Source organism: Alcanivorax nanhaiticus (assembly GCF_000756665.1).
Taxonomy (GTDB): domain Bacteria; phylum Pseudomonadota; class Gammaproteobacteria; order Pseudomonadales; family Alcanivoracaceae; genus Alcanivorax; species Alcanivorax nanhaiticus.
Window position 1 is genome coordinate 57,672 of the sequence record NZ_ARXV01000005.1, and the last position, 115,343, is coordinate 173,014.

94 protein-coding genes and 1 other RNA gene (2 of these 95 cut by a window edge) are annotated in these 115,343 nt (G+C 57.3%); 41 read left to right on the forward strand and 54 right to left on the reverse strand.

Going from position 1 to position 115,343, the window contains the following annotated elements; all coding sequences use genetic code 11:
- The 15 genes from carB to hrcA all read right to left on the reverse strand — a co-directional run.
- Positions 1-532 carry the start of a carbamoyl-phosphate synthase large subunit gene (gene carB, locus Y5S_RS07745; protein WP_035231969.1) on the reverse strand. Its footprint begins 2,687 nt before the window's first position, so the window shows 532 of its 3,219 coding nt (coding positions 1-532); it begins with the start codon at positions 530-532; its stop codon lies beyond the left edge, outside the window.
- Positions 533-614: 82 nt separating this feature from the next.
- Positions 615-1,739: a glutamine-hydrolyzing carbamoyl-phosphate synthase small subunit gene (carA, locus tag Y5S_RS07750; protein ID WP_035231971.1), complete on the reverse strand. Its 1,125-nt coding sequence runs from the start codon at positions 1,737-1,739 to the stop codon at positions 615-617.
- Between the two features lie 311 nt (positions 1,740-2,050).
- Positions 2,051-2,878: a 4-hydroxy-tetrahydrodipicolinate reductase gene (gene dapB / locus Y5S_RS07755; protein ID WP_035231973.1), complete on the reverse strand. Its 828-nt coding sequence runs from the start codon at positions 2,876-2,878 to the stop codon at positions 2,051-2,053.
- Between the two features lie 109 nt (positions 2,879-2,987).
- Positions 2,988-4,154, reverse strand: a complete 1,167-nt coding sequence (locus Y5S_RS07760) for a hypothetical protein (RefSeq protein ID WP_035231975.1) — start codon at positions 4,152-4,154, stop codon at positions 2,988-2,990.
- Between the two features lie 158 nt (positions 4,155-4,312).
- Positions 4,313-5,251 (reverse strand): TolB-like translocation protein, encoded by a 939-nt coding sequence (locus Y5S_RS07765; protein ID WP_156107645.1) that lies wholly within the window; start codon positions 5,249-5,251, stop codon positions 4,313-4,315.
- Between the two features lie 33 nt (positions 5,252-5,284).
- Complete coding sequence (locus tag Y5S_RS07770; RefSeq protein WP_035231979.1) at positions 5,285-8,182, reverse strand: hypothetical protein; 2,898 nt, start codon at positions 8,180-8,182, stop codon at positions 5,285-5,287.
- A gap of 3 nt (positions 8,183-8,185) precedes the next feature.
- Positions 8,186-8,716, reverse strand: a complete 531-nt coding sequence (locus tag Y5S_RS07775) for a DUF4150 domain-containing protein (protein ID WP_052041462.1) — start codon at positions 8,714-8,716, stop codon at positions 8,186-8,188.
- The gene (locus tag Y5S_RS07780) at positions 8,709-9,749 is read right to left on the reverse strand and encodes a hypothetical protein (protein ID WP_156107647.1); all 1,041 of its coding nucleotides are present in this window, start codon (positions 9,747-9,749) and stop codon (positions 8,709-8,711) included. Before Y5S_RS07780 ends, Y5S_RS07775 begins: the two co-directional genes overlap by 8 nt.
- Complete coding sequence (locus tag Y5S_RS07785) at positions 9,746-10,774, reverse strand: DUF2169 family type VI secretion system accessory protein (protein WP_035231982.1); 1,029 nt, start codon at positions 10,772-10,774, stop codon at positions 9,746-9,748. Before Y5S_RS07785 ends, Y5S_RS07780 begins: the two co-directional genes overlap by 4 nt.
- On the reverse strand, positions 10,767-11,840 hold the full coding sequence (locus Y5S_RS07790; protein ID WP_035231983.1) for a hypothetical protein: 1,074 nt from the start codon (positions 11,838-11,840) through the stop codon (positions 10,767-10,769). The genes Y5S_RS07785 and Y5S_RS07790 overlap by 8 nt, the downstream gene beginning before the upstream one ends.
- Positions 11,840-12,256, reverse strand: coding sequence for a hypothetical protein (locus tag Y5S_RS07795; RefSeq protein ID WP_035231985.1), 417 nt, complete (start codon positions 12,254-12,256; stop codon positions 11,840-11,842). The genes Y5S_RS07790 and Y5S_RS07795 overlap by 1 nt, the downstream gene beginning before the upstream one ends.
- 359 nt (positions 12,257-12,615) lie before the next feature.
- Complete coding sequence (gene dnaJ / locus Y5S_RS07800; protein ID WP_035231987.1) at positions 12,616-13,743, reverse strand: molecular chaperone DnaJ; 1,128 nt, start codon at positions 13,741-13,743, stop codon at positions 12,616-12,618.
- Between the two features lie 100 nt (positions 13,744-13,843).
- Entirely contained in the window at positions 13,844-15,766 is a 1,923-nt protein-coding gene (gene dnaK, locus Y5S_RS07805; protein WP_035231988.1) for a molecular chaperone DnaK, read from the reverse strand.
- Positions 15,767-15,910: 144 nt separating this feature from the next.
- Positions 15,911-16,483 carry a nucleotide exchange factor GrpE gene (gene grpE, locus Y5S_RS07810; RefSeq protein WP_035231989.1) on the reverse strand — a complete coding sequence of 191 codons (573 nt, stop codon included), beginning with the start codon at positions 16,481-16,483 and terminating at the stop codon, positions 15,911-15,913.
- A gap of 433 nt (positions 16,484-16,916) precedes the next feature.
- Positions 16,917-17,966 carry a heat-inducible transcriptional repressor HrcA gene (hrcA, locus tag Y5S_RS07815; protein ID WP_035231991.1) on the reverse strand — a complete coding sequence of 350 codons (1,050 nt, stop codon included), beginning with the start codon at positions 17,964-17,966 and terminating at the stop codon, positions 16,917-16,919.
- Between the two features lie 124 nt (positions 17,967-18,090).
- On the opposite strand from hrcA, the gene Y5S_RS07820 reads away from it, so the two are divergent.
- Together Y5S_RS07820 and recN are read left to right on the forward strand one after the other, a co-directional pair.
- Positions 18,091-18,606, forward strand: coding sequence for an RDD family protein (locus tag Y5S_RS07820; protein WP_035231993.1), 516 nt, complete (start codon positions 18,091-18,093; stop codon positions 18,604-18,606).
- A gap of 29 nt (positions 18,607-18,635) precedes the next feature.
- Positions 18,636-20,303, forward strand: a complete 1,668-nt coding sequence (gene recN, locus Y5S_RS07825; protein WP_035231995.1) for a DNA repair protein RecN — start codon at positions 18,636-18,638, stop codon at positions 20,301-20,303.
- Between the two features lie 644 nt (positions 20,304-20,947).
- Here recN and fur read toward each other — a convergent pair.
- On the reverse strand, positions 20,948-21,349 hold the full coding sequence (fur, locus tag Y5S_RS07830; protein WP_035231997.1) for a ferric iron uptake transcriptional regulator: 402 nt from the start codon (positions 21,347-21,349) through the stop codon (positions 20,948-20,950).
- A gap of 184 nt (positions 21,350-21,533) precedes the next feature.
- On the opposite strand from fur, the gene Y5S_RS07835 reads away from it, so the two are divergent.
- Positions 21,534-21,941 carry an outer membrane protein assembly factor BamE gene (locus Y5S_RS07835; RefSeq protein ID WP_035231998.1) on the forward strand — a complete coding sequence of 136 codons (408 nt, stop codon included), beginning with the start codon at positions 21,534-21,536 and terminating at the stop codon, positions 21,939-21,941.
- Positions 21,942-21,968: 27 nt separating this feature from the next.
- On the opposite strand, the gene Y5S_RS07840 is transcribed toward Y5S_RS07835, so the two are convergent.
- Together Y5S_RS07840 and Y5S_RS07845 are read right to left on the reverse strand one after the other, a co-directional pair.
- Positions 21,969-22,271 carry an RnfH family protein gene (locus tag Y5S_RS07840; protein ID WP_035231999.1) on the reverse strand — a complete coding sequence of 101 codons (303 nt, stop codon included), beginning with the start codon at positions 22,269-22,271 and terminating at the stop codon, positions 21,969-21,971.
- Positions 22,271-23,848, reverse strand: coding sequence for a sodium-dependent transporter (locus tag Y5S_RS07845; protein WP_035232000.1), 1,578 nt, complete (start codon positions 23,846-23,848; stop codon positions 22,271-22,273). The genes Y5S_RS07840 and Y5S_RS07845 overlap by 1 nt, the downstream gene beginning before the upstream one ends.
- A gap of 141 nt (positions 23,849-23,989) precedes the next feature.
- On the opposite strand from Y5S_RS07845, the gene smpB reads away from it, so the two are divergent.
- Positions 23,990-24,469 carry an SsrA-binding protein SmpB gene (gene smpB, locus Y5S_RS07850; RefSeq protein WP_035232002.1) on the forward strand — a complete coding sequence of 160 codons (480 nt, stop codon included), beginning with the start codon at positions 23,990-23,992 and terminating at the stop codon, positions 24,467-24,469.
- A gap of 49 nt (positions 24,470-24,518) precedes the next feature.
- Here smpB and Y5S_RS07855 read toward each other — a convergent pair whose 3' ends face one another.
- On the reverse strand, positions 24,519-24,797 hold the full coding sequence (locus tag Y5S_RS07855; RefSeq protein WP_035232004.1) for a hypothetical protein: 279 nt from the start codon (positions 24,795-24,797) through the stop codon (positions 24,519-24,521).
- 373 nt (positions 24,798-25,170) lie between these two features.
- Between Y5S_RS07855 and ssrA the strand changes: the two genes are divergently transcribed.
- Positions 25,171-25,527, forward strand: a transfer-messenger RNA (tmRNA) gene (gene ssrA, locus Y5S_RS19295).
- Between the two features lie 515 nt (positions 25,528-26,042).
- On the forward strand, positions 26,043-26,924 hold the full coding sequence (locus tag Y5S_RS07860) for a hypothetical protein (RefSeq protein WP_035232006.1): 882 nt from the start codon (positions 26,043-26,045) through the stop codon (positions 26,922-26,924).
- A gap of 75 nt (positions 26,925-26,999) precedes the next feature.
- On the opposite strand, the gene Y5S_RS07865 is transcribed toward Y5S_RS07860, so the two are convergent.
- From Y5S_RS07865 to dcm, 3 genes are read right to left on the reverse strand one after another with little or no spacing between them, the layout of a single operon-like run.
- Positions 27,000-27,422, reverse strand: coding sequence for a very short patch repair endonuclease (locus tag Y5S_RS07865; RefSeq protein ID WP_035232008.1), 423 nt, complete (start codon positions 27,420-27,422; stop codon positions 27,000-27,002).
- Positions 27,423-27,424: 2 nt separating this feature from the next.
- Positions 27,425-28,648: a type II restriction endonuclease gene (locus tag Y5S_RS07870; RefSeq protein WP_035232009.1), complete on the reverse strand. Its 1,224-nt coding sequence runs from the start codon at positions 28,646-28,648 to the stop codon at positions 27,425-27,427.
- Positions 28,636-29,994 carry a DNA (cytosine-5-)-methyltransferase gene (gene dcm, locus Y5S_RS07875; RefSeq protein WP_052041463.1) on the reverse strand — a complete coding sequence of 453 codons (1,359 nt, stop codon included), beginning with the start codon at positions 29,992-29,994 and terminating at the stop codon, positions 28,636-28,638. The genes Y5S_RS07870 and dcm overlap by 13 nt, the downstream gene beginning before the upstream one ends.
- A gap of 266 nt (positions 29,995-30,260) precedes the next feature.
- Between dcm and Y5S_RS07880 the strand changes: the two genes are divergently transcribed.
- On the forward strand, positions 30,261-30,617 hold the full coding sequence (locus tag Y5S_RS07880; RefSeq protein ID WP_035232011.1) for a roadblock/LC7 domain-containing protein: 357 nt from the start codon (positions 30,261-30,263) through the stop codon (positions 30,615-30,617).
- A 177-nt stretch (positions 30,618-30,794) separates the two neighbouring features.
- The gene (locus Y5S_RS07885) at positions 30,795-32,603 is read left to right on the forward strand and encodes a S8 family serine peptidase (RefSeq protein WP_035232012.1); all 1,809 of its coding nucleotides are present in this window, start codon (positions 30,795-30,797) and stop codon (positions 32,601-32,603) included.
- 369 nt (positions 32,604-32,972) lie between these two features.
- On the opposite strand, the gene Y5S_RS07890 is transcribed toward Y5S_RS07885, so the two are convergent.
- Genes Y5S_RS07890 through Y5S_RS07900 form a run of 4 tightly spaced genes read right to left on the reverse strand, consistent with a single transcriptional unit; the run spans position 32,973 to position 37,574 of the window.
- Positions 32,973-34,478 (reverse strand): FAD-binding domain-containing protein, encoded by a 1,506-nt coding sequence (locus tag Y5S_RS07890; protein ID WP_035232014.1) that lies wholly within the window; start codon positions 34,476-34,478, stop codon positions 32,973-32,975.
- Entirely contained in the window at positions 34,475-35,905 is a 1,431-nt protein-coding gene (locus Y5S_RS07895) for a DASH family cryptochrome (RefSeq protein WP_052041464.1), read from the reverse strand. The genes Y5S_RS07890 and Y5S_RS07895 overlap by 4 nt, the downstream gene beginning before the upstream one ends.
- Positions 35,902-36,057 carry a DUF2256 domain-containing protein gene (locus Y5S_RS19430; protein WP_081939706.1) on the reverse strand — a complete coding sequence of 52 codons (156 nt, stop codon included), beginning with the start codon at positions 36,055-36,057 and terminating at the stop codon, positions 35,902-35,904. Before Y5S_RS19430 ends, Y5S_RS07895 begins: the two co-directional genes overlap by 4 nt.
- Entirely contained in the window at positions 36,054-37,574 is a 1,521-nt protein-coding gene (locus tag Y5S_RS07900; protein WP_035232227.1) for a cryptochrome/photolyase family protein, read from the reverse strand. The genes Y5S_RS19430 and Y5S_RS07900 overlap by 4 nt, the downstream gene beginning before the upstream one ends.
- Before the next feature lie 119 nt (positions 37,575-37,693).
- Here Y5S_RS07900 and Y5S_RS07905 point away from each other — a divergent pair, with 119 nt between their 5' ends.
- The 4 genes from Y5S_RS07905 to Y5S_RS19125 all read left to right on the forward strand — a co-directional run bounded on the left by Y5S_RS07905 (position 37,694) and on the right by Y5S_RS19125 (position 41,775).
- Positions 37,694-38,488 (forward strand): LuxR C-terminal-related transcriptional regulator, encoded by a 795-nt coding sequence (locus Y5S_RS07905; protein ID WP_035232016.1) that lies wholly within the window; start codon positions 37,694-37,696, stop codon positions 38,486-38,488.
- An 88-nt stretch (positions 38,489-38,576) separates the two neighbouring features.
- Positions 38,577-39,017, forward strand: a complete 441-nt coding sequence (locus tag Y5S_RS07910) for a collagen-like triple helix repeat-containing protein (RefSeq protein WP_035232018.1) — start codon at positions 38,577-38,579, stop codon at positions 39,015-39,017.
- Positions 39,014-39,814, forward strand: a complete 801-nt coding sequence (locus Y5S_RS19120) for a collagen-like triple helix repeat-containing protein (protein ID WP_052041465.1) — start codon at positions 39,014-39,016, stop codon at positions 39,812-39,814. Before Y5S_RS07910 ends, Y5S_RS19120 begins: the two co-directional genes overlap by 4 nt.
- Positions 39,811-41,775: a collagen-like triple helix repeat-containing protein gene (locus Y5S_RS19125; protein ID WP_156107651.1), complete on the forward strand. Its 1,965-nt coding sequence runs from the start codon at positions 39,811-39,813 to the stop codon at positions 41,773-41,775. The genes Y5S_RS19120 and Y5S_RS19125 overlap by 4 nt, the downstream gene beginning before the upstream one ends.
- Positions 41,776-42,004: 229 nt before the next feature.
- On the opposite strand, the gene ahpF is transcribed toward Y5S_RS19125, so the two are convergent.
- The 3 genes from ahpF to Y5S_RS07935 form a co-directional block, all read right to left on the reverse strand.
- Positions 42,005-43,612 carry an alkyl hydroperoxide reductase subunit F gene (gene ahpF / locus Y5S_RS07925; RefSeq protein WP_035232023.1) on the reverse strand — a complete coding sequence of 536 codons (1,608 nt, stop codon included), beginning with the start codon at positions 43,610-43,612 and terminating at the stop codon, positions 42,005-42,007.
- A gap of 96 nt (positions 43,613-43,708) precedes the next feature.
- A complete protein-coding gene (gene ahpC / locus Y5S_RS07930; RefSeq protein ID WP_035232025.1) occupies positions 43,709-44,272 on the reverse strand; it encodes an alkyl hydroperoxide reductase subunit C in 564 nt (187 codons plus the stop codon).
- Between the two features lie 641 nt (positions 44,273-44,913).
- Complete coding sequence (locus Y5S_RS07935; protein WP_052041467.1) at positions 44,914-47,082, reverse strand: EAL domain-containing protein; 2,169 nt, start codon at positions 47,080-47,082, stop codon at positions 44,914-44,916.
- 158 nt (positions 47,083-47,240) lie between these two features.
- Between Y5S_RS07935 and mtgA the strand changes: the two genes are divergently transcribed.
- The 3 genes from mtgA to Y5S_RS07950 all read left to right on the forward strand — a co-directional run bounded on the left by mtgA (position 47,241) and on the right by Y5S_RS07950 (position 50,356).
- Complete coding sequence (gene mtgA, locus Y5S_RS07940; RefSeq protein ID WP_081939707.1) at positions 47,241-48,113, forward strand: monofunctional biosynthetic peptidoglycan transglycosylase; 873 nt, start codon at positions 47,241-47,243, stop codon at positions 48,111-48,113.
- The gene (locus Y5S_RS07945; protein ID WP_035232027.1) at positions 48,110-49,486 is read left to right on the forward strand and encodes an META domain-containing protein; all 1,377 of its coding nucleotides are present in this window, start codon (positions 48,110-48,112) and stop codon (positions 49,484-49,486) included. The genes mtgA and Y5S_RS07945 overlap by 4 nt, the downstream gene beginning before the upstream one ends.
- Positions 49,487-49,666: 180 nt before the next feature.
- Entirely contained in the window at positions 49,667-50,356 is a 690-nt protein-coding gene (locus Y5S_RS07950) for a type 1 glutamine amidotransferase (protein WP_035232029.1), read from the forward strand.
- A gap of 185 nt (positions 50,357-50,541) precedes the next feature.
- Here Y5S_RS07950 and Y5S_RS07955 read toward each other — a convergent pair whose 3' ends face one another.
- The gene (locus tag Y5S_RS07955; protein ID WP_035232030.1) at positions 50,542-52,221 is read right to left on the reverse strand and encodes a 2-isopropylmalate synthase; all 1,680 of its coding nucleotides are present in this window, start codon (positions 52,219-52,221) and stop codon (positions 50,542-50,544) included.
- A gap of 296 nt (positions 52,222-52,517) precedes the next feature.
- Here Y5S_RS07955 and Y5S_RS07960 point away from each other — a divergent pair, with 296 nt between their 5' ends.
- Both Y5S_RS07960 and Y5S_RS07965 read left to right on the forward strand, forming a co-directional pair.
- Positions 52,518-53,012: an Lrp/AsnC family transcriptional regulator gene (locus tag Y5S_RS07960; protein WP_035232031.1), complete on the forward strand. Its 495-nt coding sequence runs from the start codon at positions 52,518-52,520 to the stop codon at positions 53,010-53,012.
- A 172-nt stretch (positions 53,013-53,184) separates the two neighbouring features.
- Positions 53,185-53,646 carry a flavodoxin family protein gene (locus Y5S_RS07965; protein WP_035232231.1) on the forward strand — a complete coding sequence of 154 codons (462 nt, stop codon included), beginning with the start codon at positions 53,185-53,187 and terminating at the stop codon, positions 53,644-53,646.
- A gap of 329 nt (positions 53,647-53,975) precedes the next feature.
- On the opposite strand, the gene Y5S_RS07970 is transcribed toward Y5S_RS07965, so the two are convergent.
- Positions 53,976-54,737 carry an enoyl-CoA hydratase-related protein gene (locus Y5S_RS07970; protein WP_035232033.1) on the reverse strand — a complete coding sequence of 254 codons (762 nt, stop codon included), beginning with the start codon at positions 54,735-54,737 and terminating at the stop codon, positions 53,976-53,978.
- Positions 54,738-54,881: 144 nt separating this feature from the next.
- Between Y5S_RS07970 and Y5S_RS07975 the strand changes: the two genes are divergently transcribed.
- Complete coding sequence (locus tag Y5S_RS07975) at positions 54,882-55,676, forward strand: ATP-grasp domain-containing protein (RefSeq protein ID WP_035232035.1); 795 nt, start codon at positions 54,882-54,884, stop codon at positions 55,674-55,676.
- Here Y5S_RS07975 and Y5S_RS07980 read toward each other — a convergent pair.
- On the reverse strand, positions 55,622-56,827 hold the full coding sequence (locus Y5S_RS07980; protein ID WP_035232037.1) for a hypothetical protein: 1,206 nt from the start codon (positions 56,825-56,827) through the stop codon (positions 55,622-55,624). The genes Y5S_RS07975 and Y5S_RS07980 overlap by 55 nt on opposite strands.
- A gap of 307 nt (positions 56,828-57,134) precedes the next feature.
- On the opposite strand from Y5S_RS07980, the gene serB reads away from it, so the two are divergent.
- The gene (serB, locus tag Y5S_RS07985) at positions 57,135-58,370 is read left to right on the forward strand and encodes a phosphoserine phosphatase SerB (RefSeq protein ID WP_035232039.1); all 1,236 of its coding nucleotides are present in this window, start codon (positions 57,135-57,137) and stop codon (positions 58,368-58,370) included.
- 155 nt (positions 58,371-58,525) lie between these two features.
- Here serB and Y5S_RS07990 read toward each other — a convergent pair whose 3' ends face one another.
- The 3 genes from Y5S_RS07990 to epmB form a co-directional block, all read right to left on the reverse strand.
- Positions 58,526-60,598 carry an EAL domain-containing response regulator gene (locus Y5S_RS07990; RefSeq protein WP_035232040.1) on the reverse strand — a complete coding sequence of 691 codons (2,073 nt, stop codon included), beginning with the start codon at positions 60,596-60,598 and terminating at the stop codon, positions 58,526-58,528.
- A gap of 214 nt (positions 60,599-60,812) precedes the next feature.
- Positions 60,813-62,588 (reverse strand): hypothetical protein, encoded by a 1,776-nt coding sequence (locus Y5S_RS07995; RefSeq protein WP_035232042.1) that lies wholly within the window; start codon positions 62,586-62,588, stop codon positions 60,813-60,815.
- Between the two features lie 136 nt (positions 62,589-62,724).
- Complete coding sequence (gene epmB / locus Y5S_RS08000) at positions 62,725-63,753, reverse strand: EF-P beta-lysylation protein EpmB (RefSeq protein WP_231552653.1); 1,029 nt, start codon at positions 63,751-63,753, stop codon at positions 62,725-62,727.
- A gap of 26 nt (positions 63,754-63,779) precedes the next feature.
- On the opposite strand from epmB, the gene efp reads away from it, so the two are divergent.
- The 3 genes from efp to Y5S_RS08015 all read left to right on the forward strand — a co-directional run bounded on the left by efp (position 63,780) and on the right by Y5S_RS08015 (position 65,899).
- A complete protein-coding gene (gene efp / locus Y5S_RS08005; RefSeq protein ID WP_035232045.1) occupies positions 63,780-64,349 on the forward strand; it encodes an elongation factor P in 570 nt (189 codons plus the stop codon).
- A 3-nt stretch (positions 64,350-64,352) separates the two neighbouring features.
- A complete protein-coding gene (epmA, locus tag Y5S_RS08010; RefSeq protein ID WP_035232046.1) occupies positions 64,353-65,288 on the forward strand; it encodes an EF-P lysine aminoacylase EpmA in 936 nt (311 codons plus the stop codon).
- 239 nt (positions 65,289-65,527) lie between these two features.
- Complete coding sequence (locus tag Y5S_RS08015) at positions 65,528-65,899, forward strand: hypothetical protein (RefSeq protein WP_035232048.1); 372 nt, start codon at positions 65,528-65,530, stop codon at positions 65,897-65,899.
- Positions 65,900-66,019: 120 nt separating this feature from the next.
- On the opposite strand, the gene Y5S_RS08020 is transcribed toward Y5S_RS08015, so the two are convergent.
- The 4 genes from Y5S_RS08020 to Y5S_RS08035 form a co-directional block, all read right to left on the reverse strand.
- Positions 66,020-66,502 carry a hypothetical protein gene (locus tag Y5S_RS08020; RefSeq protein ID WP_156107653.1) on the reverse strand — a complete coding sequence of 161 codons (483 nt, stop codon included), beginning with the start codon at positions 66,500-66,502 and terminating at the stop codon, positions 66,020-66,022.
- A gap of 60 nt (positions 66,503-66,562) precedes the next feature.
- Positions 66,563-67,690 (reverse strand): DUF1176 domain-containing protein, encoded by a 1,128-nt coding sequence (locus Y5S_RS08025; RefSeq protein WP_052041470.1) that lies wholly within the window; start codon positions 67,688-67,690, stop codon positions 66,563-66,565.
- Between the two features lie 482 nt (positions 67,691-68,172).
- Complete coding sequence (locus Y5S_RS08030) at positions 68,173-69,090, reverse strand: alpha/beta fold hydrolase (RefSeq protein WP_035232050.1); 918 nt, start codon at positions 69,088-69,090, stop codon at positions 68,173-68,175.
- 91 nt (positions 69,091-69,181) lie between these two features.
- Positions 69,182-69,814, reverse strand: coding sequence for a TetR/AcrR family transcriptional regulator (locus tag Y5S_RS08035; protein ID WP_052041471.1), 633 nt, complete (start codon positions 69,812-69,814; stop codon positions 69,182-69,184).
- Between the two features lie 156 nt (positions 69,815-69,970).
- On the opposite strand from Y5S_RS08035, the gene fadI reads away from it, so the two are divergent.
- From fadI to Y5S_RS08055, 4 genes are all read left to right on the forward strand, one after another.
- A complete protein-coding gene (gene fadI, locus Y5S_RS08040; RefSeq protein WP_035232052.1) occupies positions 69,971-71,272 on the forward strand; it encodes an acetyl-CoA C-acyltransferase FadI in 1,302 nt (433 codons plus the stop codon).
- 41 nt (positions 71,273-71,313) lie between these two features.
- Positions 71,314-73,617: an acyl-CoA dehydrogenase gene (locus Y5S_RS08045; protein WP_035232054.1), complete on the forward strand. Its 2,304-nt coding sequence runs from the start codon at positions 71,314-71,316 to the stop codon at positions 73,615-73,617.
- 126 nt (positions 73,618-73,743) lie between these two features.
- Positions 73,744-74,637, forward strand: coding sequence for an alpha/beta hydrolase (locus Y5S_RS08050; protein ID WP_035232056.1), 894 nt, complete (start codon positions 73,744-73,746; stop codon positions 74,635-74,637).
- A gap of 128 nt (positions 74,638-74,765) precedes the next feature.
- Complete coding sequence (locus Y5S_RS08055; protein ID WP_035232057.1) at positions 74,766-75,995, forward strand: alpha/beta hydrolase; 1,230 nt, start codon at positions 74,766-74,768, stop codon at positions 75,993-75,995.
- 273 nt (positions 75,996-76,268) lie between these two features.
- On the opposite strand, the gene Y5S_RS08060 is transcribed toward Y5S_RS08055, so the two are convergent.
- The 3 genes from Y5S_RS08060 to Y5S_RS08070 are packed head-to-tail and all read right to left on the reverse strand — an operon-like array spanning position 76,269 to position 77,844.
- Positions 76,269-76,901 carry a DUF502 domain-containing protein gene (locus Y5S_RS08060; RefSeq protein ID WP_035232059.1) on the reverse strand — a complete coding sequence of 211 codons (633 nt, stop codon included), beginning with the start codon at positions 76,899-76,901 and terminating at the stop codon, positions 76,269-76,271.
- A complete protein-coding gene (gene greB / locus Y5S_RS08065) occupies positions 76,902-77,405 on the reverse strand; it encodes a transcription elongation factor GreB (protein WP_035232061.1) in 504 nt (167 codons plus the stop codon).
- A gap of 16 nt (positions 77,406-77,421) precedes the next feature.
- Complete coding sequence (locus Y5S_RS08070) at positions 77,422-77,844, reverse strand: VOC family protein (protein WP_035232063.1); 423 nt, start codon at positions 77,842-77,844, stop codon at positions 77,422-77,424.
- A 303-nt stretch (positions 77,845-78,147) separates the two neighbouring features.
- Here Y5S_RS08070 and hemB point away from each other — a divergent pair, with 303 nt between their 5' ends.
- Together hemB and Y5S_RS08080 are read left to right on the forward strand one after the other, a co-directional pair.
- Entirely contained in the window at positions 78,148-79,152 is a 1,005-nt protein-coding gene (gene hemB / locus Y5S_RS08075) for a porphobilinogen synthase (protein WP_035232065.1), read from the forward strand.
- Positions 79,153-79,214: 62 nt separating this feature from the next.
- Positions 79,215-79,679, forward strand: coding sequence for a MarR family winged helix-turn-helix transcriptional regulator (locus Y5S_RS08080; RefSeq protein WP_035232067.1), 465 nt, complete (start codon positions 79,215-79,217; stop codon positions 79,677-79,679).
- On the opposite strand, the gene Y5S_RS08085 is transcribed toward Y5S_RS08080, so the two are convergent.
- Positions 79,663-80,520, reverse strand: a complete 858-nt coding sequence (locus Y5S_RS08085) for an alpha/beta fold hydrolase (protein WP_035232069.1) — start codon at positions 80,518-80,520, stop codon at positions 79,663-79,665. The two genes, Y5S_RS08080 and Y5S_RS08085, sit on opposite strands and share 17 nt — an antisense overlap.
- A gap of 386 nt (positions 80,521-80,906) precedes the next feature.
- Positions 80,907-83,021: a TonB-dependent siderophore receptor gene (locus Y5S_RS08090; protein WP_035232071.1), complete on the reverse strand. Its 2,115-nt coding sequence runs from the start codon at positions 83,019-83,021 to the stop codon at positions 80,907-80,909.
- Positions 83,022-83,223: 202 nt separating this feature from the next.
- Here Y5S_RS08090 and ppk1 point away from each other — a divergent pair, with 202 nt between their 5' ends.
- Complete coding sequence (gene ppk1, locus Y5S_RS08095; RefSeq protein ID WP_035232073.1) at positions 83,224-85,305, forward strand: polyphosphate kinase 1; 2,082 nt, start codon at positions 83,224-83,226, stop codon at positions 85,303-85,305.
- 580 nt (positions 85,306-85,885) lie between these two features.
- Here the strand turns inward: ppk1 and ppx are convergent.
- A complete protein-coding gene (ppx, locus tag Y5S_RS08100) occupies positions 85,886-87,376 on the reverse strand; it encodes an exopolyphosphatase (protein WP_035232075.1) in 1,491 nt (496 codons plus the stop codon).
- Between the two features lie 229 nt (positions 87,377-87,605).
- Here ppx and trxA point away from each other — a divergent pair, with 229 nt between their 5' ends.
- From trxA to Y5S_RS08130, 6 genes are all read left to right on the forward strand, one after another.
- Positions 87,606-87,932 carry a thioredoxin TrxA gene (gene trxA / locus Y5S_RS08105; protein ID WP_035232078.1) on the forward strand — a complete coding sequence of 109 codons (327 nt, stop codon included), beginning with the start codon at positions 87,606-87,608 and terminating at the stop codon, positions 87,930-87,932.
- A 283-nt stretch (positions 87,933-88,215) separates the two neighbouring features.
- On the forward strand, positions 88,216-89,475 hold the full coding sequence (gene rho, locus Y5S_RS08110; protein ID WP_035232080.1) for a transcription termination factor Rho: 1,260 nt from the start codon (positions 88,216-88,218) through the stop codon (positions 89,473-89,475).
- 413 nt (positions 89,476-89,888) lie between these two features.
- Positions 89,889-91,364: a 4-hydroxy-3-polyprenylbenzoate decarboxylase gene (gene ubiD, locus Y5S_RS08115; RefSeq protein WP_035232082.1), complete on the forward strand. Its 1,476-nt coding sequence runs from the start codon at positions 89,889-89,891 to the stop codon at positions 91,362-91,364.
- A 241-nt stretch (positions 91,365-91,605) separates the two neighbouring features.
- Entirely contained in the window at positions 91,606-92,967 is a 1,362-nt protein-coding gene (locus Y5S_RS08120) for a D-arabinono-1,4-lactone oxidase (protein ID WP_052041472.1), read from the forward strand.
- A 164-nt stretch (positions 92,968-93,131) separates the two neighbouring features.
- Positions 93,132-94,412 (forward strand): alanine racemase, encoded by a 1,281-nt coding sequence (locus Y5S_RS08125; RefSeq protein ID WP_035232084.1) that lies wholly within the window; start codon positions 93,132-93,134, stop codon positions 94,410-94,412.
- 155 nt (positions 94,413-94,567) lie between these two features.
- The gene (locus tag Y5S_RS08130; RefSeq protein WP_035232085.1) at positions 94,568-94,933 is read left to right on the forward strand and encodes a YgiW/YdeI family stress tolerance OB fold protein; all 366 of its coding nucleotides are present in this window, start codon (positions 94,568-94,570) and stop codon (positions 94,931-94,933) included.
- A 111-nt stretch (positions 94,934-95,044) separates the two neighbouring features.
- Here the strand turns inward: Y5S_RS08130 and Y5S_RS08135 are convergent, their stop codons facing one another.
- Together Y5S_RS08135 and Y5S_RS08140 are read right to left on the reverse strand one after the other, a co-directional pair.
- Positions 95,045-95,338, reverse strand: coding sequence for a hypothetical protein (locus Y5S_RS08135; protein ID WP_035232087.1), 294 nt, complete (start codon positions 95,336-95,338; stop codon positions 95,045-95,047).
- Positions 95,339-95,582: 244 nt separating this feature from the next.
- Positions 95,583-97,802, reverse strand: coding sequence for a TonB-dependent receptor domain-containing protein (locus Y5S_RS08140; RefSeq protein WP_231552654.1), 2,220 nt, complete (start codon positions 97,800-97,802; stop codon positions 95,583-95,585).
- Positions 97,803-98,207: 405 nt separating this feature from the next.
- On the opposite strand from Y5S_RS08140, the gene Y5S_RS08145 reads away from it, so the two are divergent.
- From Y5S_RS08145 to Y5S_RS08155, 3 genes are read left to right on the forward strand one after another with little or no spacing between them, the layout of a single operon-like run.
- Positions 98,208-99,110 (forward strand): M24 family metallopeptidase, encoded by a 903-nt coding sequence (locus Y5S_RS08145; protein ID WP_081939708.1) that lies wholly within the window; start codon positions 98,208-98,210, stop codon positions 99,108-99,110.
- Positions 99,107-100,855, forward strand: coding sequence for an SDR family oxidoreductase (locus tag Y5S_RS08150; protein ID WP_035232091.1), 1,749 nt, complete (start codon positions 99,107-99,109; stop codon positions 100,853-100,855). Before Y5S_RS08145 ends, Y5S_RS08150 begins: the two co-directional genes overlap by 4 nt.
- A 24-nt stretch (positions 100,856-100,879) precedes the next feature.
- Positions 100,880-101,800: a metal-dependent hydrolase gene (locus tag Y5S_RS08155; RefSeq protein WP_035232093.1), complete on the forward strand. Its 921-nt coding sequence runs from the start codon at positions 100,880-100,882 to the stop codon at positions 101,798-101,800.
- Between the two features lie 131 nt (positions 101,801-101,931).
- Here Y5S_RS08155 and Y5S_RS08160 read toward each other — a convergent pair whose 3' ends face one another.
- A complete protein-coding gene (locus Y5S_RS08160) occupies positions 101,932-103,413 on the reverse strand; it encodes an amidase (RefSeq protein ID WP_035232094.1) in 1,482 nt (493 codons plus the stop codon).
- Positions 103,414-103,544: 131 nt separating this feature from the next.
- Between Y5S_RS08160 and Y5S_RS08165 the strand changes: the two genes are divergently transcribed.
- Positions 103,545-104,555 (forward strand): zinc-binding alcohol dehydrogenase family protein, encoded by a 1,011-nt coding sequence (locus Y5S_RS08165; RefSeq protein WP_035232096.1) that lies wholly within the window; start codon positions 103,545-103,547, stop codon positions 104,553-104,555.
- A gap of 82 nt (positions 104,556-104,637) precedes the next feature.
- On the opposite strand, the gene Y5S_RS08170 is transcribed toward Y5S_RS08165, so the two are convergent.
- Both Y5S_RS08170 and Y5S_RS08175 read right to left on the reverse strand, forming a co-directional pair.
- Positions 104,638-106,521, reverse strand: coding sequence for a phytase (locus Y5S_RS08170; protein ID WP_052041473.1), 1,884 nt, complete (start codon positions 106,519-106,521; stop codon positions 104,638-104,640).
- 55 nt (positions 106,522-106,576) lie between these two features.
- Entirely contained in the window at positions 106,577-109,072 is a 2,496-nt protein-coding gene (locus tag Y5S_RS08175) for a TonB-dependent receptor (protein WP_035232099.1), read from the reverse strand.
- Positions 109,073-109,445: 373 nt separating this feature from the next.
- On the opposite strand from Y5S_RS08175, the gene Y5S_RS08180 reads away from it, so the two are divergent.
- A complete protein-coding gene (locus Y5S_RS08180; RefSeq protein ID WP_156107655.1) occupies positions 109,446-110,351 on the forward strand; it encodes a diguanylate cyclase domain-containing protein in 906 nt (301 codons plus the stop codon).
- Positions 110,336-111,388 (forward strand): AraC family transcriptional regulator, encoded by a 1,053-nt coding sequence (locus Y5S_RS08185; protein ID WP_231552655.1) that lies wholly within the window; start codon positions 110,336-110,338, stop codon positions 111,386-111,388. The genes Y5S_RS08180 and Y5S_RS08185 overlap by 16 nt, the downstream gene beginning before the upstream one ends.
- A 181-nt stretch (positions 111,389-111,569) precedes the next feature.
- Here the strand turns inward: Y5S_RS08185 and Y5S_RS08190 are convergent, their stop codons facing one another.
- The 4 genes from Y5S_RS08190 to Y5S_RS08205 form a co-directional block, all read right to left on the reverse strand.
- Positions 111,570-113,093 (reverse strand): flavin-containing monooxygenase, encoded by a 1,524-nt coding sequence (locus tag Y5S_RS08190; RefSeq protein ID WP_035232102.1) that lies wholly within the window; start codon positions 113,091-113,093, stop codon positions 111,570-111,572.
- A 15-nt stretch (positions 113,094-113,108) separates the two neighbouring features.
- On the reverse strand, positions 113,109-113,948 hold the full coding sequence (locus tag Y5S_RS08195; protein WP_035232103.1) for an SDR family NAD(P)-dependent oxidoreductase: 840 nt from the start codon (positions 113,946-113,948) through the stop codon (positions 113,109-113,111).
- 20 nt (positions 113,949-113,968) lie between these two features.
- Positions 113,969-114,898 carry a metal-dependent hydrolase gene (locus Y5S_RS08200; RefSeq protein WP_035232104.1) on the reverse strand — a complete coding sequence of 310 codons (930 nt, stop codon included), beginning with the start codon at positions 114,896-114,898 and terminating at the stop codon, positions 113,969-113,971.
- A 234-nt stretch (positions 114,899-115,132) separates the two neighbouring features.
- Positions 115,133-115,343 carry the end of a DUF2780 domain-containing protein gene (locus Y5S_RS08205; RefSeq protein ID WP_035232105.1) on the reverse strand. 341 nt of this gene lie beyond the right edge of the window, so the window shows 211 of its 552 coding nt (coding positions 342-552); its start codon lies off the right edge, out of view; it ends in the stop codon at positions 115,133-115,135.

The window sequence follows — 115,343 nt, forward strand, 5'->3', positions numbered from 1 at the left end:
CGGAGCCACCCATGGTGAAGCTGGGACGGATGATGCAGGGGAAACCCAGCTCTTCCAGTGCCGCGTTGGCTTCTTCCATGTTGTGGGCAATGGCAGAACGGGGACATTCCAGACCGATGGCCTTCATGGCCTTGTCGAAACGGGAGCGGTCTTCCGCCTTGTCGATGGCATCTTCGGTGGCACCAATCATTTCCACACCGAATTCTTTCAGCACACCGTTGTGATCCAGATCCAGCGCACAGTTCAGCGCGGTCTGGCCACCCATGGTGGGCAGCAGTGCGTCCGGGCGCTCCTTCTCGATGATCTTGGCGACGGTCTGCCAGGTGATCGGCTCGATATAGGTGGCATCCGCCATGGCCGGGTCGGTCATGATGGTAGCCGGGTTGGAGTTCACCAGGATCACCCGGTAACCCTCTTCCCGCAGGGCTTTACAGGCCTGGGCACCGGAGTAGTCAAACTCACAGGCCTGGCCGATCACGATCGGGCCAGCACCAATGATGAGAATGCTTTTAATGTCAGTTCTTTTCGGCATAGTTCACTAACCGTCGGGCGTTAATGGCTGCTTGGGACCCGGCATGGGCCGGGTCGGGTTCTGGCACTGCTGCTTTTCAGCGTTACCGGGCTTCCATCAGTTCAATGAAATGATCGAACAGTGGCGCACAATCGTGCGGACCGGGGCTGGCTTCCGGGTGACCCTGGAAGCTGAACGCCGGCACATCGGTACGATGGATGCCCTGCAGGGTGCCGTCGAACAGGGACACGTGGGTCACCTTCAGGTTGTCCGGCAGTTTGTCCATGTCCACCGCGAAACCGTGGTTCTGGCTGGTGATCATCACCGTGCCGTCTTCCAGGGTCTTTACCGGGTGGTTGGCACCGTGGTGGCCAGTGCCCATTTTCATGGTCTGGGCGCCACTGGCCAGGGCCAGCAGCTGGTGCCCCAGGCAGATGCCGAAGACCGGCTTGCCTGTGGCGACGATTTCCTTGATTGCCTCGATGGCATAGTCACAGGGCTCCGGGTCACCGGGGCCATTGGACAGGAAGATGCCGTCAGGATTCATGGCCAGCACTTCGGAAGCCGGTGTCTGCGCCGGAACCACGGTGAGCTTGCAGCCGCGCTCGGCCAGCATACGCAAGATGTTGCGCTTCACACCGTAGTCGTAGGCCACCACATTGAAGCGGGCTTCTTTCTGCTCGGTGTGGCCTTCTTCCAGATCCCAGGTGGACTCGGTCCAGGTATAGGCTTCACTGACGGTCACTTCTTTCGCCAGATCCATGCCCTTCAGGCCCGGGAAGCCCTTGGCCGCTTCCAGCGCCGCCGCTTCGTCCAGGTTCTCACCGGCAATGATGCAACCGTTCTGGGCACCCTTGTCGCGCAGGATGCGGGTCAGGCGACGGGTATCGATCTCGGCGATGGCCACGATGTTGTTCTCGCGCAGGTAGTCCGGCAGGGACTTTTCGCTGCGCCAGTTGCTGACCGTCATGGCCAGATCGCGGATCACCAGGCCAGAGGCCCAGATCTGGGTGGACTCCTCGTCCTCCGCAGTGATACCGGTGTTACCGATATGCGGATAGGTCAGGGTCACAATCTGTTTGGCGTAGGAGGGATCCGTGAGGATCTCCTGGTAGCCGGTCATAGCCGTATTGAAAACGACTTCACCCACGGTCTGACCCGTGGCACCGATAGCAACACCTCGAAAGATGCTTCCGTCTTCGAGAGCGAGAATGGCGGGAACCGTCAACGCAACCTCCAGGCTGGCAAGAAATTAGGGAGATATGCGGTGGGGCACTGGCCGGCCGGGAAAAACCCGCCGGCTGTTCGCAAAAAAGCGAGATGGATTGCTCCACCTCGCTTTTTCGTAGAATTCTTCATTCGTGCGCCCCACACGCCCATCACGGGCTGCGCGCTATTCTAGGACTTCAGGAAACAAATGTCACCCTTAAAGCGGCCAGCACACGATGAGCTGCACGCAACACGCCTTGCAAACCCGCCGTAGGAGCTTGCCTGCAAGCGATTATCGCCTGCAGGCAGGTATCTACGGCTGATTTATCCTCAGCCCTTGCCCCAGCCCGCAGAGTCGCCGGCCAGACCGAGCACGTCCTGCATGTCGAACAGGCCCTTGTCCTGGCTACCCAGCCAGGCGGCCGCACGCACCGCGCCACGGCCGAAAGCCATACGGCTGGACGCCTTGTGGGTAATTTCCACCCGTTCGCCATCGGCGGCGAACAGCACGGTGTGATCGCCCACGATATCGCCGGCACGGATGGTCTCGAAACCAATGGTCTTGCGGTCACGCTCACCGGTGCGACCTTCACGGCCGTATACCGCCACTTCCTTGAGGTCACGCCCCAGGGTCTGGGCCACCACTTCACCCATGCGCAGGGCGGTACCGGAAGGCGCATCAATCTTGTGACGGTGATGGGCCTCGATCACCTCGATATCCACCTCGTCCTGCAGCACAGCCGCCGCGGTCTCGAGCAGTTTGAAGCACAGGTTCACACCAATGGAGTAATTGGGGGCGTAGCAGATGGCGATCTCTTCGCTGGCAGCACGCAGACCGGCGATCTGCTCATCATTCAGGCCGGTGGTACCGATCACCAGCCTGGTGCCCGCCGCACGACAGACCTCGATGTTCTTCACTGTGGCTTCCGGGACAGTGAAATCGATAAACACATCGGCATCCTTCACCACCGCAGCCAGATCATCCGCCAACGCCACACCGGCATGGCCCTGCCCCACCAGCTCACCGGCATCGGCACCGATCAGGCTGGAACCGGGCACATCCACCGCTGCAGCCAGAGTGGTATCCGGGTTGGCGATGGTCGCCTCGATAAGAATACGGCCCATACGGCCGGCAGCACCGATAATGCCTACTTTCATGATGAATTCCTTGAAGATCGCACCGTGGGAGCGGTCGTTCGACCGCGAAAACACCAAACCTGGCCCGGCAGATAAGGCGGCCCAGTCCCACCAAGTCTGTAAAGGCGGATTAGTCTACCAGAAAGGGCGGCTGATTCACTGCGTAGAGGTTACGATCGGCCTTGTTCATAAATTTACGACGCTTGCGATCAAAACGCGCGAAACTCATGCCACTGTCCACCCAGGCCTGCACTTCCTTCAGGCGCTTGCGGGCATAGGCCCGGTCCAGCCATTCCATGGAATACTCCGCTGGCAACTGCGCCGCCAACATCAGCTGGGCGATGGCCTGCTGGGCCTGATCTTCACGAAAGGTATAAAGCAAGCTGTTGGCATATTCGTAGCGGACAATCGCCAGATCCGGCACCTGCTTCACCGAGGTTTCAAACAGCTCGGTGGCATCGCGGCTGTCTGCCTCGAAGGTAAGACGTCCCGCCGCCTTGCCGACCCGACGCAACACATTGGCCTCGAAGGCGGCATACAGGGACATGGCCAGCGGATGCTGTGGCTCCACCCCCAACATCTCGGTGGCCGCATTAATCACCATCGGACCGTAATTGCGCTGCAACATGGCTGGCACCGACTCATCCTCCGCCAGCCGCGCCACCGCATAACCAAAGCCCAAGCGCACCATGCAGTAATCGTCTTCCAACAACTCCTCACCGGGTAACACCGGGGCATTCTCACCAAACCAGGCCATCTCGTTGATGCTCTGCTGAAGCAACTGCTGCTTCTGTGTCTGGGTAGGAGCGAGATAAGTGGCATAAATAATCTGAGACACCATGGCCGGCACCCGGGCATAGCCACCGTAGCGATTACCCAGATCACGAGCATGACGCAGATCGCCCCGGAAGAACGCCTGCCACACCTCCAGCACATTGCGGCTGTGCTGCTCCCAGTCGTCGTCCTGATAACGCAGGTCCCGGAACAACGCCGGGAAACGCTGATAGCGGGATTTCAGGTACTCAGGGGAAGGGAACGGCAACTGCAGCCCACGCATAAAACGCGGCCAGTTAGCCTCTATCTCGGCATAGGTATAAGTAAAAGGAGCCTGATCGAAGGGAGCCTGCACCCAAGGCGCATCCAGCACCGCATCATCCAGCGGCAGAGGGGAACGCTGTGCAAAGGTAGCCTTTGCGCGGTCATAAGCCTGATCGACAGGTGCCGCCTGCACAGGCGACAGCAAAACCACAGGCTGCGCAGCCAACACCAGCATCCATGCCAGATTGCGAATCGTCATGTCGAACTCTTGTTGTTGTTTTTTTAGGCAATACTAGCAGGGGGACCGAAGCTCGAAAACGACGGAATGCAAATTTAAGCTTATTGTATTAGTGGCATACAGAATCATTATTAACTCAACCGCTGAAAACCAGCCCTCTCCGAGACCTTTATGGCAAGTTACTCACTCCACGATGCAGGACCAGCAATCCAATCCGGGTCTGAGACAATCACACGCTTCCCGTCATCTAAATTGTAGAAGAACAAATTCTGGCTATTCATTCTATCGCCAATTAAAGCAATCACCCCGCCCTCAACATTAGTGCCGCTAATCCCCAACACCCTGCCATTCAGTTCCAAAACGACCTTATCGCCTACCCCGCGCAAATCGAGAGAAATAATCTTGCTCCGCATAGAATCAGAGAAATCACCCTCAATAAAGGAGAAAACCAAAACCTCGCCATTCTTTCCTTCAGAAAAATCGACCCCAGTCAAAACCCCTTCACCGTCAACAACATTAATAACATCATTTTTCCCGGTTAAAACATCGTAAACAGAGACCCTGGTGTCGCCGACTATGTAAGCAATCTTATCTCCATCATCACTCCAGGAAGGGTGGGAACAATTATGATCAGGGCAGTCTAGATAATCGACCTCACCAGTGCCGAGTCTTGCTTTTTTAATTGAAAGCCCGCCATTCTCCTTCGAATAGTAGACTACACTGTCTTCATGTAAATCCGGACCGAACAAAGAATATCCGCCATTCGAAAAACCGCTCTCACACCGCCCAATATCAATATCAAAAATGCACAATTCAGAAAGCCACCCTTTTTCATTTCTTTTTTTAATTGCAGTCAACAATCGCCCATCCTCCATCACTTGAACATCAGATGGAATCGATGGAAATTCAACTACCGTCTTATCCCCAGAAAAAAGATCCAATATTACAACCTCAAAATACCTTGCATCTTTTGTCCTCCAGTAACCCACCACCCCCTCAATACCAACCCCCTCATTTTCAAACGCTGTAGACTTCACCTCATCCGAAGAAACTCCATCACAGGCAACCAAAGAAAAACAAAGAACACCAACCAGAGCCGGGATCAATTCTCGACCCATAAATCGACATGAATTTATTAGCGAACAAAACATTCAGACCTCATCCCCGAAGTTGTTAATCCCTTTGGTTACTCCACCACTATGATTGGCAAAAACAGAAACACTAATCGCGCCATCTTGCGGAATATCAATCACGGACGCGCCTAACTGCCTCCTCAAAACTCGAACAACAGCATAATCACTATCATCATCAATAACTCCGCGCGGGACCTGAAAAATCATTCTCGTCACACCTCCCTCTCTTGAGGACGACATTTTCACAATCACATCCCTATCGTAGAACTTTAGACCTCCTCCCCCTTCTTCCCCACTCCCTACCCCAGATTTTCCTGCGCCAATCGACAAGTCAATCTCTGAAGTATCAGAATCAAAGTTGTACAATGAGAAATCAACCTTAATTGTTTTCCCCTGAAAAATTCTAGGCGCACTTCTACCCACGCCATCCCTTGAATATCTCGACTCGAGACTTACCTTAACCTCAAAACCAAAAAGAATTTCATACAGTTTCGCCAGCTCAATTTCCGGATTATTCTCCCACTCCCTGGATTCAGAAAGATACGCATGACTTGCAGAGTTAGCCTCCACTTCTCCAGCATACGACTCTATACCAAAGAAACCGAAACGCAGCCAAGCCTCAAAAGGCCCCAACCTCTCTTGATCAATCTTCACAATACCGGTCACAACAAGAATTGCCCCGATCGAAAAGGTAACAACCGCAATGGGGGTTGCACAAAGAAACAAGAACAACCCTGATGAAGCAATTAATGATGAACCCGCAGCACTTATATGATAAGCATCCGCAAGTCCGAACTCTCTATTTTCCTTAGCAAGCCTTGCCTCTTCTAAATCCTTAACCGCTCCGACCAAGTTCCCCACAACACCGATAGTTCCCATTCCAATACGCAGCGCTCTGCTTGCTCCCATAGCCTGAGAAAGCTTACTCTTCGATTGGCTGGACAGATCATAAACAAGCGAAATAGTGCTCAGACTATTCTCCAGAAGAGCAAGCTTGTTGACTTGTGTGTCGAGGCCGTTCTTCGCCAGCTCCTCCCAATTTATTGCCAAGTTTACGACCTGCGCAATATTCAGAATCTGGGCGGGCAATCCTTTAAGCGACTCCAAGGCTCGGTGGGCAGCAACAGGCTGATCATCAAACTTGAGAATTTTGACTCTATGGCTTGCCGTTTTGGCATCCGGGGCAGCAACGCTGATGACGGTGGAATTTGATTTCGCAGAGGATCGATTCAAATCACGCCATTCACTATAACTAAGCTCTTTGGTCGTAATTCGAACCCCATAAAGCTTCTCCAGCCTGGGACTAAGGCGCTCCCAATGCTCTTTTGCTTCACTGACAGGCCTTGCCAAGGTTCCCAGAAGGCGCTCAAGGGCTTTATAGCCCAAATCCGTCAGTTTTACAGTGTTCTTAACCTGATTCCGCCAGTCCGATCTTCTTTGTACCGCTTGATAGTGGTACTCCTCATTAGCCTGCTGATCTGGTCTTGAAATATTTTCCAGCTGCGGATTATCAAATACACGCAGGCACTGGTTTGTAATGCTCTCCTCATCCTCCAGTTGCTGCCGCAGGAACTGGAACCCATTGTGGCTATCGGAAAGCATTTCTGTGAGGAAAGCCCAACATTCAGCGCCTTTTTCCCCAACATGTCGATAACGGGGACTTTCATGTGCATCATTCAGTTGATAATCGGAAAATACGTTTAAGACACTATTTGGTGCTTCGACTCTTTGCAGGCATTCAAGCAATGCATCCGTATATCTCGCTTGCTGCTCCTGGAATTCGCTCTTTTCTCGCTCATAGCGCTCCATAAACTCTTCAATGGCACCATATCTGACCTGTTCAGCGTAATCGGGGTTTTCATCAATCAACTGGGTGGCATATTGCGCGACGGTATGAGGGTGTGCATTTTGGCTCGCCCAGCCAGCGAACTTCTCCACGGTGTCGTGCAGCTGTACAGCCCAATCCTTTGCTTCTCCAAGCGGGTCATGAATGACAACGGCGGGTATACCACTATCCAGAAGGTTCTTCTGATTCTGGCTGACATAGTTTCTTTGCCCCAGGTGATGCAGCAAGCCAACGCCTTCATCACTCTCGAACGCCTTATCAATGGGAACAACGAGATCTTCAGCTGGATTTGCCACTGCAGCCGGGAAATCAGCAAGTTCCAAAAGCTGAAGACGCTCTTGCTGCATAACTGCGTCAACCTCAATGCCCTCGTAGCGCTGATACACCTCGGGGATCACTCTGGGATCGTCAGCGCTCATTCCACCCAGTCGACACAGATACTCCCAAGTCCATTGCACCTCTGAAAATGCCAAGTGAACCTGTGGTGCGGAATCATCGGGTAGAGAGGTAGGAACAACGAGTGCCGCTTTATCCAGCAATGCAGAAGGGGCACGCACATCCGCTCCTTGCTTGGTCGCGAGATTGACCTCCTCAAAGCGCTCAAACTGATAATAATCACGCTCATTAAATCGTCGATTCTTCCCCCTGCAGTAAATCTCTCTCCACAAACGCCCGTTCACAAAAACATATAGCCAGCCGTTTCGAAGTGGAGCTAAAGCACCATTTGCGTTGCGACGCAGAGGGGCAATAGCGGTGAGCTCTGCGCACTGTTCGGGAGAAGGAGAGTCCAGGTTCGCACGGCTGGTCGTGACAGGAATCCAGTAGCGGCCTTGCCTTGCCACATACCCCCTGGGAGTCAATGCATCATAGAGGCTTCTCTGCAGCTCAGGCACACGCTGTCGATAGTCAGCATGAGGATCAACATTATCCAGCCCCACACGATAATCAGTTTCTTCCAGCTCACGAAAACAAACGAGTCCATTTGACCGTCCGTTACTGTCCTGCCCTTGCCGCTCATCAAAGGCCAGTTGCTGAATCAGATAACCCGCAGTGGAATTTGGAGAAGTCATGCCTTACTCCCCGTGCTCAGGCGTAATGGTGACCGCTCCGGGGAAGTAGGCGGGATCCCCTTTCACCCTGATCCCTACAGCGTAGTCTCCGGGTGCTATTTCCTCTTCCTCCGTCTCCCCCACAGAAAGATCCGACGGCAACCCAGCCCCTGGTTGCTGCAGTGGTGCGGGTGGCGTGTTGGCGTTGTTGGAGACCATCTGGTCGGCCTGGCGGACGGCGGGCTGGCCTTCGATGAAGACATTGGGGGAAGAGGTGATGAACTGGGCTTGCCCCTTGATGGTGCCGGAGATGATGCCGCCGCAGGAGCCGCCTTCGTCGCCGTTGCTGACCATAAAAGTAGAAGACAAGTGGCAGGCGGGTTGGCCGTTGATGATGACCGAGCTGGCGGTGCCAGTGGCATCCTTGGAAAGCGCCGTATTGGTAAAAGACGCCGGGATACACAGGGGCGGCACCTGACAGACATCCGGGGCCATGAAGACGCCGCCGGAACCGGCATGGACGGCCGTGCGGCCGTTGATTACCACGTTACTCATTGGAATCGCATCCTTGTGATTCAGTATTTTTCAGCCATACGGCGCAACGCGCCTGCTGTGCCCCGGCATCCACAACCAGAGCCTGAGGCGCCGGTGCCAGCGACCAACACAACCTTTCGCAGGCCAGGGCAATCGCCATGGGAAAGGCCGCGGCACCCAGCTCTCCTGTCACCTTCGCGGGCTTGAGATGCTGCTGCCAGGGAGGAGGCGCTGGCTGGGGAGCCTGCTGCTCGCCTTTGCGCATGGCCAGGTTCTCGCGCGGCGCGAGCCGCGCCGGCCACAACCGCTGGCTGGCATGATGCCATTCAAGATCATCCCGTGGCGCTTGCGCGCGGGCATGAATGATCAAGCGCGGCCGGGACAGCTCGCCGCCTTCCTTCAATGCTGAGATGGTATCGGCCAGCCCCAATAGAGAAGCCGGCATCATCTCGCCTGCATTGGGCTCAACACCAGCAGCATCCGCCTGCCATTCCACCGGAGCAGGCTGGCAACTCAAGGTGAACCAGGCGAAGCCCTCGCCCACTGCACGGCCATCCGGTAGCTTGTCGGTTTGTAGTTGGGCTGCTGCCGCCAGCTGCATCACATTGACGGGATGTACCAGGCTGTCGAGACCAAACACCGACAGCGCACTGATTTCTCCGGCCCGAAGTCGAATTACCTGCCGCGATAACACGCTTGCCAGAGCATCCACGGTGACCCACTCAAGCCGACCCTCAGGGTCTGCCAAGCTCAACACATCCCGCATCCAGCTGAATTGCGGCGCACCCTGGTCGGGCGTGATCAACAACACCGGGTGAGACTGATCCAGTAAATGTCGCAGCGCCAACTCGACCCTGTCTTCCCACTCAAGAGCACCGGGCAAACACGCCAACCGCGGGAAGTGGGCACGGTAATCACTTCCTACTGCCACTGCGAGGTCCTTGATCACATTGACGGCAGAAACACCAGAAAGGGTGGCACTCAACAAGGCCAAAGACGAATCACCGCCGGGCGACAGCACGCCGTATTCGGAGACAAAAACCGGACGGCTCATGCCGCCCCCCGCCATGACGTACTCGCCTGCAACACCAGCCAGGCCGGCAAGCCCTTGGCCTGCGTTGGGCAGACGGACGCTCGTGCAATCAGCGAGAGGGTTTGCCTGTCCGTATCGATCTTTAATGTATCGCAGCACAGCTCAATACGTTCGGCACGATGACCTCGTCGTACCAGCAACACCTGAGGGCACCATGTTGGTAATACCAACTCAACAGGCTTCTCCGAGCCGGAAAAGAATCCCTGCAATACCAGCTTCTCTCCCCCGGTCAGCGGCGCTGCCAGCCACTGATCTTCCGGGGCACAGTGATGCAGTGCCGGATGCGCATCCTGACTCCAGGGGCAACCCTGATTGTCCAGCGGCTGCCGGGACAGTTCACCATAACGGCCCTGACGCGGAGCCCAGAACGAAGGCAGCGGCGCAAAACCGGCCACCGGGGCGTCCCGTGATGGCGACAGCTGTGCCTGGCCGAGATACTCAATCTGTGGAGCACGGGTATCCTTCAGACTCCAGCCGGATGGATTAAAACCTCGTCCTACCGGGTTACGCTTCTCCCGCTGCCCCTTCTCGGGGTGAGCGCCGCCAAAGGCCAACTCATAACGCAACGGCAATCGGGAAAACGGTAATGGCTCCGTTCGGCGATGCCCCAGCAATCCTTTTTGCCAGTGATGCTCACCCAACACCGCCAGCTGTTTGGTACGGGCAAGCCCATTCTGCTCCAGGCTGATCGACACCTGATGACTGACCTGCTCACCATCAGGGGCACAGGCGTGGCCGTGCAAATAATATTCAGCCCCCTGCTTGAAAGGGACCGCCTCACTGGCCAGACGCAGGCTGGAGTCTTTGGGATCACCGTAGTGCTCATCAGCCAACACCACCTCTTCCTGCTCCGCCATGGAGAGATTGCCTTGCAGATCGAACTGCAACGTCAGTTTGGCAATCGCCACGCTCTGAACACGGCCATCCAGGTTCCAGCCCTGCACCAGGACCACTTTCGCATCCGTGCCATTGACCAGCTCAAACATGATTGCTGTCTCCATGAAGGGCATGGTGCTGCCATCCATCTGCGGGTACTGCACTCTTGCCGAGATCAAAAGCCCGGTGCGCAGCGATTAATGCCGACACCTGACCGCACCACTGATCTGTCATGTCGGCAATGGAAGATTCCGTTCGTGTCTGACCAAAGAAAACCGGGAGCCCCGTCGGCTCTCGATGTTCCAGCAACACTTGCCACTGCTGCCGTGCCGCTGCCGCATCTGGCAGGGTCTGGCTGGAAGTCGCGCTGTCTCCCACCGCTTGCAGACGCGGCTTGCGCGGCGCGCCGGTGCCACACAACCAGACCCAGGCAGTCGCCGCTTGCTGCGCCATTTCCACCTGTTCCATCATCGCCAGCAGTGCATTGGCTGCCTGCTCCGTGCCCATCAATGCCTGCGCCATTGGCCCACCCCCGGCCTCACCATTGCGAACCAGCAACAACGTCAGCACAGGATCATCGGGGTAATCTCTGGCCACAGGAAAAGCGGCGGCATCACGGCGAATCAGACCGCTGATCAGCGCCTGCCTTCTTGTCCGTGAGCGCTCCTGCTCTTGATAGAAAGGGCGAAAGACATCGGAGCCGGCACCATCGGCATCCTGCAGTTGCAACGCCACCGCAGCCACTTCATCCGCGCAGCAAAACAGATCCAGCGATGCCACACCCTGAGGATGCCGCGAACACAATGTCGCTTGCAGCGCTGGCTGATTGATTTCCACATACCCCAGACCCATCGCAAGCTGGATCGAGGCAATCAGCGCCTGTTGCTGTTCAGCATCGAGGGCTGGAAAAAGCGCGTCCAGTTGCATCAAACCCTCTTCAGCTTGCTCCCCATGAAGCAGCCACCAGCTTTCCACAAAGAGCTCAGCCGGCTTCAGGTTGTCATTCAGCCCCCCCGCACATTGATCTTGTGCTCCCTGCAGATTGGCCAGCAATCGCCAATCCAGTTGGCGCAGTGCTTCTCGCGGCGAGGCTCGGGAATCCAGCAGCTGCTGTCGTCGGCGATAGAGGTTTTGTGCTTCCCGGTAATGGGTTGCAGCCAACGGGGAAAACGCCATCAGTTGATTTGCACCGTGGCGCCGAGGATGCGCTGCAGGCCACTGGCCAGGGTGTGCACCTCCTTGCCATCGACAGTGATACAACCATCAGGGGCTATATCGATACGCGCATCGGCGACCTGAAGACGAATGCCCTTGTCGCATTGCAATGAAAGCCGGCCATCATCATCCATCGCTACCAGGGGCATACGCTCCCCTGCCAGTAGCGCGGTAATCACCCAGCCCTGCAATGTAGATTGGGCCAGCACTCGATCACCGGGCTGCAAGGGAGCGGGCAGCACGGCGGCGTCCACCGCTGTCAGCTGTTCGCCGCTATCTTCGCAGCACAGGCACAGCTGTGGAGAGACCGTTATTACCCGCATGATTCTGGACGCTTGAGTCGCGACCGACGGAGGTATGGCTGCAAGCTTTTCCATTCGCTCAGCTTCCTGTCCCTGTGGCATTCAAAAGGCGGGATAGTGGCGCTTGGGGAGAAAGCTGTCTGTGAGGGGAAGCGGAAATGGCTGTGCGAGAAGGCTTACATTGTAGTTTTTGTGAAAAGGGAATACCTCACACCTCCTACAACAGGCGTTGAGCGATTCCGCCACCGAATGAGAACACCGCCCCTGTGGGAGCGGCGGTTCCGCCGCGAAAAGCCTGCCCGACTAACCGGGTAATCGTGGTCGAACGTCCTCTCCCACCAACCGGCCTGGCAAATATCCCAGCCACTGCACGGCATAAAAAAACGGAGCCGGTTTCCCTTGCTCCGTTTTTTATTGCCGGTCAGCGATACCGCTTACTTTGCATCAAAGAAACGTTTAACGCCTTCAAACCAGCTGGTTTTCTTCGGGTTGTGGCGATCACCACCGCTCTCCAGGGAATCCTGGAACTGACGCAGCAGGTCTTTTTGCTCGCCGGACAGTTTCACCGGCGTCTCCACTACGACCTTGCAAAGCAAATCACCAGTGGCACCACCACGCACGGATTTCACACCCTTGCCGCGCAGACGGAACATCTTGCCCGTCTGGGTTTCTGCCGGCACTTTCAGTTTCACCTTGCCACCAAGGGTGGGCACATCCAGCTCGCCGCCAAGAGTGGCATCTACAAAGCTGATCGGTACTTCGCAGTACAGGTTGGTACCGTCGCGCTGGAAGATGTCGTGCTCACGCACCGCCACCTGCACATACAGATCACCGGATGGCGCGCCGTGCATGCCGGCTTCACCTTCACCCGCCAGACGAATGCGGTCACCGGTATCCACGCCCGCCGGAATCTTCACCGACAGGGTCTTGGTGTTCTGCACCCGACCCTGGCCGCCACAGCTGCCGCAGGGATCTTCGATGATCTGGCCTTCACCCTTACAGGTAGGACAGGCCTGCTGCACGGTGAAGAAACCTTGCTGCATGCGTACCTGGCCAGCGCCACCACAGGTGGTACAGGTCACCGGCTTGGAACCTTCTTTGGCACCACTACCATGACAGGTGCCGCAACTTTCCCAGGTGGGCACGCGAATCTTTTCTTCGCAACCACGCACCGCCTGTTCCAGTGTCAGCTCAAGGGTGTAACGCAAATCCGCGCCACGGGCCGGGCCACGACGGCCACCGCCACCACCACCGAAGATGTCACCGAAAATATCGCCGAAGATGTCACCAAAACCGCCAGCACCAGCACCGCCGCCGAAACCGCCTTGCCCCTGACCATTCACGCCGGCATGGCCGAACTGGTCGTAGGCCGCGCGCTTCTGCTCATCGGACAGGACTTCGTAGGCTTCCTTGGCTTCCTTGAATTTGGCCAAGGCCTCTTCGTCATCCGGATTACGGTCCGGATGGTATTTCATCGCCAGACGGCGATAGGCCTTTTTCAGATCTTGCTGACTGGCGTCTTTCGCCGCCCCCAGCACTTCATAATAATCGCGTTTGGACATAATCAAGCCTTTGGCTTAGCCAGACGCCAAACGCCGGAGGCCAGACGCAAAAGCTTGAAAGCGATTACGTCCAGCATCCGGCGTCAGGCGTCAGGCTTAATTACTTCTTCTTGTCGTCGTCGACTTCTTCGAACTCGGCGTCAACAACGTCGTCACCTGCGGCCTGCTCGCCTTCGGCACCGGCGGCACCTTCAGCCTGCTGAGCCTGTTCGGCGTAGAGCTTCTGGGCCAGCGGCGCAGACACTTCAGACAGGGCCTTGATCTTGGCTTCAATGTCGTCCTTGTCGCTACCCTTGGCCGCTTCTTCCAGCTCGTTCACGGCCTTGGTGATGGACTCTTTCTCTTCGTCGGTGGCCTTGTCGCCAGCTTCGTCGAGGGTCTTGCGAGTCGCGTGCACCAAGTGATCGGCCTGGTTGCGGGTCTGCACCAGCTCTTCGAACTTCTTGTCTTCGTCCGCGTGCGCTTCGGCATCCGCCACCATTTGATCGATCTCTTCATCGGACAGACCGGAAGAGGCCTTGATCTGGATGGACTGCTCTTTGCCAGTGGCCTTGTCTTTCGCGCTCACGTGCAGGATACCGTTGGCGTCGATGTCGAAGGTCACTTCGATCTGCGGCATGCCACGCGGTGCCGGCGGAATGTCTTCCAGGTTGAATTGACCCAGAGACTTGTTCTGGCCAGCCTGCTTACGCTCACCCTGCAGTACGTGCACGGTTACCGCGGTCTGGTTGTCGTCCGCGGTGGAGAACACCTGCGACGCATTGGTCGGGATGGTGGTGTTCTTCTCGATCAGCGGAGTCATCACGCCACCCATGGTTTCGATACCCAGGGTCAGCGGGGTCACGTCCAGCAGCAGTACGTCTTTCACGTCACCGCTCAGTACCGCACCCTGAATGGCTGCCCCCATGGCCACCGCTTCGTCCGGGTTAACGTCCTTGCGCGGCTCTTTGCCGAAGAACTCGGAGACTTTCTTCTGCACCATCGGCATACGGGTCTGACCACCCACCAGAATCACATCAGTGATGTCAGCAGCGTTCACGCCCGCATCTTTCAGTGCAGTCTTGCAAGGCTCCAGGGAACGGGTCACCAGATCACCCACCAGAGACTCGAGCTTGGCACGGGTCACTTTCACGACCAGGTGCTTGGGACCGGTGGCGTCTGCGGTGATGTACGGCAGGTTCACTTCGGTCTGCTCGGCTGAAGACAGCTCGATCTTGGCTTTTTCAGCCGCTTCTTTCAGACGCTGCATGGCCAGCGGGTCGCCGCCCAGGTCGATACCGGAATCCGCCTTGAACTGATCCGCCAGGAAGTTGATCAGGGCCAGGTCGAAATCCTCACCACCCAGGAAGGTGTCACCGTTGGTGGCCAGCACTTCAAATTGGTGCTCGCCGTCCACTTCGGCAATCTCGATGATGGAGATATCGAAGGTACCACCACCCAGATCGTAGACCGCGATGGTGCGGTCGCCGCCTTTCTTGTCCATGCCATAGGCCAGGGCCGCAGCAGTGGGCTCGTTGATGATACGTTTCACGTCCAGACCGGCGATGCGACCGGCATCCTTGGTGGCCTGACGCTGGGAATCGTTGAAGTAAGCCGGCACGGTGATAACGGCCTCGGTGACAGTCTCACCCAGGTAATCTTCCGCGGTCTTCTTCATCTTCTTCAGCACCTGCGCAGAGATCTGCGGCGGCGCCATTTTTTCGCCCTTCACTTCTACCCAGGCGTCACCGTTGTCGGCCTTGGCAATTTTATAGGGCACCATCTTGATGTCTTTCTGAACCACGTCATCTTCAAAACGACGACCGATCAGACGCTTCACCGCGTACAGGGTGTTTTCCGGGTTGGTCACCGCCTGACGCTTGGCAGCCTGACCGACCAGGGTTTCCTTGTCGTCGGTGTACGCGATGATGGAAGGCGTAGTACGGGCGCCTTCGCTGTTTTCAATGACTTTAGCCTTGTCACCTTCGAGTACAGCCACACAGCTGTTGGTTGTACCCAGGTCGATACCGATGATCTTACCCATATCTCTCTTTCTCCTTCACACCACCCGAACCCCTGTCGGCGATTCGGTCAGTTGAACTTGTTAACGCTACTGGCACCTATATGGCGGTGTTTTGAACCGATTCAAGGGGCCTTCACGCTTTTTTCGCGATTTCCCTGAATGCCTTTACGGCGCCTTGCTGACCACCACCCGTGCCGGGCGGATCAGGCGGCCATTGAGCTGGTAACCCTTCTCGAGCACATCGATCACGGTGTTGGGGTCCACATTGGGTACCGGCACCATGGTCATGGCTTCGTGCAGCTCGGGATTGAAGGGCTCATCTCTGGGGCTGATCTGCTCCAGGTTGTACTTGCCGAACACATCCATCAGGGATTTCAGCGTCAACTCGATACCTTCGCGGGCCCCTTTCAGAGCCTCGTCGTCGGCATCCAGCGCACCCAGACCCCGCTCAAGATTGTCCGCCACGCTCAGCAGATCGCCGGCGAACTTCTCCAGGGCAAACTTGTGGGCGTGCTGCACATCGCGTTCGGCACGGCGGCGCACATTCTGGATCTCGGCCTGGGCACGGATATCCGCTTCGCCCAGCGCCTTCTTCACGGTCGCCAGTTCAGCTTCCAGCTCCGCCAGCTTCTCTTCCGCCGTCGGCTCCGCCTGCTCGGCCTCTGCCGCTGCCTGCTGCTCTTCCACGGTTTCTACCTGTGGCTCGGCGTTGTTCTGGTCTTTTTCCTGCTCACTCATTCTTCCACTCCACATCCCAATCCGGGCTTTTATCAGGAAAGCGGGCAAAGATATGGGAACTGATGGTGGGGATTCAAGGGGGGAGGCGGGAGTTGACAGTGGATAGTGGACAGTTGACAGCTAACGACCTGTAGCCGAGGGCTCTGTGGGAGCTTGCCTGCAAGCGATTATGGCCATCAGGCTGGCTCCTGCGGCAGAGAATCGCTGTGGGAGCGGTCGTCCGACCGCGATCTGCTCCGAACGCTGAAAATCGCGGTGGAACCACCGCTCCTACAGCTCGCTCTGACGGAGGCGGCGCCCTTGAGGGCAATCGCTTGCAGGCAAGCTCCCACAGGATACGGTGACAGCCATCTGAACGCGGCCAGCGCCATCACAGCCCTGCCCAGCCTCGGCCGCGCCGCTGTCAACTGTCCACTATCAACTGTCAACTGAATTACAGCTGGGTCAGGGCCGCCGAGAGGATCTTGGCGGTGATATCCACGGTGGGGATCACCTTCTCGTAGTCCATTCGCGTGGGGCCGACCACGGCGAGGACGCCCACGGGACCATTATCTGCGCGGTAGGGGGCCGAGATCAGGGAGTAGTCCTCAAAGGGGCGGAAGCCGGATTCACGACCAATGAAGATCTGTACGCCATCCGCCTTTATGGAACGCTCCAGCAGGTGAAGGATATCGCGCTTGTGGTTGAAGGCCTCGAACAAATCGCGCAACTGATTCAGGTTATCGGCCTCAGCGGTCTGGATCAGGTTGGACTCGCCGGACACCACGTAGTCGGAGTCGGATTCCTCCGTGCGCAGCGCCTTGTCCGCCACGGCCACGGCCGTTTGCATCAAGGCATCCATGTGCTGCCGGTCCGCATTCATGGTGTTAAGCAGACCATCACAGATGCTGTTCAGATCACAGCCGGCATAGGTGTGGTTGATGTAGTTGGCCGCCTGCCGCAATTCCGCTTCGTCGTAATCCCGGTCGGTATGAATGATGCGGTTCTGCACCTCTGAGCGGTTCACCACCAGCACCACCAGCACCCGCTTGCCCGACAGGGGCAGGAATTCCACCTGCCGCAACGTGGTCACTTCACGACGCGGCACCGCCACTAATCCGGCCATGCGAGTCAATTCAGCAAGCGTTCTTGAAGCCTGGGAGATCAATTCCTGGGGAGATTGCTCTGGCGCCAGCATCTGCTGCAATTCACGCTTCAGATCTCTGTGATCCGGCCGCTCCATCACACTGGACGCCAGCAGGGAATCCACATACATGCGGTAACCCAGCTCCGTGGGAATGCGCCCGGCAGAGGTATGCGGGCTGGCCAGAATCCCAAGATCCTCCAGCTCCGCCATGATATTGCGGATGGTGGCCGGGCTTACCTGCAAGCCACTGCCGGTGGCCAGGGTCTTGGAGCCCACGGGCTGGCCGTCGCGAATATGCCGCTCTACCAGCGTCATCAGCAGGCGTTGTTTACGTTCATTGAGATCCAGCTTGGTCATAGTTCTATATATGTACCAGAAAACGGCCCCCGCATTATATAAAATTCCGGGGGGCTTACACTGATGCCCCGAATCGCCTAAGATTGGCACAACTGACCATACGAACAGTAACAAGGACGTTATCGTGCAAGACAACAACAATCCCTACCAGACACCCTCATCAGAACCCACTGCCGAGCCAAATGACAGCAACGCCACACTGGCGAGTCGATGGAAACGACTGTTTGGTGCGCTTATCGACACACTGGTGCAAGTCGCTATCGTAGGCCCCTTCCTCTATTTCAGTGGCGCCTGGAACGAAATGATTCAACAGGGTGGCACCTTGAGCCTGGAGGAAACCCTGACCTGGTTCATCGTCGGTGAAGTGGCATTTCTGGCGGCACAGGGTTACCTGCTATTCAATCGCCAGCAAACCGTCGGCAAGTGGCTTCTGAATATGAAGATCACTGGCATGGTGGATAGCAAGGTTCCCGCCGGCAAGCTGTTTGGCATCCGCTATTTCCTGATGCATGTGCTGGCGCAAATTCCGGGCGCCAACCTTCTTCTGATGGCAGATCCTCTGCTGATATTCCGTAAAGACAAGCGCTGCCTGCATGATCTGCTGGCAGGCACCCAGGTTGTTGATCTCAAGACAGCCTGAACACGCAACACCCGTTTCGGAGACGTACCATGCTGACACATCTGAGCGTTCGCCACTTTGCCACCGTGGACCAGCTTGAGCTGGAACCGGAGAACGGACTCACCTGCATCAGCGGGGAAACCGGGGCGGGTAAATCCGTGATCATCGACGCCCTGGGCCTGACCCTGGGCGATCGCGCCGACTCCAGTGTGGTCCGTCACGGTCATGATCGCGCCGAGGTGCTCGCCACCTTTGATGTCAGCGACAACCCCGGCGCCCAACAATGGCTGGCCGAGCGCGAACTGGACGACGACAACCAGTGCCTGCTGCGCCGCACTGTGCGTGCCGATGGCCGCTCGCGAGCTTACATCAACGGCACCCCTACCCCGCTGGCAGAGGTGCGCGAACTGGGTGAACGGCTGATCAGCATCCACAGCCAGCACGAACACCAGGCGCTACTGAAAAAAGAAGCGCACCGCCAATTGCTGGACAACTATGCCGATGCCCGCGAGCTGGCTGCTACCGTTCGCGAGCACTGGCGCGCCTGGCAAAAAGCCCGCCGCGCCCATGACGACGCCCTGAACCAGGCCCGCGAACAGAATGAACGTGAAGAGCTACTGCGCTTTCAGCTCGAAGAACTGGATGCACTGGCACTTCAGGAAGGAGAGCTCGCCGAGCTGGAACAGGAACAACAACGTCTGGCTAACGCCGACAGCCTGATCCGCATCTGCCAGCAATCCCTCAACGCCCTTTACGAAGGCGACGACGGCACCTGTAACGACCACCTCAGCCAGGTAAGCCACTGGCTGGACGATGCCCGCCGTCAGGACGATGGACTGGGCAGCGTGGCCGATGCGGTGGAATCTGCCCGCTTGCAAGTGGAAGCCGCCGCCGAAGACCTGCGCCACTATCTGGAGCGCCTCGATCTGGACCCGGAGCGTCTTAACCTGGTGGAGGAACGCCTTAGCCAGTGCTACACCCTGGCACGCAAATACCGCATTCGCCCTGAGGAACTGGTGGAGCATCACCAGGGCCTGCTCAATGAATCCGAAGCCCTCGGCAATGTGGACGCCCACCTGCACGCCCTGGCCGAAGCCGAAAGCAGCGCAGAAAAGCAGTACATGGACAGCGCGCTCAAACTGGGCAAAGCCCGCCGCAGTGCAGGCAAGACACTCACCCAGCAGGTTCAGAAGCAGCTGACCGCCCTCGGCATGAAAGCCGCAGTGATGGAAGCCCAGCTGAGCGAATGCAGCCCGGGTGCAGATGGACTGGAAGAAGTGGAATTTCTGTTCACCGCCAACCCCGGCCAACCGCTCAAACCACTGGGCAAGGTGGCTTCCGGGGGCGAACTGTCCCGGGTCAGCCTGGCCATTCAGGTTATCTGCGCCCGCAACCTCACCGTGCCCAGCCTGGTGTTCGATGAAGTGGACGTGGGTGTGGGCGGCGGCGTCGCCGAAATTGTCGGCCGCCTGCTGCGCGAACTGGGCAGCCACGCCCAAGTGCTATGCATCACCCACCAACCCCAGGTTGCCAGCCAGGGCCACCAACACTGGCAGGTGCACAAGATCCAGGGCGACGACACCACCCACACCCGTATCCACGGGCTGGACGAAGCGGCACGCATCGAAGAATTGGCAAGAATGCTGGGCGGTGTGGAGATCACCGAATCCACCCGCAACCATGCGCGGGAAATGCTGAGCAAGGCGCAAGCAGCCTGAAAAGCAGTTAATAGTTAACAGTGAATAGCTGCGCGGGAGGGGTGGGTGCGAGCCGACATGCCGTGCCCGCGTCCGGACCGCTCGAAGCACCCCTACCCTCCCGTGGGAGCGGTGGTTCCACCGCTAGTACCCGGCCGCGCCGGGTATCGTGGTCGAAGGCAGTACACCGCCGCGCCGGGTATCGTGGTCGAACGCCCACTCCCACAGGGGCTGAAACACCAGGGCGAGAACCTCAACCTCCGAATCGCCCCACCTGTGGGAGCGGCGGTTCCGCCGCGAAAGGCAGCACCCGGCCGCACCGGGTATCGTGGCCGAACGCCCACTCCCACAGGGGCTGAAACACCGGGGCGAGAACCTCAACCGCCGAATCGCCCCACCCGTGGGAGCGGCGGTTCCGCCGCGAAAGGCAGCACCCGGCCGCACCGGGTATCGTGGCCGAACGCCCACTCCCACAGGGGCTGAAACACCGGGGCGAGAGCCTCAACCTCCGAATCGCACCACCTGTGGGAGCGGCGGTTCCGCCGCGATAGGGGCCGCCCGACCAAGCCAGACCGGGAAATATCTGCCTCACATAACAAAACGCCCCACACCGCGCCGCGGGGTTACCCGCGTGCAGCATGGGGCGTATTGCGTAAAGCCCCTGATTACTTCTTCGGCTTCACGTACAGGACAAGGGAGTGGTCCACGATTTCGTAGCCGTGCTCTTCGGCGATGGCGTGCTGGCGCTTTTCGATCACATCGTCCATGAACTCGACCACCTGGCCGGTTTCCATGCACACCATGTGGTCGTGATGGTCTTCATCCGCCAGCTCGAATACCGCAGAGCCGCCCTCGAAGTTGTGGCGCAGCACCATGCCGGCCTGCTCAAACTGGGTCAGTACACGGTAGACGGTAGCCAGGCCCACGTCCTCGCCCGCATCCATCAATGATTTGTAGATGTCTTCGGCACTCAGATGGCGCTCTTCCGACTTTTCCAGCTGTTGCAGGATTTTCACCCGCGGCAGGGTCACTTTCAGGCCCGCCTTTCTGAGATCCTGATTATCCAATGCGTATGCTCCGTATGCCTGATCAATGGCGAATAAATGTCCGTGGAACTCCAGCCTGCCGGCAAGACAAGACGAACTCCCCGGCCGATACAGTGTCCATTAAAGGGTAAAACCACCGGCTGGGAATTTGTCATCAGTTCCCAAGCCTGTATTATCGCCCGAACACTCAGCGAAGTCGAAAATCATGCCAAGAATTACCACCCTGCTGCTGCTTTCCACCCTGATGGTACTCAGCGGCTGTAGCAGCCTGCGTTTTCCCGGGGTCTATCGGATCGACATTCCCCAGGGCAATTTTGTCACTGAAGACATGCTGGCCCAGCTTCAACCAGGCATGACGCCGGATCAAGTCCGCTTTGCGTTGGGCGCCCCTACCCTGATTGATCCCTTCACAGCCAACGTGTGGTTCTACCCCATGACCTATCGTCCGGGTAAGGGCGACAACGTCTCCCAGAAGATCGCCGTCTACTTCGAAGGTGGCGTCTACAGCCGTTACGAAGGCCAGGTCATTGATGACTTCAAAGCCAAGACCTCCGGCCGCAACGACCGTGAATTGCAGCAGAAAGCAGAGCAGCGCCAGAAAGAATCCGATTAAGTCGCGCAAGGCCCAAGGGCAGTACCACTAACCCTTGGCCGCGCTTTCCTGGGCCCGCTTCTTGCGATTGAGTTTGGGATCAGCCTTGAGGGGGCGGTAAATCTCCACCCGCTCCCCCGCCTTCAGCACCTGGGCCGACGGATTGGCAACCACTTTGCCAAACAGCCCCATCGGGGCCTTGTCCAGCTCCAGCCCCTCAAACTGCTCACTGATACCCGACAAGCGGGCTGCTTCCAGCATGGTCGTCCCTTCCGGCACATCCAGGCCGATCAGGCGCTGCTTTTCCGGCAGGGCGTACGCTACCTCCACATGAATCATCGGCTCAGCCATTACTGCCCCTCCGGGACGACAGGCACCTCAGATTCCTCAGCCGGCATAGCAGGAACATCATCACCCGCCGGCTCGGCCACCGGGGCGACCTCCTCCGGGTCCGCAGCTTCATCCGACATCCCCGCCTCTGCCTGAACCAGCTCCTGGGCCACCGGCTCAGGGGCCGCTGCCACTTCATCCGGCACCACCATCTTCCAGATGGTGTAGCCGAACAGCGCAATCACCGCCGCCGGAGAGAAGATCCGCACCAGCGCCCGCCATACCAGATACAGCGGGAAGCTCTTCATGGCCAATTCCTTGCGGGCATGAGTCTCTTTCATGATCCAGCCAGCAAAGATGGCAATCAGCACCCCGCCCAGCGGCAGCATCACCGTGGTGGAGAGGAATTCCACATTATCGAAGAAGGTTCCCACAAGGAAGGTGCTGTCTTTCCAAAGGTTAAAGGACAACACCGAGCCGATACCCAGCAGCCAGGCGCCCAGTCCAACCAGCGCAGCCGCCTTGCCACGCCCCAGGCCACGCTCCACCAGCCAGGCCACAACCGGCTCACCCAAACTGATGGACGAACTCCAGGCCGCAGACACCACAAGAATAAAGAACAGGGACGCAAACAGTACGCCACCCGGCATCTGGCCAAACGCCAGGGGCAAGGTAACGAACATCATTCCCGGTCCCTGGCTGACTTCCAGACCGCTGGAGAAGATCAGCGGGAACATGGCCACACCGGAACCCAGTGCCACCAGCGTGTCCAGCAGGGCGATAATGATCACCGTGGACATAATAGAGACAGGCTGCGGCTTGCCGCCTTTCTTGGCCGAGGTCTCACGCGGCATATAAGCCCCGTAAGCCATGATGGCCCCCATCCCCAGGCTCAGGGTAAAGAAGGCCTGCCCCACTGCAGTGATCACCACCTTGCCATTCAGCTTGGAGAAATCCGGCTCGAACAGGAACAACAGACCCTGCTTGAATCCCGGCGTGGTAGCTGCATAGCCCACCAGCACCAGCAACAGTACAAACAGCAACGGCATCAGGATCTCGACGGCTTTTTCCAGCCCGCCTTTCACCCCACGGCCGACCACCACCATGGTCAGTACCATAAACAGGGTGTGACACCCCATCATCAGCCATGGGTCTGCCAGCAAGGCATCAAAACGCGCACCGGATTGTGCAGCGGTAATGCCCTGAAAACCGCCCACCACGGCTTCCCAGGCGTAATACAGCGCCCAGCTGGCAACCACCGAATAAAAGGAGAGAATCAGAAAGGCAGACAATACCCCCATGTGACCAATCCCGGCCCAGCGCTGGGACACCTTGCTGTCCGCCGCCAGCTTGCGCATGGAATTGATCGGGCTCATGCCCCCTTTGCGGCCCATCATGACTTCTGCCGCCATGATCGGAATCCCGACAATCGCAATACACGCCAGGTACAGCAGCACGAAGGCCCCGCCCCCGTTCTCACCGGTAATGTAGGGGAAGCGCCAGATGTTACCCAGCCCCACGGCCGACCCTGTTGCCGCCAGAATGAACACCCAGCGACTGCCCCACATGCCATGGACCGGCTTGTTTTCTTGCTTCATAACACCCATACCTTATTTTGCGTGGCGGTATTGTCTTATTATTTACCGCCTCGGCTCAAGGAAGCGAACACTCACTAACCCGCTTTCATCAAACGCAAAGCGCTATCCGCTCACCAACCCTTGCTCTATAATCGCCGCCCTATGGGAAAAGCCAACAAAAAAGCCAAAGCACCGTCCGCCACCATTGCGCAAAATCGCAAGGCGCGTCACGAATACCATCTGGAAGAACACTTTGAAGCCGGCCTGGTTCTGGAAGGCTGGGAAGTGAAGTCCATGCGTGCCGGCAAAGCCAACCTCAGCGAAGCCTACGTCCTGCTCAAGGACGGCGAGGCCTTCCTGTTTGGTGCCCGCATGGAACCCCTGAACACCGCCAGCACCCACATTACCCCGGACCCGATCCGCACGCGCAAGCTGCTGCTGAATCGTCGGGAATTGAGCCTGATCTATTCAGGGGTACAGAAAGACGGCTATACCTGCGTACCGGTCAGCCTCTATTGGAAGAAAGGGTTCGCCAAGTGCGACATCGCACTGGCCAAGGGGAAACAGAAATATGACAAGCGCGCTACCGAGAAAGAGCGCGACTGGAACCGTCAGAAACAGCGTCTGATGCGGCAGGGTTGAGACCTTTTTCCGGTCGACCCTGCTCGCAACGCACGATATCTCATTGGTCTTATGCCAGGTGGCGCTTGGGCTTGCTGGCCCGAACGTCACCACGCAACTGCCAGTACAGCTGCAACCAGGCACGCAGTACCGCCGGCATGAAATACACCGCGAACAGAATCACGGGAATCCGTGCCTCCGGTGTCGCCAGATCCACCAGGTACACACCTGCGGCATAAGCGGCCAGTACAAATACCAACTGCAAAGCGCGGTACAGTGCAGGCTGGGCCTTCAGCGGCATCAGCGCCTTGTCAGTTACCTGTGCTACAGATCGAATGATCGCGTTCATCGTCCTTCTCCTTTGAATGAACGACAATGCCTTGCGTCGCGCTCCGGGGCCATCCCACGGAAACGCACTACAGTCATTGCGAGATACACAATTTGCCAACCCCACATACCCGGCAGCTTTTGACCACCCGATGCTGGATCAGCACCATCACCAAGGACCTCTACATCGCTCAGTGACAGGGTCATAATGCGCCTTCAATATGACAAATGAAGCTGTTTCAGTTCGATTGTCAGACAACCGATGTGTATTCAGGTAACACTTTTTACATCCCGGTAACGTTTTCCGCTCAATTATTGATCAAAATCAAATTTCATCGTCCGACACAGTTGTTAAGTGACTTAACCCACCCCATCTCCTACAATACAGGTTCACAGGGGCCGACCTGGATTCGACGCCGGTATTGAACTCTGTGGTGCATGTCGAGAAGGTCACGAGTCTCGTAAATCATTTGTGGCACATTAAAGTAATCGCAAACGACGATTCTTACGCACTAGCAGCTTAATCCCTGCTAATCGCCAATCGACCCTGCCTGTGGGGAAGAGCGGCGAGCATCGCAACACAGGCTCGCAGCAACGTCCGCCCCGGATCGCGCTGTTAAAACTCTTAGGGGCTCGGCTCTCACGTCCTGCCAATCGGGTTGTGTGGGCTTAAATCAATAGATCTGGCTAAGCATGTAGACCTGCAGATGGATTGCTGACGGACGCGGGTTCGATTCCCGCCGGCTCCACCAAACAGCAACAACAAAAAGGGCCACCCCGATGGGGTGGCCCTTTTTTGTGGCGTTTTGCGGACTTTGTGGCGTTTTGCGGACGCGTGACGCCAATGAACAAGCCTCTCTGGGAGCTTGCTTGCAAGCTATGGCACCATTGATTGACCAGTGAATAGCTTTGACCCAATATTGGACGCAGGAGACAGTCCCTGCCCAAGTTCTCTTCTTTATTTACCTTTGTCCACCTTTTCACTCACGGCACAGAACTTTAAACCTATCCTCTCCGCTGGCCCTGAAACTAAATTTAGTTTATCGTTAGACTCATAAAGTTGCATTTCAGACTAGATGGATACCTCCATGGCAAACATACTCAAGCTGATAGCTAAAAGGCGCGACGATCCCCAGTACAGTGTGTCTGGCAATGGAGTCATGCATGTTAGATCTTCGGATCTTCTGAAATCTAGACGCGTCTTGAAAACTGCATCTGCGATCAAAAGAATTAGAACAACGGAAAAGAAAGCATCCGCTAATTTAACGTGACGGTAGCAACACTACTTTTACTTCCCCTCCTTGCCGGTTACGCTTTTTCAGTTTCTTGGGCGGGCTCAAGATATAATTGCGCTCGAGAAGACGGGTATAGACTCTACTTTAGAGCTGCATTTTATGGATGCTTCCTTCTCACATCTTCATTCCTAATTCACCTTCTCCTTATTGCTTACAACATAGAACCAAGCACAACGATCATCAAATCAATATGCTCTGCTATACCCGGCCTGACTTACGAAGATCATAAAACGGAGCTGCAGTACTTATTCCTCTCGGCGACATCGCTCGTTATTGGCTCAACCCTCGGCCACACACTTAACTTGATCCCTGGATTTAAAAAATTTCTTCTCCTTCAGGCCATAAGAAACCACGACCTTGAACTTTTAATGCTGCGAGCAGTACAAAAACTCATGGCAATCTCGTTCACAATGGGAAACGGAAAAATATATGTCGGATTTATTGTGACTTCCGTAGACCCGGCAGCGCAGGGAACAGCTGTCAGAATCCTCCCTCTCATGAGTGGCTTCCGTGATAAAGACAGCGGAAAAGCTGAATTCACTACATTCTATGACCTAATGTATGAACATATCAGCAACGGAAATGCAGCCCATCTTTCGCCAGAAGATTTCGAGATCGTTCTGCCCCTTAACGAAATCCAGTCCGCCAACCTTTTTGACACAGACGCCTATGAACTTTTCAAGAATGAAGAAGAAACTGAAAATAAAAATTCAGCCCCCCCCGATCTAAAAGATTACGCCGAAGACGAAAGCAGCACCACCGAAGAACGCCAGCCAGAAACACGCAGTCCTCTTATAGTTTATTGGATTAATCTGGTCAGTTTCATAAAATCATTATTCAGCAAACATAAATAGCTGAACTCAATTAACACCACCACCCAAAACCTCACAGAAGGAGGATCGCCACCCATCACGCTACTGGCACGCTTTCTATCCGTTAATCCAGTCAGCGATAGAACTCAATAAATGGCCAAGCTCTTCGCTGCTTTTACCTTTTATCTCGCACTCCCATACTACCCGCACCCGCCACCCCAAAAACTCAAGTTCTTTAATATTCCTCAGATCTCTTGCCTTGTTGCCACCTATCTTTTCTCGCCAAAACTCAGGCCTCGTAGCCGGCCACTTAAACAAATGGCATTCATGCCCATGCCAAAAGCAGCCATTGACCATAATTACAGCTTTATATTTTGGCAGAACGATATCAGGCTTTCCCGGCAGGTCTTTGACATTCTTCCTGAATCTGAATCCTCTTCGATGAAGCTCCGACCGAATCAGCATTTCCGGCTTGGTATCTTTCCCTTTGATACCCGCCATCATCCTTGAGCGCGTTGCCTTATCGACCACATCAGCCATAGCTACTCACCCAGATATTTTCCCTGCTTGTCCCGTACATGTTCGATGAAATCAGAGAGGTTCCACAGCCACTCCCGCTTTTCCGACTTATACGTTTCATGTATTGATGAGGGAACAACAAGCTGAAGGTCATTGGCTTCCATTTCATCAAGCTGATTGCCGGATATACCCGGCTCTAGGGTAACGAGGTGCTTCCTTTTTATGCGGCCAGCTTCTGAAAGCACCTGCCGCCAACGATCCTTGCAGGTAGATTTCGCCCCCAGGATAGTCAGCCCATTATCAGGAAAGTCATGATTTTCATACTGCGGCAACCCCGGGAAGAGAAAATCAGGCTTTGATCTGTTCTCTGTTTCAGCCCCACGGATATGCTCCACACCATTTTCCTTGAAGAGGAACTCAAGGTGATTTTCGAGGGCATAACCCACACGGCTTTTTCGCCTGTTCTGGATGCTCAGGGAATAGGAAATAAACTGTTCCACATCCGAAAAGCCGCTTTTCAGCTTTTCTTCAACGAAATGCCGTTCCAGTTGCCGGAACAGGGACTCCTCCCTATCCATCAGAGAAACAAGAGCAGTGTCAGGAAGGTTGACTGGCTGTATTTCAGGGCTCAGCTCAAGCGCAAGTGCCGAGAATTCTCTGGTCTTTGGGAAGGCACCACCAAAGCGGGTAAGCATCAGGTCCAGATAGCGGGAATCATCCTCGAACAGCTCAATGCCAAGCTCATCCAGAACCCACCTGGCAGACCAGCTCGCCTTGATCTGGTTTTCATCAATGGCCTTGCCGGAAAAGGCATGTGTTGTACTATCAAGGCCAAAAAGCCAGCGTAACTGGGCTTCTTCACTACTTCCCTTGTCACAGAAGACAAGAATAAGCTCTCCAGAAGTGGTCTTTGCAATCAGAAAGAACATCCCTTCCGAAATCAGATCTGTCACTTCATTGGAAACGTAATAAAGCCTTAGTTCGGGACCGCGCCCACTCTTCCCCCTGCGGGAGTCATACCAGCTGACGACACCATCAACACTGGCGCTCTTGTCCTTGTCTTCAGAAAGAAGCATGAACCTGCAGGGGAATTTGTACGTCTCCTCACCCGGGTCTCCCAGGAAGTGCCTGAATCCCGCCTTTACCAGCCCACCAAACTCATGCTGATTGGATTTACCCGGGTCCGCATCCACTGCAGTGAGGTATTTCCAGGCAACCCCCTCAAAATATTGGCCTAGCTTTTCCATCCCGCCATTTTCCCCTTTTCTTCGAGCAATCTCATTTGCCCTTTGTCAGGCTGCTTAATTTTGTACTTTTTCTTTTTACCCTTGCCATTTGCATCTAGGATTCTGGAGTGCATCTCTCTGGCCACTGCCTCAAAAACAGGTACAGCTACAGAGTTACCAAACTGTTTGTAAGCCTGGGTATCCGAAACCGGAATGCGAAAGTCTGACTCTCCTGGCTTGTCAAAGCCCATCAGTCGCGCACATTCCCTGGGAGTAAGTCTGCGGGGATTCTTGTTCTTCCCTCTTGAAAGCAGGATCTCTGAACCGTCTTTGTAATATCTGGCTGAAAGTGTTCTGGTCGGCCGCTTTTGCTTGCTTTCTACCAGCCCGAAACCAAATCCGTTGCCTGCAGCCTGATGCTTCTTCGCGTAATTTTGCAAGTACGCCCAAAGCTTGTCTGTCAGGATATATTTATCCGGGACTTTCTTGTCCACGATATCTGCCAGTAGCGGTGCCTCCTCGGGAACATCCAGATCAGCCAGGCTAAAGCCTTCAGATATATTGAGATCCTTTCTGAACCCTACAATCACGATCCTCTCACGATGCTGAGGAAGAAAGTCAGCAGCATCAATAACCCTGGGGTCAGGCACATCATAGCCCGCGTCATCCAGAGCTTTCAGGATCGTCTTGTAGGTATCGCCTTTGTTATGGCTCTTCAGGTTTTTGACATTCTCAAGAAGAAACGCAGCAGGCCTTTTCGCCTGCAGGATCTTGCAGATATCAAAGAAAAGGGTGCCCTGAATTTTGCAGTCAAAGCCATGAGACCGACCCAACGCGTTTTTCTTTGATACCCCCGCAATGGAGAAAGGCTGGCAAGGAAAGCCCGCCAGTAGCACTTCATGATCAGGAATAGACTGGTCAATATGCGGTATAAGGTCTTTTTCGCTGACACCTTCCGCCTCTGTGATCAGCCGGATATCCGTGTTCAGAACATGGTCATGGTCGTCAAAGTGATTTGCCTGGTAAGTGCGTCTTGCCATGTCGTTCCACTCGCTGGTGAAGACACACCGCCCTCCTACATCTTCAAAGGCCTGCCGGATGCCACCAATCCCGGCAAACAAGTCGATGAAACGAAACTGCTCATTGCCCGCGAACTGGGTTTCGAGGCGTCCGGTCGGAAGAAGCCTGGAAATAAGGGCATTTCGCTCAAGCCCCCTGAGGTTGTGCTCCATTCCTTTCTTCAGCCAGCGGTTAACCGTTACACGGTCAACTTCCAGAACATCAGCCACTACCTGCTGACCCCAAATTTCTACTGTTTTTTCAATCAGTTGGCGATCATCAAGATTATCGTACAGGGTGATATCCATGGCATCCTCTGGGTCAATTATGTTGCAAACGCTACAGCATAGGCCCAGATATTAACACACACTGATCACATGAACAGTGTCAAATTGTCAGCCCCTATTCCCCCGCAAAGCAACCTCCCCTGCGCCAGCGTCCAATAATTGTATGACGCTCACTACCGTCACCGCTCCGCCTGTCTGCCCAACCGTCTGAAATACAACAAGATCTTTACCTCGCACCCACCCCAGCCCTAAGCTGAAACCAACACCTCCACGGACGGATAACAACAATGAAGCTCTCCACTCTCACCCCACCACTGGAAGACCTGAAAGCCTCCTCGGATGACATCCTGCTGGTCGCCCTGATCAGTAATGACGGGATGCCGGTGGTGCACTTTGGTGAGGGGCTGGATTATGACGAGCAGAATGCCTGGTTCTTCGAGATGAAGAAGGCCTGCGACCGGGTGCTGATCGATTTGAAACAGGGCCTGAGCGAGGAGCTGTTTATCCGTTCCCGGGAAGCATGCATCTGTATCTGGCCGGTGAAGGATATGGTGTTTGCCTGCCTGGCGAAGCCCTCTATCAATTCCCAGCGGATGCAAATGCTGGCATGGAAAACGGTCTCCCAGCTGCGCAGCCTGCTCTGAGGCTGCCCCACGTCTTTCCATAGTGACCGGGTTCGCATTTCCCCGGTTTCCTCGCCAGCACAGGCCTGAAGGTGTCTGAACCGCTTTCAAAGCTACAAAAACCCTACATCCCACCCATAGAGAGATACCCGGCCCCCCTTTAGATTTCCTTTAAGTAAAATCTGAAGGGGATCGGCTATGTCACTGATAACAACAAGAAACGCCCTGTTCGCGGCGGCGATTGCCGGAGCGGGCCTGCCGCTGGCCTGGGCAGGTGCAGAGACCGCGCAGAGCGGCTCTGAAGCCGGGCAAGTGATTGATGATCAGTACATTGTGACGCTGGCCCCCGATATTGTCGGTCGACTCGGTGTGGTCGACCTGCCTACCGCCATTGCCACTCTGCTGGCCGGTGTCGGCGGTGGCGATGTGCTTTATACCTATGAAAACGCCTTCACTGGCATGGCGGTGCAACTGGATCCGCTTCAGGCATCACTGCTGCAAGCCCTGCCTGGGGTGCTGGCCATTGAGCCGGACCGCAAGGTGACTGCCATTGCCGTACAGGACGATGCCACCTGGGGCCTGGATCGGGTGGATCAGCCTGCGCTGCCACTGGACGGGGACTACCGTTACCCGGACAACGCCGGCGGTGATGTGACCGTATACGTCATTGATACCGGGCTGCGTAGCAGCCACCTGGAGTTTGCCGGGCGAGTGGTGCCGGGTCGTAACTTTGTCAGCACGGGCGGCTTCCTGTTTGGCGGCGGCAGTGTGGACCCAGCCGATACCAATGACTGTAATGGCCACGGCACCCATGTGGCAGGCACGGCCGTGGGCAGCACCTACGGTGTGGCCAAGGAAGCCAGCATTGCGCCGGTGCGGGTACTGGACTGTAACGGTAGCGGTTCCAACTCGGCAGTGATTGCCGGTATCGACTGGGTGGCAGGCAGCCACCGCAAACCGGCGGTGGCCAATATGTCGCTGGGCGGCGGCAATTCCGATGCACTGGATAATGCCGTGCGCAGCGCGGTGAACGCCGGCGTCACCATGGTGGTAGCCGCAGGCAACGATAACGCCAATGCCTGTAACGGATCGCCCAACCGGGTGGCCGAGGCGCTGACGGTAGGCGCAACCACCAATGCCGACCGACGCTCTTCGTTTTCCAACTATGGCGCCTGTGTCGACCTGTTTGCCCCGGGCAGCGACATCACCTCTGCCTGGTATGAAACCGACACCCAGACCGCTCGCCTGAATGGCACCTCCATGGCGGCCCCTCATGCAGCAGGTGCAGCAGCCCTGTATCTTGGCGCCCATCCCAGCGCCAGGCCCGACGCGGTGAACCAGGCGCTGATTAATGACAGCGTGAGCGGTGTGATTGCCAATGCCGGCAGCCAGTCTCCCAATCGGCTTTTGCAGATTACCCAGGATGACGCGTCCGACATTGATCGTCTGCCGACGGCGGCCTTTAATGCGGATTGTCAGGGCACCCAGTGTCAGCTGGATGCCAGCGGTTCCAGTGATGACCGTGGCGTGGCCGCCTGGGACTGGGATCTGGGCGATGGCAACAGCGCCAGCGGCGAACAGATCAGCCATGACTTCATGTCGCCGGGTGACTACACCGTGCGCCTGACCGTGACCGACACCGCCAACCAGACCAGCAGCACTACCGAAATTATCAGTGCCGGTGAAACCGGCTCCCCATGCCCGGATTGCACCCGCTACGACGGTGAACTGAATAATGGTGCCAGTGCGACCTTGCCCGCCAGCGGCTTCAGCTTTAGTGGTGGCAGCATCAATGCCTGGCTGGAAAGCCCGGCCGATGCCAGCTTTGTGCTGTCGTTGCAACGCCGCAGCTGCTTCCTGTTTGCCTGCAGCTGGTCTACGGTGGCTACCACGACCAGTCAGTATGGCCTGGCGGAACTGCACGCTTCGCCTTCCAGCGGCACCTACCGCTGGACCCTGCAAGCGCAGACCGGCAGCGGCGCCTATACCTTGCTGACCAACCCCTGATTGTTCGGTATCTGCCTGTGACCGGCGTGACCTCCTGGTGCGCCGGTTTTTTTTGCCGCTCTGCGGCCGCATCATGCATCACGCTTCACGCAACACGCGCGGACAGCCGGCTTGGGCACGGGGTTTAGTGTGGGAGCTCTCTGTGCGCTTTAGGGTATGCCTGCAAGCGATGATGCAACGGCGGTGATGGGCATTCGCCCATTACCGCCCTACGAGCCAGCGGGTGCCGCCCCCATTGTAGTAGTGGTCGTTTGCTATGCCCTTCGGGTGCGACCACGATGTCTTGTGAAGATGAAAGATCGCGGTGGAACCACCGCTCCTACGGAGCCGCGCCTGTTGCGTGAAGCGTGATGCGTGCCGCGTCTCCCGTCAGAACAAACTCAGCTGATCATCATTGCGGGTTTTGCGGGTGCGGGATTTGCGCCGGCGGCTGCCGTGCTTCTGGTTAACCGCGCGGCTCTGTTCGCGGAAGCCAGCCTGATGCCGGGCCTCGGCCAGGCGGGTTCTGGCCGCCCGCACTGCCACATCAAAATCCACCAGGGGAGCAGGATAGTCTTCACCGATACGCACACCACTCTCTTTCTGCTGCCGCCCGCCCATGTGCCAGGGCTGATGAATCCAGGTAGACGATACGCCTCGCAATTCCGGCACCCAGCGACGAATGAAATCGCCTTGGGGATCCAGCTTTTGCGCCTGCAGGGTAGGGTTATACATACGCAGGGCATTGATGCCGGTGACGCCGGCCTGCATCTGTATCTGCGGATAATGAATCCCCGGCTCGTAATCCACGAATAACCGCGCCAGGTGCAATGCCGGCTGCTGCCAGTGCAACCACAACGGATAGCACGCCATGGACACCAACATGGCGCGCATGCGGAAGTTGATCCAGCCATGGTGATGCAGATAGCGCATGGCCGCATCCACCAGTGGCCAACCGGTGTGACCACGCTGCCAAGCCTGCAACCATTGTGGATTCCCCGGCTCACTGCGCAAATGGCGCAGCGCGGGATGAAGACTCTGGTGCTCCATCTCCACCTGGTCTTCCAGTTTCTGAATGAAATGGCAGTGCCACCACAAGCGTGACTCGAAGGCTGACAGCCCATTGGCCAAAGGCCCTGCCGGCGCCTGCTGCTGGGCCTCCCAGAGCTGCTGCACCACCTGCCGCAATGACAGACACCCCCACGCCAGGTAAGGGCTGATGCGCGAGCCACTGTGCTCGGCTTTTTGCGGAGCACTAATCCCACCGCGATAGCCCCGCGCCCGTTGTTCGAGAAAACTCTGCCACACCGCTTCCCCGGTTTCCGAGCCCCCGCGCAGACGCCCCGGGCAAGGCTCCCTGCCCTCGCCTCTCGGCACATTCAAGTCTGGCCAGACCGGTGACGGCGCCGCCGCCTCGCAGGTGGCGGGCAATGTTGCCTGCGGCGAGATCATGAAGTCGTGCCAGTGCTCCGCCCAGTCATCGCGATCCACACAGGGGCGCATCACGCCAAAGGGGGCCGTTTCCTGCCAGACAACCTCGGAGGCATCACACCAGCGTTTGATCGCAAGATCACGCCGGTAGGTCCAGTTACCGCCATACTCTTCATGGCTGCGCAGGGTAAATGCACCCAACCGTTGCCGCAGCTGCGTCAATACTTCCAGCGCATTCCCTTCCACCACCCACAGCGACAATCCGAGACGCGCCAGCTGGCGACGCAAATCACGCAGGGATTCCGCAATGAAAGCCCACTGTCGGGCGCTGCTATCAGGCTGCTGCCAATATTCCGGCTCGATGATGTAAAGCGGCAACACCGGGCCAGCCCGGCAAGCCTCCGCCAGCGGCCAGTGATCCCGGATGCGCAAGTCACGCTTGAACCAGACCACCTGCGTCGTCACGAGACCTCCCGATCACTGTCGGGCAGGGAGACAATCGGCACGGGATAACCCTGCCAGGCGGACTCTGCATCAGAAGCAAAATGCCGCTGCAGAATCTGCTGCCGGGACAGGCCGTTCATCACCGGCAACCAGTAACGCACGAAGTCCGCATGGTGATCATGGCGCCACCACTGCCGGGTTGGGCTAAAACGCCGGCCGCCCTGCGCATCGTGTCCCACGCCCGCGATGTAAGCCCAATTGCCCCAATTGGAGGCCACATCATGATCCACCAGATGATGCTCGAACCAGCGCGCACCGCTACGCCAGTCCAGCTTAAGATCATGCACCAGAAAGCTGGCAAGATTCTGGCGCCCCCGGTTAGAAAGATAGCCGGTGGCCATCAGCTCTTTGAGGTTGGCATCAATAAAGGGAAGCCCGGTTTCCGCTGCGCACCAGGCCTGCCAGAAGTCCGATGCCTTTTCGTTTCGCTCGCGGCAAACCGCCCCCTCGTGATCGAAAAGCTGCAGGCCGGAAGAACGAAAAATGGCCGCGCCATATTCACGCTGGGACCAGTGAAAAAATTCTCGCCACAGTAATTCGAAGCGCAACCAGTAACTGTGCTGGTCACCACCGAATTGCTGTTCGTAGTCAAGAATGGCATGCCAGACATGACGCACCGACAGGCAACCCCAGGCCAGGGCCGCACTCAGGCGGCTGGAGTAGCCTGTGCCAATGAGCTGATTGCGTGTCGCCTTGTAATGACGAATATGGCGCTCTTCAAACAGATACTGATACAGCCACTGGCGAGCGGCCTGCCCCCCACCGGACAACGAAAAATAATGTTGTGAGTCCCGTTGCCAGTCACCTCGCCGTGCGCCCAGCGCCGCCACGACTGAAGCAACCCGCTCCGGCAGTGGCAGAGGCGTCGCCGCCTGAAGTAAAGGTGGGTCACCCTCTGCGGCCGGCACCTGCGGGCCACCACGGCGCTCCACCTTTTTACGAAAACGACTGAACGTGGTCGGGAAGCTGCTTTCCCAGGACTGCGCTGAAGACGGCAACAGGGTCCGTGAGTCCACTTCGTACACAGTGATGCCAGCCGCCCGAAGGGCGTCAATGTCCTGCTGCTCTTCCGGCGCATCGGCATGAGCGGTGACAACCTGCAAGGGAGTACTCTGATGCCAGTGCCCGAGCAATGCAGCAGGAGAGGCCAGTGCCATGTTCAGTGTCAGCCCGAGGACATCCAGTGAGGCAGAAAGGTCTGCCAGGCATTCCTGAAGAAACACGGACTTGGCAGGCCCCAGCCGATCAAATCCTTCCTGCCCGGGGCGGGTCCAGCGTTCGGGCAACACATATAACGGCAACACCGGGGCTCCCAGTGCCGCCGCCTTGTGCAGCAGGGGCTGATCCTGAACGCGCAGGTCATGTCGAAACCACACTACCGTGATCATGGGGACCGTTTCTCCCGTCGACACCGCTCACTGCAGTAGATCACTGCATGCCAATTGCGGGCCCACTTTTTTCGCCAGCTAAACGCACGCCCACACACCGGACACACTTTTTCCGGTAGCGACGCCTTGTTGCCTTTCCATGTCGGCGTCATAGCGCATCCGGGTCTGCCAGCAAGGTGTCTGCGCGCGTCAACATGGCATCCACTTTTGCCGGATCCATTCGCTCCAGATTGCGGTAAATCATGCGCATGCGGTGATTTCCGGAGAACTGCTGGCGATGGCGGTGAATGAAATGCCAGTAGAGGCTGTTGAACGGGCAGCTGTCCGGCTCGCTGGCCGTTTTCACGTTGTACTGGCAGTGTTTGCAATAGTCCGACATGCGATTGATGTAACTGCCGGAGGCGGCGTAGGGTTTGCTGCCCAGATACCCCCCATCCGCATGCATGACCATGCCCAGGGTGTTGGGTAGTTCCACCCAGTCAAAGGCATCCGCATAGACTTCCAGGTACCACTGACAGATCGCTTCCGGCAACACGCCCAGCAACAAGGCAAAGTTGCCAGTCACCATCAAACGCTGGATATGATGGGCGTAGGCATGGTCGATGGTATTGCGGAAACACTCGGCCATGCAGTGCATTTTGGTCTCGCCGGTCCAGTAGTACGCCGGCAATGGCCGGTCGTTACCAAGCCGGTTTTCCGCGGCGTAGTCCGGCATCAGCAACCAGTAAATGCCGCGCACGTATTCCCGCCAGCCGATGATCTGACGGATAAAACCTTCCACGGCATTGAGCGGTGCTTCACCGGAAAAGTACGCCTGCTCGGCGGCCTGACACACCGCCATGGGATCAAGCAGACCGAGGTTGATGTAGGGCGACAGCAGGCTGTGAAACAGGGTGTCTTCACCCGTCACCATGGCATCCTGATAATCACCAAAGTGTGGCAGGCGATGCTCAATGAAATGCGCCAGCGCCTGTTGCGCCTGGGCGGTGGTGGTGCCCCACTGGAACTGATCCAGAGTGCCGATGTGATCAGCAAATTGATCCGCGACCAGAGACAGCACCTGCTCATCAATATCATCGCGCTCGAAGGTCAGCTCGGGCGGCAGGGGTGTCTTGCCTTTGTAGGGTTGCCGGTTGTTACTGTCGAAATTCCATTGGCCACCTACCGGTTCATCGCCTTCCATCAACAGTCCGGTATGACGACGCATTTCCCGGTAGAAAAATTCCATGCGCAACTGTTTCTTGCCTGACGCCCATTTCTGAAAGAAGTCCGGGGAGCACAAAAAACGACTGTCATCGAGACAGCGGATCGATACACCACTACGCGCCTGCCAGTCCTGGTTGATGGCATGCTGAAGTCGATATTCGCCACATTGCGTGACCACGACTTCCTCCGCATCGCGATAGCGCCCGGCAATCAGTGCCGAAAAATCACTAAAGTCATGCTCGTCATAACGGTAGTAATCCACGCGCCAGCCCGCCTGCTCCAGATCGTGGGCAAAGTGCCGCATGGCGCTGAAGATCAGGGCAATCTTCTGCTGGTGATGTTTGACGTAGGTGGCCTCATCACGCAGTTCGGCCATCACCAGTCTGTCCTGGTCTGGGTCTAATTCTCCCAGCGTCGGCAAATGCAGGCTGAGTTGGTCACCAAGGATGATCCCGATTTTCACGCACATGTCCTTCCATAAGGGATCCTTAGCATGAGGTGCGAGCCGTACAGAGGAGGTGAAGGAGCCCCTCCGCAAGGCATTCGCCATGGTTTTCTGGCAAGATAAAGGCCGTTCGCGCCATGGGGGTGGCGCATCGTCTTGGGGAAATCACCGTGACACCAGCCTGGCAAAACCTGAGCCATCGCGAGCTACACAGCATCATCAACAGCATCTCTCCCTGGCAGACCGGCCAAGGACTGCAAGCCCTTCTGGAGCTGGCCCGGCGAGCACTGAATGCCGACAGCACCAGCTGGCTGATGACCTTTAGCGGCCACTATGGCCGCGACACACCGGTGATCGATTGGATGGAGGGTTGGAAGGTGATGGATGTGGCTCACTGGCAGATTGACGCACAGGCATACTGGCAATACGTTGACGACTGTCAGACCCGCTTCAAGGAGACCGGTACGATCTCTCCCCTGACCCGTGAATCCATCCAGCACATCGGCACGCACCGCTGCCATCGACTCAGCGAACTGAAAGATTTCCAGCAGGACAACTCCGCCCGTGACCGCCTGCTTGGCATCCGTAGCCTGAATACCAAAGCGGAGAGTTACCTGCTGGCCGACCGGACGGGGACCACATTCTCGGACAGTGACAGCCGCGAACTCCTGGAGCTCATTCGCACCTTCCCCCGTCTGCATCACTGGCTGATGCTGGAGCGCGGGCTGGCCACGCAGTGTGAACGCCCTCTCTCCCCCCGGCAGCGCGAGCTGGTTCACCTGCTTCTGCAACCACTAGGCAAAGCCGATATCGCCCAGAAAATGGGCTTGGCCGAGAGCACTGTGCACAGTTACATCATGGCCCTGTACCGGAATTTTCAGGTTGGCAGCCGGCCGGAACTGATGTCGCTTTGGCTCGCTCCCACTGTCTGATACCACTAAAAAGTAGGGGTTATAACCCCACCCTCCGGCCCCTAAAATCCCGATTACAAAAACACACATTGGGGAAAGGGGGGGCACCATGCGCCTGCATCGCGTCTTGTGGGGATTGTTGCTCGGCACACTGGCATCTACGCCAGTGCTCGCCGGGGAAGATCACTATCAGGAACTGCTCAACACCTATCACGAACTGGTCGCCCTGCGTGAATCGCCGGATCAGACCGCATTGATTCAGGGGGCTCAAGGCCCGCAGGGGCCGCAGGGAGAACCGGGAGACCCCGGGCCGGTCGGTGTCAAGGGAGACCAGGGCCCAGTGGGCGGCACCAGCCTTTCCGAGACGGATCGGGACTATGTGAACAACAGCCTGGACTGGCTCTATACCCAACTGCCGCTGACCGAGCAGTGGCTGAGCGGTGTACAGGAGCGCTTTAACAACACGGATGCACGTTATCAGAAAGCCCTCTCCCTTTCCGACACACTGCAAGCCGAGGTCACCAGCGTCGAAGGGGGGGCCGGACTATGAGAGCGATTGCCCTATCTTTCCTGACTGGCCTGCTGTGCGCCTGTGGCGGCAGTAGCAGCGACAACACCACCAGCCAACTGGGCCAACAAGTTGATCAGATCGAGCGTCAGTCCGATGCGCTGAGTGACGCCATCAACAGCAGCCTGCAAAGCCTAGAGCTGGAAGCCAGCGCACAAGCAGGCCCTTCCTCCATCGTGGTGGATCAGGTATCCGGTGATTACCAGGCTCAGCTGGCTACCCATGCCAACCTGCTGAAAGAGTGTGACGCCCTTCGCGTGCGCATCGAGCAGCAGATCGCCGACACCCCCGAGCTGAATTACAGCGCACTGGAAGAATTGGAAACGCTAAGCGCCGAGCAGGTGGCCGCCTGCCGTGAACTGCCTGCGCTTCAGCCGGGGCTCGACCAGATCGCCCAGCTGCTGAATTCCCTATCCGGCACCCTCCAGGCACTGGAGCAACAGGTAACCGACGCCAAAGCGTTACTCGCCTCTTTGTCCGGGCAAGCGGCCGATATCACATTAATTCCGGGCACTATGGGGCCAGCTGGACCACAAGGCCCCAAGGGCAACCTTGGCAGCCAGGGCCCCAAAGGCGCCACCGGTGAGGAAGGCGAGCATTACACCCGCGATGAAGTAGAAACCATGGTGTCTCAACTCAACAATGGCTGGGGGGATCGCGACACAGGCACCCTCAGTGAGGATGAAGCGAAGATTGCCGAGCTGGAAGAAAAACTCACCGCCCTGATTGCGTTGGCGGTTTCCATCAAGACTTATGGCGAACCGTGGGCAGACCAATGAAAAACTTCATACTCGCTATACCCCTGATGGCCGCCTGCCTGTCCGCCTATGCGGCCACGCTGTCTGACCCTTGCGAAACCGCCGACGACAAGTTTTTGTGCATCCAGGAAAAAATTGACGAGCAAAGCGCACTGATTGCGGATCGTATCGATTATCTCAATACCACACAGGGGCCCACCGGTCCCCAGGGGCTAGCCGGACCTGTCGGCCCGACAGGGCAAACCGGCCCTGCCGGCGTCAAAGGCGACCCAGGCCGGAACAGCAAGCAGGAAATTGGCCTGAATTATGGGGATCGTTACTGGGCGCTTGTCAGTAAAAGCGCCAGCATGAACCTGGAAGGCCTGGCATTTATCTACGAACAGGGACAGATTGAGGCAAACCTGTCCAACCTGGCCAGACGCCTTTCTGATCTGAACAGGGATTACACGGTCATCGGTCCCACCCCTGAACAGCGGAATCTGGATAACCTTGCCTATCTGGATTTTCCCAAAGACGGCGACAGTTATCTGGCCTTGATTTCTGAAGTACTGAATAACACCAACTATCAAACCGCACTCAGCGGGGATGGCGAGCTAGAAACCTCTGAACTCCCTCCCCCTCCCGGAACAGAATCAGATTCCATACTAAGCTGGTGTACGCTGTTGGATTCCCTCTTCTGCGGAGCCGACTACACTGACATTGCAGCAGTCCGTTTTATTGACAGCCTGGATCTGGACGTTCTGGCTGAGCAGCCAACAGAAATCACCATCAAGGGCCCACGCGAGCTAAGCCTCTACAAGATGGGGATTGAGCCTGATGATCCCATTTACGACATGGTGCTGGATGCCTTTCTGGAAAAACTGGAAGACCCAGGTCTTCAGGGACAGATCCTTGTCAGTTTCCAGGCCATGCTGGCAGAACTGGACAACCTGCAGGATATCCAGCTCAACCATTACAATCTCCTGATGGACGCAGCCCCTGACGAGAGCGAGAGACAACGGCTGGAGGACGAACTGGCAGAGCTCACCGCCACTTACGAAAGCGAACGGCAACAGGTGGAGGAAGGCCATACCCTTTTCCTTTCACTGGCCAGCGCAGAGTATGGTATCCGCCGCGAACGTCTTGCCTATTACGCCAACAAATCGGATGTGCTTTATGTCTCCCTGATTCAGGAAGCCATGGATCTGTTCTGGCAGTACAAGAGTAATCCTGTTTCGATGACACAAGCTCAGCAGGATGCCTGGGCTATCTTCGAGCGGCGCTTCCTGCATTTTTCCCGCGATTTTGTTACGCACTGGCAAGGAGCTGCTACCGCGGAAAAAGAACTGTTCTACCAGAATTACTCTGGCTCATCGCTGGAGGGACTGTTAGGTGCCCCCAGCACGCCAGACTTTGTGGATGAAGGCGCAGCCCGGGTGGGCGATCTGTATCTGGACAAACAACCTCCCAGTGTCCGCACCTGGCAGGCCGGTGTGGCTGGCAGCGTAGCGGCGGTTACCACAGCAGGAACGATTGCGGCAGGCTTTACGCTTTCCGGAGCCCTCGCCGCTAACATTGCCAGTGCGGGAGCGGCCATCGTCGCGGCTGAAGCCGGGCTTGCCGCGGCGACAACCGCAACCGCCGCGGCCTCAGCTGCAGCCACCTTGAGTGCTGCACAGAGCAGCGCTGCTGCGCTGTGCTCAGTCGCTTGCTCAGTCGGCGCAATCACCGGCGGTTCCGGTGCCAGTGCCGCTGCCGGCTCGGTAGCGGGCCCTATTCTCATTGTGGCGCTTGCCGCCACTTCGGGCATCATGGAAGGCATTGATGTCGTTGCCCAGGGCGACAAGGAAAAACGCTACGATGAACTCATGGCCTATTCTATCGACCCCTATGACCCTGACACACTTTTTGGTATGGATATCCCCTTTGAAGACCAGAAAAACATGATCGACAACATGCTCTACATGTGGATGATCACCAACGCCGGGGCCGCTGCCAACTGATCTGATTTCACCAACCGTGGGAGCGGTGGTTCCACCGCGATGGAGCTCATCGAAGCAAGCATCGCGGTCGCCCCAACAGGGCATAGCAAACGACCGTTCCCATAGAGAGGCGCGGCACGCCTTAGGTTGATTGCAGGTTGCGTGTTGCATGAAGTGTGTTGTTTTCCTGAAACCAAAAAGCCACCGCAAATGCGGTGGCTTTTTTTTACAGCTGGTGAGCGCCAGCGGGTCAGGCGACGGCGGCTTCCTGCTGCTCGTCGTTGTAGAGGGCTTCCAAACGGTCGCCCTGGGTCATCAGGTATTCGAACGCAGCCAGTGATGCCTTGGCGCCTTCGCCCATGCTGATGACGATCTGCTTGTAGGGCACGGTTGTCACATCACCACAGGCGTAGATACCTTCTTCAGACGTCTGACACTTCTCGTTGATCTCGATCTCGCCAAAGCGGGTCCGGGACACCACATCGCCCAGGAACTCGCTATTGGGCACCAGGCCAATCTGTACGAACACGCCTTCCAGCGGCAGCTCCTTCACTTCCTCGGTGGCGCGATCGACAAACTCGATGGCGCTGACCTTGCCATTGCTGGCCTTGATCTCGCGGGTGGCCACATTCTTGTGAATGGTGACGTTGGCTTTTTCTTCCGCCTTGTCCACCAGCACCTTGTCGGCTTTCAGCTCGGGCATGAATTCGAACACGGTTACCGACTTCACGATACCGGCCAGATCCAGTGCCGCTTCGATACCGGAGTTACCGCCACCGATCACCGCCACGTCCTTGCCTTTGAAGAAGGGGCCATCACAGTGCGGACAGTAGGCCACACCGTTGCCCACGTTTTCTTTCTCGCCGGGCACGCCCAGCTCTCGCCACTTGGCGCCGGTGGCGACGATGACCGTCTTGGTGTCGATCTCTTCACCGGAAGACAGCACCACCTTCTTGATTTCGCCCTTCTCGACGCGGGCCACCTTGAGGTGTTCCTTCACGGTGACGTCGTATTCATTCATGTGCGCCTGCAGCGCACCGGACAGTTCCGGGCCGGTGGTCTTCTTCACGGAGATCAGGTTTTCGATATCCATGGTGTCTTTCACCTGGCCACCGATACGGTCGGCGATCAGGGTCACTTTCAGGCCCTTACGGGCACTGTAGATGGCCGCAGCCACACCGGCAGGACCACCGCCAATCACGGTCACGTCCTGCAGCGGCAGTTTTTCACCAGCGCCAGCCTGGGCGATGGTCGGCTCATAGGCCATCAGTTTGTCGATCAGCTCAGCCGCGGTCACCTTGCCGTTGGCAAACAGCTCGCCGTTAAGGTACACGCTGGGCACACCCTGAATGTCACGCTGGTTGACCAGATCCTGGTACAGACCACCGTCGATCATTTCAGAGGTAATGTTCGGGCTCAGCAGCGCGAACTGATTGAGCGCCTGGACCACGTCCGGGCAGTTGTGGCAGCTCAGGCTGATGAACACTTCAAAGTGCATCTCGCCCTGAACATTGGCCACCATGCGCTGGAGGCTGTCGTCCAGCTTGATGTCGGTACCTGATGCATGCAGGAACGCCAGAACCAGGGAATTGAATTCGTGGCCTGCAGGAATACCCGAGAAGCGGATGCCGGTGTCTTCACCGTCAGCCTCCAGCAGGAAAGAAATCGGGCTGCGCAGTGTGCCGCCCAGATCACGTTCTTCGAACGCCAGATTGTCACTGACACCGGCGATGTCGGAGAGGAATTTCACCAGTTCGTCGCGCTTGCTATGGGAGCCGCTTTGCAGCACGAAAGTGACTTTCTTCTGCATGTTGGCGGCGTAGCCCTTGAGAGCCTGCAAAATTTCATTCGTGAGCATGAGTCTTCCCTTAACGTGAATTAAGTAATCAGTGACAAAACATTTGGAGAGGGGCTGCCCCGGCGATCCCGCCGGGACAGCAGACCGAAGTCGGGCTTAGATCTTGCCGACCAGGTCCAGGGAAGGTGCCAGGGTGGCTTCGCCTTCTTTCCACTTGGCCGGGCACACTTCGCCGGGATGGTTGCGAACGTACTGAGCGGCTTTTACTTTGCGCATCAGGTCGTCAGCGTCACGGCCGATACCTTCGGCAGTGATTTCCATGGCCTGGATGATGCCATCCGGATCCACCAGGAAGGTGGCGCGGTCTGCCAGACCCTGGCCTTCACGCATCACACCAAAGTTGTTGGTGATGGTGCCGGTCTGGTCGCCCACCATGTAGTAGTTGATCTTGCCGATGGTGTCGGAGGTGTCGTGCCATGCTTTGTGGGTGAAGTGGGTGTCGGTGGACACGGAGAACACTTCAACGCCCATTTGCTGCAGCTCTTCGTACTTGTCAGCCACGTCGCCCAGCTCGGTGGGGCAAACGAAGGTGAAGTCGGCCGGATAGAAGAAAAAGATAGCCCACTTGCCTTTTACGTCTGCGTCAGAGATCTCGACGAACTCGCCCTGCTTGAATGCGGTAGCGTTGAACGGTTTGATCTCGGTATTGATCTGTGCCATGTCGTTAAGACTCCTAGGTTGGCTTGTTTGCTTGTGCGACGCCTAGAATGCGAAAAAGCCACCGATTGGTAAATTCGAAAGTCTTTATGGTGGTGATAGGGAATACCTAACAACTCCGTGACAAGCTACAAGCGACAGCACAAGGCGTTCTCGGTAGAACCACCGCTCCTAAAGCCGCGCCTGCTCTGTCTCCGGACTCACGATCTGCAGACGCCAGATCGCCCTTCGGTCGATTCGCGGTCGCACCCGGAGGGCATAGCAAACGCCCGCTCCCACGGGGAGAGCTCCCTGGCGTGAATGCTGCTTTTGTAGGAGCGGCGGTTCCGCCGCGATGTGCCCGGGCGCGATTGAAACGCGGTATCGCGGTCGAACGCCCGCTCCCACAGGGAGAGCGCCCTGGCGGGGATGCTGTTTTTGTGGGGCGGCGGCTCCGCCGCGATGTGCCTGGGCGCGATTGAAACGCGGTATCGCGGTCGAACGCCCGCTCCCACAGGGGGAGTTCCTTGGCGGGGGTGCTGCTTTTGTGGGAGCGGCGGTTCCGCCGCGATGCCTTGGCGGAGGGCAAAGGAAGCGCCCGTTCCTTGTGGCTTGGGAAGTCGAGCACTTTTCGGGTTTTCCCAATCGAAGCGCCAGCTTGTAGCTCAATGCAGCGGAGGATGGGCGTTGCTGACTCGGGGTTGGCGGTGCCGCTTGAACAGGGCATCCAGCGGCTCGGGAAGGCCAATGGCATAGCCTTGCACAAAGTCCACACCGGTTTCCCGCAGCAGAGGAATCAGGGCTTCGTCTTCTACATATTCGGCCACCGTCTGGATGCCCAGCCGGTGGGCCACTTCATTGATGGATTCCACGATGGTGTGATCCACGCTGGAGCGCACCAGGTTACGCACGAAGCTGCCATCGATCTTTAGGTAATCCACCTTGAAGTGCTTGAGGTAGTTGAAGGAACTGAAGCCGCTACCAAAATCATCCAGCGCCACTTTGCAGCCCTGATCCCGTAACCAGATCAGAACCTCGCTCACTGACCCCATCTGGTTCACCACCGTGGTTTCGGTGATCTCAAAGGTCAGCCGCTGCGCTTCAAGGGGAGTTTCCGCCAGCAACCTCTCCAGATAGGAGAGGAAGCCCGGATCATCCAGGGTGGTGGCCGACAGGTTGATGGCCAGATTCAGCCCTGTGATCCCGGCCAGTTCCTCTCCTCGCTCCAGCAACAGTTGGCGCAATACCCAGCGATCGATGTGCGGCATCATCTGGTAACGCTCGGCAGCCGGAATAAAAGCACCGGGGCTGATGATTTCACCATCCCGGCCCCGCAGGCGCAGCAGCACTTCGTAATGTCCCGGCTCATCTTCTGTCGCCATGGCACGAATCTCCTGCGCATAGAGGACAAACCGGTTGGCCTCCAGAGACTCCCGCAGACTGGCCACCATTTGCAGCTCCAGATGACGCCGGGAGGCATCACTGTCTTCCGCTGTGTACTCCATAACTTGCCCGCGTCCACGATGCTTGGCGGCGTAGCAGGCCACATCTGCCCGGCTCATGGCCTCTTCCACGGTGGTCACCTGGGCATCCAGCTCAACCAATCCCACACTGGCACCGATATCGTATACCGCCGATTCCCAGTCAAAGCGGATGGCATTCAAAGCATCGATCAAACGCTCTGCAATGTTACGAGCCCGCCCCAGCGGGCACTGACGCAATAACAAACCAAATTCATCACCACCCAGCCGGGCCAGCACATCGTTATCACGAATTTGCCGCCCGATGACGCCGGCGCACTCGCGCAGCAGGGCATCGCCGGCAATATGGCCCGCAGTGTCGTTGACCACCTTGAAGCGATCCAGATTGATGAAACAAAGGATGGCCGACTCTTGCCGTTCATCACTCAAGGCGCGCTTCAGGGCCAGTTCGAAACCGGCCCGATTGGTCAATCCGGTGAGCGCATCATGGGTGGCCTGATAATCCAGCGCCTTTTCCATGGCCTTGTGACTGCTGACATCTCTGAAAACCACCACTGCGCCCACCAGACGACCATCATCTGCCGTTAACGGCGACGCGGTATCCTGAATTTCGTAGGAGGAGCCATCACGGCTGCGCAAACGGCTGCCCTCACGCAGAAAACACACGTGAATGCCCTGCAGCGCTTCATTGACCGGACTGGGCAGGCGGGCGCCTGTGGCATCCTCCACCAGCACCAGCACCTCATCCACCGGACGACCGACCGCATTCTGATCAGTCCAGCCAGTAAGGGCTTCGGCCATCGGGTTCATGAAAGTAATAGCACCGCAGGCATCGGTGGTGATCACGGCATCGGCAATGGCATCCAGCGTGACCCGCAAATGCTCGCTTTCCCGCGCCAGACGTTGCTGCTGATTGATCAGTTCGGTACGGGCATCATGAGCTGCCTGGGTCGATTCCAGTTCCATCAGCAAGCGGCCCTTGCCCTCTGCAATCCCGGTCAGCGTCAGGCGCACCCAACGAGGTTGTTCCCCTGCCCGCAACCGGAGATTCAGGCTCACCGAGCACCCCGGTTCCGGCAACACCAGCCCCGCGATATCTTCAGGGTAAAACAGGTCGGTGAACGGGCGCTGGAACAACTGTGCCCGTGGCTGATCGCATAGCCGGCTCATGGCAGGATTGCAGTGTTGCCAGTCCCCCTTGGCAGACAGCATGGCCATACCCACGCCGGTGTGATGTACCGCCAGTCGATAGCCGGCGTCGTCAGCCGAGTCCCGTCGGCGCCACCAGGCGCGACAGAACCAGAGCAGCAGTAGCACCGCCGCCGCTATCGCCAGGATCCCCACAATCCCCATGATCAGTATCCGGTGATTATTATTGTTCGCCCGTGCATTTTTTGAACAGTCTTCACGACAATACCAGCCCCACCTGACAAGAATGGAACTTTCGCCGACAATTGGGGCCTGTTATTCCACCACGCTATGGAGAGATTCGGTCTCATGCCGAACTAACGATGACACGCCGACAACGACTGTCAAAACTGCTCGCACTGATGGTCATGGTGGCTGCGCTTTACCCGCTCTGGTACCTGGGGCAGGTACTGTGGCTGCAACACCATAACCCGCAGCAAAGCGCCTATATGGACCGTGCCAAAGAGCAGGGCCAGGTGCAGTATTACTGGCGAGATTACGACCAGATCAGCGATTACCTTAAACGAGCGGTGCTGATCTCCGAGGATGCCCAGTTTACCCGCCATGGCGGCTTTGACTGGCCCGGCATCCGTTATGCCCTGAAACGCAATCTGGAAGCCGGCAAACCGGTGGCCGGGGGCTCCACCATCACCCAACAGCTGGCCAAGAATCTTTACCTTTCCGGCGACCGCTCCTACCTGCGCAAAGGCAAGGAGGCGATCATTGCGCTCATGCTGGAAACGGGCCTGAGCAAGCGCCGTATTCTGGAGCTCTATCTGAACGTGGCCCAATGGGGACACCAGATCTATGGGGCTGAAGCCGCTGCCCGCCACTATTTTCATGTCAGCGCAGCGGACCTGACACCACTACAAGCGGCGCAACTGGCCGCCATGCTGCCACGGCCCAATCAATACGATTTTCGTGGCCCCTCTGACTATGTGACCGAGCGGGCGGACTGGATTCTGGGTCAGATGCGACTGGTGGCCATCCCCGACCCCACTGATGTACCTTTACCGCCTTTGGTCATTCCTGATGCCAACGCCCCCGCCGAAACAGACAGCGTCAGCGAGGCCCTTTCGCCAGAGGCCCCGGATAGCCCGACGGCATCAGAACCGGCACCCGTAGCAGACAATAACAGCGGCATGGCCAGCCCAGCAGACACTGACGCCATGCCCGAACAAGGAAATTCGCAATGAAGCAGTATGCCTTTCTCCTCCTTTCCGCGGTTCTGGCGCTCTCCGCCTGCAGCGACCCGGAACCCGATTCTGCCCCACCTGCCACAGCAACCAGCAGTGAACATCCTTTCAGCGGCGTCTGGGCCAGTGACGAGCTCATGCTGGTAATGGAAAGTAACGGCGACTTCTATCTGCCCAGCGACGACCTGCGCCAAGGCCTGAGCTGGGAACAACAGGACGACCAATTCACTTTCCGCTATCTGGACAGTAATGCCCTGCGCGTTGAACAACGTCAGGTTAGTGGTCAGCTTGACGGCGATACGCTGACACTGACTCCCCTTTCCAGTGAGCCGGCGGCCAGTGATGACGAGACCGGCGATGACGAAAGTGAAACCAGCGAGAATAACGATGCCGCTGCGTTTCAGCTCTCAGGCCAGTTCCAAAAGCACCCCGCCGCAGTCGGTTTTCTGAGCGGCCAGGTTCAGCTACCGGAGAACGCGCAGCTGCCTGAACAGGCAGTCCTGACGGTGACGCTACTCTCGGACGACCAGATCGTGCTGCGCAGGGTGATCCGCCTCAACGAAGATAGCAGCCATTTTCCTTTCCGCCTCTACTACCCTGCCGATGCGGTGAAGGACGACGCGCAGTACCAGATCAGCAGCCAGATCCTGGCCGGCGGCGGGCTCTACTTCCAATCGGCCAGCACCGAACTGAGTCGCCACGGGAAAGGCTTTGACAGCATCACCCTGCCCATGGACCCGCTCATGAATGACAGCGAAACCCTTCGCGGCGCACTGGTCTGGCGGGCCGGCGAAGCGGTTTTTACCTTGTGTAATAGTGACCAGCGCCTGCAGGTCAGTGGCCCCCAGGGCGAGAGCCTGATTGCCGATATCCGCAAGGACATGGCCTACCCGGAACAACCTCGTATTGCGGTCATCAGCGGCCTGCGCAAAAAAATTCCCGGGCAACAGGAAGGCACTACCCAGGCTGCCATTTCGGTCGAAAGCTTTACCCTTGAAGGGCGTGGCGACATGCAGAATTGCCAGCTTCCCAGTGCAGAGCTGACCAACACGCGCTGGATGCTGAGCCACCTTGGCGAACAGGCAGTGGACGTTCCGGAGAATGGCAACGTCCCCTTTATCACGCTCAATAATGGGCAAGCCCGAGGTAACGGCGGCTGCAACAGTTTCCAGGCGGATTATCAGCAGGACGATGCCTCTGTCCGCTTTGCATCCCTGACCAGCACCGAGATGGCCTGCCCTGCCCTGGAGCTCGAACAGTTATTCCATCAGGCGCTGAATCAAACCGATCATTATCGTATTGATGGCGAGCTGCTGACGTTGTTTGATGATAAAGACCAGCCCGTCGCCAGCTTTCAGGCGGTGTATTTGTAACCGGGAAGCAAGTTACAAGCTTCAAGTCACAACGCGGAATACGCCTTCAGGGTTTGATATGCCGAGTCCGCGAACAAACGATATCTGTGCGCGGGCACGGCGATACACCGACTCCACCACTAATCCGCGTTGTAACTTGTAGCTTGAAACTTGCAGCTGCATTTTGAGGAAAGGATTTCCATGCGCATTCATTACCTCTCTAATGTCCCGTTCGAACAACTCGGCGCCATGGAAACCTGGTTTCGTGAACGGGGCATGACGATCAGCCAGTCACTCCTGTTTCAGGGTGATGCCCTTCCTGACGTGGAAGAGATCGACGCCCTGGTGGTCATGGGCGGCCCCATGGGCGCCGATGATGATGATCAGTTTCCCTGGATGGCGGCGGAAAAATCGCTGATCAAATCCTCTATCGCCAGCGGCAAGAAAGTGTTGGGCATTTGTCTTGGCGCACAACTGATCGCGCGGGTACTGGGTGCAGAGGTAACCGCGAACCCTGAAAAAGAAGTGGGTTGGTTCCCGGTGCGCCCGACCAGGCAAGGCAGCACCGACAGCATTGGCCGGTTATTTGCCAACCAACCGGCGGTGTTGCACTGGCATGGCGATACCTTTGCGATTCCCCAAGGGGCAGTGCATTTGCTGGAAAGCGAAGGCTGTCCGAATCAGGCGTTTCGCTATGGCGATAATGTGCTGGCACTGCAGTTTCATCTGGAGCTGGCACATGAGAATGCCAAAGCACTTTGCGCTGCTTGCCCCGAGGATCTGGCAGCCGGAACCTGGGTGGAAGACAGGGAATCACTGCTGGGTGACACGCAACGGTTCGAGGATGCCCGCAATCTGCTGGGAAGGGTGTTGGGGCAGTTTTTGGGATAACGCCGTTTCGAGTTTCGAAAATCAAAATGCTGTGGGAACGTAGCGCAGCGGAGTAACGCACGCAGTGCGGCCCCAAGGGGTGAGCGAAGCGAATAACTTGCTTGCAAGCGAAGGGGCTAGCCGAAATCGCTTGCAGGCAAGCTCCCACAGAAAGACAACCAGGAAGCCGCGAGGGGGGTTCGCTGTTAACTGTTCACTGTTAACTGTTCACTGCCTCTCTCAACTCGGCCTACCGCTGACAGAATCGCCTGCAATGCCGCAGCGGTAGTATCCGCCGCTGTAGCGACCGCACTCTGTATGGTCTCGCCCACCTGCACGCGAACACAGGCCATGGCATTGGCTTCGGTGCTGTCGCCCAATGAGTACTCATCGAAGGACACCACTTTCACTTCACTGCCAATCTGACGATTCAACGCTTCGACCAAAGCCGACATGGCACCGTCACCACGGCCTGACAACAAGGTGACTGTCTGATCGTTATCACCAATGCTGATCTGGGCCTGCACATGATCATTGCTGCGATTCAGATCGTAGGAGCGCAAGGTCCAGCCCATGGGCACACTCAGGTAATCACTGTTAAAGCGACGGTGCACGCTCTCGCTGGTGATCTCACCACCATCCTCTTCCGCATCTTTCTGTACTACCTTGGCCAGTTCCTGCTGCAACCAGCGCGGCAGATCGATACCGAAATCCCGTTCCAGCACGTGGGCCACACCGCCCTTGCCTGACTGGGAATTGATGCGCACCACTTCTTCGTAACGACGTCCCACATCGGCCGGGTCAATCGGCAAGTAGGCCACGTTCCAGGTGTCGCCTTCCTTGTAGCGCGACAGGCATTTGCGAATGGCATCCTGATGGCTGCCGGAGAAAGCGCTGAACACCAGGTCACCGGCGTAGGGATGGCGCGGGTGAGTCTGGATGTCGGTAATTTCCTCCACCAATGCCACAATCTCTTTCATCCGTGAGAAATCGATTTGTGGATCAATCCCCTGGCTGTACAGGTTCATGCCTGCGGTGACCAGATCCATGTTGCCGGTACGCTCGCCATTGCCCAGCAAGGTCCCTTCGACACGATCAGCTCCGGCCATCACTGCCATTTCCGCAGCGGCCACGCCACAGCCACGGTCGTCATGGGTGTGTACGCTGATAATCACATCATCACGGTATTGAATATTCTCGTGGACCAGTTCCACCTGGTCGGCAAACACATTCGGCGTACTGACTTCCACCGTGGCCGGCAAGTTGATGATCACCCGCTGGCCCTGATCCGGACGCCACACGTTGTTCACCGCATCGATGACTTCAATAGCGAAATCGGTTTCGGTGGCGCTGAACGTTTCCGGGGAATACTGGAAGCTCCAGTGGGTTTCCGGCTGCTGCGCCGCGTAGTCACGTACCCATTCGGCGGCGCGCACGGCGATGGCCTTGCAGCCATCCTTGTCCACATTGAACACCTGCTCACGGAACGTTGGCGAGGTGGCATTGTAGATATGGACGACGGCGTTCTTTGCCCCTTTCAGGGATTCAAAAGTCCGTGCAATCAAATCTTCCCGTGCCTGGGTCAGCACCTGGATATGTACGTCATCGGGGACCAGATCCTCTTCGATCAAGACACGGCAAAAGTCGAAATCAATCTGGCTGGCAGAGGGAAAGCCCACCTCGATTTCCTTGAAACCCAGCTCCACCAACATCTGGAAGAAGGTGCGTTTCTGGGCCACGGACATGGGCTTGATCAGTGCCTGATTGCCATCGCGAAGGTCTACCGCCGCCCACAGCGGGGCTTTCTCGATACGCTGGCCGGGCCAACGACGGTCGGGCTTGTCGATAACAGGAAATGGCTGGTACTTGGTGTGATCAAAGCTCATGTCGAATCCTCAAAGTAAAAAGGGGCAGACTCTGCCCCCCAGAATTACTAACCGGCTCTCCCAGGGATACTGCTTGATGCGGCTAACAATGCTGTCGTGATCTTGGGTGTCGATCAGGGCGCCGGTAGGCACCGATAGCGACGGAGAGGGGCGTCTGGCTTGTGGCCGTCGGCGTCTTCGCCCTACGAGAGATACTTTACGGCGCAGGACGCGCAATGTGCTTGCTTTCTTCACCCATTTTCGGCCTTATGAGCAATATAATTGCGCAAAGACCCCGCTTTACAGAGAAATCCCCCATGAGCAGCGCTAAACTGGCAAAACTGGATCGTACCGACCTGCGAATTCTGCAGGCACTGCAAGGCAATGGCGGCCTCAGCAATCAGCAGCTGGCAGAAGCTGTCGGCCTGTCTCCCTCTCCCTGCTCGCGGCGAGTCCAGAAGCTGGAAGCCGCCGGCATCATCATCAAACGCGAAACCGTGCTGGATGCCCGCAAGCTGGGCCTGGACCTGACCGTGATGATCCAGATCAGCATGGATCGCCATACTCCGGAGCGTTTCGCCAACTTCGAGGAGAAGGTGGCCAGCTTCCCGGAAGTACAGCAGTGTTACCTGGTGACAGGGCAGGATGCCGATTATCTGTTGAAGGTGGTGGTGCCAGACATCGACGCCTACCAGCATTTCCTGCTCAACCAGATCACCCGCATCGACGGGGTCAGTGGGGTGCATTCGAGCTTTGTGATGCGGCGAGTGGTGGATACGGCGGCACTGCCGTTGAACTATGTTGAACCCTAGACGCGAGTGACGAGTTTCGAAAACCGTCTAACAATACCGCCTTCCGGTTTTGATCTTCGAAACTCGCTTCTCGAAACTCGCCCCCCTGGATCGCGCCGCCAGCGACGCACCTACAGATACCCCGGGGTGAGCTGATATGCTGCCCCCATCGACCGCGTTGAAGATTCAGACCATGAAACATCTGCTGATCGTTGCCCATGCCCCTTCCCCCAACACCTTGCGGCTGCGCGAAGCCGCCGCCCGTGGTGCTGGTCATGAGGATATCGAGAACGTGGCCGTGACGGTGAAGGCACCGCTGGAAGCCGGCCCTGAAGATGTGATGGCCTGCGATGCCATCCTGCTCGGCACCACCGAGAATCTGGGCTACATGAGCGGCGCGCTGAAAGACTTCTTCGACCGCACCTATTACCCGGTACTGGAAGAAAAACAGGGCCTGCCTTGCGCCCTCTACATTCGCGCCGGCCATGACGGCACCGGCACCCGCCGCGCCGTGGAAACTATCGTCACCGGGTTACGCTGGACCTGGGTGCAGGACCCACTGGTACTGCGCGGGGACTGGCAGGAAGCGTTCGAGGGTCAAGTTGAGGAGCTGGGAATGTATCTGGCGGCGGGGCTGGATGCGGGGGTTATTTAGAAGCGAGTAACGAGTTGCGAGTTGCGAAAACCTGACATCCCCGGAAACTCGGCCAGATTTGCACTTCGAACCTCGTCACTCGCACATCAGCTGCAAGCTACCAACTTCGAACGGCAAGGCGCGGGCGTTTGTGTAGGGCGGAAATTGGCGAATGCCAATCTCCGCCATCCTGGGATCAGCGGCGGAGATGGGCTCACGCCCATTTCCGCCCTACAAAACCGGTCATTGGTGCCGTACGAGAAGCGAGTTGCGAAAGGCAAAACCCAAGCCGGGCAACCCGGTTGTATGTTTTATCTTCGCAACTCGTCACTCGAAACTCGTTACTGCTCTTAGCCTTTACTCTTGCTCACCATGGCCGCAATCACCGCCTTGGCTTCGTCGCCCTGCAGTAACTCACCGAACAACGCCAGATCTTCCTTGACCACTTCGTGCAGCGGCGTGTTAATGGCCTTGCGCATCAGGCGCTTGCTTTCGCGCAGGGCGCGCGGTGGTTTCTTTGCCAACGCCACAGCCCAACCCCGCGCAGTGGCCTCCAGCTCTTCACGCTTGACCACTTTTGCCACCAGGCCAACCTCAAGGGCTTCCGGGGCCAGCATGGGTTCTCCCAGTAGCAACATGCGTGCAGCGCGCTGGTAGCCCATCCAGGCTGGCATCAGCTTGGCCGAACCGGCTTCTGGCACCGCACCGAGATCCACGAACGGAGTAATAAACTTGGCTTCCTCAGAGGCCACCACCATATCCATATGCAGCAACATGGTGGTACCTACCCCCACTGCATTTCCCTGCACGGCCGCAACAACCACTTTGGGAAAATCATGGATCGCCTGGATAAAGGTGGCCGCCCCCAACGCTTCACCCGCACCAGCATTGAGGAAGTCGAGCAGATCATTGCCTGCGCTAAAGGATTTACCTTCCGCACTGAACAACACCACATGGATGTCATCGCTTTCCTCTGCTGCTTTGAGCAGATTGACCAGATCCATATACATGGCGCTGGTCAGGGCATTCAGCTTGTCCGGACGGTTAAGGGTAATTTCCATGACTGATTCAGTGTTCTTGACCAGAACCAGTCCGCTTTCCAATGTCGGCATCGTCACGACAGCTCTCCCGTAATTTTGTAATCGGGCAAGGCTAGCGGTCTGCTGCCGCCCTGCCAATAGCCAAACACGACAAAGGGCTCTTGACCGCCCAGTCAAAGCGGATTAAAACAGCGCACCTATTCTGAGATTGCATCCGTGAAGCTGATCACCTTCGATCCTTTTCGCACCCTGGGAACCCCCGGTGTTCGCTATATCAAGCCCGAACACATGCATCAGCATCGCGATGAGCTGAACGACGCGGACTGGCTGCTGTTTCCCGCTTACTGGCAGATCAACAGCCTTCACTATGTGCTCAAGAAACGCATTTTCCCCAGTTTGAGCAGCTACCACCTTGGCCATGACAAGGTGGAAATGACCCGCGCCCTGCAAACGGCCTGCCCGGAACATGTACCAGAGACCCTGATCACCTCATCAGACCACTACGGCATCAGCCAGATTCTGGACCAGTGGAGCTTCCCCTTCGTGGCCAAATCGGTGAAATCCAGCCAGGGAATGGGGGTCTACCTGATCGAGAACCGGCAACAGCTGATCGACTATGCTGAACGGGAAGCTGTGCTCTATGTGCAGAAGTTGCTGCCCATTGTCCGGGATCTGCGCATTGTCGTAGTGGGGGACGAAATCGTGGCCAGCTACTGGCGGGAGGGGTCAGGCTTCCTCAATAACGTGAGCCAGGGAGGCCGGGTACGCACCGACCTGCCTGTGCCTGACACTGCGCTATCGCTGGTTTCAGGATTGGCTCGTTATCTGGATATCAATCACGCGGGGTTCGATGTGGCCATGGTGGATGGCCACCCCTACATCCTGGAATTTAACCGGTTGTTCGGCAACACCGGCATTCCCGATCTGCCAAAAGCGATTGCGGCGGCCATGAACCGCTACCTGTTTGGGCCGGAACCGCCCTCTTCCTCGGATACCAGCGTTTCCGCCTGAGTACGCAACAGTACTTGATAGCGGTGCGCCAGCTGCTCCACCGGTTGCAGGCGCACCTTGTGATCTCCCGCTACGGCAACCTGTGCGCGATCGGGCTGATAGAGCGCCTTCACGTCCAGCTCGGTACTGGCCAGCTGCACCTCGGGGACCTGTAACCTGCCCGGCACACCAGCCAGACACAGCGACCAGGATTCATCCGCATCCTTGTCCGTGGTCATCAACGCCTTGAACTCCAGCGGCACCTTGCCCTGTTGCTTGCGGATTGGGGTCAGCAGCCTGACCACACGCAGGAACAACAACCCCGCACACAGGGCAGAAAACGCGGCCTGAGACACCGGCTGCTGGCTGAATACCACCGTAGCCTGGCGGCCAACAGGCTGGCTCACTTGACCACCGTAAACGGCCGCCGCACGGCGCAGCATTCGTTGATAGTCTGCCAGCACCTCATCCACCGCCTGCTCGGTATAACGCTGACGAATGGCATCGAAATTCACGATGCTCAGGCGTAATTGGGCCAGAACGTTTTCCAGATCAATCGGGGTGTCCGGTACCACCGAGGGAACAGCAACCTCTGCTGCTTTTACCGGTTCAGGCTCTTCAGCCGGCGCATTCACCACCGTGGCGCTGGGCGCAACGGGCTCCTGTGGAGGCACCAGCCGTTCGCGCACCAGGGTCACAGCCAAACGCAGCAGCAATACACACAACACCGCCAGCACGAAACCAGCCTCAATGTTCTGTCGCGGTGCCTGGCTATTATCCCCCAGCAGGGTCAAGGTGCCCGCCAGCTCACCATCGGGAAGCGCCACCGGCACGGATACCAGCAGATCAGCATCACTCACACCGGAAAGCCCGACCTGCACCTGCTCCGGGTTCAGAAACCGCACCCCGGCCACCGGGGCCAATGCCACAGTCTCTCTGCCGATAAGGTTGATACTGATGGAGTCTTCACTGGCAAGCGCTTCAGCCGCACGACGGGCAGTCTGCTCGGCCAGCGCCTTGAGCTGCACCTCCCGCTCCTGCTCCAGACTGGCGGAGTAGTGTTCGAGGAAATAGATCCCCACCACCAGCATGGCCAGCAGCATCAGAATCAATTCACGCAACAGGGTCTGCTGGCGGCCAATCCATGGACGCCATTGTTCCCACAGGGACATAGGGGGTTATCCATCCGGTTCTGTTATCTGGCCGGGAGTATACCGTGAGTTGGCCGGGATGCCTTGACTATAAAGACACGCCTGATGCCTGATGCCTTTTTGCATCATCAGCACAACACTCGCTATACCCCGCTGTAGGAGCGGTCGTTCGACCGCTCCTACGGGGAAAGCACTCGGCTTCTGTGCTCCTGGAATGCCGCATCATGCCTCCAGCGTTCTTCACTTCCCCAATATCTGCTACTCTTACGCGGTTTTTACGGGGAGCTGTCGCTTCCGTCCGTTTGAATTCTGCTCCTGGAGCCCCTGCGTGCGTGAGATCATCCTGATTCAGGTTTCCGGCAATGACCGTCCCGGCCTGACAGCCGCTTTTACCCGGATTCTGGCCCGTTACCGGCTGAACATCCTTGATATCGGCCAGGCGGTGATTCACGACACCCTGTCACTGGGCATTCTGGTGGAAACCCCACAGGATGCGGACTCTTCTGCCGTCCTCAAGGACGTGTTGTTCGAAGCCCACAAGCTCAATATCAATGTGCGCTTCCGCCCCATCGACGAAGATCGCTACGAAGAGTGGGTGGCCGGCCAAGGCAAAGACCGGCACATCATTACCCTGCTGGCACGCAAGATTACTGCCCACCAACTGGCAGATGTGACCGCCACCGTGGCAGAGAACGACCTCAATATCGACAGCATCACCCGCCTGTCCGGTCGGGTGCATCTTGAGGGTGAGGCCAACGACAACGACAGCCGCGCCTGTATCGAGATTTCCGTGCGTGGCGAGCCCCGCAATGCAGAAGCCATGCGGGCGGCATTCCTGAATATCGCCAACGATCAGAACATGGACATCGCCTTCCAGCGGGACAGCGCCTTCCGTCGCAATCGCCGTCTGGTGGTGTTTGATATGGATTCCACCCTGATCCGCTCTGAGGTAATTGATGAGTTGGCAGTGGAAGCCGGTGTGGGCGAGCAGGTTGCCGAGATCACCGAGCGCGCCATGCGCGGTGAGCTGGATTTCAACGAGAGCTTTTCCGCCCGCGTCGCCCTGCTCAAGGGACTGGATGAGGGCGCACTGGAACGGGTGCGTGAGCGCATCCAGCTCACCGAAGGTGCTCAGCGTCTGGTCAGCACCCTGCGCGCACTGGGCTATCGCACCGCCATCCTGTCCGGTGGTTTCACCTGGTTTGGCCGCTGGCTGCAGGATCTTCTGGGCATTGATTACGTGCACGCCAACGAACTGGAAATCGAAGACGGCAAGGTCACTGGCCGCGTGGTAGGCCAGATCGTTAACGGCCAGCGCAAAGCCGATCTGCTGAAGGAAATCGCCGCCCAGGAGGGCATCAGCCTGGAGCAGACCATTGCGGTAGGCGACGGCGCCAACGACCTGCCCATGCTCGGCGAAGCCGGCCTAGGCATCGCCTTCCGCGCCAAACCCTTGGTCAAGCAAAACGCCGAACAAGCCATTTCTACCCTGGGCCTGGATGGCATCCTTTATCTGATCGGCGTGCGCGACAAGGACCAGGCGGAGCTGCTCAAAAGCAGTTAACAGTGAATAGTTAACAGCGACGCGGTTTTGATCTGTCTTGTTCCAAACGCAAGAGGCCGCGCTCCAATCTTGGGGCGCGGCCTCTTGCATTGTTGAATACCAACAGTCGCTATTCGCGAACTGTTCACTATTCACTGTTAACTGTTCACTGCCCTTTACGCTGTTTCCGGGATCTGCAAAACGTCCATCGGCGCTTGCAGGTAGTAGCCTTGCAGGTAGTTCACGCCACCAAGGGTCCACAGGGCCTGCATCTGGGCGGCGGATTCAACGAAACCGATCACGGTGGTGCGGCCACCTTCACTGACTTGCTTGACGATCTCCGCCAGACGGGCACGCCCTTCCGGCTTGGACAGCTCCTCGGTAAATGAGCCCTCGAACTTCACCATGCTGGCGGGAATATGTTCGAACAACTTGAACGGATCCAGCCCGCCACCAAAACGGCTAATGGACACCTTACAACCCGCTGCCTGCACCTTCTGGGCAAACAGCGCCGCCTGTTTGAGATAGGTGGTGGCATCCCCTTCGGAAAACTGGAAGTAGACGTTACGCCCTTCCATCTTGGCCGCCTTCATCGCCTTGAGCATCCAGTCTGCCAGCCCGGCATCGGCCAATGAGCTACCATTGATGTTGAACAGCATCTTCACCGGCTGCCCCAATGCTGCGGCAGCACGCATGCCATTGAGCACCACCCAGCGATCAATCTTGCCGCCCATGCCTTCCTGTGCCGCTACCGGGATAAAATCCTTGGCTTCCAGCACGTCGCCCTCTTTCTGGGGCAGGCTGACAAACACCTCGAAGAGGTGATCGCTGTCGTCTTCCAGATTCATCAGCGGTTGATAGTGCAGCTTGAAGCCACCTTGCTCCAAGGCCTGACGCAGCTGCATGGCAATGGCTTCCGAAGACCCTGCCGCCACATCATCCATGGGGTCATGGATCTTGATGCTGTTCCCTTTGCCATCGTTGGCTCGCTGCGCCTGATTACAGCATTTGAGTGCGGTGGTCAGCGAATCCTGGCTGTTACGCGCATCCTCGCGAATGAACGACACACCTACGCTGGCGGTCACCTGAACCGTGCGCGCAGAGACCTCTGGCATCAAACCTTCGATCCCCTGACGCAGCTTGTCCGCCTGTGCTGCTGCCGCATCGATATCTTCTACCGGCATCAACAGGGCGAAATCTTCACCATCCACACGCGCCAGGGCCGCCTCTCCAGCCTGGCTTGTCAGCCAGTGAGAAACGGCCCGGAGCAGTCCATCCGCACCATCAATGCCCAGCGATGACTGGTGGTGCTCAAAGTCATCGAGGCGCAGATACAGAACGGCAGATAGGCGGCTTTCGCGAGCAGCTGCCGCCACTGCATCATCCAGCTGATCCATAAACCAGTTGCGACTGAACAGCCCGGTCACCTGGTCTTTCTCACTCATTTCACGCAGGCGCGCTTCGATTTCGCTTTGATCCACCCCGGAGGCCCGGATCACGATCTGGGTGCAGGCCTCACCATCATAGGTACTGGGTGAGAAGGTAAAGGTAGCATCAAACTCCTTGCCTTCAGTATTCACACCCTTGCAGTCCAGCTCCTGGGTCTGGTTTTCATCCTGGGCACGACTGCGCAGCAATTGTTTCAGCTTGTCGTGGTCTGCGGCCGACACCATGTCCATGATCGGCACGCCAGCCAGGTCATCGGCACTTTCATAGCCAAACATGTCCACATAGTTGTCGTTGGCATGGATATGCATGCCATCCAGCACATAGGCGATGGCATCACGACTTTGATCCATGAGCAGGGAAAGCCGCTTTTCCGCGTCATGACGAACAATTTCGGAGTGCTGGAGCTCCTTGCGCAAACGCAGATACTCGGTAATCCGGTCTACCATCAAGGAAATAAGTTCGCGGTCATCGGTCGGAGCCACGGCACGGGCACCCTGACTCATGCCTGCCTTGACCGAAGCAGTAGAAAACTCATCCGCCAGTAAAATAACGGGAATGGCCTTGCCGAGCCGGTTCAGATGCGCCACAGCCTTTTCGAAGGTACCGTCACCAAACTTCGGTCTGCACAGCATCAGCTCCCAGGACCCGCCCTTGAGTGCTCGGAGCAACTCATCTTCACCCAATGCAAGATGAGCCCGCGTCGCCCGGCCGGCATTGCGCAGCACATTCATCAGCTGTTCGGCCTCATCCTGGGAGTCATGGGCGATCAGCAGGCGCAAATTGTCCAAGGCATAGCTCATTGATTCACTACTCACAATTCAGTCATGGTTACCATTGTGCCTGACGACCCTGTCATGACAAAAAAACAGGATGCAACCCAGGTTCACGCCATCGAGCGCCATGGGTAGAGTCCATCCTGTCTTGAGAGTTGCCGGATCCAGTGGCAAACCGTGTTATCACTTGTAGACCGCCAAGGCGGCAAAGATGGCAAATCAATATCACGCCATTCTCAAATTACAGACTGGACCAGATGGAATCCAGCTCATCATCATCCCCATCAGCACTATCAGAAGTCGCCACTTTCGTGGGCTCTGGCGTCGCCAGATCCCGGAACGGATACTGACTGAAGCCAGACATGCCCTGCACACGACGTAACAACTGTACGCGAGAGGCTTCCCCACCCTCAACCAGCTCTACCTTCACACCCTCATTAAAACCGACAGTAGGAAGCAGCAAGGTAGCCGGCTGACCAACTGCACTGAGCTCCGGAAGCAGAATCGCCCGCATGTAGTCGCTGTCCTGCCCTTGTTTTCGCAGGGCTCGGGCCGCCACCGGACGGCCACCGGGGGCCAGCAATTCTACCCCGAACTGGGCTCCATGATTCGGTAACTGAGTCACCCAACGGATCACCGCCAGCATCCACTGTGAATGGGTCTGATCCCGCAACGCCAACAACTCACCGGTGCGCAACAGACTCGGGGTATTGCCTTGCCAGGACAGGCAGTAACCGCCAGGACTCGCATTGACCTTCTGGCAGTGATAGCTCTCAGGCAGTTTGATCTCGGTGCGACTGGAGCCGGCCAATGAGTCCATGTCAATGGACTCGCCCGCCGCATAGTCAGACTGATAGGCTTTCGCCCACGGATCCGACTCATCCTGCTTTCCTTTGGCGGTAATCTGGATGTTGTTGAGGAAGAGGTTATCGCCCTCTCCACCAATCGAGAGGCTGCCACGCTCAACCATGGCCTCAAACGGTGTCCGGCCAGACAGGAAGTAATGCACGCCCACCAGACCAAAGCAAAGTTCGATTTCTCCACTTTCCGGCATACGCTTGAAGGCCCGCTCGGTCAGGGCACCCCAGACTTGCTGTAAATGGTCCAGCAGCCCTTCGTCCATGGCAGAGGGCAGTCCGAGGGTCGCGTCTTCCGGATCTCGACGACACGCCGCAATCGCCTCTACCAGCCGCAGGGAATCAATATAACGCCAGCCCTCTGTGACCTGGGAAGCATGGGTCCGGTAAATCGGCGGACGATCTGCCTGAAGATCGAATACGAACAGATCATCACTGCTGCTGGCTTCACGAATGGCCACCAGCCCCGCCCACTCTTCAGTGGCACGGTAGACCAGCGCCAGTTCCTGCTGACGGAGCTGATTGGGTTTGGCAGTAGAGAGGAGCAGACACCTTGCATACGCCGTCTGCACATTGGTCTCCCGCTCGCCTTCTTCCTGGAGAGCCAGAGTATCAATGCCGTTAACTTCCGCCAGCAAATACAGCTGATGCAGCTCCAGCCACAGGTGCCGGGGACAAGAGAAATAGAGTTGATAGCAGCGCAACAGGGTGTCGCCAAGGGCGGTAATCGCACGATGGATCGCCGTCGCCACCACGCGGCGGACTACCTTGTCTTTCACTTTGCGCATGCCGCGCACAGCCACCAGCTTGTAGCCGTTGGCAAGATGCCCCTGCAGCGCCTGCGCCAGGCTGGCCACACGCCGCGCCTTTTCCGGCAACACCAGCGCCTGATTCAGGTAATGCTTCTGCAGGGAGTCGCAGACCAGCAAGATAGACGGGCGGATAATCTCCAGCAGCTGAAAGCGCTGTCGGGAATCCAGCTGCAGGCGGTTCAGCTCCTGAATGAATTCATACAGCTGACGAGCCGTCTCCCCCATGTTCATTATGGGGAGAGCCTCGACCCATTGCTGCAATTTCTTGGGCTGGTCCGCGCCAACAGTCAGGTGCGGCAAATCCTGCTCTGGCAATTTCAGCCGCACCGTTTGGGCTGGTTGCTCCATGAAGATAATCCTTATCTCGGCGGCATCCAGGCTACCTGGTTATCGTTAGTTCTAATTTTATGTGCTCTATGTCACACGACTTTACGATACCGTTACGAGACTGTAAACGTCTGCAAATGACTGGCAGATCAGGGATTTAGCCAGCCAGAACCGTTTTGGCGGGCTCCCCAGGCACTTCCCGGGACAGCCGGGGCACCAGAAAACCGGGCAAAGAGGCACGAAGCGCCTTGTGCAAAGCCAGCGCATCCTCATCCTGGACGGCAAAATGGGCCGCCCCCGCCACCCTGTCCAGCTGGTGCAGGTAATAAGGCAGCACCCCCGCCTCATGCAGCCGGTCAGAGAGCGCCACCAGGGTCTCAAGCTGATCATTTACCCCCGCCAGAAGCACACTCTGGTTGAGTAAAGTGATCCCGGCCCGCTGCCACTGCCGCCCCCTATCCACCAGGGAATCACTGACCTCCCGTGGGTGATTGGCATGCAACACCAATACCGTACGCCAGCGCGGGGCACTTAACAGCGCCAGCAATTCCTCATCCAGACGCTCGGGAATCACCACCGGCGTGCGGCTGTGGATGCGCAAGCGGCGCAGGTGCGGTATCTCGGCAAGCGCATCCAGCAGCTGCTGGATACGACGATTAGTCAGGGTCAGCGGGTCTCCCCCACTCAGGATGACCTCGTTGATGTCCGGACGGGCGGCCAGCCAGGCCAGCGCCTGCTCCCAGCGCTTGCCGCTCAGATGACTCTGATAGGGGAAATGGCGGCGAAAACAGTAGCGACAATGCACCGCGCAGGCACCGGTCACCACCAGCAGGGCTCGCCCCTGATACTTGTGTAACAGCCCTGGCACCGGCGTATGGTCGCCCTCTTCCAGCGGATCGGGGCCATAGCCGGGGGCCACTTCCAGCTCTGCCGAGACACTCAAGACCTGCCTCAGCAGCGGATCCCGCGGGTTGCCCTTCTCGATCAGGTCAACATAACGGCGCGGCACTCGCAGAGGAAAATCCTGCGCTGCCGCCAGCGATCCGGGCAGCTCAGCCGCATCCAGCTCCAGCAGCGCCAACAGCTCCGCTGGGTCGGTAATCAGATCCGCCTGCTGACGCTGCCAGTCAGGTAACTCCCAACCGGCGCTTTCCTGCGGTATCATTGCCAGCCTTCGTGACGCCATACATCAACCTTTGGAACGAGAATTTTATGGCCAACTATTCTACCAGTGAATTCAAGTCTGGCTTGAAAGTCATGCTCGATGGCGATCCCTGCTCCATCATCGAGAACGAATTTGTGAAGCCGGGCAAGGGCCAGGCCTTCAACCGCGTGAAGCTGCGCAACCTGAAATCCGGCAAGGTCTGGGAACGCACCTTCAAGTCCGGCGACTCCCTGGAAGGCGCTGATGTGATGGACGTTGCCATGCAGTACCTGTACTCCGACGGCGAGTTCTGGCACTTCATGGATCAGACCACCTTCGAGCAGAAGGCCGCTGATGACGCCGCCGTGGGCGATGCCAAGCTGTGGCTGAAAGAAGAAGACGTGTGTGAAATCACCCTTTATAACGGTGAGCCCCTGTCTGTGACCCCGCCGAACTTCGTGGAACTGGAAATCGTGGAAACCGATCCCGGCCTGAAGGGCGACACCGCGGGCACCGGCGGCAAGCCTGCCACCCTGTCCACCGGCGCTGTGGTGCGTGTACCGCTGTTCGTACAGACTGGCGAAATCGTCAAGGTCGACACCCGTACCGGTGACTATGTGGGCCGGATCAAAGGCTAAGCCTTGAGCGACTGGCTGCCCACCGCCTCCCTGGAGGCCATGAAAGCGCGCGCTGAGCTGATGAGCACAGTGCGCGCTTTTTTTGCGGCCCGAAACGTGCTGGAAGTGGACACCCCGCAACTGGCGCATTACGGCGTCAGCGACCCGCACATCCAATGCATACCGGTACCCGGCTACGGCTATTTGCAGAGCTCCCCCGAGTACCACATGAAGCGTCTGCTGGCCGCTGGCAGCGGGCCGATCTATCAGACCTGCAAGGCATTCAGAGATGGCGAAGCCGGAGGGAGACACAACCCGGAATTCACCATGCTGGAGTGGTACCGCCCCGGCTTTGCGCTCAAGGACCTGATCGACGAGTGTCTGGCGCTATTTGCCGAACTCTTCCCCGGCGCGACCAGCCAGCACTATCACTTCCGCGCGCTGTTCCATCACGTTACCGGACTGGATCCGTTAAAAGCAGAAGATTCCGCGCTGATTGCCTGCGCCGAACAGCATGGCGCCCCCAGCGATCTGGACAAGGCCGCCGCAGTGGACTACCTGATGGCCACCCAGGTGGAAACCGCCCTGCCGGCAGAGCAGCTCACCGTGGTGAACGACTTCCCCGGCTGGGCTGCCGCACTGGCACAAACCCATCAGGACAGAGACGGCGCCGTGGTCGCCAGACGTTTCGAGATTTATTACCGGGGCCTGGAACTGGCCAACGGTTATCAGGAACTCACCGACCCACAGGAACAACGCCGACGCTTCGAGCAGGACAACATTCTGCGCCAGCAACATGGACTGAACATCATGAAAGCTGACGACTACCTGCTCAATGCCATGGATCAGGGGCTGCCCCCCTGCAGCGGTGTTGCCGTGGGAGTCGAACGTTTACTGATGGCAGGCCAAGGCAGCGACCGTATCGGCCAGGTGCTCACCTTCCCTTGGGATCGCGCCTGATCCAGCAAAAAACGAGTTTCAAGTTACCCTGCCACTCGTCTGCACCTCTCTTCCCAATATTCAGAATTATCCTGCACCTTCCGCATCACCGTGTGTAAGGCATTGGCTATAGATCGCAACCTTTTAGCATGGCAGGGTTTTGCTTCCGGTGGATATGCTGCGGCTACAGCGCTATAGAGTCGAGTTATACGGAACGTTCTGATTAACACGCTTTTATATGTATGAGTTGGGATTGAGCTATGAATAAATTGAGCCGGCTTAAAGGTGCCGAGAAATACTATCAAGAGATCGCAGAAGAGATTTGCATTGCATTAGGCTGCAAATCTTGGGATCAAGCGTGCCTGGATTTCGTAGTCTACGAGGAAAATGTTATTGGCAGCGCACAGGTCAGCATGGAACTAACAGCCAAAGTCGGGGATAAACCCTGTTCAATTAAGACCAGCTCGAAGATTTATGACTCAGGAAAATCATTGCGCGCATTCATGCATGAATGTACTGGCGACTTATGGACATCAATGAGTTTCAAAATTCGTCCTGATGGCGAAATCAGCGTTGATTTCGGCTACGAAATACGAAGCTTCGACCCGGATACCGATGATTTTTATGGGTGACAGTAAGGTATTAGAGCCCATGCATCATACAATGCCCCGCCCCCCTTGGCGGCTTAGGCTAGGCTCACCATAAACGTCGACTAATTTTCTCGCCTAATAACCAAAGAGGATAACTCCCTATCAAGGCGCCCCCTCCTCTGCCCACCAGTCACACACACCATTGAGATCCAGCCAGGTTTCTCGCGGCGGCGTTGGTACTGACAAGTCCACCCTTTCACCACTCGTTCGGCTCAGATAGACAGCGTCGTATACCTCTGCTCTTTGCGTGTAGAGCTCAAACTTGCCGCTCACCTCTCCGTTCACCACTTCCAGCCAGGTCGCCCGGTATTTTCCCGGCCCCCCGGGCACGTCCTCAATCTTTTCCTCGCGCTCAAAAACCAGCGGAATAAAATCTTCAGCCCCGCGATAGAGCACCAGGCCACCTACCCAGACCTCACTTTCCAGATACAGCCGCAATTCAAGCGCAGTAGAGTCATCCGGTGAGGCAAAACAGTGAACATCTACTGAGGTATCGTTCGCATACACCGGTGCACACAACGCAAACGACAATGATGCTGCCACAACACTCAGCCCGGTTTTTTTCCACATATTGATCATCATCATTCCTTTCATTGATCGGCAACACGTCCACACCGTGACGTGTCTGTTCCTGCCGCTTGCCCCCTAAGGCGAAGAGGCTCCCTCAGCCTGACGCACCTCAGTGACACGCTCAGGCAAATCCCAGACACCACCCGCCGCGAGCCCACGACATTGCCCGGTCGAGGAAGAGAGCGTGTGCACAAACTGCTCACCGTCCCATGTCCACTCTTCGCGGGAATAGCAATCGCCGATTCCCCGCCCCTTGTGCATCGCCGACACGGTCGCGCCATCAAATTCTGTCGCCGAGCCCGTCACCAGAACAGGTTGGTAAGGCTTGCTGTCGTTGATTACCCAGATGCCCGCCCCGCCGTTGTAGGCCGCCATCCAGCAGCTCACCGCAACCATGAGGCGAGTGTCCGAGAGCCGAACCACATCCAGCGCTTCGCCACCCTCTTCCGGCATGGCCAGTCCGCTGCATTCGGTTTCCTCGTCCACCAGGGTTCGCAGTGCCGCGCGCAAGGCTGGCTCATCTTCCGCAGGCAAGGTCACCGGTGCGGCATCTACCGGCGCGGCAATTACCAGCGGTGGGGCCAGTGCTGGCAACACCTCGGCTTCCGGCCTGTTGCCCTTGCGAACCAGCGCGCCCGGGGTACCGATCCGCCCCTGCACATCATCCATTTTCAGGAACACTGCACTGGCACCAAGATCAGAAAGCCGCCACCGGTATTGCTCATGAACCCATTCGATAACGCTATCCCGACGCAGGGCGCGCAGCAGCGGCAGCAACAATTCGTTCGGCAGCTCTGCCCCCAGAAAACCAGGATCCACCTTGACCTTGCCAACCGCTTTTCCATCTATCACCAGTGACAGGTCGGCATCTGACGTCAGCGCCACATAGGCCTCTTCATCAAGATCAAGCTCCCCGATTTTTACTTCGCCGATTATCGGCTGATCCGGGCCCGCCTTACGGGTCAGCAACACGGCCACTGACTCGCTATCTTCAAAAAGACGTTGATAACCCACCGCTCGACAAATACGGGTGTTGTCACACACCAGCATCCAATCTTCATGCTCAAAGCGCAGCCCGGTCACCTCTTTTGCCTGCGCGAAACCTGGCGCCACAAACCCAACGACTCCTGCAAGCAGAGTAATGATCCGCAGACATCTCACCATCAGCCCTTTCTGCGCCTTTGCGCCCTTCATCCATTCCATCACTCAACGCCCTCGTCACACCTTTTCCACAGGTGGCATCGCTAATCACATCCCTGCTATCTGCACCCACGCTTACGCACAGCGACGGCGATGTCATCACCGCACATTCTGTTAATAACTAAAAGCCCTCTTGCCCCGAAATACACGCAACGAACCGACAGCCTCAATAGGGCGACACACAGCCCAAGCTTGAGAAGCAGTAATAACAGCGCGCCCCAGGAAAGGCACGAGGGTACCAGATAAAATCAGAGCAAAGTCTCGACATTGCGGATAATGAGAACTCTGTTGGTTCTGAAAAAAATCGAGGGGGGCGTCCTGCCATGGGCGCTGTTTTTTTGTGGGAGCGGCGGTTCCGCCGCGATGTGCCTGAACATGATTGAAGTGCGGTATCGCGGTCGAACGCCCGCTCCCACAGGGGCCTCCTGCGTGGGTGCCGTGTTTTTGAGGGAGCGGCGGTTTGGCGGCGACTTGTCTCTGTGCTGTTATGCCATCACGGGCTGAGCCGTCGAGCCCGCTTTTGCAGCCGTATCCGCGATCAAACTCCCCATGCGATCAATCACTGATGGCGGGAAGTCATGACCCATACCTGGAATAATTTCCAGTTTGGCACCCGGAATGGCACGCGCAGACGCTTTGCCTCCGGCAGGGCGAATCAGGGGGTCTGCCCCACCATGAATTACCGTGGTCGGACAGCTGATCTTTTTCAGCCAGGGCGTCAGCGCGCCCGTGGCGACAATACCCAGAAACTGATTGCGAATACCCAGCGGGTTGATACCCCGCTCCCAGCAGAGCCGATACATGGCTTCCAATTCCTTGGTCCCTTGCGGCAAGGTGCCCGCCAGCTTGGCCATCATGGAAAGACCAAAGGCCACAAACTCGTCTTCCGTTTCTACCTTGGCACGCGGGGCCACCAACGCCTTCAGGGCAGCCGGTTTGGGTGGCGGCACCAGACGACCGTTGGTGCTGGACATGATCGAGGTCAGAGAGAGCACTCGCTCCGGGTGCTTGCCGGCCATTAGCTGGCTGATCATGCCCCCCATGGAAGCGCCTACCAGGTGCGCGCGCTCAATATTCAGGGCATCCAGCAATCCAAGAGTATCCGCCACCATGTCGTGAAGCGTGTAGGGAGCATCCACCGACAGCCCCAGATACCCTCGCATGATGGCGGTGAGCGGGCCGTGCTTGAGGCGACGACGAATACGGGAGGACTTGCCCACATCCCGGTTATCAAAGCGGATCACCCGGTAGCCTCGCTCCGCCAGAATATCCAGTAACGGGTCCGGCCAAAACACCATCTGGGCAGACAGCCCCATGACAAATACGATGGGCTCACCGCTCTCCGGCCCACGGCTCTCGTAAAAAAGCTCAATACCATTGCTGGAGACTGTTCCTGACTGCATACGCTGAACCCTGATTGTTGTCTGTCATAAAGGCTGACCCAGCAACATAGAAAAGGCACCAGCAAAGCACAACCCGCTCTGACCGATTGTCCTATTCTGCCGGAGCAACGGTAATGGCACGCCAGAGCATATCGAACAGCACGCCGTGCTGGTCTGCCAGCTGCCCCTCACGGCCTCGTAATAAATGCATCTGGGAGATCCGCAAAAGCACCCCGTAGAAGAAATCCAGCAGAATCGGGGTGGCAACCTTGTCATTGAGGATGCCCTGCTCCTGGCCTTCCCGCAGCACGCTGATGAACAATCCAGACAACTGCTGCTGGGCCGGAGTGGCATCGCTGCCCCATAAACCGGGATACACCGAATTGATCATCATCCGCCCCATCTGCGGATTGCGATCGAAGAAATCCAGCACCACCCAGAACACCTTGCTGAGCCGGTCACGGAAGGTGGCAATACCCGCGAGGTGATCCAGCATCCTTTCCGCCAACTGCTCCAGACCATGATGCAGACAGGCAGATAGCAGCGCCTCCTTGCTGCCCTGGCGCTCATCTCCGTAGTAACGATACAGCGTCTGTAAGCTGCACCGGGCAGCCTTGGCGACCTGCTGCAGGGTCACCTGATGAAATTCCGAGTCAGCAAACACTTGCACCGCCGCTCGCTCGATACGATCTCGCACCGCTGGGTTCTGGCGCGATTCTGGAAAAGAAGGAACACTACTCGGCATAACAACCACTCCATAAGTGTAACCATTATTACACCACCTTCACGCCATGCAAGTGCTGTTATTGACACAATCTCGCCATCGCCCTAGTCTCGGCAAACCATAACATCGCTTAATGTCACATTTAGTGTAACCATGATTACACTTCAGGAGTTCACAATGCCTGTTCGCAAAATGAAGCTCTCCGGTCGCGGCGGCCGCGTTGCGATTGTCGACGGCCTGCGCACCCCGTTTGCCCGCATTGCCACCCACTACCGGGATCTCAATGCCATCGATCTGGGAGCCATGGCAGTCAAGGAACTGATGGCCCGCAACAACCTGAGCCAACAGGACATTGAGCAGCTGATCTTCGGCATGACCGTGATGATCCCGGAAGCCCCCTTTATCGCCCGGGAAGTTGCCCTGGCACTGGGGATGGACACCGTCGACGCCTATTCCATCACCCGGGCCTGTGCCACCAGTTTCCAGACTGCCGCCAGTGCCGCAGACAATATCGTGGCGGGCTATACCGATATCGCCATCGCTGGCGGCACGGACTCCACCTCCTGTGCCCGCGTGCCGCTATCCGCAGAACTGAGTGCCGTGCTGCGCGATGTGAGCTTTGCCAAAACCTTAAAAGATCGCATCAAACTCCTGAGCCAGCTGAAAGCCCGAGACCTGATGCCACAGGCACCGTCTATTACTGAGTACTCGGTGGGCGAAACCATGGGTGAAAGCACCGAAAAGATGGTGAAGAAGTGGCACGTCGGCCGTGACGAGCAGGATGATCTGGCCCATGCCTCCCACAGCAATGCTGCCCGTGCCTGGGCAGAAGGCCGACTGGATCAGCAGGTGATGACCGTCCAACTCCCCAATGGCCAGACCCTGAAAGACGACAACCTGGTTCGCAAGCAATCGGAACGTGCCGGCTACAGCAAACTCAACCCCGTGTTTGACCGTGAAACCGGCAGCGTCACCGCCGGCAACAGCAGCCCGCTAACCGATGGCGCAGGTGCGCTACTGATGATGAGCGAAAAGAAAGCTGCCGCACTAGGCTACACCCCGCTGGGCTACATCCGTTCTTACGCCTTTGCCGCCCGCACACCACAGGATGACCTGCTGATGGGGCCGGTACTGGCCGCGCCCATGGCCATGGCCCGCGCCGGGTTGTCTCTGGATGACCTGACACTGATCGACATGCACGAAGCCTTCGCCGGCCAGGTGGCCTGTAATCTGCGCGGTCTTGCTGACGATGACTACGTGCGCAGCCAGACCGGCCTCGCCGCCCTGGGCGAAGTGGATCGCAGCAAACTGAACGTCAACGGCGGCTCCATCGCTTATGGCCACCCCTTTGGCGCCACAGGTGCACGGGTCATCAGCCAGGCGCTTTATGAACTGCAACGTCGCGGTGGCGGGCTCGCCCTGACTACCGCCTGCGCCGCAGGCGGCATTGGTGCCGCCATGGTGCTAGAAACCGAATAAACCGCTGACAGCCTTGAAGGCATTAATAGAGGAACTCTCTGATGTACAAGCAACTGATGAACTGGATGCGGGACAACAAGATCCTGCCGCAAATTTCCGACACCGAGCGCCAGGCACTGGAAGCCGGTGATGTCTGGATCGACGGACAATTTTTTGGTGGCAAGGTGGATTTTGAAAACATCCTAGCCGAACACTATGACCAGCTACCGGCCCACGAACAGGCCTACCTGGATGGCCCGGTGGAAGAACTGCTGGCCATGGCCGACAGCTATGAGCTGTCTCGCACCCGCAAATTGCCGGACGAACTGTTCCAGTTCATGGCCAGCAACGGTTTCTTTGGCATGCAGGTAGCCAAGGAGTATGGCGGCAACCCCATGTCCACCCAGGCCAAATCCTGCATCATGGCCAAGATCAGCTCCCACTCCGGCCTGCTCAGTGCCATGGTGGTGATTCCCAACTCTCTGGGTGCCGCCGAGCTGCTCGGTCACTACGGCACGGATGAGCAGAAAAATTATTACCTGCCGAAACTGGCCAAGGGCGAGTTCATGCCCTGCTTCGGCCTCACTGAACCCACCGCAGGCTCCGATGCCGCTTCCATCAAGGCAGAAGGCGTGGTGTTCAAGGACAGCGACGGCGAGATCAAATTCAAGCTCAACTTCCGCAAGCGCTATATCACCCTGGCCCCGGTCGCCAACCTGATTTCCCTGGCGGTGCGCCTGCACGATCCTGAAAACCTGCTCGGCAAGGGCGAGGAGCCAGGCATCACCGTGGTACTGATCGAGAAGGGCGCTCCCGGCACCGAAGGCCTGCACATCGGTGATCATCATCAGCCCATCGGCGAACACTTCCCCAATGGCCCTATCGTGGGCCGCGACGTGATTGTGCCGGCCGACAAGGTACTGGGCGGCATTGAGTACACCGGCATGGGCTGGAAGATGCTGATGGAAGCGCTGGCAGGCGGACGCATGGTGTCACTGCCGGCCACCGGTATCTGTGGTATTCGTCACGGCGCCATGATTGCCGGTGCCTACTCCATGGTGCGCCAGCAGTTCGGCATTCCTGTGGGTCGCATGGAAGGCGTGGAACACAAGATCGGCAAGGCCGCTGGCATGACCTATGCCTTCGATGCGGCCCGCGTGTTCGGTTGCTCTGCCGTTGACCATGGCATCCAGCCGCCGGTTACCTCGGCCATCATGAAGGCCTATTCCACCGAAATGGGCCGCGACACCGGTACCGATGCCATGGATGTGACCGCCGGTTATGGCGTCATGCAGGGCCCCAACAACACCATGGGGCGCCTGTACAATTCCGCTCCGGTCAGCGTCACGGTGGAAGGTGCCAACATCATGACCCGCACCCTGATGATCTTCGGCCAGGGCGCCACACGCTGTCATCCCTACGCCTACAAGGTCGTGCAGGCGGTGGAAAACGATGATGCCGCCAGCTTCCGCAAGAACCTCAATGGCTGGATGATTCAGTTCCTGCTCGGCGTTGTGATGTCCATTGTGCGCGGTGTTACCCGCGGCTTCTTTACCGTCAAAGTGCCGAACGTGGCACCGCAAACCAAAAGCATCTATCGCCGCCTTGGCTGGGCTGCCACCCGCTTTGGCCTGCTCACCAACCTGGCCATGTTCTTCCTGGGCAGCAAGCTCAAGGCGCGCGGCAATCTCACCGGTCGCTACGCCGATGCGGTAGCCTGGTTGTACATCACCACCTCTGCACTGCGTCGCTATGAAGCCGAAGGTCGCAAGGCGGAAGATCTGGCGCTGGTGCAATACGCCGGTGAATACGGTCTTACCCAGATCCAACACGCCTTTGAAGGGATCTACGAAAACTTTGACGGCCCGGTTGGCTTCATCCTGAAAACCGTTGGCCGTATCGGTCTGGGCCTGAACCCGTTGGCTAAACTGCCCAACGACAGACTCAGCCACCAGGCTGCACAAGCACTGCAAAGCTACGGTGATCAGTACAAGCGTCTGGTGGGCGGCAACTACATGCCCGCCGAGAGCGATCAAGGGCTGGGTCGTCTGCTCAAGGCGTTCCGCCTTACCACCGAAGCCGAGCCGGTACGCAACAAGATCCGCGCTGCACAGAAAGCCCGCAAACTGGGTCGCGGCAAAGTGGAAGAGATCGCCTCCGAAGCGGCCAAACAAGGCGTAATCAGCGAGGCCGAGCTGGCACTGCTCAACGAAGCCACCGCCGCTTGTCTGCAAGCCATTGAAGTCGATGTCTTCACCAAGGATGAGTACTACGGCGCCGGCGGCATCCCCGCCATGAGCGCCACCGGTGATGGCGGCGCTGAGCAGCCCCCGGTCTTCGCGCTGGCCAAGGCGGCAGGCGAATAACCCCTGCCAACCCGGACGATCGGGCCTGACATGAACCTGTCTGGCCCGATCGTCCCTGCCATTCAAGCCTTCGGCCGGTTAGGGTTAGTCTCACTAACTCAACAAGAACAACAACACGGGTTTCTCATGAGCATTCAGGCCATCCTGATCAAGGCAGTGACACGCCGCACAATTAAACGCAGCGGTTTGAACGAAGAACAGCTGGTTCGCCACCTGCGCAAGGTGTTCAATAACTCCCCGTCTCTGACATTGCTTCCCTTGGGCGTCAAACTCAGTCGAGTCGATCAACCCGGCTTTGTGGGTGATCGCATCAGTGTCAGCAGCCCTGGCGTGACCGTGCTCTATCTGCATGGCGGTGCCTATATCGGTGGTGTCACCAAGACCTACTACAACATGGCCGGCCGGCTCGCCAAGCAACTCAAAGGGGAAGTGTATCTGGCCACCTACCCATTCGCGCCGGAACACCCTTACCCCGCTGCAGTCAATCGGGTGATGGAAGCGTACGAATACCTGCTTGATCTGGGCAAACGACCGGAGGACATCGTCATTGCCGGCGATTCCGCCGGAGGCGGTCTGACACTGGCCACACTGCTACACATCCGCGACAAGGGACTGCCTCAGCCTCGCTGCGCAGTGACCTTTTCGCCCGGCAGCAACTGTTTTCCGGATGACCAGATACTGAATGCGCTTGATCCCAGTGACGCCATGCTGTCCGCCGACATTATCCGCACGGTCATCGATATTTATGTGCCAGATACGGAGCAGCGTTCACATCCCTACGCATCTCCATGCCTCGGTGACTACACCGGCATCTGTCCGCTGATGATTACCGTGAGCACCGATGAAGTCCTCTACACCGATGCCAAACGCGTACGCCAAGCGGCGGAAAAAAGTGGCGTCTCGGTAGAATGGATCGAACGCGGCGGGTTGTTCCATGTCTGGCCCATCATGGTGCCGTTCCTGCCGGAAGCGCGCCAGGACCTGAAAAAAGTCGTCGGCTTTATCCAGCGACAAGGCTAAGCATGCAAAAGGTTATGCTGCGGCTCCCAAGGTAAACAGATGCGGCGGATTCGGTCATTGCGAGCATCGGCCGCCCATCGTTTACTGAGCCACAAGCGAAGGCCCGAACCCATTACTGGAGGTCAGTGATGACCGAATGCCCACGCATCCAGCCCACTGATTACTGCAACGAAGATCTGCCCAGACTCAGCCAGCCTTGGTGGCAAAACCTGCCATCCCATTTTCACGCCCTGCCGGATCATTTCCTGGCGGACAATGACACTCGTTGGCGGATTGACTACACCGCCAGCCTGGACACGGTGGCCCGCACGGGTTTGGCCTGCATGGCCGGGGCGGCAGCACTGCCCGCCAGCCTCAATTTTCGTCAACAAAAAGAAGAACGCGAACTGGTACGGTTCTACCAGCCGTTTCTTGAAAGCGGCGACCCACAGCTGTTTTTCAGCGCCCCGGAGCAGCAACCCGAGATTCAGTATCACCCGGTGTCCAGCTACCATTTTCAGCCAGACGACGGCCAGGCACACACCCTCAGTTTCCGCTCTCCGTTTGAAGCAAAGAACACAGCCCTGCGTGAACGCTACCGACAGCACAAACGCAACGGTACAGCCTGGGCACAATACTGGAAGCATCACGGCGAGCCGCGGCCAACGCTGATTATGATCCACGGCTTCGTGGCCGATCCATACTGGCTGAATACCCGCTGGCTGGCATTGCCCTGGTTCTACAAGCAGGGCTTTGATGTGTTGCTTTACACCCTGCCTTTTCATGGCCGCCGCAAAGGGGCGCTGGCGCCGTTCAGTGGTGCCCAGTTCTTCAGTCAGGGCATGGCCATGCTCAACGAAACCTTTGCCCATGCAATTCATGATTTACGCATTTTCATGAACCACTTGAGAGAGGGCGGCACCCCGGCCATGGGCGCCACCGGCATTTCTCTTGGCGGTTACACCACCGGCTTGCTTGCCGCACTGGAAAAGGATCTGGCGTTTGCCATCCCCAATGTGCCCCTAGTGAGCATCATGGACCTGATGAAAAGCTGGTTCCCGGTGAACCTGCAGTTCCCGCTCTTTCACAAGGTTTATGACACAGACCTGGCAGGATTACGCAAAATCACCGCCCTGCACTCGCCCCTCACCTGGCCCTGCCAGATGCCAGCATCCGGACGCATGATCATCGGTGGTGCCGGCGACCGCTTTGCACCGCCCAAGCACACTGATTTGCTGCGCCAGCACTGGAATGATTGCCATGTACACTGGTTTCCGGGCAACCATCTGTTGCACCTGGATCAAGGCTGTTATTTACGCACCATGCGGGATTTCATGCGCGATGCGCTGGCGGAGAAGTCGATCGAATTGAGCGCGTAGGGAATCGGGAACGAGTTGCGAAGATCAAAACCCTAGCCTTGCAGGAGCTCCCTTCCAGGGGGCGAACCTCGCGAAGCGAGGCGACCGAAGGGCGATTTGTCTTTTGAGACTTGTCGAGCCCGGAAATGCCTGATCGCCCTTCGGTCGATTCCGTGCTTCGCACGGTTCGTCCCCTGGAAGGGAATTTATTCGCTCCGCTCCCCCTTCGGACCAACCTTCGGCTGTTATCTCCGTTGCACTCCGATTCCTACAGCGACTTCGTAGCCAGGTTGATCAACCCGCAGGCTTGTCGGTATTAAACAAGGTCGCCGTGCCCGCCCCACAAGACACCACCGTTTTCATCATGCTTTCCACACCAATTTCGGGATGCAATTCCACCAGCGTTTCATCGACATGATAGATAAACCCGCTGGTCGGGTTGGGACCCGTTGGCACAAACACCGTGACCCGACCATCCCCATGCCGCGAGGTGACCAGCGCCGTCACGGACACATCCACTGCACGGCCATACAGCCATACCCGTGCCACTTCGCCACGGTTAAAAGGACTGTCACTGCTGTTACCCATCAACTGGGCGATGACTTCACGCACCGTGGTATACCCCGGCAAGCGACTCATCACATTTTCGTCCCACTGCTCCCACAGCCAGCTGCCCAGCCGAGTCGCCACCAGCGTGCCGACCAGAAAACACAGCACCAGCACCGCCAGGAAGGCCAGCCAGTCCGCCACAAACTTGGGCAGGCCGAAGGCGCTGATAAACACCGAGGTGAATGGAGAAATAATTTCCGTCACCGTCTGGTAAATCCAGCGAAAGAAAAACACGATGATGGAAATGGGCAGCAGGATGGTCAAACCACCCAGCAGGGATTTACGGATAAAAAACCAGACGCGACGATTGGCGCTCACTCAAGACTCCTGGTACCAGATTCGATTGATAAACAGACAGCGCTCTCCCACCGGGGTTCGCACCTCTACCTCGTCATCCACCTGTTTTTTCAGCAACGCCCGTGCCAGAGGGGCATCAATACTGATGTAACCACGCTGGGCATCGGTTTCATCCGGCCCTACCAGACGATAGATTTCCTGTTCTCCGTCTTCATTTTCCAGCTCCACCCAGGCACCGAAAAACACTTTGCTCTGGTCCTCGGGCAAGCGATCCACCACCGTCATGTCGTCCAGCCGCTTGCTGAGAAAACGCACCCGACGATCGATCTCACGCAGCTGCTTTTTGCCGTAGATGTATTCTGCATTCTCCGAGCGGTCACCCTGTGCCGCGGCTTCCTGCACCGCCTGAGTGACCTCTGGTCGTTTCACTTTCCACAGGTACTGCAACTCATCGTTGAGCACCTTGTACCCCTCGGCCGTGATGTACTTGGATGCCGGTTTTCCTTTAGGTCGCCAACGGCCCATTGTGATACCTCGAATGCTATACCTCGAAGATACGATCGAGCTCGCGCAGGCCCTTGAACTCCAGCACATTGCCGGTGGGATCCTGGACAAAGAACGTACCCTGCTCGGCGGGCTGGCCGACAAAGCGCTCCCGGGGCTTGAGCAGAAACGGCCAGTCGTGCTCATAGATACGTTCCACCAGGGTTTCCCAGGTGGCAAAATCCAGCACCACACCAAAATGCGGCATGGGCACCGGGTGGCCATCCACATCACTGTAGCCCTGTATCGGAGTCAGACCCTCGCCCTTGTGCAGGGACAACTGATGACCATGCAGATCAATGTCGATCCAGTTGGGCGCATCCCGCCCGCGCCGGCCACCGATCACCCGACAGTAAAAATCTGCCGCTTCTTCAAGATCATTTACCAGAAAGGCCAGATGAAAGGCCGGCTGTTTTTCCATTATCCACTGCTCTTGCTAAACTCACGCGAACCAGCTTGATGCCAAGACCACCCTCGAAGAGTGGCAGGCGGAGAACAAGTAGTTGAAAGTTCAAAGTTTAAACGCGGATGAAGTTGATAGGGCTCCAGCGTGGTGCCCGCGCTTGACGTTCGGGCGCGGGCAAGGCCGATCAAACAGCACTGCCTGTCTCGCGCTTTTCAACTTTAAACTTTGAACTTTCAACTCGCCTCACCACGCCGCAAACAACACTCCCGTGACTGTTCCGGCATCAGGCGCACCCATGTTACTAGAGGACTCCACCTAATGTCTGTCTCTCCTGCCCCCTGGCCTGCCACCCGAATGCGCCGCATGCGCCGTGACGACTTTTCCCGTCGCCTGATGCGCGAGAACACCCTCACCGTCGATGATCTGATCTATCCGGTATTTGTACTGGAAGGAAGCAACCAGACAGAAGCGGTACCGTCCATGCCCGGCGTGGAGCGCATGAGTATCGACCTGCTGGTCAAGGAGGCAGAGGAACTGGCCAAATTGGGGGTGCCCGCCATGGCACTCTTCCCGGTCACCCCGGCAGACGTAAAAACCCTGGACGGCAGTGAAGCCTGGAACCCGGAAGGGCTTGCCCAACGTGCGGTGCGGGCCATCAAGGCTGCCGTGCCAGAGATGGGCGTGATCACCGATGGCGCGCTGGACCCGTTCACCACCCACGGACAGGACGGCATCATCGATGACAGCGGTTATGTGCTCAATGATGTCACCGTAGACGCTTTGGTGAAACAAGCCCTGTCCCAGGCGGAAGCCGGCGCCGACGTGATCGCCCCGTCAGACATGATGGACGGTCGCATCGGGGCCATTCGCGAAGCACTGGAGCAGCATGGCCACATCCATACCCGCATCATGGCTTACTCCGCCAAGTACGCCAGCGCCTACTACGGCCCCTTCCGTGATGCCGTAGGCTCGGCCGGCAACCTGGGCAAGGCAGACAAGACCACCTACCAGATGGACCCGGCCAACTCTGACGAGGCCCTGCACGAAATCGCCCTGGATCTGGCAGAAGGAGCCGACATGGTCATGGTCAAACCGGGCATGCCCTACCTGGATGTGGTGCGTAGGGTGAAGGACGAATTCAAGGTACCGGTCTATGCCTACCAGGTGAGTGGCGAGTACGCCATGCACATGGCAGCCTTCCAGAACGGCTGGCTGGATCAGGACAAGGTGATGATGGAATCCCTGCTGGCTTTCAAGCGTGCCGGCGCCGATGGCATCCTCACCTACTTTGCCAAAGCCGCAGCCCAGAAGCTGAAAGGCTGACCGCTTGCCGGACAACCCCCGGCTCCATATATAATGCATACACACTATATATGGAGCCGCCTATGTCCCGCCGCCAGAATCCAACCACCCCCTCCCCGGAAGCCGTCGGCCTACAATGTGCTGCGCTGCATTCTCGGGTGCTGTCCCGGCTGGTCACCCGTCTGTACAACCAGCAGCTCAGTGACAGCGGACTACGTATCACCCAATTTTCCGTGCTCAACGCCATCAAGGCCCGGCCGCCTGAATCCATCTTCCAGCTGGCCGAACTGCTCGGTATGGAACGCACTTCCCTGCAGAGGACCGTGGACAAGCTGATCGAAAAAGGTCTGGTGGAATCCGAACCCACAGGGAACAAACGCGCCCTGGGTCTCTCTCTCTCCGCAGAGGGCGAAGCCTGCTATCAGCAGGCTCTGGCAGGCTGGCAAGCGGCGCAGCAACAGTTCGAATCGCTGGTGGGCAAGGACAGCTGGCAACAGATCTCCTCTGAACTGCGCCGCTTCAGCCATCAGGTCAAGCAGGAGCTTTAGCCGGCTGGGCCACCGGCATCTTTACAGATAGCACGCCTTGTTCAGCAAAATCGGCTATCTCGTCCAGTACGTCCGGGTCAGACAATATGCGGCGATGTCCCTTGCCTGTCGTCTGGTGCAACGTGGCAGACGGCATCACCTGATAGAGGCGCAGGGAATCGGCAATGGGCACCTCCCGGTCCTTGCCGTCATGTATCAGCAACACCCTCCCGCTAATCAGCGCCCCTCGGGACACAATGTTCAGCGAGTCGTAGCTCATGCCGACCCGCTCGGCCATTTTCGCCAACAGCTGAGCCTTGGCGTTCTGCCCAAACTTCAGCATGCGCGCCATTCTGCTCACCACCGCATGAAAATCCGTGGGGGGCGCCATAAGTACGGTACGCGCAATGTCACCTCGCTCCGCTAGCACAAAAGCAGCGGCAGCCGCCCCCATGGAGTGACCAATAAGCAACTCCACCGGTTCGCCAATCACATCCAGCGCCTGACGTAGCGTGGTGATGAACTCACCGACATGGCTGCTACCCGCTGCCTTGTCAGCATGGCCGGGCATTTCCAATGCATAGAACGAATAGCGCTCCTTGCCCAGTGCCGCCATCACAGGACGAAACTGCGTCCAGTGACCAGACCAGCCATGCACCAACAATACTCGCCGCGCGCCACCCGACCAGACATGCAGTCGAGCCCTTTCCCCCACCGCCAATTGCCGGTCGGGCTGCCCTTCCGCATCAGAAGACAGACTTTGCTGCGGCCTGGGCGTCGTCATCAGCTGCAACGCCAGATCACTGGCCCGACCGGGGAAAAGCCGGCTAAACAAGGCCATCACCATCAGGAATATTTTCATGGGAAACCCCTTTAGTGTGTATACACTTAATTAACTGCAGCACCATCAAATCTGCCGCACCAACCCCATTAAAGTGTATTTACACTAAAATGGTCAAGTCCATGAAGCACAACGGCAATGCAAGCCATAAAAAGGGGTATCGCGACGGAACCGTCGCTCCCACAGGAGGGGATTCTCCGGCGTGCGCGCTTTTTTGTGAGAGCGGCGGTTCCGCCGCGATGTGCCTGGGCACGATTAAAACGCCGTCTCACAATTGAACGACTGCGTCATCGGCGGCAGCGCGGGTTTTGGAGTTGACGTCCGGCCACCCAGCATTCCCACCAAAGCATGATGGATAAACCATAAAAAAGCCGGCGCGAGCGCCGGCTAGCTCACTAAAATCCCGATCAAAAACGATAACGGGCATTGCCCATCACGGTGCGGGTTTCACCGTAGCCACAGTCATAAACGGCGGCACCATTCTGGCCACGGCACCAGGACACATATTCCTTGTCGGTCAGGTTCTGGACGTTAAGGCTGAAGTCCCACTGATTCACCGCGTAGCCGAGCATGGCGTCATACAAGGTAACGGAAGGAATTTTCGGCCCGGCACCGGTACCGTAGTCATACCCCACATTGTCGCCAACGTAACGGGCACCGGCACCAAAGCGCAGACCATTTTCCAGTTCGTACTTGGCCCAGGTTGACGCTGTCTGGTCGGCCAGATATGGCAGGCGCTCACCGCTCTGGTCATCCACCGCACGTATATCCGTATAGCTGGCCAGCAGTTCCAGATTACCCAGCTGCTTCTTCACCTCCATCTCCCAGCCCTCGGATTTGGCACCGATCTGGTCAACGGAATCTTGGCTGGCACCCTGCACCACACGGTTGGTCTCTTCAATGTAGAAGTAGGCAGCAGTAACAGACAGATCCCCGGCATCATTCAGATATTTGAACCCGGCTTCCTGCTGTTCACCAGTGGTAGCAGCTAGCGCCGCGCCATTATTGGTGCCCAGATTCGGCACGAACGCTTCCGAGTAGCTGATGTACGGAGACAGGCCGAAATCGAACTGGTACATCAAGCCGAGGCGACCTGTGGTTTCACTGTCATCACTCCGCTCATTGGCATCATTAACGGCATAGACAGTGTTGCTGGATTCATCATGGCGCAATGCGCCGGACACCACCACATTGCCAATTTCAATGTGATCGATCAGGTAAACACCTGTCTGTCGAATCACATTATCGTCACGATCTTCCGGCGCCAATGAAGCATAGTTCACGAAACCATACACCGGGTTATACAAGTTCAGCTGTGAACCCGTAGCAGCGGAGTAATAGTTACCCTCTTCCCACATGGCATCCTGATAGTCGACCCCGAAGGCGAGAGTATGATTGGTACCCAGCAGCCCGAAATCACCCTCAAGTCGCACATCAAAATTGCTCACTTCAGTGGAGCGGTCAGCCATGTGCATGGTGCGGGAAATATCCCCAGTCGCACTGATAGGGAAGCCAATAGCAGCCCAATGCTCGCGAGTTTCTGTCTCTGACTGGGTGTAGCGCGCTGTCGCCGCAACCCCCCAATGGTCATTCAAGCGCTGGTCTACAAACAGGGTGACTTCATCTTGAGTTCGGTCATAACGATCCCAGCTCGGCTCACCAACGAAGGTGTTGACCGGAACATCTCCCCGGACACCGGGCAACAAGGTTCCCTCTGCCGGCAGGAACTGGGCCGAAATGCCACCATTGTTTTCCTGGAAGTTGAACAGCAGGGAAATTGTGGTGGTATCCGTCGGCAGCCAAGTGAAGGACGGCGCAAACAGAAAGCCGTTGTCATCCACATAGTCCACCTGGGTACCGCTTTCACGCTTGAGGGCAACCATGCGGTATAGCAACTTGCCATCTTCAGACATGGGGCCGGTCACATCGGCCGCCAACTGTTTGCGGTCGTAGGACCCGACCTGAGCCCAGATTTCCCCCTGCTGCTCGGCTTTCGGCAGCTTGGACACCGTATTGACGATCCCTCCCAGCTCGGCTTGGCCATACAACACTGAAGAAGGCCCTTTCAGGACTTCAATACTTTCCAGCGCATAAACATTCGGACGCACACTGTTATAGCTGCCGTACAGGGAACGCAGGCCGTCCTTGTAGAAAGACGCATCCAGGCCTCGTACCTTCACCCAATCCCCTCGAGTGTCAAAGCCAAACGCGCCGGCATAGACCCCGGAGGAATACAGCAAGGCGTCCTGCACATTCTTGGCTCCGGTGTCCTTGATGAATTCTTCGTTCACCACCGTGATGGCATAGGGCGTTTTCTCGACCGGGACCTTCAATTTGCCCGTTTTGGCGGTTTTCCCTTCGGTGATGTAACCCTCTCCATCCTGAACCTCTGCCCCCACCTCAACGGCGGGAATTTCGTGAGTAGGCGCGGCATCTTCCGCCTGAACCGCCAGAGGAGAGAACGAAAGCAGGGCTACCCCCGCCAGTGGCGCGCCCCAAATCGCGCGAAATCGGCTAGTCATTGGCAAGCTCCAAAACACAAATAATGATAATGATTCGCATTATATATATCATTCTCCATCTATCCAAGCCCGCACTTTCCTCCGCTATCAAGGAGGACTAGCCTGAAGAAAGCAGAAAAATCAGCGTGCCCTCTGTCATTCCCGTGTCATATAAATGTCATTGAATAGGGAGCCTGATATCGCCTCGTCCAGGACGGCCAACATGAACGACATCGCCAATGAGCACATCGCCATCGACCTCAATAACCCGGACTATTACTTCAACCGGGAGTTGAGCCTGCTGCAGTTCAACCTGCGGGTCCTGGAACAGGCCATGGACGAAAACCATCCATTGATGGAGCGCCTGAATTTTCTACTGATTTTTTCCAGCAACATGGATGAGTTTTTCGAGATCCGCGTGGCCGGCCTGAAAAACAAACTGGAAACCGGCACCGGCCAGCCCGGCCCCGATGGCATGCTCCCGGCCGAGCTTCTCAAACAGATCAGCGCCATTACCCACGAAGCGGTGGACCGCCAGTACCACATTCTCAACAACATTCTTCTCCCCGCCTTGCGCGAAGAGGGTGTCGATTTTCTGCGCCGGGAAGACTGGACTGAAGCTCAGGCCGAATGGGTCAAAAAATACTTTCGTGAACAGATCTATCCGGTTCTGACACCGATTGCGCTGGACCCTTCACACCCGTTCCCGAGACTGGTCAACAAGAGCCTCAACTTTATCGTGCCACTGGATGGCAAGGACGCCTTTGGGCGTTCCACCGGACTGGCCATTGTGCCGGCCCCTCGCTCCCTGCCTCGCTTGATCCGCATCCCGGATGAAATCAGTGGCGATGGCGATGACAACTTCGTGTTCCTGTCATCCATGATCCATGCCCACGTGTCGGATCTATTTCCGGGTATGAAAGCCACCGGCTGTTACCAGTTCCGGGTGACGCGCAACGCAGACCTGGAAGTGGACGAAGAAGCGGAAGATCTGGCTTTGGCCCTGAAAGGCCAGCTGCTGTCCCGTCGTTATGGTGACGAGGTACGCCTTGAAGTTGCCGACAACTGCCCGCGCCACCTGATGCATTATCTTCTGGAACAGTTCGAACTGAGCGAAGACGATCTGTACGAAGTGAATGGGCCAGTCAATCTGGCGCGCATGTTCACCAGTGTGAACCGGCCTCGCCTGCATTACCCGCCGTTCACCCCAAAAGTGCATCCCACGGTAAAAAAATCTGAATCCATCTTTGATGCCATTGATCAGGAAGACCTGCTGCTACATCACCCGTTCCAGTCCTTCCAGCCGGTAATCAGCCTGTTGGCCGAAGCCGCCCGTGATCCCAAAGTGCTGGCCATCAAACAGACGCTCTATCGCACGGGTACAAAATCGGAAATTCTGGATCATCTGGAAACGGCTGCGCGAAACGGCAAGGAAGTGACCGCCATTGTGGAACTGCGTGCCCGCTTCGACGAAGAATCCAATATTGAAGGGGCTCGCCGACTACAGGAGGCCGGCGCTATCGTGGTGTACGGTGTGGTAGGTTACAAGACCCATGCAAAGATGCTGCTGGTGGTTCGGCGTGATGGAGAGGGCATCAAACGCTACGTGCATCTTGGCACCGGCAACTACCACACCAAGACCACCAAGCTTTACACCGACTACGGTCTGATGACGGCAGATAAAGCCGTCGGCCAGGACGTGCACAAGATCTTTCAGGAACTGACAGGCATGGGCAAGGCAGCCCGACTCAAGCAGCTCAAACATTCGCCGTTTACCCTGCACCCCTCACTGATCGAATGGATTGAATTTGAAACAGCGGAAGCGCAAGCGGGCCGCCCCGCGCGCATCATCGCCAAGTTCAATTCACTTACCGAAGAAAAAATCATCCAGGCACTTTACCGGGCCAGTCAGGCCGGGGTGGACGTTGATTTGATTGTGCGCGGCATCTGCTGTCTCAAACCCGGCATTCCCGGTATCTCCGACACCATCCGTGTACGCTCTATTGTCGGGCGTTTTCTGGAACACACTCGCATCTATCACTTCCATCATGGCGGAGAAGATTTGCTGTACTGCTCCAGCGCCGACTGGATGGATCGCAATCTGTTCAACCGGGTAGAAACCTGCTTCCCCATCAACGACCCGGCACTGAAAGCACAGATGCTGGAAGAAGGCCTGCACTATTACCTGCGCGACAATACACGCGCCTGGCTGTTACAGGCGGATGGCACTTACCTGCGCGCTCAGCCAGCAGAGGGAGAAGACGTCTTTATTGCCCAGCAGTGTCTACTGGATACGTTGGGGTAGTTGCGACGACGCCCCAGGCGTCTCTTTGTGGGAGCTTGCCTGCAAGCGATTCGAGCCTGGGCCAGGAATGAGTCCCGAGTTTCGAGAAGCGAGTTTCGAAAGGCAAAACCTGCTGCGAGAAACCTGGTTTGGGTTTTGATCTTCGAAACTCGTGACTCGAAACTCGCCTCCGGAATCCTTACCTCGCTCAGACTCGGATCGCGAGCAAGCTCGCTCTTACAGCAACCTTCTGCGTTTGCGCGATACTAAAACGCCAATGCCATCAGCACGGCATCTTCCCCCGCTAGAGTGAGTCGAGGAACGGAGCCCTGTGACGGCGTAGAGCAAAAAACCTGTCTGAGCGGAGCGAGTCTTTTTTGCGTCCGTCACAGGGCGAGTACCGGAGTGTGCCTGCGGAGCAGGCCGAACGGAGTCGGGGCGCGGGGGAGTCCAGAGGGGTGTCGCGTTACACCCCTTTGGGCCCGTCCGGCGAGGACACGCACCTATCATGGTGCGATGGCATATCAGCCAATGCCAAGTCATGCAGGCGGGGGACCACCATCACCAAAGAATTCGCGCCTCACCGAGCGTAGCTCGTAGCTCAACTCAATTTCAGCTCACACCCCGCCGCCTGAAAATACTCCTGCTCCTGCTCCAGATCGGCCAGGGTCAGCGGGTGTTCGTCCAACCATCCTTCCGGGAAAGCCAGCGCCAGAGTATTCCCCTCTGCCTTCAACTTCATGGCCGGAGTCGCTTCGTCACAGCGGGCATGATGCAGACGTGCGGCAATGCGTAGCACCAGACACAAGCGCAGTAATGGCTCACGTTCATCCGCTGGCAACTCCTCCAGCGCACTCACCGGAATCTTGCGCCGATGTCCACGCACTAACACCGCCACAGCTTCCTGCTCCTGCCGCGAGAAACCCGGCAAGTCAGAGTTGGTAATCAGGTAGGCACCATGCTTGTGAAACTGGCTGTGGGACACTGCCAGCCCGAGCTCATGCAACAGCGCTCCCCAGCGCAGGGTATCGGCCATTTCCTCATTATCGAGCTGCCAGTCACCGGCCACCTGACTGAACAGTGACGACGCTGTTTCGGCAACTCGTTGCGCCTGGCTGGGCTCCACATGGTGACGCTGCATCAAGGACTGGATACTACGCTCACGGACATCTTCGTGGCTGAAGCGGCCCAGCAGGTCGTAGAGCAGCCCTTCGCGCAGCGCCCCCGAAGAAACTTCCATTTGCTCAATGCCCAGCTGCTCGAAAATGCCGTACAAGATTGCCAGGCCGGAAGGGAAAATCGGTTTGCGATCATCTCGCAGCCCCTTCAGATCCAGCTTGTCGAAGCTGCCCGCCTTGATCACTCGCTTGCGCGCCTTCTTCAGCCCTTCCAGGGTAATACCGCTATCACACCAACCATGATCCACACAGACCTGACTGATCGCCTTGATGGTGCCGGAAGCCCCCACACTCTGCTGCCAACCGATACGCCGATAGTTGGCATGAATGGACAGCACCTCCTGCCGCGCCGCCGTTACCGCCCGGTCAAAGGCCTTTTCTGTCACTGTGCCATCGGCAAAGAAGCGGCGCGCGAAACTGACGCAGCCCATGTGCAGGGACTCGGTTTCTGATGGTTCAAATCGCTCGCCAATAATCAATTCTGTCGAGCCGCCACCGATATCCACCACCAGCCGCTGCCCGGCATCGTCGGCCAGGGTGTGCGCCACGCCCAGATAGATCAGGCGCGCCTCCTCACGACCCGCCACAATCTCGATATCATGACCCAGCACCGCTTCTGCACGGTCGATAAATTCCCGGGCATTACGTGCCTGACGCAAGGTGTTGGTGCCCACCACTCGTACGCTGCCGCGGGGAATGCCCGCGATCCGCTGGGCAAAGCGACCCAGGCATTCCAGCGCCCGGGCCAGAGTATCTTCATCCAGTCGGTTGTCCTTATCGAGCCCGGCACCCAGTTGCACCTTTTCCGACAGACCATCCAGCAGCTGGATTTCCCCGTGTACTTGACGTGCCACCACCATGTGAAAGCTGTTCGACCCCAAATCTATGGCGGCCAGATGTTCGCCCTGCTGCATGCATACTCCTTCTGCGAATTGGCCGATAGTACCCTGAAATCATGGCGTTAGGATGTCAGCGCCGACGCATAAACATTGTTTTACTGTGCCGCTATTAGCCGGCGATAGGCAAATCCAGTGACGATAATTCATTCCCTCGCTTGAAAATGAGTGCCTGCAACCTGATATTATTGCCCAGTGCGCTGCCTCCCAGACGGAGCAGCCAATCCCTTTATATCAGGAGAAATCGATGAGCGGCGAGATTATCAATGTGACCGACGCGGACTTTGAAGCCCAGGTCATTAATGCAGACGGCCCGGTGCTGGTGGATTACTGGGCACCCTGGTGTGGCCCCTGCAAAATGGTCGCGCCGATCCTGGAGCAGCTGGCGGGTGAATACGAAGGCCGCCTGACTATCGCCAAGATCAACATCGACGATAACCCGGAAACCCCGAAAAAATACGGTGTTCGCGGCATCCCGACCCTGAGCGTGTTCAAAAATGGCAACGTGGAAGCCACCAAGGTAGGTGCCCTCTCCAAGAGCCAGCTGAGCGCCTTCCTGGACAGCACGCTGTAAGTCTTGAAACACCCTGTAACGCCCCGGTCGACCGGTCGGGGCATTACAGGCCTCCCGGCTATAGACAGCCCTTCCGCAGAGTGGTAGATTCCAGAACAGCTTTAAGGAACCTCCTTACAAGCACCCCCTTTTAGTTAGTCCTTCGGAACCTCTGGTTACCCTATATTCCTGTGGCCCCCTTTTAGGCTTGCCGGGCCAGATTCCGAAAAACCGGATTACCAAAACAACTGTGGCACCGCAGGCGGTGCATCCCCTCAATTCATTCAAACCAAAACAGACGCCAATGAATCTTTCTGAACTGAAGCAGAAGCCGATTGGAGAACTTCTGAACATTGCCAAGGAACTCGGCCTCGAGAACCTGGCAAGAACCCGCAAGCAGGACGTCATCTTTTCCATTCTCAAACGTGCCGCCAAAAATGGCTCCGACATTTACGGCGACGGCGTACTGGAGATCCTGCAGGACGGCTTCGGCTTCCTTCGTTCCGCCGAAGGTTCCTACCTGGCAGGCCCGGACGACATCTACGTCTCCCCGAGCCAGATTCGCCGCTTTAACTTGCGCACCGGCGACACCATTTCCGGCAAGATCCGGCCCCCGAAGGATGGCGAACGCTACTTCGCCATGCTCAAGGTCAACGAGATCAACTTCGACAAGCCGGAAAACGCCAAGAACAAGATCTTGTTTGAAAACCTGACGCCCCTGTTCCCCACCGAGCGTCTGGTCATGGAGATCGGTAACGGCTCCACCGAAGACATCACCACCCGGGTGATTGATCTGGTGGCCCCGATCGGCAAAGGGCAGCGCGGCCTGATCGTGGCCCCGCCCAAAGCCGGTAAGACCATGCTCCTGCAGAACATCGCCCAATCCATCGCCCGCAACAATCCCGAAACCCACATGATCGTACTGCTCATCGATGAGCGTCCGGAGGAAGTGACCGAGATGTCACGGACCGTGCGCGGTGAAGTGGTGGCCTCCACCTTTGACGAGCCGCCGGCCCGTCACGTACAGGTGGCGGAAATGGTGATCGAAAAAGCCAAGCGACTGGTTGAGCACAAGCAGGACGTGGTGATTCTGCTCGATTCCATCACCCGTCTGGCTCGCGCCTACAACACCGTACAGCCCAGCTCAGGCAAGGTCCTCACCGGTGGTGTTGACGCCCACGCCCTGGAAAAACCCAAGCGCTTCTTCGGTGCCGCGCGGAACATCGAGGAAGGCGGCAGCCTGACCATCCTCGCCACCGCTCTGGTAGACACCGGCTCCAAAATGGACGAAGTGATCTACGAAGAGTTCAAGGGCACCGGCAACATGGAACTGCATCTGGACCGCAAGGTAGCAGAGAAACGCGTGTTCCCGGCCATGAACATCAAGAAGTCCGGCACCCGTCGTGAAGAGCGCCTGGTGAGCGAGGACGAACTGCAGAAGATGTGGATCCTGCGCAAGGTACTGCACCCCATGGACGAAATCGCCGCCATGGAATTCCTCATCGACCGCATGAAGCAGACCAAGACAAACCTGGAATTCTTCGATTCCATGAAGCGGAAGTAATAGACGCGACACGCGGCATACTTCACGCAACACACAAAACCCCGCTCCGGCGGGGTTTTGTGTGTTAGGGGCACAAGCCTCCATTGCGAAGCCGCTGTGGCGCCTTGCTTGCAAGCGATCCAGGCCCAAGCGAGGAAACAAACAGGTTCGAGTTTCGAAAACCTGAGAATCGCGAAAAGCGGCGAGTCTTTTGCCTTTCGAAACTCGCTTCTCGCAACTCGCTTCTTCATCCGGGCCTCAATCGCTTTCAGGCAAGTTATTCGCTTCGCTCCTCCTTCGGGGCCGCACTGCGTGCGTTACTCCGCTGCGCTACGTTCCCACAGGTGCTCCGCAGCACCCTCTACTCGCCGCTCACCCCCTTCCTGCTATACTCGCCGCACAACCTTCCGGTTAGCTGAACAACAAGGAACGCCATGAAATACCGCGACCTGCGAGACTTCATCACCCAGCTTGAGCAACGGGGCGAGCTAAAGCGCATCACTGTGCCGGTGGATCCGAATCTGGAGATGACCGAGATCTGTGATCGCACTCTGCGAGCGGGCGGGCCGGCGTTGTTGTTTGAAAACCCGGTTGGCTTCGGCACACCGGTTCTGGGCAACCTGTTCGGCACCGAGCGTCGGGTAGCGCTGGGCATGGGACGTGAGTCGCTTGAAGAGCTGCGCGAGCTGGGTGAGCTACTGGCGTTCCTGAAAGAACCGGAGCCGCCAAAAGGCTTTCGCGATGCCTGGGAAAAACTGCCGGTGTTCCGCAAGGTGCTGAGCATGTCGCCGAAGGTCTCCGGCAGCGGCCCCTGTCAGGAAAAGGTGCTGGAAGGCGACGAGGTGGATCTTTACAAACTGCCCATCCAGACATGCTGGCCTGGCGATGCCGGTCCGCTGGTCACCTGGCCACTGGTGATCACCCGTGGTCCGCACAAGGAGCGCCAAAATCTGGGCATCTACCGCCAGCAACTGATCGGCCGCAACAAACTGATCATGCGCTGGCTGAGCCATCGCGGCGGCGCACTGGATTTCCAGGAGTGGCAACAACAGCATCCCGGTGAACCCTTCCCCGTCGCCGTGGCACTGGGTGCCGACCCGGCCACCATTCTGGGTGCCGTCACCCCGGTACCGGATACCCTCAGCGAATACGCCTTCGCAGGCCTGCTGCGTGGCTCGAAAACCGAGCTGGTGAAATGCATTGGCAACGACCTGCAAGTCCCCGCCAGTGCCGAGTTCGTGCTGGAAGGCCACATCTACCCGGACGAGATGGCCGACGAGGGCCCGTTTGGCGATCACACCGGCTACTACAACGAAGTGGAACGCTTCCCGGTATTTACCGTGGAGCGCATCACTCACCGCCGCGACCCCATCTACCACAGCACCTATACCGGCCGGCCACCGGATGAACCCGCCGTGCTGGGCGTGGCCATGAATGAAATCTTCGTACCGATCCTGCGCAAGCAGTTCCCGGAAATCGTCGATTTCTACTTGCCGCCGGAAGGCTGTTCCTACCGCATGGCGGTGGTCACCATGAAGAAGCAGTACCCCGGCCATGCCAAGCGCGTGATGATGGGCGTGTGGTCGTTCCTCCGTCAGTTCATGTACACCAAGTTCGTGATTGTCTGCGACGACGATGTGAATGCCCGTGACTGGAAAGACGTGATGTGGGCCATCACCACCCGCATGGACCCGGCAAGGGATACGGTAATGGTGGAGAACACCCCCATTGACTACCTCGACTTCGCCTCTCCGGTGGCGGGCCTGGGCTCGAAGATGGGCCTGGACGCCACCAGCAAGATGCCCGGCGAAACCAGCCGCGAATGGGGCCGAGCCATCAGCATGGACAAAGCGGTGAAGGATAAGGTGGATGAAATGTGGTCCAGTCTCGGAATCGACAGTGAACAGTGAACAGTGAACAGTGAACAGTGAACAGTGAACAGTGAACAGTGAAGGCTGCCTGGGCAGCCTTCACTGTCAAGTTCTCTCAGTTTTTCTTTGTTTTTTTAACGGAGGCAGGCGCACCCAAACCCGGTCGCAAGCACCTTTATCGGAATCACCATGTCGCGCAATCGCGCAACTATTAACTGTTAACTATTCACTATTAACTGCATTTTTTGTACCATGGTGCCAAATAAGAAAAAGGTGAATCATGGCACTCCTCAGCTCCATTGATCGACGCAGTTTCCTGAAAACCCTGGCCAGCACAGGCGCCATCGGTGCGGTCGCCCCGCAGACGCTGCTGGCCGACACAGCCGAGTCAGCGCCGCTATGGCAAAACTGGTCGGGCAATCAGCAGGCCAACCCCAATCAGTTACTGTTCCCACGGGATGAGAAAACCCTGCGTGACGCCGTCACCGCCAGCACCGGCACACTGCGCGCCTTTGGCGGCAGCCATTCCTTCAGCGGCATTGTTCCCACCAATGACACCCTGATTTCCCTCGAAGCCATGGCCGGCCTGCGCGGCCAGCACGATAACCAGTTCACCTGGGGCGGGGGCACCCGGTTGGGCATGGCCAGCGCACAGGCTTACTCTCTCGGCCACAGTTTCACCAATGAGCCGGACATCAATCTCCAGTCACTGGCTGGCGCGATTGCCACCAGCACCCACGGCACGGGCAGCAACCTGACCAGTCTGTCAGGGCAGGTCGAAGCCCTGACGCTGATGCTACCCAGCGGCGACACCCTGCAACTCACCGAACAGGATGGCGACCGTTTTCTGGCTGCCTGCTGCAGCGTCGGCGCACTCGGTATCGTCACCGATATTACCTTTCGCCATGAGCCGGCCTATCGCCTCAAGGAACATACCTGGACGCTACCTTTGCGCGAAGCAATGGATTTTGTCGAAAAGGAAAAAGACAACTTCCGGCATATCGAGTTTTTCGCCTTCCCACTGGGCAATCAGGCCATCGTCAAAACCATGGAAATCACTGACGATCCCCAGGACAGCCCTCCCCGCGAGGATGACAACGAGTTACTGGAAACCATCTGCAAGGTAGCCATGCATGCAGGCTGGTTGACTCCCTCCCTGCAGAAACTGGTCACCCTGTTTGTGGAAGACAGCACTTTTGTGGGCGACTCTCCCACCGTGTATGGCAACCGCCGCACGGTGCGCTTCAATGAAATGGAGTACACCGTAGCAGCCGAAGATGGCATGGCCTGTCTGGAAGAAGTCTGCGACACCTTACGCAAACAAGACATCAATGTGTTCTTCCCCATCGAGTTTCGCTATGTGGGCCGCGATGACCGGCTGCTCTCCATGTTCCACGAACGTGACGGCGCCAGCCTGTCCATCCACCAGTATTTCGCCCAGGATTATCAAAAGGTGTTCGCACCGGTGGAACCGATCCTGAATCGTTATTCCGGCCGTCCGCACTGGGGCAAGCTGCATAGTCTTGGCCGACAGCAACTGGCCGAACTCTATCCAGCCTTTGACCGCTTCCAGAGCGTGCGCCGGGAACTGGATCCACAGGGCAGGATGCTCAATCCGCATTTGATGCGTTTGTTTGCGTGACGATGGTCAACGCCATGGCGGACATTGAAGCGTAGCGCAGAACAGCCGTAGGCTGGCCCGGAGGGGGTGAGCGCAGCGAGTCATTTCCACCCTACGAATAGCTCCGCTAACCACAAGGTAAAATGGTGATCGGTCCATCACCTCAAACAAGACAGGGGTAAGCAATGAATCGCCGTGGATTTCTGATTGGATTGGGTGCCATTGCAGCGGGCGGCTGGCTATTGCGCCCGGATAATCAGGGCGCTCCCCACGCAGCCTACTTCCAGACCATCAACGACAACCTGAAAAAAGAAGGCCCGGGCCGCCCTCTGATGCTGGTCGACAGGCAGCGCCTGAAAGCCAACTGTCAGACCCTGATGGGCATGATCCCGGAACACTGCGACTTTCGCATCGTGGCCAAATCCCTGCCCAGTATCCCCCTGATTCAAGACGTCATGGCCCACACCGACAGTCAGCGCGTCATGGTGTTCCACCAGCCGTTCATGACCGCCCTTGCCGACGCCGAACCTGGCTGCGACATGCTGCTTGGCAAGCCCATGCCGATTCAGGCTGCTCGACAATTTTACCGGGAACTGGATAGCGACAACGCCTTTGATCCCGACCAGCAATTACAGTGGCTAATCGACAGCCTGCCCCGCCTTCGCCAATATTTGGCACTGGCCCGCGAGCTGAATCGTCCCATGCGAATCAATGTGGAAATTGATGTTGGCCTGCACCGTGGCGGACTCACCTCTCCCACACAACTGGATGCCATGCTGGAGCTGATCCACGCCAATCCGAACCACCTCAGCTTCAGCGGTTTCATGGGCTACGATGCCCATGTTGGCAAGCTGCCCGGCTTTATCCAAAGTGCCGACGCAGGCCATCGGGAAACCGAAGCGGTTTACCAGTCTTTTATTGATCATCTGTATCAGCAAGCGCCCCGGTACCGGAAGCAGCCTCTCTGCTTTAACGGCGCAGGCAGCCCCACTATTGCTCTGTATGACGACACCTCTGTGGTCAACGAATTAAGCGCGGGGTCCTGCCTGGTAAAAGCCACTGATTTCGACCTGCCACTGCTGGCAGACTTTCAGCCCGCCGTCTTCATTGCGGCCCCCGTCATCAAGACCATGGACGGCCTGAACCTGCCTGGCCCGATTCCACTCGGTGATGCCTGGCAACGCTGGGACCCGAATCGCCAACGCACCTACTTCATCTATGGTGGCTACTGGAAAGCCGATCCTGTTTCACCCGCCGGCATCCGTGCCAATTCCGTGTATGGTGCCAGCAGCAATCAGATGATGTTCAATGGCAGCCCCGATACAGCCCTGACCCCGGACGACCAACTCTTTTTCCGTCCCACCCAAAGCGAGTTTGTGATGCTGCAATTGGGTGATATCGCGGTGTGGGAGCATCAGACAATCAGCCAGTGGTGGCCACCGTTACCCCAGGGACGCGGAGCCTGAGGAGGCTCCCCTCACGAAATACATAACCACATCCGGTTCTCGACACAAACCCGGTGGTCACCACCGGGACTTTAACCCGCCTTTTACAACCCGCAGGAACATCCCGCCGCCACACGCCACTAACTCCATGAGACATCAACCAAGGAGGATGACTCATGAAGAAAATTATCTTCGCATCTATTCTGATCAGTGCCGCCGCAACCGTCAGCGCCGGTGACGTTATTGACAGTGACAGCGCCGCCATTAATCAGGGCATCCGGGAAGGCACCCAGGTGCGTATGGAAGGCGAGATTGTTCAGTCGTTAGGTGATGAACGCTATCTGTTGCGCGACCGCAAAGGGCAGATAGAAATCGAGCTGGACGACAAACTCACTGCCGACCGTCCGCTCAAGTCTGGTACTCAGGTGAGTTTCACTGGAGAAGTGGAACATGATGATGGTCGCAGCGTTGTCGAGGTGGACAAAATCCGCTCCATTAAAGGCGCGGTGGGCACCTCCAGCACCTCCATCATCAGTAACTGATATCCACCAAAAAGGCATGGCAGCTTTCCCTGCCATGCCCCGCCAATCCGGCTCATACCATCCCGTCCCAAGGGCGACCACTGCCGAATTAAAGATTTGTACCTCTAATCCTCATTCTAACGAATTGGAGACAAAATCATAAATCAGCAGCAAGTCTACAAAAACAACAAGAAGAGCTGGAATCATGTACAGAAAAAAATATTTCCATATCATACAGGTGCCATCTAAAACTTCTGAAAAACCATAGCGATGAGGCACGATAAAGGCATACAGAGAAAAGCATATAACCCCGGCAATATTTCCGTAGACATAGAAGTTCAAAACAATCAGAGAGGCAATGTACGCTCCTCCAACCATCAGAAACTGCGCCAAAATTTCTTTTCTTTTATCGCGCTGTTCTTTCATCACAGGAACCCATCACACGAACACTGACAAGCTGCTTTTCATTGCATAATATTCACAAAGACATTCATTGGTGGCTCACCAACTTCCCCATAATTAAATTTATTCATTCCCTCGAAGTTAGCAGGCGAAGGACGCTACCAACCTGCGGAACGGCGCCGACCAGATAGAACGCCCACACTCAAGCAATTCTAATAATAAAGGCCGTCGACAGCGTTGACGGCCTTTATGAAACCACACCAGGGTTTTAGAAGTTTGCCTGCAAGCCAACCCAGAAATTACGGCGAGCGTCCTTATTGTTGTAGTCGTCGTAGTACACCGCATCAAAGCCACCGGAACCGTTGTCTTCGAAGGCCACATCGTAGGTGGTGAAGTCTTCATCCAGCAGGTTGTTGATGCGCGCGTTCAGGCTGACAGATTCGTTCAGCTGAACACGAGCCCCCAGGTGGTAAATCTCATAGTCTTTCCAGTACTCACCACCAGTTGCATCGGTGTTCAGCCCGCTGCGTCCGAAGCCTCGGAAACGGTCATGACGGCCTTCCACGGTCAGGAACATGCCGAACTTCTGAGTAGCTTGCCAATCCAGAGTACCGTTGAACATATGGCGGGCGCTGCCGGTAAGCGGGTAGCCTTTGCCTTCGCCACTCTTCACCTCACTATCGATGTAAGTGTAGTTGGCTCGCAGGGACCAACGCTGGGAGATCTGGTAACGACCCGCAAACTCAGCCCCGCTGATAACGGCCTTGTCCACGTTCACCGGCTGAGTCACCAGCCCACCAAGGGAGTCATATTGCCCAAGGTCCACACAGGGAGTCTGGCCACCGGTGGCAGAACACAGCTCACTGTCCTGACGGACAATCTTGTCCTTAAAGTCATTCTGGAACACGGTGACGTTGGCGCTATGGCGATTCGGGCTTTCCCAGTACAGAGCAAGCTCTGAGTTCACACTGGTTTCCGGCTCCAGATCCGGGTTACCCACCCAGGGGCGGGTGCCCTGACCGCCGAAGCCGGTAATGCCGTTATAGAGATCCGTGGTCTTTGGGGTCTTGTAGCCAGTACTAACGCCCCCTTTCACGGTCCATGCAGGATTCAGGGTATAGACACCGTACAAACGCGGGCTAACCTGATCACCAAAGGTTTCGTGGTTGTCGTAACGCACACCGGTAGTGAGGGTGAACGGATCCACAATGGTCCAGTTGTCTTCCGCATACAAAGCCCAGAAGTTGTTCTCGGATACTTCTCCCGGGTTACCGTCTTCAAGACCGAAGATGCCATCTTCCAATTCACCACGCAGCACCTGGGTACCCACCACCACAAAGTGCTGGTCATTGATGGGCAGGTCCAGTTTTCCATCCAGGCGCAGTTCATTGCTTTCCAGCTTGCGCTGGGCACGGGGCAGGAAAGTTGCACTCAGTACATCCAGACAGGCATCACTGCCAGCATCGGCTACACAGTCAGCGTTGTTGGCGATAATGTCATCGTACTGCTGGCGCTCTGCAGCAGTCAGTGGCATGGTGCGACCATCATTGTTGGTGGCCAGATAGGTCAGGGACACATTACTGAAACCGAAGCCCCACTCTCCCTCATGGGTCAGAGCAATCTGCTCACGAGTGAATTCCTGATCTTCCGCATAACCAGCTCGAGGCAGACGCTCCGGGCTGTCGTGGGTACCCAGCTGACTTTCGGAGTTGTCGTAAGTCTGCACGGAGTCATCGTAATCCAGCGAGATACGCTGGTTGTCGGTGGGATTCCAGCGCAGCGTAAAGCCCAGTGCCGCGTCCTCGTTATCCACGGTTCTGCCACCGCCACCAAAGCCAAGCTCTCGCTCCTGAACAACGCCATTGGGATCGGTGACCGGGTCGTACTCAGGGTTGGAGGCATCCTGACTATAAAGGCTGCCCCGCAGGGCAAGACCAAACTGCTTGCCCAACGGGCCGGATACGGAGAAATCAGTGGTAGAAGAATCACCGTACTGGTCGTATTCCTGGATAGTACGGCTCACATTGATGCTACCGCCCCACTGGTCGTACTGCTTCTTGGTGATGATGTTGATCACCCCGCCCATGGCATCGGCACCATAGAGGGTGGATGCCGGACCGCGAATCACCTCAATACGCTCGATAGCTTCCAGTGGCGGAATATGATTGAACTGATTACCGCCGAAGTTGTTCGGGTAGATATCACCATGGTTATTCTGGCGGCGGCCATCAATCAGGATCAGGGTGTAGTCTGCGCCCATGCCACGCATGGAGATACCTGATTGGCCGGTCTTGTCACGGGTCTCCCCCACATCCACCCCTTCCAGGTCACGGACCGCATCCACCACGGAGGTGAATGGTCGGCTATGCAGCTCTTCCTGACTGATCACCGAGATACTGGCCGGAGCATCCGTAATTTTCTGCTCATAACCCGCCGCGGATACCACTTTCACGGCATCCAGCTCATGGGCTTCATCAGCCAGAGCCACGCTAGTTGCGGATAGTGTCAACGCGGTAAATAAACAAGAACGAGAAGCTGGTACCCGGATAAAACTCATTGGAATCCCCCACTGTGTCCTACAAGACAGACGACGAAGGGGCGGAATCTTGCCGTTATTGAGAATCAATATCAAACAATAACCAATATCAAACACGTAAATTTTGTAAGCAGCGCAGTATCCAGGGATACCCGTGATCAACCCGGAAGTCGCCATTCTCTCTGTGATCGACCGCTGCATGCGCCAGTCACCTCAACCGGGCTTCTCTTTCTTCCTTCTTTATCCCTATTGGCCCTAATTCCCGACCGTTCAGTCATCACGGCTATTCGACTCGTTGATATTTACATTAGCCACTGTTACATTCGCTGAACTTGACGATGTCCAGATAGGTCAGACATGCCCATTCTCAATCCCGCCGCCATGCCCGAACAGCGTGGTTACATCCCCACCAGCGAAGAGCTGGAAGGATTCCGTGCCGCCCAGAAACTGGCCTATGCTGCCGCTGAAGCAGTGGCTGCCGAGCTAAAGCCAGGCATGACCGAGAAGCAGGCCGCAGCCCTGCAGGAAACCTGGCTGCGCGATCACGGCGTGAATGACTGGCTGCATGCCCCCTTTGCCTGGTTCGGTGATCGCACCGCCTTTCAGGGCTTTAAGGTAGCGGTGCAGTTCCTGCCTACCAATCGCCGGCTGGAAGAGAATATGCCTTTTATTCTCGATAACGCCCCGGTGCTGAATGGCTTCACTGCCGATATTGGTTACGCCGGTGTGCTCGGTGAAAACCCGATCCTCGACCGCATCCTCGATGACCTGGCGCCACAGCGCGCCATGATTCTTGAGCTGATCCGCCAGGGCCGCGCCATGAATGATGTGTCCAAGGCAGTGGACAAGCTGATCCTGATGCAGGGCTTCGAGCCCCGCCACAAGGCCTACCCCTTCGAAGTACTGGCCCACCAGGTCACCCGCCAGGCTCCGCGCGACAAACCACGCCGCACCATGCCCTTCAAGTTTGGTCTGGATTTCCTCTCCACCCTCGGCCAGGTGGCGCTCGTCGCCAGAAAACAAGGCTGGTCGCCGCTGTGGAATTCCGGCGAAGGCTCCAACCATGCGCCGGTACCGGGTCTGTGGGCGGTGGAGCCGCACCTGGGTTTCCGTGGCGTGGGCGCCAAATTCGAAGAATTGCTGGTGATTACTGAAGACGATGCCTACTGGCTGGACGACGACGTCCCCCATGTGAAGCGCTGGAAAGCGCGCGGCCTGTGGCCCGTCAAGGATGTACCGCTGCTGGGAGAGCCCGCATGAACATGTCTACCGTAAACAGTGCCGGGGTCGACCTGCAGGTCTTCACCTACGGTGATGAGAAGAAGCAACCCATCGTGCTGGTGCACGGCTACCCGGACAATCACAGCGTGTGGGAGCCAGTCGCCAAGCTGCTGGCTGACAAATACTTCGTCATCACCTATGACGTACGCGGTGCCGGCGGCTCCGATGTACCCAGGAAACAGGCGGATTTCCGCATGGCACTGCTCTCTGCAGACTTGAAAGCCGTGGTGGAATCCTGCATCGGTGAACGCGCTTTCCACCTGGTGGGCCACGATTGGGGCTCCATCCAGAGCTGGGAATCGGTTACCGCTGACGGCCCGCTCAAGCAACGCATTCTTTCCTACACGACTATTTCTGGCCCCTGCCTGGACCATATGGGTTACTGGCTGCGCAAGCGCACCCTGAACCTGTCCGCTTCGGCCAAAGCCAAGGTGTTCAAGCAGGCGCTCAGCTCCTGGTACATCGGCTTTTTCCATCTGCCGGTACTGGCTCCCAGCGCCTGGCAAGGCGGCCTGGACAAACTGTGGCCCAAGTACCTCAAGCATCGCGAGCAAGTCGAAGAGCCAGAAGCGAATCCCACTCAGGGCAAAGATGGCAAACACGGCGTACAACTCTACCGTGCCAACTTCCGCAACAAGCTGATCAACCCGGAGGAGCGTCACGCCGCCTGCCCGGTACAGTTGATCGTACCCACCCGTGACAACTACGTGGGCACCCAGCTGTTTGAAGATCTGCACTACTGGGTGGATGAACTGTATCGCCGCGACATCAATGCCAACCACTGGGTGCCGCTGAGTCACCCGGAAAAGATCGCGGCCTGGATCGAGGAATTTGTCAGCGGCGTGGACAAGGGCAAGATGAGCGGCGCCCTGCAACACGCACGGGTACGCCCGGAACGTCGCAAGCTGCCCCTTTACGGCAAGACGGCTGTCATCACCGGCGCAGGTTCCGGTATTGGCCGCGCGACTGCCTTCAAGCTGGCGGAAGCCGGTGCCGACCTGGTGTGCGTGGACATCAACGACGAAGCCGCTGAACGCACTGCCGAACTGAGCCGCCTGCTCGGTGCCAGCGCCTGGTCACGCAAGGTGGACGTGGGCTCCGCCCAGGCCATGCAGCGTCTGGCCAAATGGGTGGAGAAAGAGCTCGGCGGTGCCGATATCGTCATCAACAACGCAGGCATCGGCATGGCCGGTGGCGTGCTCGACACCTCTACCCAGGACTGGGACCGCATCCTCAAGGTCAACCTGTGGGGTGTGATCCACGGCTCGCGACTGTTTGCCCAACAGATGGTGGACGCTCACCGTTCCGGCCACATCATCAATGTAGCCAGCGCCGCCGCCTTCGCCCCCAACCGCAAGCTGGCCGCCTACTCCACCAGCAAGGCCGCGGTGTACATGCTCAGCGAATGTTTGCGCGGTGAACTGGCGGATCAGGATATCGGTGTCACCGCCATCTGCCCCGGTTTCGTGGCCACCGGCATTGCCAGCAACACGGTTTACACCGGCATGAGTGATGAAGAACAGGCAGCCAAACGTGCCAAGGCCGATGCCTTGTACCAGCGCCGCAACTTCTCACCAGACGAAGTGGCCGAAGCCATTCTCAAGGCTGTGCTCACCAACCCGGCGCTGTCGCTGGTAGGTGCCGAGGCCTGGACCACTCGTCTACTCAGCCGTTTCGCCCCGGCGCTGTCGCGTCGTGTGGCTCGTATCGACATTACCCCTTAAGCACTCTTGATGGAGAACAACACCATGAACGCACCCGTGCGCCATCAATTGAAAGCCCGTCGTGTCCAGTTTGAATTCGACGAGACGCCACTGCACTGGCTCAAGGACGACCCGTTTTCTACCCATGTCATCAATGGCATTCACCTGCTGTTGCCAGAAGGTGAACTGTGGTTCTGTCGGGTATACAACCAGGCGCTGCCTTATGTCACCGACGATCAGCTACGCGCCGACGTGGAAGGCTTTATCCGCCAGGAGGCGGTGCATTCCCGTCAACACAGCAAGGCGCAGCTCTACCTGACCCGTCATGGTCTCGACTACGACGAGTTCCTCAATAAGGTGAACTGGCTGTTCAAGGATTTCCTTGGGGATGACACCCCGTTCGGCAGCAAATGGCTGAAGCCTGTAGTGCCGGAGAAATTCTGGCTGGTGCTCCGTGTTGGTGTGATTGCCGCCATCGAACATTTCACCGGCGTGCTCGGCCAATGGGCCATGGACAACGAAAGCTGGGAAGCCAATGGTGATCCCGCCATGGTGGATCTGTTCAAATGGCACCTGGCCGAGGAAGTGGAACATCGCACCGTGGCCTACGACCTGTTCGAACACCTGTGCAAGACCCAGCTGGGGTTCTATGTGAGCCGCCAGGCACTGATGGCCATCGTGTTCCCGCTGTTCATCTATTTCATTACTGAGGGGGCTCGCTCCCTGGCGGGCCAGGATCCGGATCCGGAAATTCGCAAGATTCGCAGAACGATGATCCCGCGTCTGCTGTGGGAACTACAACGGGTCGGTGAGAAAACCGAAAACGTGCCCACCTTCAGCTTCCTGGTGAAGGCCACCGCACGCTGGGTCAGCCCTCGGTTCCACCCCATCCATGAAGGGGATACGCAACAGGCGCTGGATTATCTGGCACGCTCTCCGGCAGCCAGGGCAGCAGCAATGGTGTAATGCTGTAAAAAGCGACGTAACCACAGAGGGCACAGAGGCCACTGAGAAAAAGCCTTCCTCAGTGATCTCTGTGCCCTCTGTGGTAAACCGTCTTTTGTTTTTACGTGTTGCGTGTCAGCGCGGCCGCCCCTTCACATCGGCACCCGATCAAACCAGGGTTGAGCCTGCTCCAGCTGTGCAGCCAGAGCCAACAGCTTGCCTTCATCACCATGACCACCCACAAACTGGGAACCCAGCGGCAGTCCCGCCTCTGTCCAGTGCAGCGGCACCGACATGGCTGGCACACCGGTGACATTGGCGAACTGGGTGAAGGGCATGTACTTGAAGTTCTCCATAGCCATGTCTTCAATCAGACCCGTCTTCATCAGCAGTTTCTCTGCGCCAACCTTAAGCACCACTCTCAGCGCCGCTTGCTGAAGTGACGGCGTTGCCATCGCCCCCACTTTGGCCGGTGGCAGCGCCAACGTCGGCGTCAACCAGAAGTCATAGCGCTCCAAAAACTGGTCCAGCGCGATCATATAGAGCTGCCAGCGACTCTGACACTTCACGTACTCGCTGGCTGGCGTGGCACGACCGAACGCGGCGATCCCCAGCGTATCCAGTTCAAAGCCCTCATCGCCGCAACCGGTCAACGCTTTCACTTCGTCCACTTCCGCTGCGCATTGCCCGAACCACACGGTGAGCCAGTCCATACACATCTGCTTGGCGTCCATCTGCGGCTCGGCCTCTTCTACCTCATGGCCAAGATCGCGCAGCAATGCCACCGTTTTTTCCACCGCTTTCACTGCTTCAGCGTCCACCTCCGTACCCAGAGGAGAGCGCGTAGAAAAACCAATACGCAAACGTCCCGGAGGGTTGGCCGCTGCTTGCGCATAAGGTTGTGGCGGCGGAGCAATATGGAACAGACTGCCGCGCTCATCCCCTTGGGCGATATCCAGCAGCAAGGCACTGTCACGGACGGAACGGGTTAAAACATGATTCACGGCAATGCCGTGCATGGCCTCGGTGAAAGTCGGCCCCCAGGGAGTACGACCACGCCCCGGCTTCAGCCCGAACAGCCCACAACAGGCGGCCGGAATCCGAATGCTGCCGCCACCATCATTGGCTCCAGCTACCGGCACCACACCCGCCGCCACCATGGCCGCCGAGCCCCCGGAGGAGCCCCCGGTGGTATGGGCTGTATTCCAGGGATTGCGCGATGGGCCGTAAGAATCCGGCTCGGTGATTCCCTTGGCGCCAAACTCTGGCGTATTGGTTCTGCCGAACGGCACAAGGCCTGCCTGCTTCCAGCGCGCCACCAGAGTGGAATCCTGCTCGGCACGGATATCGTGCTTCTTGCGTGCCTTGTTGCCTCGGTAATCCGGCTCACCAGCGATTTCCTGGAACAGATCCTTCACCAGCATGGGCACCCCTGCCAGCGGACCTTCCAGCGAAGACCCGGCTCGCTGACGGGCCTTTTCGTAGAGCGGGATGATCATCCCGTTCAGCTCAGGATTAACCGCCTCGGCACGATGGATCGCAATCTCCAGCAACTCAGAGGCCTGCACCTCGCCCTTGCGAATCAGCTCCGCCAGACCGATGGCATCATACTTTCTGTATTCTTCGAAGTTCATGAATTCTCCTGCTCTCCCAACGCTGCCAAAGGTCGCACGGCAGCAGCACCAATACTGTGGCATAGTCTGCGATGCAACATGCGCCAATACTTGTGTGTTTCGGTTACCACAGTCAAAAAATGAGGCAGGAAATGAGAGCTATCGGATTCAATCAGCCCCGCGCCATCGACGACGTACATGCCCTTGAGGACATCCAGCTCGACCTGCCTTCCCCCGGCCCACGGGACCTGTTGGTTGCCGTTCAGGCCGTTTCCGTCAATCCCATTGATACCAAACTTCGCCAGCGCCCGCTGGATCAACCCGGTTACCGGGTACTGGGCTTTGATGCCGCCGGGGTGGTGGAAGCGGTAGGCAGTGAAGTCAGCGGATTTCAAAAGGGTGACCGGGTCTGGTATGCCGGCGCAGTACAACGCCAGGGCAGCAATGCAGAACATCAATGCGTGGATGAACGCCTGGTAGCTCACAAGCCCAATAGCCTTGGTATGCAGGAAGCCGCCGCCTTGCCACTGACCGCCCTCACGGCCTGGGAGGCACTGGAGGATCAACTGGGTTTCCATCCCGGAGAATGCGAAGGCAAAACCCTGCTGGTAATAGGCGGCGCCGGCGGGGTGGGCTCCATCGCCATTCAGCTGGCCGCCAAACACTTTGGTCTTCGCGTAATCGCCACCGCTGGCCGCGACACTTCAGCCAACTGGTGTGAAGCCATGGGCGCCCATGCACTGGTGGATTACCGCGAACCCATTGCTCCACAATTGGAAACACTGGGTGTCCCCCAGATAGACGGCATCTTTATTACCCAGAATCTGGATGACTACTGGCAAACCGCCTGCCAGGTGATTGCCCCTCTGGGTGGCATCTGCGCCATCGTCGATGCCCGTGGCCCGCTGGATCTGAATCCGCTGAAACCGAAAAGTGCCCGCTTTAGCTGGGAGTTCATGTTCACCCGCGCCATGTTCGCGCAGGACATGCAGCGCCAGGGCGACATCCTCGCACAACTGAGCAAGCTGGTAGATACCGGCACCATCCAGACCACACTCAGCGAAGGCATGGGCGCGATCAACGCCGACAATCTCAAGGCCGCGCATAAGCGGTTGGAGGAAGGCAGCACCATTGGCAAGCTGGTGCTAGCGGGTTGGGAATAAAAGCAGTGACGAGATTCGAGTAACGAGTTTCGAAAGTCAGAAACACCGACAATTCCGAATCTCGTTACTCGTTACTCGTTACTCAGGGATTTTCGAGGACAGCCTCTACATCTTTCCACGCCACAATCTTGTAGTTCTGTGGCGCGTCCGGGAGGCGGTTGCGGCCGTCCTGGACCACCAACAGACCTCGGCTGTAGTCTCCACCCAGATCCACTGAGGTGACGTCCAATCCATCGGTCTCCGAGGCGCCATCGATGCCAGCGGCGGCATTCATGCCGATGCGGAATTTGCCTACCACGTCATGGGGATCATCGGCCTCGAGAACGACATAGCTGTCGTCGCCCTGACTGGATACCACCAGCCAGTTTTTGCCATCACGCTGGTAGAGCGCCATCCCTTCGATGTCATCCACCAGCACCTCACCGGCGGCCATCACTTCGGTGGCGCTTGCAGGTTGATCAGCACCGGCAGCAAACAGCCACACCGCCCGATCCTCTTCGCCAACAAACAGCCGCTGATCTTGCTCGTCGGCCACACACCCTTCCGGTTGGCTCGTGACCTGGAGCGTGCGCACCCGCTCACCGGTGACGCTGTCGCCCCCCGTCAGCAACCACTGCTCGATGAGGCCACTCTTGTCGTTGGCAAAGGCATACAGCCCCTTGTCATCCTGATACAGACAGATGCCGTAGATTTCCTTCATTTCTGTGAAGATCTGGCCGGCCTCCTGAACCTGACCACTCTGCGGATCGATCAGAAAAACATGCAGGCTGTTGTTGTCACGGTTAGAGGCAACGGCCACATCCCAACGTTGGCCAGCCACCGTGAGACCATATCGAAGATCCACATTGTTGAGGCGTCCCACTTCCAGAAACTGACGGGTCCTGCCATCCAGATCATAGACGTACAACCCCGCTTTTTTGTCCGTACCGAGCACGCGGCTGTGTGCCGGTGCGTTACGGTTTACCCAGATGGCGGGGTCATCGGCCGCATCACCAAAGCGCTCCACGCTGTCTGTTTGTGCTGACGGCAATACCACCGGGATCACAACGGACGCCTGCGCTTCTGCCCCCCAGGAAACCGTTGTGCTGACTACGCCAGCATTGCCATCATCCACCGCAAACAACACCAGTCCCGCATCAGAGACACTGGCTGCCAAGGTTTCCGGCTCTTCCAGATCCGGCACAGTCATCCGCCGCTGCAAGGTGCCATCCGCCAGGTACAGATTGACTGCTGCCGCCTCCTTATCCACCAACGCAACACCGCCGGGCAAGGTGATGACAGCGCTGGCGTTTTCGGCGATGTGGCCGTGGGGCGCAAGTCGATCCAGCAATTTCCGCTCAGCATCCTTTTCGGGATTGGCGTTATAGCGCCACAAACCGATAGACTCTTCAGCCACATACAGCGTTCCGTTGCTGTCATCCGCAGCGCAACTTTCCGCTCCCGGTGGCAGAACCAGATGACGAACAGGCAGGGCCTTGTCCGCCGCGCCCAACAACCATTGGTCAGCCCCTCCCCGCTCATCCAGCACGAAGACGGAGAGCAATGACTGATGATCACGGTAAAGACAGAAACCGCTGATTTCATAATCCGGTGCTGACATGCGCTGAATTTCCTGGACACGGTTTCCGTCCAGCGCAAACAACACGGCCTGGTTACTGTCACGATCCACGCTCACCAGATGGATCTGGCCAGCACTATCAACACGACCTTCCAGTCCTTCAAAATTACCGGACTGTAGCACCTGGTCACCGAGAGTCAGATCACCGTTCGCATTGACGGTAAAGATCTGCTGGTGATGAACCCACATACCCAACGGGTTACCGATGCGGGTTTCCTTGCTCCATGGCAAGTTAGAGGCCGGCATGACCGCCTCGCTGTTTTCCGCCTTTTCTCCCTGACAGCCACTCAGCGCCAGCAGCAGCGCGGTCAGGCCAGACAGTGTATAAATCATTCTCTTGTTACGCATTTGATCATTCCTTCAGACAAAAAAGAGCCGGGGGCATGCCCACCGGCCAGCCTGATTAAAGATTTTTCAGGGACAGACCCAACTTGAAGGTGGGACCGTACTCCTCGTACTGGGCGTTGAACTTTTCCTTTCCGGTGTAGGCATAGAACGGTTCATCATTGATGTTGATCGCCTCAAAGGTGAGCTGCAGATCTTCGGTCAGGAAATAATGGCCGTTGAAATCCAGCTGCACATGATCGTCGGTGTAAATGTCATAGCGCTTGTCCAGCGGATCGCTCACTTCCTGCAGGAATTTGCCCGTGTAGTTGGCCGCCAGACGCAGGCTGAGTCGCTTGTCTTCGTAGCCAAACATCAGGTTACCGGTTACATCGGACTGGCTAGGCAAGGCGATGTCCCGAGTCACGGTAACGCCGGTATCCTCATCAAAGGCATCAATCTCTGCAGTGGCATCCACAAAGGTGGCATTGGCACCCATCAGCAGGCCATTGAACGGCGCCGGCAGGCTGCTGAACTGCTTGGAGTAAGCCAGTTCAAGGCCATACAGGCTGGCATCGTTGCCGTTTTCGAAGGTTTCCGCATCACTGAAGAGCTCAAAGCCGGGGCTACCCCCCTTGTCGGTAAGGTAGGCAAAGTTCTTGATGTCTTTGTAGAACGCAAATGCCGACACCACACCGGCATGGCCCATGTAATGCTCAATGCCCAAATCCAGATTATTTGATTCCAGTGATTTCAGTTCCGGGTTACCAAAGCTGGCTTCATCGCCATCAATCTCAAAACCCGGAGACAGCTGTTCAAAGGTGGGACGCACCACACTGCGGGTGACAGCAGCACGCACCAGGGTGTCATTGGTGAGCTGATAACGGAGGTGCAACGCCGGTAGCCAGTGATCCTCGTCTTCTTCGAAATGGCTGGCCGTGATGGTGCCGTTGTCGTCGCCAAATCCATCCGCTTCGAAATCCAGCTTTTCATAACGCACACCGGCAAGAATACGCAGCTGCTGAATGTCCACCGTCCCCATCAGGTAAGCGGCCTGACGATCTTCAGACATCTCGAAGTCCTCGATGGCAGAATCCACATCTTCCAGTGTGCCAGCTCCGGCCACCAGCGGATTGATCCTGTCGGCATCAATCCCCGAGCCAAAGTTACCCAGCTGGTAATCCACATCGGTGGCAAAATCAGTGAGTACCCCGTCAGGCTCGTAGGTCCACACATTCACGTCACTGTCCTTGTCACGCTGGCTGGCCTTGCCGCCAAACTTGATAGAGGCAGGGTTTCCGTTCCAGTACATATCGCGGGTGAAGTCCAGCGCTATATCCACTTGCTCGTCAGTGGTCTTGCCTTCGGTCACTTCAATCCCGTCCAGCTCGTAATTGCTGTCGTCGTAGAAACCGGAGGGATACAGCGCCGAAGGCTTGCGGGTTCCCGTATAGCCTGCGTCAGTGAAATCACCGACAAAAACGGTGCTATCCGCATGGCGTGGCTCTTCTTCCTGCACTGTGCTGTAACCAACACGGAAATCTGTGGTCCAGTCACCGGATAAATGCTGACCACCGAGCACGAAGGAAGAAATATCCTGGGTTTCTTCCCTGTCTTTCAGCTCTTTCTCGACCTCCGCGATACCGGTCTGCCCAGGCTGTTGTGCCGCATCGAACGAGAAGATATTAGCCTGACGAATTTCCTCATCACGGAACTCGCTGTGTAGAGTTCGCAGGTAAAGGCTGGTGTCATCACTGAGCAGATAGTCAAAGTTCAGTGCAACGCCAAGCCGTTCACGGGTAATCATGTAATCCCGTTGCTCGAACTCTTCCAGTGCATTGTTATCATCAAAATCCCAGGCACCTCCGGTTTCGACATTGTCGGAACCGAAATCCCTCTCCCCCCAGCTGATGGCACCGGCCACCCCAAAGTTGTTGGCCCCTTCCCCAAGGGAAAACTGGTTACTGGCGGCCACCGCCAGTTCAGGACTGGTCTGGTCCGTGTGTTCGTCATAACTTGCCGCACCACTGACGGAATAGAACAAGCCATCACGATCAAAGGCGGACAGCGTCTTCACTTCCACCGTCCCGCCCAGGGAATTTCCGTCCATGTCCGGCGTCAGTGTCTTCACCACGGTGAGAGATTCCAGCAGATCCGCCGGAATCACATCCAGCGCCACGGCACGGCGCCCAGCCTCCGGAGCGGGCACCTGAATACCGTTGACCGTCACCGCATTCAAGTCAGGGGCGACACCGCGAACACGAACAAAGCGTCCCTCGCCCTGATCGCGCTCGATGGAGACGCCCGGCATACGCTGCAGGGATTCAGAGACGTTATTGTCAGGAAAATCGCCAATATCATCAGCGCGGGTGGTGGTTTCGATATTGTCCGCTTCCCTTTGTTCGGTTAGCGCACGGTTGGTACTGGCCGCCTGGCCGATCACGCGAACCGTTTCCAGCTCATTGCTTGTTTCAGCCGGAGAGTCTTCGGCTTGCACCTGACTACAGGCCAGCGCCACGGCAGTCGCCAGCAACGTGCGCGAAAAAGGCGGAATCAATCGTTTGGTCATGGACATGGTATCCCCCGGGCAATGCCCTGATGTATTGGCAATGCCGGCACCCTAGGCATGGGCCATGTCAGTTCTGTTACAGGGCTTGGGTGAAAGTGTCTTTTCAGCGGTACTTTTCCGGGTTATGAGCCGAGAGAACCCCAGGAGAGAAATCCAGTCGGACGTCTGACATCGGAGGTCTGATGCCCAAAGCCCAAACCTCACAGGTTTTACGGTCTTCAAACGTCCGACGTCAGACGTCCGACTCAAGATTTTTTCTTATCTCTCCTGAGCCAATCGCACCCCCCTTCTGAAAAAGTGACCAGGCATACCAATCCCAGCCAACGTCATCAAACTGACACCCTCTTGATGTAAAGCTGCAGCCAACCGGGAGGAGATAATGAACGTGAATAACCTGATAGCCCGCCATCGAGGCACTCTGATCATTCCCATCGTGATCGCCAATGTGATCCTGCTCGCCAATCTGGCCAGCGGGGACACCAAGAGCTGGCAGGAACTGGTTTGGCTGGATATTGCCGGTGAAGGAGGAGCCGCCCTGCTGGCCCTGTTGTGGATCGTGTTGATCCTCAATAGCCGCCCGGGCGGAAGGGTGACACGCATGCTGGTCGCCGGGCTCAGTGGTATTTTTCTGTCTTACTGGCAAGACGTGATGGATGAATTCATCCGTCTGCCCGATGCCATTGTGTGGGACCATTGGCTGGAATCCGGTGCCATGCCGGTGGGCATGATTCTGCTGACACTGGGCATCTATCACTGGCATAAGGAACAGCAAGCCATCTCCGCCCAGCTCATTCGCCGTGAACGAATTTTTCGTGAACACCGCAGCTTGGATAATCTGACCCCGCTGTCCGGCGCGCACTACCTGCGAGAACAATTAAAACGGGAATTAAGCCGCCCCGATCAACCCCTGGCGCTGATCATGCTGGACCTGCACTGCTTTGATCACAGCCGCCGGTTACTCGGCCCGTCAGACAGCGACCGGCTGCTCAAGGAGCTTGGCGAATTGCTGTTATTGAACCTGCGCCAACAGGATCTGCTATGCCGATATGCCGGGGACCGATTTGCCATCGTACTGCCGATGACGCAGCAGGCGGAAGCCGACCGTATTGCCTGCGAGTTGCAGCAGGCGGTCCGGCATTTCGCCTTCAAGACACGCCGTGGCGAGAGTCATTTCATGACCGCACAGATGGGTATCGCCGTCGCCCATGACGACGATGCCTGTTCGTTAATCGAACGGGCCAATCAACGTCTTCCGGGCGCCACCGCTTCATGGCAGGCTGCCTGAGCATGCAGGGCTATCTGCCAGACACCGCGTTTATCCCTGCCCACCATCTTCCGGGAGCACTGATTGATCTGGTGCAGGATCAAGGGATTGATACGCACCGTCTGTTCCGCCACACCAGCCTGTTTCCTGAACGTGTCATTCAGGGCGACGCCGTGGCAACCCCCCGCGAGTTCCTGCAACTGATTCATAACAGCCGACAACTCTTTCCCGATCCGGAATTACCCTTTCGCTATGGCCAGCGATTGCTGCCCGGGCATTACGGTCCCATCAGCGCGCTGCTCGGTCAGGCTGGCTGTCTGCGTGACTGCCTGGTGGCCTTTAACGACTACCCTGCCCTGATCAGCCCGCTGGTCGGCGTCCGCATCACGTTGGATGATGAATACTTGTGCGTGCAGTGGCTGGACAGCTGCGGCGCCGGCTCACACTGGCCATTTCTGGTGGAAAGTGCCATGGCGGGACTCGCATCGGTCAGCCAATGGCTAAGTCATCGCCCGCTACCCTGGCAATTCCAGTTCAGCTACCGTTGCCCGCCATGGCCAGAACAATATCAGGTCCACCTTGGCGAACGGCTGCATTTTGAACGTTGCATGGATGCCATGTTGCTACCACGACACTATCTGGATATGCCCTGGCCCCGTGGAGCCAGCACCGGCTGGCAGGCCGCACGCCAGCAATGCGATCAGCAGATTCAACAACTGGGCTTTGCTCATAGTGCCAGACAGCAACTTTATCGCTTCCTGCAACAAGCCATTACGTCCCCACCCACGCTACAGGATGTGGCGAATCACTATGGAAGCAGCCCTGCCACGATTAAACGGCGGCTCAAGCAGCAAGGGTGTCACTATCAACGATTACTGGATGAAGTGCGATTGCACCAGGCAATTCTGTGGATTCAATTCGACGGCATGACCCCGGATCAGGTCTGCCGCCGATTGAATTTTTCTGACAGCACCAACTTTCGTCGTGCCTTTAAACGCTGGAGTGGCCTGACGCCTGCAGCCTGCCACAAAATACTGCAGGCGTTGTCAGGGCACTAACGGTGCCAGACGCGAAGGAACAACGGCAAGTTACAAGTTTCAAGTTACAACGCGATCCCGTACATGGTGGATATCCTCGCTCATCAGCCGCGCCGCAGCGTGTGGCGCGGGCACTGACTCGAAGAAAGCTGCCATCCTGACCGCGCTTTGTAACTTGCAACTTGCAACTCGCTTCTAATTCTCAAGCCGCGTTCTGTTCTTCCTTGACGCCGTACTGCACATCATAGTCAGACAGGGAGAACACGCTCAGGCGTTTCTTCAGCTCTGCAAGCGACCAGGGCCAGGCGGCAAAGTTGCGGCCATTCTGATCCAGGTAGTAGCTCTTGCAGCCGCCACTATTGAAGACCGTGCCTTTGAGATGCTTCTGCACCTTGTCGTTGTGGCGCTGCAACACACCCGGGTTGATGGCAAGGCGGCTGATGCCCTTGTCCCTGATCTTCTTCAGGCCACCGATGATGTAATCCAGCTGCGCTTCGGCAAGACCGATAAAGGAGTCATACACCAGCACGTTGGGACCCAGCACCAGGAAGGCATTGGGCACATCTTTCATGGTGGCACCCAGATAGGCTTCCGGGGAGGTATCTTTCCACAGGTCAGACAGGCGCTCGCCATTGGCGTTGATCACCTTGCGCCCGATGGGCGGATGAGACACCTCGAAACCGGTCCCCCAGATGATCACGTCCACTTCGTGACGCTCGCCGTTCGCCGCAATCACTGTGTTGCCATCCACTTCCACCAGTCCATGCGGGATCAGGTTGGCGTTATCTGCCTGCAAGGCGGGATAGTAGTTGTTGGCGAACAGGATGCGCTTGCAGCCCAAGGTAAAGTCCGGCGTTACCGCCTTGCGCAGGGTTTTGTCTTTCACCTGAACACGCAGCAGCTGTTTTGCCGCCGTGCTCACCGGCTTCAGCGCCATTGGGTTACGCAGCCCGAAGTTGATTACATTCAGGGATTGCGCCACCGCCTTGCGCCAGGTTTTCTGGATCACCGGCAGCTTTTCAATCAACTGCTTGCTGGTGTCGCCCAGATTCATATCCGGCTTCGGCAACACCCAGGGTGCGGTGCGCTGGAACACGTGCAGCTCTTTGACTTTCGGCTGAATCTGCGGAACGAACTGGATCGCGGATGCACCGGTGCCAATCACCGCTACACGCTTGCCGGTCAGATCATAATCGTGATTCCACTTGGCGGAGTGGAACATCTCACCTTTAAAGGTATCCAGGCCTGGCAGGTTGGGGATCTGGGCTTCGGTGATCGGGCCGGTGGCAAAGACCACGGTGCGTGCCAGTGTCTGGGATGGCTTGCCATTGGTGGTGGTATCCAGAACCCACAGGTGGCGGGCCTCATCCCACTGGGCATTATCCAGCTCGGTGCCGAATTCGATCAGCTCTTCGATGCCAAACTCTTTGCTGACCCCTTCCAGGTACTCAAGGATTTCCGGCTGACGAGCGAACAGGTGGCTCCACTTGCTGCTCGGTGCGAAAGAAAAAGAATACAGGGAGGACGGTACGTCACATCCGCAACCCGGATAGGTGTTCTCGCGCCAGGTACCGCCCACGCGATTGGCTTTCTCGATAATCTTGAAATCGTGATAGCCCTGTTTCTTCATCTTGTAGGCGGCACAGATACCGGAAATGCCGGCACCGACAATGAAGGAGTCGTAAATGCGGGCCTCAGTGGCCGTTTTCTTTTTTGCTGTTGCCATGAGAAAAAACCTCTATCAGTTCTTCACAAACCGGTACGAAAAGCCGAGCAAGTCGGCGTACAGGTTTGGGGATACGCGCTTCATTACCCAGAACAGTTTGGCGTCGACCTGGGGAGTGGTGTACAGCTCACCCTTGTCGAGGCGGTTCAGGGTCAGTTTGGCCACAGAATCACTGGTGGTCATGGCGTAGTTCATCAGCGCATGGTCGGCCAGCTTGGAGTAACGATCCGGGATTCGGCCATCCTTGATGATATTGGTGGGCACCAGGGTCGGGCACAGTACGTTGACCTTGATGTTGTCGCGCTTCAGTTCCGAGTACAGGGTCTCGGACAACGCACGCACACCGGCTTTGGTCACGTTGTAGGCACTCATTTCCGGGGCTGCGGTATAGGACGCAGCAGAAGCCACATTGATGATCGCGCCACGGCCCTGTTTCTTGAAGCCAGGCACGAAGTAATGGCAGCCATGAACGACACCCCACAGGTTCACGTCCATGGCCCACTTCCAATCCTGCAGGCTCAGTTCGTCGAACTTGCCGCCAATGCCTACACCCGCGTTGTTGATCACCAGAGAGACTGGGTTGCCCAGTAGTTTCTCTGCCTTGACCGCCAGCGCTTCTACCTGCTCGGCCTTGCCCACATCGCAGGCAACGGCGAAGGCAGTGCCACCCGCTTCTTCGATCAACGCCACCGTTTCTTCGGCGCTTTCCAGATTAAGATCCGCACACACAACCGCAGTGTTACGCTTGGCCAGCTCCAGGGCAAAACTGCGACCAATACCACTACCGGCACCGGTCACGACCGCGTAGCCGTTATAGCTGGGCTTGCTGGAACGGAATTTGAGAATATTCAGCATCACTTTTTACCCACTCAGGTTCAGGCGCGCTTGCCCGGAACGAATTCTTTAGTCATATACGGGGTCAGCAGACCGGTTTCCGGGTGCAGCAGCTTTTCCTTGTAATACTCAAGGTAGGCGCTGGTATCGTGATCGCTGGGATGAAAGTCCCGGCGGGCGTAATCCAGAATGTGCTTGATAGTGCTGCCGTAGACACCCTCTTTCGGGCCAGCCAACAGCGCGAGGCTTCGCCGTACATCCTTCCAGTAGCGCAGACTGATCAAATTCCGTGGTTTACGTATTACCGGAATAGCAGAGGCGGCAACCGGTATCAGGAAAACGATAGTGAAAGCTGCCAGCACAAATCCACGCATACGCAGCGCGTAATCCCCGGACAACTCCTGGAATACGTCGTAGGCCACGTCCTTATGCTCGGACTCTTCCAGCATGTGCCACATCCACAGGGCTCGCTGCTTCTCATCCATGGACTCATAGAAGATGTCTTCATGCTTCATCATGTATTCCGCCAGCACCGCAGTGAAATGCTCAATACCCGCCATCAATGACAACTGCATGCGGTTGGAGAGTTTCTTGAAGCCATGCTCGAACACTTTGTCCGCAAGGAAGCGGTACAGGCCCACGGGAAAACGATGCTTCGCCAATACATCGTTGAATTCATTGTGCATCTTGGAGTGGATAGCTTCCTGGCCAATCAGGGCCGTGACCAGCCGCTTGAGCTCCGGATCTTTCACAAACTGCCGGTGGTAACGGGCAGTATCGATCACCAGATCCTCGCCAAACGTCAGAAAGATGGACAGAGCCTCAAAGTACGCTGACGCCAGCTCGGTGTTACGGAAAAACGTATCGTCCAGCTCCCGGGCATCGAACTGGAAATCCATATGCCGAATCGGCATCTCGTAGTTCTTCTGGGTACTTTTCGGCACATATTGATGAATCGTTGCAGTAGTCATTGCGGCTCACCTATCCTCTAAAAGCCCACAGTCAGGGAGGCTCAAGCCTTCCGATCACTGTTACATTGAATGGTGACAACAATAAATCAAACGCTTGTTCGGATTCAATTCGGCTTTATGCCCCATTGCCGACATCAAAGCAGCCCCTGAAAGGCTTGAAAAATGGGGGATCCGGGTAAGAATAAGGCCAGGAGGGAAAGGGTGGCCCGGAAAACCGAACCACCCGTTCAGATTTCAGCTCTTTGTCCCCCAGAGACCACCCAGACTACTCAAGGCAGAAGAGGCCACACCCTCACCACCCAGAAAGCCCAGAATCTTGGGCGCAAACTGGCTGATCATGTCCGGGCTTAACCCCAGTGAACTGAACACTTTGCCCACCCCTTCAAGGCTGGAAATGTTGCCGAGCATGGAGCCCGCCATACCGCCATCGCCGCCCAGCAGCGAA

Coding starts and splice junctions, on each gene's coding strand:
- Y5S_RS08155 (WP_035232093.1), top strand. CDS start 100,880: ATGAACGCACCCGTGCGCCATCAATTGAAAGCCCGTCGTGTCCAGTTT.
- Y5S_RS07780 (WP_156107647.1), bottom strand. CDS start 9,749: ATGAGCCGTCCGGTTTTTGTCTCCGAATACGGCGTGCTGTCGCCCGGC.
- Y5S_RS07840 (WP_035231999.1), bottom strand. CDS start 22,271: ATGGCTGAGCCGATGATTCATGTGGAGGTAGCGTACGCCCTGCCGGAA.
- Y5S_RS07955 (WP_035232030.1), bottom strand. CDS start 52,221: ATGAGCTTTGATCACACCAAGTACCAGCCATTTCCTGTTATCGACAAG.
- Y5S_RS08020 (WP_156107653.1), bottom strand. CDS start 66,502: ATGATGATGATCAATATGTGGAAAAAAACCGGGCTGAGTGTTGTGGCA.
- Y5S_RS08030 (WP_035232050.1), bottom strand. CDS start 69,090: ATGCAGTCAGGAACAGTCTCCAGCAATGGTATTGAGCTTTTTTACGAG.
- Y5S_RS08080 (WP_035232067.1), top strand. CDS start 79,215: ATGTCCCGCCGCCAGAATCCAACCACCCCCTCCCCGGAAGCCGTCGGC.
- Y5S_RS08085 (WP_035232069.1), bottom strand. CDS start 80,520: ATGAAAATATTCCTGATGGTGATGGCCTTGTTTAGCCGGCTTTTCCCC.
- Y5S_RS08175 (WP_035232099.1), bottom strand. CDS start 109,072: ATGTCCATGACCAAACGATTGATTCCGCCTTTTTCGCGCACGTTGCTG.
- Y5S_RS08165 (WP_035232096.1), top strand. CDS start 103,545: ATGAGAGCTATCGGATTCAATCAGCCCCGCGCCATCGACGACGTACAT.
- Y5S_RS19125 (WP_156107651.1), top strand. CDS start 39,811: ATGAAAAACTTCATACTCGCTATACCCCTGATGGCCGCCTGCCTGTCC.
- Y5S_RS07885 (WP_035232012.1), top strand. CDS start 30,795: ATGTCACTGATAACAACAAGAAACGCCCTGTTCGCGGCGGCGATTGCC.
- Y5S_RS07785 (WP_035231982.1), bottom strand. CDS start 10,774: ATGTTTGAGCTGGTCAATGGCACGGATGCGAAAGTGGTCCTGGTGCAG.
- Y5S_RS07855 (WP_035232004.1), bottom strand. CDS start 24,797: ATGAACGCGATCATTCGATCTGTAGCACAGGTAACTGACAAGGCGCTG.
- Y5S_RS07765 (WP_156107645.1), bottom strand. CDS start 5,251: ATGGGTCGAGAATTGATCCCGGCTCTGGTTGGTGTTCTTTGTTTTTCT.
- Y5S_RS07995 (WP_035232042.1), bottom strand. CDS start 62,588: ATGGAGCAACCAGCCCAAACGGTGCGGCTGAAATTGCCAGAGCAGGAT.
- dnaJ (WP_035231987.1), bottom strand. CDS start 13,743: ATGTCCAAACGCGATTATTATGAAGTGCTGGGGGCGGCGAAAGACGCC.
- dnaK (WP_035231988.1), bottom strand. CDS start 15,766: ATGGGTAAGATCATCGGTATCGACCTGGGTACAACCAACAGCTGTGTG.
- Y5S_RS07965 (WP_035232231.1), top strand. CDS start 53,185: ATGAAACATCTGCTGATCGTTGCCCATGCCCCTTCCCCCAACACCTTG.
- greB (WP_035232061.1), bottom strand. CDS start 77,405: ATGGGCCGTTGGCGACCTAAAGGAAAACCGGCATCCAAGTACATCACG.
- fadI (WP_035232052.1), top strand. CDS start 69,971: ATGCCTGTTCGCAAAATGAAGCTCTCCGGTCGCGGCGGCCGCGTTGCG.
- Y5S_RS08070 (WP_035232063.1), bottom strand. CDS start 77,844: ATGGAAAAACAGCCGGCCTTTCATCTGGCCTTTCTGGTAAATGATCTT.
- Y5S_RS07790 (WP_035231983.1), bottom strand. CDS start 11,840: ATGGCGTTTTCCCCGTTGGCTGCAACCCATTACCGGGAAGCACAAAAC.
- Y5S_RS07865 (WP_035232008.1), bottom strand. CDS start 27,422: ATGGCTGATGTGGTCGATAAGGCAACGCGCTCAAGGATGATGGCGGGT.
- Y5S_RS08055 (WP_035232057.1), top strand. CDS start 74,766: ATGACCGAATGCCCACGCATCCAGCCCACTGATTACTGCAACGAAGAT.
- epmB (WP_231552653.1), bottom strand. CDS start 63,753: ATGGCGTCACGAAGGCTGGCAATGATACCGCAGGAAAGCGCCGGTTGG.
- Y5S_RS07980 (WP_035232037.1), bottom strand. CDS start 56,827: ATGTCCCTGTGGGAACAATGGCGTCCATGGATTGGCCGCCAGCAGACC.
- Y5S_RS07945 (WP_035232027.1), top strand. CDS start 48,110: ATGAAGCAGTATGCCTTTCTCCTCCTTTCCGCGGTTCTGGCGCTCTCC.
- Y5S_RS08195 (WP_035232103.1), bottom strand. CDS start 113,948: ATGCTGAATATTCTCAAATTCCGTTCCAGCAAGCCCAGCTATAACGGC.
- Y5S_RS08045 (WP_035232054.1), top strand. CDS start 71,314: ATGTACAAGCAACTGATGAACTGGATGCGGGACAACAAGATCCTGCCG.
- Y5S_RS07795 (WP_035231985.1), bottom strand. CDS start 12,256: ATGGAAAAGCTTGCAGCCATACCTCCGTCGGTCGCGACTCAAGCGTCC.
- Y5S_RS08135 (WP_035232087.1), bottom strand. CDS start 95,338: ATGAAAGAACAGCGCGATAAAAGAAAAGAAATTTTGGCGCAGTTTCTG.
- Y5S_RS19430 (WP_081939706.1), bottom strand. CDS start 36,057: ATGACGCCGACATGGAAAGGCAACAAGGCGTCGCTACCGGAAAAAGTG.
- Y5S_RS07870 (WP_035232009.1), bottom strand. CDS start 28,648: ATGGAAAAGCTAGGCCAATATTTTGAGGGGGTTGCCTGGAAATACCTC.
- Y5S_RS07990 (WP_035232040.1), bottom strand. CDS start 60,598: ATGAGCTATGCCTTGGACAATTTGCGCCTGCTGATCGCCCATGACTCC.
- Y5S_RS08015 (WP_035232048.1), top strand. CDS start 65,528: ATGAATAAATTGAGCCGGCTTAAAGGTGCCGAGAAATACTATCAAGAG.
- Y5S_RS07950 (WP_035232029.1), top strand. CDS start 49,667: ATGCGCATTCATTACCTCTCTAATGTCCCGTTCGAACAACTCGGCGCC.
- Y5S_RS07910 (WP_035232018.1), top strand. CDS start 38,577: ATGCGCCTGCATCGCGTCTTGTGGGGATTGTTGCTCGGCACACTGGCA.
- Y5S_RS08035 (WP_052041471.1), bottom strand. CDS start 69,814: ATGCCGAGTAGTGTTCCTTCTTTTCCAGAATCGCGCCAGAACCCAGCG.
- efp (WP_035232045.1), top strand. CDS start 63,780: ATGGCCAACTATTCTACCAGTGAATTCAAGTCTGGCTTGAAAGTCATG.
- ppk1 (WP_035232073.1), top strand. CDS start 83,224: ATGAACGACATCGCCAATGAGCACATCGCCATCGACCTCAATAACCCG.
- Y5S_RS07905 (WP_035232016.1), top strand. CDS start 37,694: ATGGGGGTGGCGCATCGTCTTGGGGAAATCACCGTGACACCAGCCTGG.
- Y5S_RS07775 (WP_052041462.1), bottom strand. CDS start 8,716: ATGAGTAACGTGGTAATCAACGGCCGCACGGCCGTCCATGCCGGTTCC.
- Y5S_RS08050 (WP_035232056.1), top strand. CDS start 73,744: ATGAGCATTCAGGCCATCCTGATCAAGGCAGTGACACGCCGCACAATT.
- ahpC (WP_035232025.1), bottom strand. CDS start 44,272: ATGGCACAGATCAATACCGAGATCAAACCGTTCAACGCTACCGCATTC.
- hrcA (WP_035231991.1), bottom strand. CDS start 17,966: ATGACCAAGCTGGATCTCAATGAACGTAAACAACGCCTGCTGATGACG.
- Y5S_RS08180 (WP_156107655.1), top strand. CDS start 109,446: ATGAACGTGAATAACCTGATAGCCCGCCATCGAGGCACTCTGATCATT.
- Y5S_RS07845 (WP_035232000.1), bottom strand. CDS start 23,848: ATGAAGCAAGAAAACAAGCCGGTCCATGGCATGTGGGGCAGTCGCTGG.
- Y5S_RS08025 (WP_052041470.1), bottom strand. CDS start 67,690: ATGGAATGGATGAAGGGCGCAAAGGCGCAGAAAGGGCTGATGGTGAGA.
- ubiD (WP_035232082.1), top strand. CDS start 89,889: ATGAAATACCGCGACCTGCGAGACTTCATCACCCAGCTTGAGCAACGG.
- Y5S_RS07895 (WP_052041464.1), bottom strand. CDS start 35,905: ATGATCACGGTAGTGTGGTTTCGACATGACCTGCGCGTTCAGGATCAG.
- Y5S_RS07770 (WP_035231979.1), bottom strand. CDS start 8,182: ATGACTTCTCCAAATTCCACTGCGGGTTATCTGATTCAGCAACTGGCC.
- Y5S_RS08130 (WP_035232085.1), top strand. CDS start 94,568: ATGAAGAAAATTATCTTCGCATCTATTCTGATCAGTGCCGCCGCAACC.
- Y5S_RS08090 (WP_035232071.1), bottom strand. CDS start 83,021: ATGACTAGCCGATTTCGCGCGATTTGGGGCGCGCCACTGGCGGGGGTA.
- Y5S_RS08150 (WP_035232091.1), top strand. CDS start 99,107: ATGAACATGTCTACCGTAAACAGTGCCGGGGTCGACCTGCAGGTCTTC.
- dapB (WP_035231973.1), bottom strand. CDS start 2,878: ATGAAAGTAGGCATTATCGGTGCTGCCGGCCGTATGGGCCGTATTCTT.
- Y5S_RS08145 (WP_081939708.1), top strand. CDS start 98,208: ATGCCCATTCTCAATCCCGCCGCCATGCCCGAACAGCGTGGTTACATC.
- grpE (WP_035231989.1), bottom strand. CDS start 16,483: ATGAGTGAGCAGGAAAAAGACCAGAACAACGCCGAGCCACAGGTAGAA.
- mtgA (WP_081939707.1), top strand. CDS start 47,241: ATGACACGCCGACAACGACTGTCAAAACTGCTCGCACTGATGGTCATG.
- Y5S_RS07760 (WP_035231975.1), bottom strand. CDS start 4,154: ATGACGATTCGCAATCTGGCATGGATGCTGGTGTTGGCTGCGCAGCCT.
- ahpF (WP_035232023.1), bottom strand. CDS start 43,612: ATGCTCACGAATGAAATTTTGCAGGCTCTCAAGGGCTACGCCGCCAAC.
- Y5S_RS08170 (WP_052041473.1), bottom strand. CDS start 106,521: ATGCGTAACAAGAGAATGATTTATACACTGTCTGGCCTGACCGCGCTG.
- ppx (WP_035232075.1), bottom strand. CDS start 87,376: ATGCAGCAGGGCGAACATCTGGCCGCCATAGATTTGGGGTCGAACAGC.
- Y5S_RS08160 (WP_035232094.1), bottom strand. CDS start 103,413: ATGAACTTCGAAGAATACAGAAAGTATGATGCCATCGGTCTGGCGGAG.
- Y5S_RS07935 (WP_052041467.1), bottom strand. CDS start 47,082: ATGGGGATTGTGGGGATCCTGGCGATAGCGGCGGCGGTGCTACTGCTG.
- Y5S_RS19120 (WP_052041465.1), top strand. CDS start 39,014: ATGAGAGCGATTGCCCTATCTTTCCTGACTGGCCTGCTGTGCGCCTGT.
- Y5S_RS08200 (WP_035232104.1), bottom strand. CDS start 114,898: ATGACTACTGCAACGATTCATCAATATGTGCCGAAAAGTACCCAGAAG.
- Y5S_RS07835 (WP_035231998.1), top strand. CDS start 21,534: ATGCCAAGAATTACCACCCTGCTGCTGCTTTCCACCCTGATGGTACTC.
- Y5S_RS08190 (WP_035232102.1), bottom strand. CDS start 113,093: ATGGCAACAGCAAAAAAGAAAACGGCCACTGAGGCCCGCATTTACGAC.
- Y5S_RS07880 (WP_035232011.1), top strand. CDS start 30,261: ATGAAGCTCTCCACTCTCACCCCACCACTGGAAGACCTGAAAGCCTCC.
- trxA (WP_035232078.1), top strand. CDS start 87,606: ATGAGCGGCGAGATTATCAATGTGACCGACGCGGACTTTGAAGCCCAG.
- Y5S_RS08125 (WP_035232084.1), top strand. CDS start 93,132: ATGAATCGCCGTGGATTTCTGATTGGATTGGGTGCCATTGCAGCGGGC.
- Y5S_RS08185 (WP_231552655.1), top strand. CDS start 110,336: ATGGCAGGCTGCCTGAGCATGCAGGGCTATCTGCCAGACACCGCGTTT.
- rho (WP_035232080.1), top strand. CDS start 88,216: ATGAATCTTTCTGAACTGAAGCAGAAGCCGATTGGAGAACTTCTGAAC.
- Y5S_RS07970 (WP_035232033.1), bottom strand. CDS start 54,737: ATGCCGACATTGGAAAGCGGACTGGTTCTGGTCAAGAACACTGAATCA.
- Y5S_RS08120 (WP_052041472.1), top strand. CDS start 91,606: ATGGCACTCCTCAGCTCCATTGATCGACGCAGTTTCCTGAAAACCCTG.
- smpB (WP_035232002.1), top strand. CDS start 23,990: ATGGGAAAAGCCAACAAAAAAGCCAAAGCACCGTCCGCCACCATTGCG.
- dcm (WP_052041463.1), bottom strand. CDS start 29,994: ATGGATATCACCCTGTACGATAATCTTGATGATCGCCAACTGATTGAA.
- recN (WP_035231995.1), top strand. CDS start 18,636: ATGCTGACACATCTGAGCGTTCGCCACTTTGCCACCGTGGACCAGCTT.
- hemB (WP_035232065.1), top strand. CDS start 78,148: ATGTCTGTCTCTCCTGCCCCCTGGCCTGCCACCCGAATGCGCCGCATG.
- Y5S_RS07960 (WP_035232031.1), top strand. CDS start 52,518: ATGAGCAGCGCTAAACTGGCAAAACTGGATCGTACCGACCTGCGAATT.